General features: G+C 72.6%; 106 protein-coding genes and 2 pseudogenes. 50 read left to right on the top strand and 58 right to left on the bottom strand.

What is annotated here, in order from left to right:
* Nucleotides 1-75 precede the first annotated feature (75 nt).
* From AB0E91_RS21035 to dhaK, 3 genes are all read right to left on the bottom strand, one after another.
* Nucleotides 76-486 carry a PTS fructose transporter subunit IIA gene (locus AB0E91_RS21035; RefSeq protein WP_361783866.1) on the bottom strand — a complete coding sequence of 137 codons (411 nt, stop codon included), beginning with the start codon at nt 484-486 and terminating at the stop codon, nt 76-78.
* A complete protein-coding gene (gene dhaL, locus AB0E91_RS21030) occupies nt 479-1,087 on the bottom strand; it encodes a dihydroxyacetone kinase subunit DhaL (RefSeq protein ID WP_361783863.1) in 609 nt (202 codons plus the stop codon). The genes AB0E91_RS21035 and dhaL overlap by 8 nt, the downstream gene beginning before the upstream one ends.
* A 147-nt stretch (nt 1,088-1,234) precedes the next feature.
* On the bottom strand, nt 1,235-2,227 hold the full coding sequence (gene dhaK, locus AB0E91_RS21025; RefSeq protein ID WP_361783860.1) for a dihydroxyacetone kinase subunit DhaK: 993 nt from the start codon (nt 2,225-2,227) through the stop codon (nt 1,235-1,237).
* A gap of 489 nt (nt 2,228-2,716) precedes the next feature.
* Between dhaK and AB0E91_RS21020 the strand changes: the two are divergent.
* Nucleotides 2,717-2,945, top strand: a pseudogene (locus tag AB0E91_RS21020) (IS630 family transposase); the annotation flags it as partial.
* 70 nt (nt 2,946-3,015) lie between these two features.
* On the opposite strand, the gene AB0E91_RS21015 reads toward AB0E91_RS21020, so the two are convergent.
* Complete coding sequence (locus tag AB0E91_RS21015; RefSeq protein ID WP_361784632.1) at nt 3,016-4,125, bottom strand: hypothetical protein; 1,110 nt, start codon at nt 4,123-4,125, stop codon at nt 3,016-3,018.
* A 142-nt stretch (nt 4,126-4,267) separates the two neighbouring features.
* Between AB0E91_RS21015 and AB0E91_RS21010 the strand changes: the two genes are divergently transcribed.
* The 3 genes from AB0E91_RS21010 (at nt 4,268) to AB0E91_RS21000 (ending at nt 7,038) form a co-directional block, all read left to right on the top strand.
* Nucleotides 4,268-5,218: an SDR family NAD(P)-dependent oxidoreductase gene (locus AB0E91_RS21010; RefSeq protein ID WP_361783858.1), complete on the top strand. Its 951-nt coding sequence runs from the start codon at nt 4,268-4,270 to the stop codon at nt 5,216-5,218.
* Nucleotides 5,219-5,713: 495 nt separating this feature from the next.
* A complete protein-coding gene (locus AB0E91_RS21005; RefSeq protein ID WP_361783855.1) occupies nt 5,714-6,097 on the top strand; it encodes a BlaI/MecI/CopY family transcriptional regulator in 384 nt (127 codons plus the stop codon).
* Nucleotides 6,094-7,038: a M48 family metalloprotease gene (locus AB0E91_RS21000; RefSeq protein WP_361783852.1), complete on the top strand. Its 945-nt coding sequence runs from the start codon at nt 6,094-6,096 to the stop codon at nt 7,036-7,038. The genes AB0E91_RS21005 and AB0E91_RS21000 overlap by 4 nt, the downstream gene beginning before the upstream one ends.
* Before the next feature lie 208 nt (nt 7,039-7,246).
* On the opposite strand, the gene AB0E91_RS20995 is transcribed toward AB0E91_RS21000, so the two are convergent.
* Nucleotides 7,247-7,756, bottom strand: a complete 510-nt coding sequence (locus tag AB0E91_RS20995) for a hypothetical protein (protein WP_361783849.1) — start codon at nt 7,754-7,756, stop codon at nt 7,247-7,249.
* A gap of 351 nt (nt 7,757-8,107) precedes the next feature.
* Between AB0E91_RS20995 and AB0E91_RS20990 the strand changes: the two genes are divergently transcribed.
* Nucleotides 8,108-8,794, top strand: a complete 687-nt coding sequence (locus AB0E91_RS20990; protein ID WP_361783846.1) for a response regulator transcription factor — start codon at nt 8,108-8,110, stop codon at nt 8,792-8,794.
* Nucleotides 8,791-10,203 carry a HAMP domain-containing sensor histidine kinase gene (locus AB0E91_RS20985; protein ID WP_361783843.1) on the top strand — a complete coding sequence of 471 codons (1,413 nt, stop codon included), beginning with the start codon at nt 8,791-8,793 and terminating at the stop codon, nt 10,201-10,203. Before AB0E91_RS20990 ends, AB0E91_RS20985 begins: the two co-directional genes overlap by 4 nt.
* Here AB0E91_RS20985 and AB0E91_RS20980 read toward each other — a convergent pair.
* The 4 genes from AB0E91_RS20980 to AB0E91_RS20965 all read right to left on the bottom strand — a co-directional run bounded on the left by AB0E91_RS20980 (nt 10,184) and on the right by AB0E91_RS20965 (nt 13,564).
* A complete protein-coding gene (locus AB0E91_RS20980) occupies nt 10,184-11,083 on the bottom strand; it encodes a hypothetical protein (protein WP_361783840.1) in 900 nt (299 codons plus the stop codon). The genes AB0E91_RS20985 and AB0E91_RS20980 overlap by 20 nt on opposite strands.
* Before the next feature lie 157 nt (nt 11,084-11,240).
* Nucleotides 11,241-12,059, bottom strand: coding sequence for a hypothetical protein (locus tag AB0E91_RS20975; protein WP_361783837.1), 819 nt, complete (start codon nt 12,057-12,059; stop codon nt 11,241-11,243).
* Between the two features lie 168 nt (nt 12,060-12,227).
* Nucleotides 12,228-13,196 (bottom strand): M48 family metalloprotease, encoded by a 969-nt coding sequence (locus tag AB0E91_RS20970; RefSeq protein ID WP_361783834.1) that lies wholly within the window; start codon nt 13,194-13,196, stop codon nt 12,228-12,230.
* A complete protein-coding gene (locus AB0E91_RS20965) occupies nt 13,193-13,564 on the bottom strand; it encodes a BlaI/MecI/CopY family transcriptional regulator (RefSeq protein WP_361783831.1) in 372 nt (123 codons plus the stop codon). The genes AB0E91_RS20970 and AB0E91_RS20965 overlap by 4 nt, the downstream gene beginning before the upstream one ends.
* A 149-nt stretch (nt 13,565-13,713) precedes the next feature.
* Here AB0E91_RS20965 and AB0E91_RS20960 point away from each other — a divergent pair, with 149 nt between their 5' ends.
* From AB0E91_RS20960 to AB0E91_RS20950, 3 genes are all read left to right on the top strand, one after another.
* Complete coding sequence (locus AB0E91_RS20960; protein WP_361783828.1) at nt 13,714-14,391, top strand: DedA family protein; 678 nt, start codon at nt 13,714-13,716, stop codon at nt 14,389-14,391.
* Nucleotides 14,392-14,408: 17 nt separating this feature from the next.
* Nucleotides 14,409-15,017: a phosphatase PAP2 family protein gene (locus AB0E91_RS20955; protein WP_361783825.1), complete on the top strand. Its 609-nt coding sequence runs from the start codon at nt 14,409-14,411 to the stop codon at nt 15,015-15,017.
* A gap of 71 nt (nt 15,018-15,088) precedes the next feature.
* The gene (locus AB0E91_RS20950; protein WP_361783822.1) at nt 15,089-15,808 is read left to right on the top strand and encodes a phosphatase PAP2 family protein; all 720 of its coding nucleotides are present in this window, start codon (nt 15,089-15,091) and stop codon (nt 15,806-15,808) included.
* Here AB0E91_RS20950 and AB0E91_RS20945 read toward each other — a convergent pair.
* The 4 genes from AB0E91_RS20945 to AB0E91_RS20930 all read right to left on the bottom strand — a co-directional run bounded on the left by AB0E91_RS20945 (nt 15,715) and on the right by AB0E91_RS20930 (nt 18,791).
* Nucleotides 15,715-16,164 (bottom strand): (2Fe-2S) ferredoxin domain-containing protein, encoded by a 450-nt coding sequence (locus AB0E91_RS20945; protein WP_361783819.1) that lies wholly within the window; start codon nt 16,162-16,164, stop codon nt 15,715-15,717. The genes AB0E91_RS20950 and AB0E91_RS20945 overlap by 94 nt on opposite strands.
* Nucleotides 16,165-16,553: 389 nt before the next feature.
* A complete protein-coding gene (locus tag AB0E91_RS20940) occupies nt 16,554-17,312 on the bottom strand; it encodes a metalloregulator ArsR/SmtB family transcription factor (protein WP_161178231.1) in 759 nt (252 codons plus the stop codon).
* A gap of 142 nt (nt 17,313-17,454) precedes the next feature.
* Nucleotides 17,455-17,991 (bottom strand): hypothetical protein, encoded by a 537-nt coding sequence (locus AB0E91_RS20935; protein ID WP_361783816.1) that lies wholly within the window; start codon nt 17,989-17,991, stop codon nt 17,455-17,457.
* Nucleotides 17,992-18,104: 113 nt separating this feature from the next.
* A complete protein-coding gene (locus AB0E91_RS20930) occupies nt 18,105-18,791 on the bottom strand; it encodes a maleylpyruvate isomerase family mycothiol-dependent enzyme (RefSeq protein WP_361783813.1) in 687 nt (228 codons plus the stop codon).
* Nucleotides 18,792-19,081: 290 nt separating this feature from the next.
* Between AB0E91_RS20930 and AB0E91_RS20925 the strand changes: the two genes are divergently transcribed.
* Together AB0E91_RS20925 and AB0E91_RS20920 are read left to right on the top strand one after the other, a co-directional pair.
* Nucleotides 19,082-20,104, top strand: coding sequence for an LLM class flavin-dependent oxidoreductase (locus AB0E91_RS20925; RefSeq protein ID WP_361783810.1), 1,023 nt, complete (start codon nt 19,082-19,084; stop codon nt 20,102-20,104).
* A gap of 21 nt (nt 20,105-20,125) precedes the next feature.
* Entirely contained in the window at nt 20,126-20,824 is a 699-nt protein-coding gene (locus AB0E91_RS20920; protein WP_361783807.1) for a type 1 glutamine amidotransferase domain-containing protein, read from the top strand.
* 85 nt (nt 20,825-20,909) lie between these two features.
* Here AB0E91_RS20920 and AB0E91_RS20915 read toward each other — a convergent pair whose 3' ends face one another.
* Together AB0E91_RS20915 and AB0E91_RS20910 are read right to left on the bottom strand one after the other, a co-directional pair.
* Nucleotides 20,910-22,070, bottom strand: a complete 1,161-nt coding sequence (locus tag AB0E91_RS20915; protein ID WP_361783804.1) for an NAD-dependent formate dehydrogenase — start codon at nt 22,068-22,070, stop codon at nt 20,910-20,912.
* A gap of 28 nt (nt 22,071-22,098) precedes the next feature.
* Nucleotides 22,099-23,079 carry an NAD(P)H-quinone oxidoreductase gene (locus tag AB0E91_RS20910; RefSeq protein WP_361783801.1) on the bottom strand — a complete coding sequence of 327 codons (981 nt, stop codon included), beginning with the start codon at nt 23,077-23,079 and terminating at the stop codon, nt 22,099-22,101.
* 163 nt (nt 23,080-23,242) lie between these two features.
* On the opposite strand from AB0E91_RS20910, the gene AB0E91_RS20905 reads away from it, so the two are divergent.
* Nucleotides 23,243-24,106, top strand: a complete 864-nt coding sequence (locus AB0E91_RS20905) for a glycosyltransferase (protein ID WP_361784566.1) — start codon at nt 23,243-23,245, stop codon at nt 24,104-24,106.
* A gap of 327 nt (nt 24,107-24,433) precedes the next feature.
* Here AB0E91_RS20905 and AB0E91_RS20900 read toward each other — a convergent pair whose 3' ends face one another.
* Nucleotides 24,434-25,099: a phosphoribosyltransferase gene (locus AB0E91_RS20900; RefSeq protein ID WP_361783798.1), complete on the bottom strand. Its 666-nt coding sequence runs from the start codon at nt 25,097-25,099 to the stop codon at nt 24,434-24,436.
* A gap of 185 nt (nt 25,100-25,284) precedes the next feature.
* On the opposite strand from AB0E91_RS20900, the gene AB0E91_RS20895 reads away from it, so the two are divergent.
* Nucleotides 25,285-25,521, top strand: coding sequence for a DUF6479 family protein (locus AB0E91_RS20895; protein WP_361783795.1), 237 nt, complete (start codon nt 25,285-25,287; stop codon nt 25,519-25,521).
* An 85-nt stretch (nt 25,522-25,606) separates the two neighbouring features.
* On the opposite strand, the gene AB0E91_RS20890 is transcribed toward AB0E91_RS20895, so the two are convergent.
* On the bottom strand, nt 25,607-25,972 hold the full coding sequence (locus tag AB0E91_RS20890) for a DUF6479 family protein (RefSeq protein WP_361783792.1): 366 nt from the start codon (nt 25,970-25,972) through the stop codon (nt 25,607-25,609).
* 150 nt (nt 25,973-26,122) lie between these two features.
* Here AB0E91_RS20890 and AB0E91_RS20885 point away from each other — a divergent pair, with 150 nt between their 5' ends.
* From AB0E91_RS20885 to AB0E91_RS20875, 3 genes are all read left to right on the top strand, one after another.
* Nucleotides 26,123-26,497, top strand: a complete 375-nt coding sequence (locus AB0E91_RS20885) for a ferredoxin (protein WP_361783789.1) — start codon at nt 26,123-26,125, stop codon at nt 26,495-26,497.
* Between the two features lie 111 nt (nt 26,498-26,608).
* Nucleotides 26,609-28,168, top strand: coding sequence for an NAD(P)/FAD-dependent oxidoreductase (locus AB0E91_RS20880; RefSeq protein WP_361783786.1), 1,560 nt, complete (start codon nt 26,609-26,611; stop codon nt 28,166-28,168).
* Nucleotides 28,169-28,265: 97 nt separating this feature from the next.
* Complete coding sequence (locus AB0E91_RS20875; protein ID WP_361783783.1) at nt 28,266-29,762, top strand: acyl-CoA synthetase; 1,497 nt, start codon at nt 28,266-28,268, stop codon at nt 29,760-29,762.
* A gap of 9 nt (nt 29,763-29,771) precedes the next feature.
* Here the strand turns inward: AB0E91_RS20875 and paaK are convergent, their stop codons facing one another.
* Nucleotides 29,772-31,067: a phenylacetate--CoA ligase PaaK gene (gene paaK, locus AB0E91_RS20870; protein WP_361783781.1), complete on the bottom strand. Its 1,296-nt coding sequence runs from the start codon at nt 31,065-31,067 to the stop codon at nt 29,772-29,774.
* Between the two features lie 243 nt (nt 31,068-31,310).
* Here paaK and AB0E91_RS20865 point away from each other — a divergent pair, with 243 nt between their 5' ends.
* From AB0E91_RS20865 to AB0E91_RS20855, 3 genes and pseudogenes are all read left to right on the top strand, one after another.
* Nucleotides 31,311-31,553, top strand: a complete 243-nt coding sequence (locus AB0E91_RS20865) for a DUF397 domain-containing protein (protein WP_361783779.1) — start codon at nt 31,311-31,313, stop codon at nt 31,551-31,553.
* 25 nt (nt 31,554-31,578) lie between these two features.
* Nucleotides 31,579-31,683 (top strand): annotated as a pseudogene (locus AB0E91_RS20860) (universal stress protein); the annotation flags it as partial.
* 194 nt (nt 31,684-31,877) lie between these two features.
* Nucleotides 31,878-32,375 (top strand): hypothetical protein, encoded by a 498-nt coding sequence (locus tag AB0E91_RS20855; protein ID WP_361783776.1) that lies wholly within the window; start codon nt 31,878-31,880, stop codon nt 32,373-32,375.
* A gap of 9 nt (nt 32,376-32,384) precedes the next feature.
* Here the strand turns inward: AB0E91_RS20855 and AB0E91_RS20850 are convergent, their stop codons facing one another.
* Both AB0E91_RS20850 and AB0E91_RS20845 read right to left on the bottom strand, forming a co-directional pair.
* Complete coding sequence (locus tag AB0E91_RS20850) at nt 32,385-34,358, bottom strand: peptidoglycan recognition family protein (RefSeq protein WP_361783773.1); 1,974 nt, start codon at nt 34,356-34,358, stop codon at nt 32,385-32,387.
* Nucleotides 34,359-34,643: 285 nt separating this feature from the next.
* Nucleotides 34,644-35,780 (bottom strand): aminoglycoside phosphotransferase family protein, encoded by a 1,137-nt coding sequence (locus tag AB0E91_RS20845; protein ID WP_361783770.1) that lies wholly within the window; start codon nt 35,778-35,780, stop codon nt 34,644-34,646.
* Nucleotides 35,781-36,036: 256 nt separating this feature from the next.
* Here AB0E91_RS20845 and AB0E91_RS20840 point away from each other — a divergent pair, with 256 nt between their 5' ends.
* Nucleotides 36,037-37,521 carry a hypothetical protein gene (locus tag AB0E91_RS20840; protein ID WP_361783767.1) on the top strand — a complete coding sequence of 495 codons (1,485 nt, stop codon included), beginning with the start codon at nt 36,037-36,039 and terminating at the stop codon, nt 37,519-37,521.
* Between the two features lie 11 nt (nt 37,522-37,532).
* Here AB0E91_RS20840 and AB0E91_RS20835 read toward each other — a convergent pair whose 3' ends face one another.
* The 3 genes from AB0E91_RS20835 to AB0E91_RS20825 form a co-directional block, all read right to left on the bottom strand.
* The gene (locus tag AB0E91_RS20835; RefSeq protein WP_361783764.1) at nt 37,533-38,882 is read right to left on the bottom strand and encodes a SpoIIE family protein phosphatase; all 1,350 of its coding nucleotides are present in this window, start codon (nt 38,880-38,882) and stop codon (nt 37,533-37,535) included.
* 287 nt (nt 38,883-39,169) lie between these two features.
* Nucleotides 39,170-39,685, bottom strand: a complete 516-nt coding sequence (locus AB0E91_RS20830; RefSeq protein ID WP_361783762.1) for a DUF4232 domain-containing protein — start codon at nt 39,683-39,685, stop codon at nt 39,170-39,172.
* Nucleotides 39,686-39,830: 145 nt separating this feature from the next.
* Nucleotides 39,831-41,480 carry an alpha/beta fold hydrolase gene (locus AB0E91_RS20825; protein ID WP_361783759.1) on the bottom strand — a complete coding sequence of 550 codons (1,650 nt, stop codon included), beginning with the start codon at nt 41,478-41,480 and terminating at the stop codon, nt 39,831-39,833.
* A gap of 340 nt (nt 41,481-41,820) precedes the next feature.
* On the opposite strand from AB0E91_RS20825, the gene AB0E91_RS20820 reads away from it, so the two are divergent.
* The 3 genes from AB0E91_RS20820 (at nt 41,821) to AB0E91_RS20810 (ending at nt 44,537) form a co-directional block, all read left to right on the top strand.
* Complete coding sequence (locus AB0E91_RS20820) at nt 41,821-42,561, top strand: chaplin (RefSeq protein ID WP_361783756.1); 741 nt, start codon at nt 41,821-41,823, stop codon at nt 42,559-42,561.
* Between the two features lie 273 nt (nt 42,562-42,834).
* On the top strand, nt 42,835-43,689 hold the full coding sequence (locus tag AB0E91_RS20815) for a GNAT family N-acetyltransferase (RefSeq protein ID WP_361783753.1): 855 nt from the start codon (nt 42,835-42,837) through the stop codon (nt 43,687-43,689).
* Nucleotides 43,690-43,760: 71 nt separating this feature from the next.
* Complete coding sequence (locus AB0E91_RS20810; RefSeq protein ID WP_361783750.1) at nt 43,761-44,537, top strand: GNAT family N-acetyltransferase; 777 nt, start codon at nt 43,761-43,763, stop codon at nt 44,535-44,537.
* A 90-nt stretch (nt 44,538-44,627) separates the two neighbouring features.
* Here the strand turns inward: AB0E91_RS20810 and AB0E91_RS20805 are convergent, their stop codons facing one another.
* Both AB0E91_RS20805 and AB0E91_RS20800 read right to left on the bottom strand, forming a co-directional pair.
* Nucleotides 44,628-44,891: a GlsB/YeaQ/YmgE family stress response membrane protein gene (locus AB0E91_RS20805; RefSeq protein ID WP_199588183.1), complete on the bottom strand. Its 264-nt coding sequence runs from the start codon at nt 44,889-44,891 to the stop codon at nt 44,628-44,630.
* Between the two features lie 360 nt (nt 44,892-45,251).
* Entirely contained in the window at nt 45,252-45,881 is a 630-nt protein-coding gene (locus AB0E91_RS20800; RefSeq protein ID WP_361783747.1) for a sigma-70 family RNA polymerase sigma factor, read from the bottom strand.
* Nucleotides 45,882-45,975: 94 nt separating this feature from the next.
* Between AB0E91_RS20800 and AB0E91_RS20795 the strand changes: the two genes are divergently transcribed.
* Nucleotides 45,976-46,992: a MerR family transcriptional regulator gene (locus AB0E91_RS20795; RefSeq protein ID WP_361783744.1), complete on the top strand. Its 1,017-nt coding sequence runs from the start codon at nt 45,976-45,978 to the stop codon at nt 46,990-46,992.
* Between the two features lie 14 nt (nt 46,993-47,006).
* On the opposite strand, the gene AB0E91_RS20790 is transcribed toward AB0E91_RS20795, so the two are convergent.
* A complete protein-coding gene (locus AB0E91_RS20790; protein WP_361783741.1) occupies nt 47,007-48,380 on the bottom strand; it encodes a deoxyribodipyrimidine photo-lyase in 1,374 nt (457 codons plus the stop codon).
* Between the two features lie 97 nt (nt 48,381-48,477).
* Nucleotides 48,478-50,037: an SDR family oxidoreductase gene (locus AB0E91_RS20785; protein ID WP_361783738.1), complete on the bottom strand. Its 1,560-nt coding sequence runs from the start codon at nt 50,035-50,037 to the stop codon at nt 48,478-48,480.
* Nucleotides 50,038-50,340: 303 nt separating this feature from the next.
* Here AB0E91_RS20785 and AB0E91_RS20780 point away from each other — a divergent pair, with 303 nt between their 5' ends.
* Entirely contained in the window at nt 50,341-50,508 is a 168-nt protein-coding gene (locus AB0E91_RS20780; protein WP_361108510.1) for a hypothetical protein, read from the top strand.
* Nucleotides 50,509-50,523: 15 nt separating this feature from the next.
* Here AB0E91_RS20780 and AB0E91_RS20775 read toward each other — a convergent pair whose 3' ends face one another.
* Nucleotides 50,524-51,555 carry an acyl-CoA dehydrogenase family protein gene (locus tag AB0E91_RS20775; protein ID WP_361783735.1) on the bottom strand — a complete coding sequence of 344 codons (1,032 nt, stop codon included), beginning with the start codon at nt 51,553-51,555 and terminating at the stop codon, nt 50,524-50,526.
* A gap of 152 nt (nt 51,556-51,707) precedes the next feature.
* On the opposite strand from AB0E91_RS20775, the gene AB0E91_RS20770 reads away from it, so the two are divergent.
* From AB0E91_RS20770 to AB0E91_RS20760, 3 genes are all read left to right on the top strand, one after another.
* A complete protein-coding gene (locus tag AB0E91_RS20770; RefSeq protein WP_361783732.1) occupies nt 51,708-52,619 on the top strand; it encodes an aldo/keto reductase in 912 nt (303 codons plus the stop codon).
* Between the two features lie 227 nt (nt 52,620-52,846).
* Complete coding sequence (locus AB0E91_RS20765) at nt 52,847-53,239, top strand: VOC family protein (RefSeq protein WP_161181230.1); 393 nt, start codon at nt 52,847-52,849, stop codon at nt 53,237-53,239.
* Between the two features lie 47 nt (nt 53,240-53,286).
* On the top strand, nt 53,287-54,357 hold the full coding sequence (locus tag AB0E91_RS20760) for an adenosine deaminase (RefSeq protein ID WP_361783729.1): 1,071 nt from the start codon (nt 53,287-53,289) through the stop codon (nt 54,355-54,357).
* On the opposite strand, the gene AB0E91_RS20755 is transcribed toward AB0E91_RS20760, so the two are convergent.
* Nucleotides 54,339-54,854 (bottom strand): DUF664 domain-containing protein, encoded by a 516-nt coding sequence (locus AB0E91_RS20755; protein ID WP_361783726.1) that lies wholly within the window; start codon nt 54,852-54,854, stop codon nt 54,339-54,341. The two genes, AB0E91_RS20760 and AB0E91_RS20755, sit on opposite strands and share 19 nt — an antisense overlap.
* Before the next feature lie 67 nt (nt 54,855-54,921).
* On the bottom strand, nt 54,922-55,851 hold the full coding sequence (locus AB0E91_RS20750; protein ID WP_361783723.1) for a LysR substrate-binding domain-containing protein: 930 nt from the start codon (nt 55,849-55,851) through the stop codon (nt 54,922-54,924).
* Between the two features lie 152 nt (nt 55,852-56,003).
* Between AB0E91_RS20750 and mgrA the strand changes: the two genes are divergently transcribed.
* Nucleotides 56,004-56,996, top strand: coding sequence for an L-glyceraldehyde 3-phosphate reductase (gene mgrA, locus AB0E91_RS20745; RefSeq protein WP_361783720.1), 993 nt, complete (start codon nt 56,004-56,006; stop codon nt 56,994-56,996).
* 25 nt (nt 56,997-57,021) lie between these two features.
* On the opposite strand, the gene AB0E91_RS20740 is transcribed toward mgrA, so the two are convergent.
* Genes AB0E91_RS20740 through AB0E91_RS20725 form a run of 4 tightly spaced genes read right to left on the bottom strand, consistent with a single transcriptional unit; the run spans nt 57,022 to nt 60,367 of the window.
* The gene (locus AB0E91_RS20740; protein WP_361783717.1) at nt 57,022-57,900 is read right to left on the bottom strand and encodes a class I SAM-dependent methyltransferase; all 879 of its coding nucleotides are present in this window, start codon (nt 57,898-57,900) and stop codon (nt 57,022-57,024) included.
* Nucleotides 57,879-58,643 (bottom strand): isochorismatase family cysteine hydrolase, encoded by a 765-nt coding sequence (locus tag AB0E91_RS20735; protein WP_361783714.1) that lies wholly within the window; start codon nt 58,641-58,643, stop codon nt 57,879-57,881. The genes AB0E91_RS20740 and AB0E91_RS20735 overlap by 22 nt, the downstream gene beginning before the upstream one ends.
* Nucleotides 58,640-59,785 (bottom strand): isocitrate/isopropylmalate family dehydrogenase, encoded by a 1,146-nt coding sequence (locus AB0E91_RS20730; protein WP_361783711.1) that lies wholly within the window; start codon nt 59,783-59,785, stop codon nt 58,640-58,642. The genes AB0E91_RS20735 and AB0E91_RS20730 overlap by 4 nt, the downstream gene beginning before the upstream one ends.
* A 51-nt stretch (nt 59,786-59,836) precedes the next feature.
* Nucleotides 59,837-60,367, bottom strand: a complete 531-nt coding sequence (locus AB0E91_RS20725; protein WP_361783708.1) for an EF-hand domain-containing protein — start codon at nt 60,365-60,367, stop codon at nt 59,837-59,839.
* 472 nt (nt 60,368-60,839) lie between these two features.
* Between AB0E91_RS20725 and AB0E91_RS20720 the strand changes: the two genes are divergently transcribed.
* Both AB0E91_RS20720 and AB0E91_RS20715 read left to right on the top strand, forming a co-directional pair.
* Nucleotides 60,840-61,259, top strand: coding sequence for a hypothetical protein (locus AB0E91_RS20720; RefSeq protein WP_361783705.1), 420 nt, complete (start codon nt 60,840-60,842; stop codon nt 61,257-61,259).
* A 303-nt stretch (nt 61,260-61,562) separates the two neighbouring features.
* Nucleotides 61,563-62,015, top strand: a complete 453-nt coding sequence (locus AB0E91_RS20715) for an ATP-binding protein (protein WP_361783702.1) — start codon at nt 61,563-61,565, stop codon at nt 62,013-62,015.
* A gap of 93 nt (nt 62,016-62,108) precedes the next feature.
* Here the strand turns inward: AB0E91_RS20715 and AB0E91_RS20710 are convergent, their stop codons facing one another.
* Nucleotides 62,109-62,999 (bottom strand): RNA polymerase sigma factor SigF, encoded by an 891-nt coding sequence (locus tag AB0E91_RS20710; protein WP_361783699.1) that lies wholly within the window; start codon nt 62,997-62,999, stop codon nt 62,109-62,111.
* 475 nt (nt 63,000-63,474) lie between these two features.
* Here AB0E91_RS20710 and AB0E91_RS20705 point away from each other — a divergent pair, with 475 nt between their 5' ends.
* The 7 genes from AB0E91_RS20705 to AB0E91_RS20675 all read left to right on the top strand — a co-directional run bounded on the left by AB0E91_RS20705 (nt 63,475) and on the right by AB0E91_RS20675 (nt 69,854).
* Nucleotides 63,475-63,957: a VOC family protein gene (locus AB0E91_RS20705; RefSeq protein WP_361783696.1), complete on the top strand. Its 483-nt coding sequence runs from the start codon at nt 63,475-63,477 to the stop codon at nt 63,955-63,957.
* Nucleotides 63,958-64,002: 45 nt separating this feature from the next.
* On the top strand, nt 64,003-64,353 hold the full coding sequence (locus AB0E91_RS20700; RefSeq protein ID WP_361783693.1) for a hypothetical protein: 351 nt from the start codon (nt 64,003-64,005) through the stop codon (nt 64,351-64,353).
* Between the two features lie 394 nt (nt 64,354-64,747).
* Nucleotides 64,748-65,542: a VOC family protein gene (locus AB0E91_RS20695; protein ID WP_361783690.1), complete on the top strand. Its 795-nt coding sequence runs from the start codon at nt 64,748-64,750 to the stop codon at nt 65,540-65,542.
* A gap of 46 nt (nt 65,543-65,588) precedes the next feature.
* Entirely contained in the window at nt 65,589-66,290 is a 702-nt protein-coding gene (locus AB0E91_RS20690; protein WP_361783687.1) for a ribonuclease H, read from the top strand.
* Between the two features lie 106 nt (nt 66,291-66,396).
* On the top strand, nt 66,397-67,629 hold the full coding sequence (locus AB0E91_RS20685) for an FAD-dependent monooxygenase (RefSeq protein WP_361784563.1): 1,233 nt from the start codon (nt 66,397-66,399) through the stop codon (nt 67,627-67,629).
* Nucleotides 67,630-67,731: 102 nt separating this feature from the next.
* Entirely contained in the window at nt 67,732-69,243 is a 1,512-nt protein-coding gene (locus tag AB0E91_RS20680) for an MFS transporter (protein WP_361783684.1), read from the top strand.
* Nucleotides 69,240-69,854 (top strand): TetR family transcriptional regulator, encoded by a 615-nt coding sequence (locus AB0E91_RS20675; protein ID WP_361783681.1) that lies wholly within the window; start codon nt 69,240-69,242, stop codon nt 69,852-69,854. Before AB0E91_RS20680 ends, AB0E91_RS20675 begins: the two co-directional genes overlap by 4 nt.
* 1 nt (nt 69,855) lies before the next feature.
* Here the strand turns inward: AB0E91_RS20675 and AB0E91_RS20670 are convergent, their stop codons facing one another.
* Nucleotides 69,856-70,758, bottom strand: a complete 903-nt coding sequence (locus AB0E91_RS20670; RefSeq protein WP_361783678.1) for a LysR family transcriptional regulator — start codon at nt 70,756-70,758, stop codon at nt 69,856-69,858.
* A 152-nt stretch (nt 70,759-70,910) separates the two neighbouring features.
* Between AB0E91_RS20670 and AB0E91_RS20665 the strand changes: the two genes are divergently transcribed.
* The gene (locus tag AB0E91_RS20665; RefSeq protein WP_361783675.1) at nt 70,911-71,795 is read left to right on the top strand and encodes an SDR family oxidoreductase; all 885 of its coding nucleotides are present in this window, start codon (nt 70,911-70,913) and stop codon (nt 71,793-71,795) included.
* A gap of 257 nt (nt 71,796-72,052) precedes the next feature.
* On the top strand, nt 72,053-73,102 hold the full coding sequence (locus tag AB0E91_RS20660; RefSeq protein ID WP_361783672.1) for an aldo/keto reductase: 1,050 nt from the start codon (nt 72,053-72,055) through the stop codon (nt 73,100-73,102).
* 27 nt (nt 73,103-73,129) lie between these two features.
* Here AB0E91_RS20660 and AB0E91_RS20655 read toward each other — a convergent pair whose 3' ends face one another.
* The 4 genes from AB0E91_RS20655 to AB0E91_RS20640 form a co-directional block, all read right to left on the bottom strand.
* Complete coding sequence (locus tag AB0E91_RS20655) at nt 73,130-73,780, bottom strand: DUF2238 domain-containing protein (RefSeq protein ID WP_361783669.1); 651 nt, start codon at nt 73,778-73,780, stop codon at nt 73,130-73,132.
* Nucleotides 73,781-73,854: 74 nt separating this feature from the next.
* Nucleotides 73,855-75,534 (bottom strand): protein kinase, encoded by a 1,680-nt coding sequence (locus AB0E91_RS20650; protein ID WP_361783666.1) that lies wholly within the window; start codon nt 75,532-75,534, stop codon nt 73,855-73,857.
* 118 nt (nt 75,535-75,652) lie between these two features.
* A complete protein-coding gene (locus AB0E91_RS20645) occupies nt 75,653-76,330 on the bottom strand; it encodes an AIM24 family protein (protein WP_361783663.1) in 678 nt (225 codons plus the stop codon).
* 92 nt (nt 76,331-76,422) lie between these two features.
* Entirely contained in the window at nt 76,423-77,625 is a 1,203-nt protein-coding gene (locus AB0E91_RS20640) for a serine hydrolase domain-containing protein (protein ID WP_361783660.1), read from the bottom strand.
* A 308-nt stretch (nt 77,626-77,933) separates the two neighbouring features.
* On the opposite strand from AB0E91_RS20640, the gene AB0E91_RS20635 reads away from it, so the two are divergent.
* Both AB0E91_RS20635 and AB0E91_RS20630 read left to right on the top strand, forming a co-directional pair.
* Nucleotides 77,934-79,715: a M4 family metallopeptidase gene (locus tag AB0E91_RS20635; protein ID WP_361783657.1), complete on the top strand. Its 1,782-nt coding sequence runs from the start codon at nt 77,934-77,936 to the stop codon at nt 79,713-79,715.
* 223 nt (nt 79,716-79,938) lie between these two features.
* Nucleotides 79,939-81,147: an SGNH/GDSL hydrolase family protein gene (locus AB0E91_RS20630; RefSeq protein ID WP_361783654.1), complete on the top strand. Its 1,209-nt coding sequence runs from the start codon at nt 79,939-79,941 to the stop codon at nt 81,145-81,147.
* Between the two features lie 69 nt (nt 81,148-81,216).
* Here AB0E91_RS20630 and AB0E91_RS20625 read toward each other — a convergent pair whose 3' ends face one another.
* From AB0E91_RS20625 to AB0E91_RS20615, 3 genes are read right to left on the bottom strand one after another with little or no spacing between them, the layout of a single operon-like run.
* Entirely contained in the window at nt 81,217-81,567 is a 351-nt protein-coding gene (locus tag AB0E91_RS20625; RefSeq protein ID WP_161178448.1) for a UBP-type zinc finger domain-containing protein, read from the bottom strand.
* On the bottom strand, nt 81,564-83,036 hold the full coding sequence (locus AB0E91_RS20620) for an ATP-binding protein (protein ID WP_361783651.1): 1,473 nt from the start codon (nt 83,034-83,036) through the stop codon (nt 81,564-81,566). The genes AB0E91_RS20625 and AB0E91_RS20620 overlap by 4 nt, the downstream gene beginning before the upstream one ends.
* Nucleotides 83,033-84,709, bottom strand: a complete 1,677-nt coding sequence (locus tag AB0E91_RS20615) for an FAD-dependent oxidoreductase (RefSeq protein WP_361784560.1) — start codon at nt 84,707-84,709, stop codon at nt 83,033-83,035. The genes AB0E91_RS20620 and AB0E91_RS20615 overlap by 4 nt, the downstream gene beginning before the upstream one ends.
* 253 nt (nt 84,710-84,962) lie before the next feature.
* On the opposite strand from AB0E91_RS20615, the gene AB0E91_RS20610 reads away from it, so the two are divergent.
* Nucleotides 84,963-85,841 carry a universal stress protein gene (locus tag AB0E91_RS20610; RefSeq protein WP_361783648.1) on the top strand — a complete coding sequence of 293 codons (879 nt, stop codon included), beginning with the start codon at nt 84,963-84,965 and terminating at the stop codon, nt 85,839-85,841.
* A 102-nt stretch (nt 85,842-85,943) separates the two neighbouring features.
* On the opposite strand, the gene AB0E91_RS20605 is transcribed toward AB0E91_RS20610, so the two are convergent.
* Entirely contained in the window at nt 85,944-86,738 is a 795-nt protein-coding gene (locus tag AB0E91_RS20605) for an MBL fold metallo-hydrolase (protein ID WP_361783645.1), read from the bottom strand.
* Nucleotides 86,739-86,804: 66 nt separating this feature from the next.
* On the bottom strand, nt 86,805-87,440 hold the full coding sequence (locus tag AB0E91_RS20600) for an alpha-ketoglutarate-dependent dioxygenase AlkB (RefSeq protein WP_361783642.1): 636 nt from the start codon (nt 87,438-87,440) through the stop codon (nt 86,805-86,807).
* 113 nt (nt 87,441-87,553) lie between these two features.
* Here AB0E91_RS20600 and AB0E91_RS20595 point away from each other — a divergent pair, with 113 nt between their 5' ends.
* Both AB0E91_RS20595 and AB0E91_RS20590 read left to right on the top strand, forming a co-directional pair.
* Entirely contained in the window at nt 87,554-88,177 is a 624-nt protein-coding gene (locus tag AB0E91_RS20595; RefSeq protein WP_361783639.1) for a TetR/AcrR family transcriptional regulator, read from the top strand.
* A 29-nt stretch (nt 88,178-88,206) separates the two neighbouring features.
* The gene (locus AB0E91_RS20590; RefSeq protein WP_361783636.1) at nt 88,207-89,880 is read left to right on the top strand and encodes an FAD-binding dehydrogenase; all 1,674 of its coding nucleotides are present in this window, start codon (nt 88,207-88,209) and stop codon (nt 89,878-89,880) included.
* Between the two features lie 29 nt (nt 89,881-89,909).
* On the opposite strand, the gene AB0E91_RS20585 is transcribed toward AB0E91_RS20590, so the two are convergent.
* On the bottom strand, nt 89,910-90,257 hold the full coding sequence (locus AB0E91_RS20585; RefSeq protein WP_361783633.1) for a DUF488 family protein: 348 nt from the start codon (nt 90,255-90,257) through the stop codon (nt 89,910-89,912).
* 171 nt (nt 90,258-90,428) lie between these two features.
* On the opposite strand from AB0E91_RS20585, the gene AB0E91_RS20580 reads away from it, so the two are divergent.
* A complete protein-coding gene (locus AB0E91_RS20580; protein ID WP_361783630.1) occupies nt 90,429-91,853 on the top strand; it encodes a M1 family metallopeptidase in 1,425 nt (474 codons plus the stop codon).
* A 24-nt stretch (nt 91,854-91,877) separates the two neighbouring features.
* Here AB0E91_RS20580 and AB0E91_RS20575 read toward each other — a convergent pair whose 3' ends face one another.
* Nucleotides 91,878-93,098 (bottom strand): saccharopine dehydrogenase C-terminal domain-containing protein, encoded by a 1,221-nt coding sequence (locus tag AB0E91_RS20575; RefSeq protein ID WP_361783627.1) that lies wholly within the window; start codon nt 93,096-93,098, stop codon nt 91,878-91,880.
* Nucleotides 93,099-93,228: 130 nt separating this feature from the next.
* Here AB0E91_RS20575 and AB0E91_RS20570 point away from each other — a divergent pair, with 130 nt between their 5' ends.
* A complete protein-coding gene (locus tag AB0E91_RS20570; RefSeq protein ID WP_361783624.1) occupies nt 93,229-93,984 on the top strand; it encodes a TetR/AcrR family transcriptional regulator in 756 nt (251 codons plus the stop codon).
* Here AB0E91_RS20570 and AB0E91_RS20565 read toward each other — a convergent pair.
* On the bottom strand, nt 93,950-94,834 hold the full coding sequence (locus AB0E91_RS20565) for a LysR family transcriptional regulator ArgP (RefSeq protein ID WP_361783621.1): 885 nt from the start codon (nt 94,832-94,834) through the stop codon (nt 93,950-93,952). The two genes, AB0E91_RS20570 and AB0E91_RS20565, sit on opposite strands and share 35 nt — an antisense overlap.
* A 77-nt stretch (nt 94,835-94,911) precedes the next feature.
* On the opposite strand from AB0E91_RS20565, the gene AB0E91_RS20560 reads away from it, so the two are divergent.
* Nucleotides 94,912-95,529, top strand: a complete 618-nt coding sequence (locus tag AB0E91_RS20560; RefSeq protein WP_361783618.1) for a LysE/ArgO family amino acid transporter — start codon at nt 94,912-94,914, stop codon at nt 95,527-95,529.
* 191 nt (nt 95,530-95,720) lie between these two features.
* The gene (locus AB0E91_RS20555) at nt 95,721-97,046 is read left to right on the top strand and encodes an MFS transporter (RefSeq protein ID WP_361783615.1); all 1,326 of its coding nucleotides are present in this window, start codon (nt 95,721-95,723) and stop codon (nt 97,044-97,046) included.
* 24 nt (nt 97,047-97,070) lie between these two features.
* Here the strand turns inward: AB0E91_RS20555 and AB0E91_RS20550 are convergent, their stop codons facing one another.
* The gene (locus AB0E91_RS20550; protein ID WP_361783612.1) at nt 97,071-97,526 is read right to left on the bottom strand and encodes a cyclic nucleotide-binding domain-containing protein; all 456 of its coding nucleotides are present in this window, start codon (nt 97,524-97,526) and stop codon (nt 97,071-97,073) included.
* Nucleotides 97,527-97,844: 318 nt separating this feature from the next.
* Nucleotides 97,845-98,105 (bottom strand): hypothetical protein, encoded by a 261-nt coding sequence (locus AB0E91_RS20545; protein ID WP_361783609.1) that lies wholly within the window; start codon nt 98,103-98,105, stop codon nt 97,845-97,847.
* Nucleotides 98,106-98,248: 143 nt separating this feature from the next.
* Between AB0E91_RS20545 and AB0E91_RS20540 the strand changes: the two genes are divergently transcribed.
* Nucleotides 98,249-98,692 carry an ATP-binding protein gene (locus AB0E91_RS20540; protein WP_361783606.1) on the top strand — a complete coding sequence of 148 codons (444 nt, stop codon included), beginning with the start codon at nt 98,249-98,251 and terminating at the stop codon, nt 98,690-98,692.
* A 55-nt stretch (nt 98,693-98,747) separates the two neighbouring features.
* Here AB0E91_RS20540 and AB0E91_RS20535 read toward each other — a convergent pair whose 3' ends face one another.
* The 8 genes from AB0E91_RS20535 to AB0E91_RS20500 form a co-directional block, all read right to left on the bottom strand.
* Nucleotides 98,748-101,078 (bottom strand): FUSC family protein, encoded by a 2,331-nt coding sequence (locus AB0E91_RS20535; protein ID WP_361784557.1) that lies wholly within the window; start codon nt 101,076-101,078, stop codon nt 98,748-98,750.
* 165 nt (nt 101,079-101,243) lie between these two features.
* Nucleotides 101,244-102,659, bottom strand: coding sequence for an NAD(P)/FAD-dependent oxidoreductase (locus AB0E91_RS20530; protein ID WP_361783603.1), 1,416 nt, complete (start codon nt 102,657-102,659; stop codon nt 101,244-101,246).
* A gap of 227 nt (nt 102,660-102,886) precedes the next feature.
* A complete protein-coding gene (locus AB0E91_RS20525; RefSeq protein WP_361783600.1) occupies nt 102,887-103,321 on the bottom strand; it encodes an ATP-binding protein in 435 nt (144 codons plus the stop codon).
* A 167-nt stretch (nt 103,322-103,488) separates the two neighbouring features.
* On the bottom strand, nt 103,489-105,393 hold the full coding sequence (locus AB0E91_RS20520; RefSeq protein ID WP_361783597.1) for an AMP-dependent synthetase/ligase: 1,905 nt from the start codon (nt 105,391-105,393) through the stop codon (nt 103,489-103,491).
* A gap of 272 nt (nt 105,394-105,665) precedes the next feature.
* A complete protein-coding gene (glgB, locus tag AB0E91_RS20515) occupies nt 105,666-107,873 on the bottom strand; it encodes a 1,4-alpha-glucan branching enzyme (protein WP_361783594.1) in 2,208 nt (735 codons plus the stop codon).
* Nucleotide 107,874: 1 nt separating this feature from the next.
* Nucleotides 107,875-109,239 carry a maltokinase gene (locus tag AB0E91_RS20510; protein ID WP_361783591.1) on the bottom strand — a complete coding sequence of 455 codons (1,365 nt, stop codon included), beginning with the start codon at nt 109,237-109,239 and terminating at the stop codon, nt 107,875-107,877.
* A gap of 31 nt (nt 109,240-109,270) precedes the next feature.
* Nucleotides 109,271-110,989 carry a maltose alpha-D-glucosyltransferase gene (treS, locus tag AB0E91_RS20505; RefSeq protein ID WP_361783588.1) on the bottom strand — a complete coding sequence of 573 codons (1,719 nt, stop codon included), beginning with the start codon at nt 110,987-110,989 and terminating at the stop codon, nt 109,271-109,273.
* Nucleotides 110,986-111,814: alpha-glucosidase C-terminal domain-containing protein (locus AB0E91_RS20500; RefSeq protein WP_361783585.1), on the bottom strand; the 829-nt coding region annotated here is incomplete at its 5' end. The genes AB0E91_RS20500 and treS, both read right to left, overlap by 4 nt.

Raw genomic sequence — 111,814 nt, 5'->3', positions numbered from 1 at the left:
CCGTAGCGGCCGCGTCCGGGGCTGCCGTACGGCCCGCGCGGGACTTCGTACCGGCCGTCGCCGCGCGCGGGGCTCTCACACCTTCCGGTAGCCGTACGCCTCCTCGGCCGCCGCCGCCACCCCCGTCAGGTCCGCGCCCGTCGCCGCCGTCACCACCGCGGCCACCGCGCCCTCCAGGAACGGGGCGTCCACCAGGCGGGTGTTCTCGGGGAGTTCGTCGCCCTCCGCGAGGAGTGCCTTCACGGTGAGGACGGCGCTGCCGAGGTCGGTGAGGACGGCGACCCCGGCGCCCTGGTCCACGGCGGCGGCAGCGGCGCCGATCAGCTCGGCGCTGGTCCCGAGACCGCCGTCCTCGGTGCCGCCCGCCGCCGCGACGGGCACCGACTCGGCCCCGCCCGCGAGCCCCTTCGCCAGCTCGGCCACCGACTCCGCGACCCCGGCGCTGTGCGACACCAGCACGATCCCGACCAGACGGTTGTCACTCACCGGACACCTCCGCCGTCTCCGCGAGCGCCGCGATCAGCAGGGCCGACGACGTGGCGCCCGGGTCCTGGTGACCGATGCTGCGCTCACCCAGATAACTGGCCCGCCCCTTTCGGGCGAGCAATGGCGTGGTGGCCACCGCGCCCTCCTCGGCGGCCGACCGCGCGGCCGCGAAACCGTCGCCGAGCGCGTCCACGGCCGGGACGAGGGCGTCGATCATGGTCTTGTCACCGGGCGCCGCGCCACCGAGGGCCTGTACTCCTTCCACCCCGGCCCGCAGCGCCTCGGCCAGTTGTTCCGCACTCACCTCGCCGGCGTCGCCGAGCGCCTTGCCCGCCCGGCGCAGCAGCGTGCCGTAGAGCGGTCCGGCGGCGCCGCCGACCGTGGATATCAACCGGCGCCCGGCCAGCGTCAGCACCCCGCCCGGCGTGTCCGGGGCCTCCTTCTCCAGGGCGGTGACCACGGCCGCGAAGCCGCGCTGCATGTTGCTGCCGTGGTCGGCGTCACCGATGGCCGAGTCGAGAGCGGTGAGCCGGCTCGCCTCCCGGTCGATGGACGAGGCGGCCGCCGTCATCCAGCGGCGGAAGAAATCGGCGTCGAGCACTGGGCCTCCTTGGACGGGCGGGACGGTATGCCTCCGGCGGTGGCGGGTACAACCGAGCCGCGCGGGATGGGAGCCGGTCCGGGCCCCCGGGGACGGGGACCGTCGGATCACCGGACCGTGAGGGCTGTCGGGCACCGGGCGCGCGCGTCACACCCCCCAGCGCAGGGCCGGGGTCTTCACCGGCGCGTCCCACAGCCGCAGCAGTTCCTCGTCGGCCTGGCAGAGGGTCACGGAGGCGCCCGCCATGTCGAGGGAGGTGACGTAGTTGCCGACGAGGGTACGGGCCACCGCCACGCCCCGTTCCGAGAGCACCCGTTGCACTTCGGCGTTGAAGCCGAACAGCTCCAGCAGGGGGGTGCCGCCCATGCCGTTGACCAGGAGCAGCACGGGGCTGCGCGGCGGCATGTCCTCCAGGATGGCGTTCACCGCGAAGTCCGCGATCTCGCCGGAGGTCATCATCGGCCGCCGCTCGCGGCCCGGCTCACCATGGATGCCGATGCCCAACTCCAGCTCGCCGGGCGGCAGATCGAAGGTCGGAGAGCCCTTGGCCGGGGTGGTGACGGCACTCAGCGCGACACCGAAACTGCGCGCGTTCTCGTTCACCTTGCGCCCGATCGCCTCCACCCGCTCCAGCGGCTGCCCCTCGGCCGCCGCGGCCCCGGCGATCTTCTCCACGAACAGCGTCGCGCCGGTGCCGCGCCGCCCGGCGGTGTACAGACTGTCGGTCACCGCCACGTCGTCGTTGACCAGCACCTTGCCGATCTGAATGCCCTCGTCCTCGGCCAGCTCGGCCGCCATGTCGAAGTTCAGCACGTCACCGGTGTAGTTCTTCACGATGAACAGCACCCCGGCCCCACTGTCCACGGCCGCCGCCGCCCGGGCCATCTGATCCGGCACCGGCGAGGTGAACACCTCGCCCGGACACGCCGCGGACAGCATCCCCGGCCCGACGAACCCCCCGTGCAACGGCTCGTGCCCCGACCCCCCGCCCGACACCAGCCCCACCTGCCCCTCGACAGGCGCGTCCCGCCGCACGACGATCCGGTTCTCCACGTCCACCGTCAGATCCGGATACGCGGCCGCCATACCCCGCAGCGCATCCGCCACCACGGTCTCCGGGACGTTGATCAACATCTTCATCGGTATCTCCTGGTGAGGCTGACAGACGGGCCCCTGCTGTCGGCAGTATCGACCTTGCGGCGGCGAAGGTCACGTGGAGTGCGGAAGGTGGCTGTGATTACCTCCGGGTATCGGTCCTGGGGGCCGTGAGGGCTGCTCCAAGCATCGCCGCGTAGCCCCGTACGTGCTCGGCTTGTGTACGTGCTCGGGTGGGAGGACTCTGCGGCTGACGCGCTGTCCAGTGGGATCGACTCCGTGAGCCACGGGGATCTGAATCGGCCATACGGGCGATTTTGATGTGCGTCGCATCGGATCGGGTCTCGGATGCCGATGGGGGACGGGCAATGCGTGGATGGCACCGTGATCAGTTTCTCGGCCTCAGCGGCCGACGGCCCGCAAGTGCGGATTTCAACGGCGTCGATCGACCATGTGCGGACTCCGTTGGTCTCCTTTTCCCCGGCACCCACGGAGTCCGGCTTGTCCGCCCACGAGGGCACCGGCATCCGGCGCTGGGCGAACCCGATCGAGGCGTACTTCGGACCGCTGAGGCAGTTCACCATCGCCAAACTCGAACCACCCCCACCACGCCGTGCGGACCCGGGCCCTCTACGCCTACCTGCGGTGGCGCAACGCCAACGCCCGGCATCGCGACGTCCTGGCCGCCGAACGCAAAGAACGCGCACCTACCCGCAGCGAGAAAGGCATCCGCCGGGGAGGGCGTCCTCTCGAAACCGCAGCCCGACCCGACTCGGCGCACTTACGCACTCACAGCACCTGCCCGCCGCCGTGCCGGAGCGGACGGGACCCGTTCACGTCGAGTCCGTGGGCTTCCCGCTTTTCCGGCGGTATCGGTGCCCGGGCGGGGGCGGCGGCGGGATGTCCACCGGCTGGGTGGTCAGGTACCAGGAGCCGCCGCCGTGTTCTTCGTGGACGACCAGGAAGCCGGGGCGGGGCAGACGCAGCGTGCGACGCCCGTCGCCCAGGCCGGACACGTCGTCGTTCCAGTCACCGGGGGTGTTCGTGGGCCATGCGGGTGGGCGGCAATCGCAGGCGGGCCAAGGCCGCAGGCACTGGCACACGTAACTGACCTCCCAGGTGGTGTCGGTCTGGAACTGGACGGTGCACAAGGCGGGGCCGCCGTTGTGGCGGAGCACCTCGTGACCATGGCCGCGGTGTTCGGAGCCGAGCTCGGTCGCGGCCGACAGCGGGACGACGCGAGTCGACCAACGGTGGTCGTCGCGACTGTTGGCGGTGGTCACGCGCAGGTGGGTGGCGTCCGCGGGTAGGTAACGACGGCCGTGGTAGGCGCCGATGACCGAGACCAGAGCATCGCCGGTGGCGGTCAGGTCCTCGGTGCGCATCATGGCATCGAGGAAGAAGTTGCCCTCGCCGGTGACATCGGCCTCAACCAGGGCGGGACGACCGGGCTCGGGACGGTCGATGAGTATCTCGGTCTTCCCGTCGCCGGCACCGGTCGACACATGACGTTCGCCGGTGCCGGTGAGCGCTCGTGGGCGGCCGGGACCGGCGGCCGGCGGGAGGGCGTCGATCGGGACTGGTCGGCCAGTGCGCCGGGCGTCGAAACGGATCATGGCGGCGCGGCCGTCACGCAGAGCGGTCAGCGCGTCGGATTCCGTGCGCGCCGCACTGGCCCGGTCGTACGCCTCCAATGCCGCCCGGTACTCCTTCAGGACGGCTGGGGTGGTGTCGGGGCCGCCGGTATCGAACTCCAAGGCGGCCACCTCCTCCCCGAAGACGGTCACCGACTCCTGTACCGCTGCCGACAGTTCCACTGCGGGAGGTTCCGCTTCGGCGGGTCGGCGCCGGCGCAACATCGGGTAGAGGCCGCCCATTCCCAGACCGAACAGGAAACTCACCAGATAGCCGAGCACACCCGGAATCCTCGCACAGGCGTCCACCGTTCAACCGCCCTTCCCGCGCTCTGGTTCTCCGGACGGGTGTCGGACATCTGTCGGCGGTATGTCGGTGGAGGTTGCGACCTTGGGGCGGGTTGGTGCTCCCCATGAGCACGCTGCCACAGAGCGCAAGGAGCCTGTCATCGTGTCTTCCGCATCCCAGGGCCGGCCGTGGGACGTTCACCGGTTGCCGTCTGCCGAGGGCAGGACCTTCCTGGTCACCGGGGGCAACGCCGGGATCGGCTACTTCGCCGCGGAGCAGCTCGCCGCCACTGGCGCTGTCGTCGTACTCGGCAGCAGGGACCGCGCGAAGGCCGATGCCGCCATGGCCTCGATCCGCTCGCGCGTCCCCGGCGCGCATGTGCGGCATCTCCCGCTGGACCTCGCCGACCTGTCGTCCCTGAAGACCGCCGTGGACAGACTGGACCTCGATCATCTTGACGCGGTGGTCCACAACGCAGGGGTCGCGCTCGACGACCCGCTGCGCCGAGAGACCAAGGACGGTCACGAGCTGATGTTCGGCACCAACCACCTCGGCCACTTCGCGCTTACGCAGTGGCTGGTCCCCCTGTTGTCAGCGGCTCCGGCGGGCCGCATCGTGACGGTGGGAAGCTTCGCGGCGCGGTCCGAGCGACTGGACCTCGGCGATCTGCAGTCGACTCGGGACTACCGGCCCAAGCGCACTTACGGCCGATCGAAGCTGGCGCAGATGTGCTTCGGCTTCGAACTCGATCGCCGCCTGCGTGCCCTCGGCAGCACGGTGCTCAGTGTGGTGGCCCATCCCGGCGGCGCACTGGACTCTCTCACCCCGTCCCGCCCGCCGGTAGGAGTGACAACCTCCGGCGAGCGGCTGCGCGCCATGCCCGCCGGGCTCTTGGTGCAGGGCAAGGACGCCGGAGCATGGCCCGTCGTCCGCGCCGTTCTCGACTCGGAGGTGCGGGGAGGGCAGTTGTGGGGGCCGAGGTTCTTCGGCCTGCGGGGCATACCGAGACGCGAGCCCATCCCTTCTCATATGGCCGACCCGGCCGTCGCCGCTCACCTGTGGGCCGTCAGCGGCGAGCTGGTCGGCACCGATCCGCACCTCGGCCTCCGGTAGGCGCGGAACCGCCCTGGCGGCCATCCGGTGGCCATCTGCCGTATTCAGTCCGGCCCGCCAGGTTCAGTCGCGACCAGTTGCCCGCAGGAGGTCGTTGATCCAGATCGTCCAGGCGCGGTGGCGGAGGCCGGCTGCGGGTCACGTCGAGCAGAGGCACTCGCGGCCGGGCGGGACCGCCGACGTTGATCAGCTCATTGACCTCTCGCGTCCCCGCATCGGCGCACCGGCATCCAATGGCTCGGCCCGCAGGGTCCCCGCGCGTCGGCCGCGGAGGCCGCCCGGGTCCGCGGAGCGCCGGTGCGGTGTCGGCGGGCGGTACGCGCGATCCCCAGGTGAACGGCGGGCGGCACACGGCACGCCCGATACCGAGGGCGGTAGATTGGCCACACCTCAGAACCATCTGCGCAGTTCGTCTACGTGTGTGTAGTCGTCGGCGGGGTCGCATTCCCCGCCGGGCTCGTCGCGGCACCCTGGGGTGTGGGAGGACGGGAGAGAATGTCGGACAAGCGTGGGGACGAGCGGCGTGCGCACGGCGCGCTGGTCGCGGATGTGCTGGCGGTGCTGTGGGAGGCCGGCAGGCCGATGACCGCGCACGAGGTCAACGCCGCGCTCGGCAAGGGGCTGGCCAGGACGACGATGGCCACCACCCTGATCCGCCTCTACGAGAAGGGCACGCTGCGCCGCATCCCCGCGGGACGCGGTTTCGCGTACGAGCCGGTGGAGGACGCGGCGGGGCTGGTCGCCGACCGTATGCGCCGCGAGCTGGAGAGCGAGCCGAAGCGTGACCTGGTGCTGAAGCGGTTCGTGTCCGGGCTGTCCGAGGGCGACGAGGCGACGCTGCGCCGCCTGCTGCTCGAAGCCGAGGACGACCCCGAGTGACCTGCGTACTGGTCCTGGTCGCGCTGGCTCTCGCGTTTCCGTGGGGCGCAGCCCTGGTCGCCCGGCGCCTGGCCCTGGTGCTTCCGCCGCGCGAGGCGTGCTGGGCGCTGACGGGAGCGGCGGTCCTCCTGGCGGGCGGCACGATCGCGGCGCTGGTCGGTCTGTTCCAGGTACCGTTCCTCGCCTCGCTGGAGCGGGTGTCCCTTCCCCGGGTGCTGGAGGTGTGGCCCGCCGCGGTCCCGTTCGCCTGTGCTGCGGGCGCGGCGATGCTCGTTCAGCTCGTGCTGCTGCTCCGGCGGTGGACGCGGCACCGTTCGTTGCTGAAGCGCGCCTGGCGGACGGTCGGCGAGGGGACGGACGACGGGGAACTGCTGGTGATCCCGGCGGCCGACGTGGACGCCTTCGCGCTTCCCGCATACCGGGGGCGGCCCGGCCGGGTCGTGGTGACCTCGGGGATGGTGCGGGCGCTGAAGGCGGGCGAGCGCGAGGTGCTGCTCGCCCATGAGCGGGCTCATCTGGCCGGACGCCATCACCTGCTGTCGGCGGTGGCCGATCTCGCCACCGTGGTCCACCCCGCCCTCCGGGGGCTGCGCGCGTCGCTCGCCTTCCACCTGGAGCGGTGGGCGGACGAGGGGGCGGCCGCGGCCGTGGGCGACCGGCGGCTGGCGGCCGCGGCCATCGCGCGGGCGGCCCTGGCGGGGTCGTCCCGCAGCCGTGGCGGCGCGTATCCGCTGCTGTCGGCGGTGAGCGGACCTGTGCCACGGCGAGTCGAAGCCCTGCTTCTGCCCGCGCCCACCGCCCCGCGCGGGCGCGCCCGGCGAGCCGGGGTCGTTGCCCTGGCGGGGACGGTGGTGGTCGCGGCGGTGGCGGCCCTCGGGCTGGCCTACGGGCTGCACGAGTACGTGGAGTACGCGGCAGGGCGGCTGATCGGCGCGCGATAGGGCCGGGCCGTCGGGCCGGACGGGCGTGTGCGGCGTTGTCCGGCGCGGTACCGGACCCGTCCGCCGCGCGAGCGCCGTGAGCTGCCTATGGCCGTGTGGCCGTAGGCAGCTCCTCGTATCACCTTCGGTGGCAGTGGCTGACAGTGGCTGACAGCCAAGGCCGTGCTCCGGCGGAAGCCGGGCGGGGCGTCGGCGGGCGCGGCCGGGGTCAGCCCTTGGTGGGTTCCCTGGCCTCGACCTCGGCGAAGAACTCGTCCGCGAGGGCCCGGGCGCCGGTCAGGTCGGCGAGGGGTTCGCCGACGATGCGGCCCGCCAGGTCGGTGGCCAGCGTGAAGACGGCCTCACGCAGCTCGGCCTCCGCGATGATGCGGTCGGCCTCCAGTTGAGCCCTGGCCGACGCCACGAGGTTGTCCCGCTCCCTGGCGCCCTCGGCGCGCAGGGCCGCGACATGGGCGGCTCCCTCCTCGGTCGCGGCCTCGCGGAGCCGGGCGGCTTCGTGGCGGGCGGCGCTGAGTTCGGCCTGGTACTCGGAGAGGATTCGACGCGCTTCCTCGTGCAGCGCGACGGCCCGCTCGGTGTTGCCTTCGATCGCGTCTTCCCGCGCCGCGAGGGTCTTCTCGATGCGCGGAACCAGGATCTTCGCGAAGACGACGAAGACCAGGGCGAAGGAGATGAGGCCGACTATGAGGTCCGGGCGTGGCGGATTCAGGGGTCCCATGCGGCCGATCGTACAGCGGACGAGACCGGACAGGGTCGGCGCACCGGGCCATTGTTTGCCTCAACTTCTGCTTGCCAGCCACGAGTTGACTGGGTATCGACCTCGCGGCAAGGGGTGAACCGCTCATGAGCGAACTCGCCCCTGTCCGCGAACTCCTCACCCGCCCGCGCGGGCCGGAACCTTCTCCGGCGACCGGTCGTCTACAGTTTCCAGGGCGTCTACATTCTTGTAGACCACGGAGGTGGGATTGCCGTCCTCCACCCAGCTCCGTCGACCGTGCGAAGGGTTCATCCGAAGTGGCCGCATCAAGGCAGCCGTGCCCACCCGGGCGCCTGAGGGGCGATTGAGGCCATGCTCCCCAAGATCCTGATCGTCGAGGACGACCACGCGCTGCGGGACGTGCTGCGCCGTGGCCTGGTCGACGAGGGCTTCGCGACCGTGCCCGCCGCCGACGGTGCGGCCGCCCTGCGGCTGGCCACCGTCGACGTCTCGGCGGCCGTCCTGGACATCGGACTGCCCGACGCGGACGGACGGGACGTGTGTCATGCCCTGCGTGCCAACGGATTCCGCGCCCCGGTCATCTTCCTCACCGCCCGGCACCAGCTCACCGACCGGCTGTCGGGGTTCTCGGCCGGAGGCGACGACTACCTCCCCAAACCGTTCCACCTGGCCGAACTCGTCGCCCGGCTGCGGGCGGCGCTCAACCGGACCGCGTCACCGGTCACCGCCGCGGCCGGTGACCTGGTCCTGGACGCCGTGAACCACCACATGACGGTCCGCGTGAGCCACCACATGACGGTCCGTGACGTCCCCGTCGCCCTGTCACCCACGGAGTTCCGGCTGCTGGCCACTCTCGTCGCGGCGGACGGAGCGCTGGTGCGCCGCCGGGACCTGGTCCGGGCCGGATGGCCCGAGGGTGCGCAGGTGAGCGACAACACCCTGGACCAGTATCTGACCCGGCTGCGCCGCAAGCTGCGCGAGGCCGGCAGCCGTCTGACGATCGGTACCGCGCGCGGTGTCGGACACCGCCTGTCATGAACCGGGTCACGCGAAGCCTCGCCCCCCGTATCCTGCGGGGCCTCGCCCCCCGCACCCTTCGACGCCTCACCCCCCGCACCCTGCGGGGACGGCTCTCCCTGGCGGCCCTGACCGCCGCCGCCCTGGTCGTCACGGTCCTCACCGTGGCCTTCAACGTGGTGACGGACCGGCACCTGCGCCACCAGGCGGACGACGCGCTCCGCGACCGCGCGGCAGCCGTGGCCGCCACCGTCGACACCAGCGGCTCCCGCGTACGCGTCATCGAGACCGCCAACGACCGCCTGCTCGACACCGACGCATGGATCTACGCGGGCGGACGGCTCCTGGACCAGGAGCCGGGCGTCTCCGTGGCCGGTCCGCCGACTCGCGTCGCCCACCGACTGGCCCTGCGGCGGGCGACCACCTGCGCGACCGCCCCCGGCCACCGGCCCGTCCGGCTGTGCGCGCTGGCGGTGGCCGGTACGACCGTCACCGTCGTCACCGCCCTGGACCTGGGCCCGTACCGGAACTCCGCCGACACGCTGCTGCTGGGGTCGCTGCTGCTGGACGGCGTGATGCTCCTGTGCACCTATGTGCTCACCCGTCTGGCTGTCGGCCGGGCGCTCCGCCCGGTGCGGACGATGACGGACCAGGCCACCCAGCGTGGTGCCACGGGCTCCGCCGACCGCTTCGGCGACGAGCGCCGGCCGGTCGAACTCGCCCTTCTGGGCGCCTCGTTGGATGCCCTACTGGACCGCATACGCTCCCTGCTGCGGTACGAGCGGCAGCTGACCGGCGAACTGTCGCACGAGCTGCGCACGCCGCTCACCAGGATCATCATCGAACTCGACTGGTGGCGGGCCCGCCCCCGCACCGCCGACGAGACCCGGGCCACCCACGAAGCGGTCGCCGACGCGGCCCGGTCCATGCGCACGATCTGCGACACGCTCCTGCGGGACGCCCGGGAGAGCGCGCTCGCCCCGACGACGGTTCCCGGCACGACCGACGTCGTGCCCGTCCTGGCGGGCCTGCTCCGCCGCCTCGATCCGCCGCAGGGGGTCAAGACCGAGCTGGACACCGCCGAGCCGGAGCTCCACGCGGGAGTTCCGACCGCTCTCCTCGAACGCGTCGTCAGTCCGCTGCTGGCCAATGCCGTGCGCTACGCCCGTACGCGGGTGACCGTGTCCGCCGGCCGCGTGCCCGGCGCCGTACGGATCGATGTCGTGGACGACGGTCCCGGCGTACCGCGAGCGTTCACCGGCGAGCTGTTCCAGCCCGGGCAGCGTGCCGATCCGGACGACGGACACGACGGCGCGGGCCTGGGACTGCCGCTCGCACGCCGTCTGGCCCGGGGTGTCGGCGGCGACGTCACCTACGCTCCGGGCCGGACGACAGGGGCCACCTTCACGGTCAGTCTGCCCGCGGGGTGACCGCCTCCCGCCCGGCGGCCCGCGTGCCGCGCTCCCTGCGCTCGCGCGTCTGGGCGTAGGCCATCAGCCCGAACAGGACCGTGAGGAGAACCGCCGAGGAACCCGCCGTACCGAGATCCAGTCCGCCTTTGGTGACGGGCTTGGTGAGGAAGTCGCCCGCGGTCGCGCCCAGCGGGCGGGTGAGGACGAAGGCGATCCAGAAGAGGAGCACGTTCGACACCGCGGGCGCCTTCATCAGTACGACGAGCACGGCGAGCAGCCCGGTCACCAGCAGCGCGCCCCCGGCGTAGCCGAGCCCTGAGCTGTCCGACAGGAAGTCGCCCATCGACGTGCCGAGCGTGTTGGACACCAGGATCGCCGACCAGAACAGCGCCTCGCCGCGGAGACTGACGATGTCACGGATCTGGAACGTCATCCCGCTGAGCTTCCAGACCAGGAAGATCGCCAGGAGCAGCGAGACCAGGATCGCCGCACCGGCCGGATAGCCGAGGCCGAGGCCCTGAGGGCCCCAGCCGAGGGAAGTGGCGCCGCCCGAGAGGTACTTGGCGCTCGCGTCGCGGTTCATGAAATCGGACATGGTGGTGCCGGCCATGCTGGTCGACAGGATCACGGTCCAGTAGAAGAACGGGTTGTAGCGGCGGGACCGCAACTGGACCGCCAGGGTCACCACGAACACCGCGAACAGGGCGACGGTGGTGAGGAAGTAACCGAGCTTCAGGGTCTGCGAGAAGAGGTCGCCGGCCGTTTCGCCCAGGGTCGTCGCGGCGATCTTCATGATCCAGAAGATCAGCGTGACCTCGGGCAGCTTCTTCCTCACCGACCCGGTGATCCCCGGCGCGCTCGCCGACTCGGGATCGTTGAGGACCTGCGGCTTCTCCATGTGGACCTGCTCCCGTGCGCTGGAACGGCAGGGTGCCCGCCTCGGAACAGCGGACGAGCGCCCTGCCCGGATGAGCCGGCCGCCGACGGCGACCCGGATCATCGACCGTGTCACGGCCAGCCTGAAAGCGTCCTGAACACGTTCTCCGAGCGGCTGTTCAGGCCGCGCTCCGGGCGCCCCGCTCCGTGGCGGTGACGTCCTTGCGTGTGACGGCCAGGTAGCCCACGAAGCCGAGGATCGCCACGGTCCAGGACAGGGTGACCGGGCCGACGCCCCAGCCGAGCCCGCCGTGCGCGGGGGACGCGGCCATCCAGTCGGCGAGCGAGGCGCCGAGGGGGCGGGTCAGGACGTACGCGGTCCAGAACGCGGCCACCGCGCCGAGGAGGCCCGTGCGGTGGGCGACGGCCGGGAGCGCGATCGCCACGGCGAACAGGGCGATCGAGCCCAGGTAGGCCAGCCCGGAGGAGGCCGTGAGGTCTCCGGCCGCGGTGCCCAGGGCGAAGGTGGCGAGGACGGCCGCCCAGTAGAACGCCTCGCGACGGCGGGTCCGGACGGCATGGATCGACAGGGTCCGCTCGCTCGCGTACCAGAGGGCGAAGACGGCGGCCAGGGCCACGACGAACAGCGGCGTGGACAGGTCGTAGGGGACACCCAGGGCGACGTGGAGGACATCGGCGGTCATCGTGCCGAACACGCTGACCATCACGATCGCCGTCCAGTAGATCCAGGCCACGTACCGGCGTACGGCGAACTGCAGGACGAGTGCGGCGGTGAAGGCGAGGCCGCCGAGCGCCACCGCCGGAACCGGTCCGAGCAGACGGGCCAGGAAGTCGGACGCGGTCTCGCCCATGCCGGTGGTGAGGACCTTGACGACCCAGAAATAGACGGTCACCTCGGGCACTTTGTTCGCGGCCTCACCGATGTGGACGCGAGACCGGGAAGAAGGCCGGTGACCGAGGAAATGATCTGTGCTCATGATCCGCACCTTCGCACGCTCAACTGTGCTTTCCCCAGGCTCCTTTGCCATTGCTTTGGGGCTTCCGGTGCAGGTGTTGCCCTATGTTCACGCGAACCTGATCACAACCTGAAAGGCGCGGCGGGAATTCTGGTCCGCTCCGGGAAAGGGCTGATAGGAAAGTGGATTTCATCCACATCGAGGTCGTCGGTCCGAGGGGTGTTCGCCCTGGGCGGTCTCGATGGCGTGGTGCAGCCGGACGGCGCCGCCCAGGGACGACGTCCCGGCCGCCGTGCACAGCAGGGCCATCGCCAGCAGTGCCGGAACCACGCGCCGGACCGGTGTGGGGGCGAGCAGGGCCCGGACGCGTGCCGGGACGGGACCACCCGCGGCTCCCGGTGCCACGGTCGGCGCACCGGCCGATCCGGCCGATCCGGCCGTGCGGCTCGCGGCGAGCGCGGCGCGCCCCACGGCCCGTGCGGCGAGGGTGCGGTCGCCGCAGCGGCGGGCGGCGGCCTCGTCGGCCGCCCGCTCGGCCGCGAACGACACATGGGCGGCGACGGCGGCCAGCGCCGGATGGCACCATCCGGCGAGATGGGCGGCGGAGAGGAACAGGTGATGCTTCGCGGCGAGATGGGCCCGCTCATGGGCGAGCAGCGCCTCACGTTCGACCGGTCCGAGGGCGCGCAGCATTCCGGACGTCACCACGATCCGGTCCGGCCGGCGCGGCCCGCCCGGCAGCGCGTAGGCATCGGGACGCGGATCGTCCAGTACGCACAGCCCTCCCGCGTCCGGCAGATGGGCGACGCGCGCCTGCGCGGCCCGCAGGCGCGTCACCTCCCGCGCCGCCTTGCGCAGGATGTGGTGCGCGGCCAGGGCGAGCGCGCCGGTCGCGAGCACGGAGACGCCGAGTACCAGTGACCGGGGCCCCACGGCGAGGGGGCGCACCAGTTCCGCGAGCGCGCCCACCGGCGGGAGGGCGAGGGCGAGCGGCAGCAGCAGGGCCCCCAGGGACGCCATGACGCCGACCGCGAGCGCGGCCGTGGCGCAGGTGATCGCCCACAGCGCGATCTCGGGCCGCACCTTCTCGACGGTACGCCGGGCCAGCGGAGCCAGGGCCCAGGGCAGAACCAGGGGCATCAGCAGCAAGGCGATCAACGGCCGCCTCCTTCGAGCAGGCGCTTCAGCTCCGCCTCGTCGGCCGGGTCGAGCCCCTCGACGAACCGGGCCAGCACGATGCTGCGGTCGTCGTCCTGCTCCAGCTCGTGACGCATCCGCCGCGCGGTGAGGCCATGGGAGTCCGCCACCGCGAAGTACAGGAAGCCGCGCCGGCCCGGCGTACGGTCCACCGCCCCCTTCTCGTGCAGGCGCGCGAGGAGGGTGGCCACGGTGGTGCGGGCCAGCTCCTGCGGTATCGCCGCCCGCACCTCGGCCGCCGACTGCGGCCGGCCCGCCGCGCACAGTGCGGCCAGCACGCTTGCCTCCAACTCGCCGGCGGGCCTGCGTTCGGCTGCCGCGTCGGTCATGGAACCTCCCCCTCCGTCAGATCGTCTACAGTGTTGTAGACCGACTACTGCGTTGTAGACGTAGGAGGTTACCCGCCCGCACGTCCTCGCCGGCGGTCCTGTCCGTGTCCGGTATATCCGGCAGCCCATCATCGAAGGGGCCAGCGCCGATGACATTCGCGCACCAAGCCGCACCCCCGCTCCAGCTCGCCGTGAACCTCCTCGACGCGCAGTCGCTGCTGGCCACCTTCGGCACGCTCGGCATCGCCGTCGTCCTGTTCGCCGAGACCGGCCTGCTCGTCGGGTTCTTCCTGCCCGGCGACTCGCTGCTGTTCACCGCCGGGCTGCTGTGCGCCGGAGGGTCGGCGAGGACACCGGGGCACCTGTCCCTCACCTGGGTGCTCGTCGCCGCCGCCGTGGGTGCGCTGGCCGGAGCCCAGGCCGGATACCTGCTCGGCCGCCGCGCCGGACCGGCCCTGCTCGCGCGCGCCAAGTCCCGCAGGATCAGCGAAGGCGCCGCCCGCGCCTCGGACATCCTGGAGCGGTACGGCCACGCCAAGGCGATCGTGCTGGCCCGTTTCCTGCCGGTCGTGCGTACCGTGCTGAACCCGCTCGCCGGTGCCCTAGCCGTCCCGGCACGCACCTTCACCCTCTGGCAGGCGCTCGGGGGACTGGTGTGGACCGCGGGCCTGGTGCTGGCCGGATACGCGCTGGGCGCCTCGGTCCCCAACGTCGACCGCTACCTGCTGCCGATCATCGCCGCCATCGTCGTCGTCTCGCTCATCCCGGTCGCCCTGGAAGTGATCCGCTCCCGGCGCTCGCACGGCACGGACGGAGGCCGCGCCTGATGCGCACGGTGACACCCATGATCTTCGCGCAGGGGTACGACGGTTCGGGCATCGACGGGACCGCGTACGTGGACGTGGTCGACGCCGCGCACCGCGCACCGTCCTGGCTGGACAGCCTCGTCTCGGCGTACTCCACCTACGGGCTCGCCCTGTTCGCGGTCCTGATGCTGATCGGCTGGTGGCAGGCCCGTCACCAGGACGCGCCCCGGGCGGTGAAGGCCCTGGCCGCCCCCGTGCTGACGGTGATCGCCTTCGTCGTCAGCACCGCACTGAAGCAGGTGGTGCACGAGAACCGGCCGTGCCAGTCCCTGCACGTGATCACGCTGGAGGCGTGCCCCGCGCCCGGCGACTGGTCGTTCCCCAGCAACCACGCCACGCTGGCCGCCGCGGCGGCGGTCGCCCTGTGGTTCGTCTCGGCCCGCCTCGGCGTGATCGCCGCGATCGGCGCGTTGGCGATGGCGGCCTCCCGGGTGTGGGTCGGCGCCCACTACCCGCACGACATCGTCGCCGGTCTCGTCGTCGGCGCGCTTGTCGCACTCCTTCTCGCGCTGCTGCTGTCCCGGCACGCGCGGGCCGCGGCCGGGCTCTTCGGCCGGACACGGCTGCGACCGCTGGTCGCGGCGTGAACGCCGCCGACGCGCCTGATCCCCCGGCCGTCGGCGTGTCCGTCCGGCGGAGTCGTAAGGGGCGGTGGTGTGTGGTCGCCGCCGCCGCGTTCGCGGGTCTGGCGGCAGCCGTGCTCGCCGCGGACGGCGGGACGATCGTCTTCGAAGCGGCTCTCCACCGATGGGCGCTGGAGAACCGTCCGACCCCGGTCGTCACGGTGCTGAGCGCCATGACGACCACGGGCACCGGCATCACCCCCTATGCCGTGGCGCTTTGCGCGGGACTGATCGCCGCGCGCCCTCTCGATGCCGTGCGAGACCGGCACACCGCAATTCGGCTCGCCCTGCCCGCCCTCGTGTCCGCCGCGTGGCTGGCACTCGGGCAGGCGCTGCGCTTCGCCCTGATGGCGGCGATCGCCCGCCCGAGGCCCCCGGCGGAGGACTGGCTCACCCACGCCTCGCGCGGGTCGTTCCCCTCCGGCCACACCACCACCTCGGCGATGGCCGCCGGACTCCTCGTCCTCGCGCTCCTCGTCCGTCGCCCGCCCGCGTACCGGCTGTGGGTGGGGCTGACCGTCGTGTGGGCCGTCGCGGTAGGGGTGAGCCGGGTGTGGCTGGGCGTCCACTGGGCCGGTGATGTGGTCGCCGGCTGGTTGCTCGCCACGGTGTGGACGTTGTCGGCCGCTCTGATCACAGCGGCGGTGGCTCGAACTCGAAGTCAGCCGCGCCGACTTCGACGTCCGTCCCGGCCGGGCGGCTCCTCTTCCTCGTGGAGTTCGGACCGGACCCGGCGGGAAGGCCGGAAGGCGTAGAGGTCGAGGACGCCGGTCGGGTCGGTGACGCCCGGTCCTCCGGCCTTGATCCAGTCGGTGATGTCGGTCGTGGCGTCGGGGTCGTTGACCAGGCCGAGCCAGATGGGACGTGCGCCGCTTTCGCGGCCTGCGGCGGAGGGCTGGACGACGATGACGTTGGCGTGTTCGCACGCGTTGAGGCAGTCGGTGACACGTACGGTCGCGCTGCCGTCGAGTCTCTGGCGCAGGTCGCGGAGTTGGTCGGCGTGGTCGAGTCCGGGGACCTTCGCGGTTCCGCAGCAGCAGCCGCGGCAGACGGTGACGGTCGGCCGGGCGGCCCCCGGGGCGGGAGCGGTCCGGCGGGTGCGTCTGCTCACTCGGTTTCCTTGGGATGGACCGGGTAACCGGCCGTGATGTGCGAGGAGTTGGTACGGGCCGGTGCCGCCGCCGCTGGACGGTCGGTGTGCGCGGTGACGGCGGCGGCGCAGGCCGTTGAGCCCGACGATAACGGTGGAGCCCTCGTGTCCGGCGACGCCGAGGGGGAGGGGGGAGTGCCGACCAGGTCCCAGATCACCAGGCGGCGTGCGGTGCGGGAGAGTCGCAGGACGGCGGGGACGGCGGTGGGCTCGGCCTCCGCGACACCCCCGTCGAACAGCCCGTACCGGCCGCCGCCGACTGACGCGGGCGCGTGTGTGCCGAAGCGCTCGTCCCGGTGAAGGGGGAAGACGCTCGGTGCCGAGGGCGGCCGTCCCCGGCCGATGGCCGGTCAGGCCGGGATCGACATGGCCTTGCCCGTCTCGGCGTACGTCTTGAGGTTGGACAGGACGAAGCTCCAGCCGCCCGAGATCTGGCGCAGCTCCTGCTCGTCGCGCAGGTTGACGTGCGTGACGGTGAGCTGGACGGTGTCGCCGTACGGCTTGAGCTCGAAGGTCACCCGGGACGGGCCGTGCGGGCGCTCCTCGTCGGGTCCGGCCCAGGTCAGCACCAGGCGGCGCGGCGCGTCGATCTCGACCACGGTGCCGACGACGTCGTCGATGCCGGACTCGTCCAGGCGGCGGTGCGCCCAGGGGGAGCCGGGCTGCCAGTCGGAGACGTTGTGGTGGAACCAGTACGCCGCCGTCGCCTCGGGGTCCATGAGGTACTCCCAGACCTTCTCCGGGGTGGCGGCGATGTAGGTGGTGTGGACGAACTCGGGGCGCGGCTCGTTCTCGGCGCTCATGGCGGCCTCTGCTTTCTGTTTCAGTGCGCTCAGCGCGTCCAGCCGTGGCTGGTCGAAGGCGCTGATCCACCGCTCCTGGATCTCGTGGAGCGGTACGGGGTTGAGGTAGTGCAACTTCTCGCGGCCCCTGCGGACCGTGCTGACGAGGTGGGCGGCCTCCAGCACCCCGAGGTGCTGGGTCAGTGACTGCCGGGCCATCTGCACGCTCTCGCACAGCTCGCCCAGTGTCCGCCCGTTGTTCTCGCGCAGCTTGTCCAGCAGGAACCGCCTGGTCGGATCGGCCAGGGCCTTGAAGACCCGATCCATCTCGCTGCTCACACCTTCAATAATGCAGGTAAATGCCTGCATGTCAAAGCGGGCTGCGCTCGCGCTGTCGCACGTGTGTATGGGCTGCCGGTCGGCTTCAGGCCGCGGCGCACGCGTCGGGCCGCCCGGGCGGCGGTCCCCGTCAGTCGTGGTCGGACTTGGTCAGCGCCTCGGTGATCAAGCGGGTGGCGAAGTTGCGGTCGTCGGTGATCCGGTTGATGCGCTCCGCGAGCAGGACGGCCGTCGCTTCCAGGGGATTCATCTCGGCGTCGGTCCAGCGTCCGTACTGCGCGCGCCACAGGTTCGGGCTCAAGCCGTTGCCGGCCGCGATGACCAGGCCCGCCATGGTGGGGATGACTTCGGGGCGGAAGGTCTTGGGCATCATGCCCATCGTGCCCACGAACGTGGGCACCACGTACTCGATGACGTCCTCGTCGTGGTCCTCGCAGGCCGAACGCAGCCAGCGCATGTACATGTAGATGAGGGTGCAGACGCCGTCCAGCAGGGCGTCGACTCCCGCAGGGCCCAGGGATGCGGCGAACTGGCCGACCATCTCCTGCTGTTCGCGGTCGGTCTCGGTCCTGTCGTCGTAGATGGCCTGCAGCCGGGAGTCGATCATCATGAGCGCCGCGCCCACATCGCCGACGGGTGCGTACTTCGGGTCACAGGGTGATGACACAGGACTGCTCCTCAATGGAACGCAGCGGGCAAAACGGCCTGTCCGTACGGTAGTCCGCCCAGAAGAGGAGGGTCCGGCGAATCCCGATGCTCGCCCTCATGGAGTGCACCCCGTCAGGGGACCAGCGGCCCGGCCAGCACCTCCAGCCCCGCCGTACGGTCCCCGGCCCAGGTCACCGATCCGGTGTCCCGGGGCTTGCGCCCCCACAGCATCAGCAGCAGGTCCTCGGCGGTGCCCGAGACCTCCGCGACCGGCTCACCGGGTCCGTAGGCCCAGTGGCGGCCGGAGTCGGTGGCGGTGATCCGTACGGACTGCCCGGGACGGGCGGCGCCTCCCTTGGTGACCATGCGGGGCGCCATGGTGTCGAAGACCTCGGCGACGCCGTCGGCGGCGAGCGCCGGGTCCATCGGCGTCGCCGGGCCGAGTGCGTGCTCGGCGTCCCACCGGTGCATCAGCGTCTCCTGGGCGCGGCGCCGACGCCAGAACCCGACCGTGCGCGGCGGGGAGAACGTCCACGCCCCGGTCGAGGGATCGACCGACAGTGCCTCCACGAGCGCGTCCGCCGTCTCGGCGTACCAGTCCTTCAGGCCGGCCCGGTCGCGGGGTGCGGCACCCTCGTCGTAGCCACGGCCGTGCCCCTCCCGCACCGCCGTGACGACCCAGAGGTTCCCCGCTCCCATGTGCGCGGCCAGATCCGCCAGGCGCCAGTCGCCGCAGTGCTCGACCGGCGCCGACACGTCACCGTCCAACGCGGCGCCGAACGCGTCCAGTTCACGCCTGAGTTCAACCAGGTGGTCCACGGGAGCCAAGGTACAGCCCACCCTTCGCGCGCGTGGTGGGCCGTACCGCGGCCGCCCGGCTTCACAGTACGACGAACCACACCAGCACGAGCAGGAGGACCTCGACCGCCAGGATCCGCACCGGGGCGCTCTCTGTTTGCGCGCCGGTCCGGCGTGTGACACCTTCGCGGTGGAGGCACTCCCTCCGGATGATTGTGGTGCCGAATCCGAGCACGGGCATTCCGGTCCAGCGCTGCCCGTGGTCTGTCCGCAGGGCGTGAATCGAAACAGCCACGGAGGACCGAGCCGGTATGACAACCTCGCGCGTTCCGCTGTCGATCCTCGACCTCGTGCCCGTCGCCTCCGGCACCGACACGACCACCGCGCTCAACCAGTCCGTGGAGCTGGCGCGACTCGCCGACTCCCTCGGATACCACCGGTACTGGTACGCCGAGCACCACAACGTCCTCACGTTCGCCTCCTCGGCGACCTCGCTGCTCATCGGCCGGGCCGCCGAGCACACCGAGCGCATCCGGCTGGGCTCCGGCGGCGTGATGCTGCCCAACCACAGCCCCCTGATGGTGGCGGAGTACTACGGCACGCTCGCCGAGATGTACGGCGACCGCATCGACCTCGGACTCGGCCGCGCCCCGGGAACCGACCCGACGACCGCCGCCGCCCTGCGCCGGGGCGCCGCCGCCACCGACACGTTCGTCGAGGACGTCGTGGAACTGCATCGCTACCTCGGCTCCCGCGACACGGCACCGGGATCGGTGAAGGCGCTGCCCGGCCGGGGCACCGAGGTCCCGCTCTGGATGCTCGGGTCGAGCCTCGACGGCGCCGCCGTCGCCGCCTACCTGGGCCTGCCGTACGCCTTCGCCTCGCACTTCGCGCCCCAGCTGCGGCACCAGGCGCTGACGCTGTACCGCTCACGCTTCTCGACGGAGTTCAGCACCGCCGAGATCAAGCGGCCGTACGCCATGGCGGGCGTCAACGTGCTCGTGGCACCGACCGACGACGAGGCGCGTTTCCTGTTCACCACGGCCCAGCAGATGGCCGCGGGCATCTACACCGGCCGGCGCGGCCCGCTGCCGCCTCCGGTCGAGGACCTGGCGGCCGTGATCAGCCACGAGGTCGCACACTTCGTGGACGACTTCCAGCAGGTGCGTGCGGTCGGGTCCCCGGAGACGGTCGTCGCCGAGCTGGCAGCGATCGTCGCGGACCTGGAGGTGGACGAACTGATCATCACCACCTATACGCACGACCCCGCGCACCGGTCGCGTTCCTTCGCGCTGCTCGCCGAGGCATGGGGGCTGAACAACCACGCCGATTGACCCGAGGAAGTGACGGCAGTCATGACAAGGATCCTGATGGTGCTGTCGGGCGTCGACCACTGGACGCTCGACAACGGTGACAAGCATCCGTGCGGTTACTGGGCCGAGGAGTTCGTGGTTCCGCACCGCGTCCTGAGCGGGGCGGGGTTCACCGTGGACATCTCCGCCCCCGACGGCGGCAAGCCCGTGCCCGACCCGGTGAGTCTCAAGCCCGAGGTTGCCGGCCCCAAGGCGCCCGAGTACGCCGCGTACATCAAGGAACACGCCGCGGAGCTGGCGAGCCCGCTGCCGTTCTCCGAGGTCGACGTGGACCTGTACGACGCGATCTTCATCCCCGGTGGTCACTCCCCGATGGAAGACCTCGCGTACGACCCCGATCTCGGCCGGATCCTCCAGGAGGCCGAAGCCGTCAAGAAGATCATCGCACCGGTCTGTCACGGCCCCGCCGGGCTGCTGTCGGCGAACCTGCCCGGTGGCCGCTGGCTCTTCGAAGGCCGCACCATGGCCGCGTTCAGCAACGAGGAGGAGAAACTCAACGGCACCGCGGAACACGCCCCCTGGCTGCTGCAGAACATGATCACGTCGCGCGGCGGCAGGGTCGAGGACGTCAAGGCGTGGGACCCGCACGTCATCGTCGACGGCAACCTGCTCTCCGGCCAGAACCCGGCCTCCGCCGGCCCGCTGGCCGAGAAGGTCGTCTCCGTACTCAACAGCCGCTGACGGCCAACTACAGCATTCGCAGGGCGGTTTCGAAGAGCCGGCCGACCCGATCGGCCGCATCGTCGCGCAGTCGCGGGGGAGTTGATCAGCCCAGCTCGTACGACCGGGATCCCGCACCCGCGAGGTTGCCGCCGTCGACGATGAGATACTCCTCGCACAGGGGGCGCCCCTCGAAATAGCACTGCAGGATGTCGAGAGTCCCTGCGGCATAGCGGGCCTGCGCGGAAAGCGTCGTCCCGGAGATGTGGGGCGTCATCCCGTTGAATTGCATGGTGCGCCAAGGGTGATCGAGCGGAGCGGGCTCGGGAAACCACACGTCGCCCGCATAACCGGCGATCCGACCGGACTTGAGGGCCTCGACGACGGCGTCGCGGTCGACGAGCCGCGCGCGCCCGCAGTTGATGACGTACGTCCCGCGCTTCATTTTGCCGAACATCTCCGCGTCCAGCAGGTTCTCCGTCGAGGGGTACAGCGGCAGTTGGAGACTCACGATGTCGATGTCGCGGATCATCGACTCCAGGTCGGGATGGTAGGTGAGCCCCAACTCCCGCTCGATCTTCGGATCGAGCGGGTGGCGCTGGTGGTAGTGCAGCTCCAGACCGAAGGGCTTCAGCCGCTCCAGCACGGCCAGGCCGATCCGACCGGCGCCGACCGCCCCGTACTTCATGCCCTGGACGTCGTAGGCGCGCTCCACGCAGTCCGCGACGTTCCAGACGCCACCGGCCGAAATGCTGTGCGCCGGGAGGTAGTTGCGGACCTGGGCCAGGATCATCATGACCGTGTGCTCGGCCACGCTGATGCTGTTCGAGCCCGTGACCTCGGCGACGGTCACATGCGCCTCCGCGGCGGCCTTCAGGTCGACGTGATCGGACCCGATCCCCGCCGTGAGCGCCAGCTTCAGCTTCGACGCCTTGGCGATGCGCTCTTTCGTGAGATAGGCCGGCCAGAACGGCTGCGAGATGACGACCTCGGCCTCGGGCAGATACTTCTCGAACTCGGCCTGCTCTCCGTCCTTGTCGCTCGTCACGACGAAGGTGTGGCCGAGCTTCTCGAGGTAGCCGCGCAACCCGAGTTCGCCCGAGACACATCCGAGGAGCTCACCCGGCGTGAATCCGAGGGGGCCCCGAGGAGCGGGTGCCGGTCGGCCGTTCGGGTACCAGGGGACCTCCGGGATTTCTTCCCGGGCGTAGACGGGCGGATATCCGGCCTGAGGGTCGGGATAAAGCACGCAGAGAATCGTCGACATCAGCAGACCTTTCGCGGTGTTGATGCGGCTAGCGGGCGGTGAGCAGCACCTTGCCGATGTGGCTTTCGTCCATCACGCGGTGTGCCTCGGCGGCATCGGCCATGTGCAGTTCGCGGTCGATGACGGGCCGTACCTTCCCCGCCGCGATCAGCGGCCAGACGTGTTCGCGTACGCCCGCGACGATGGCGGCCTTCTCCTTCAGCGGCCGCGACCGCAGCGAGGTCGCGGTGACGGTGCCCTCCTTCATCAGCAGCGCCGCGATGTTCAGCTCCCCCTTGGTGCCGCCCTGGAGGCCGATGATCACGAGCCGTCCGTTGACGGCGAGGGCCCGCACGTTGCGGTCGAGGTACTCACCGCCGCCCATGTTGTCGAGGATGACGTCGGCGCCCGCACCGTCGGTGGCCCGCTCGATCCCGGTGACGAAGTCCTGCTCGTGGTAGTTGATCAGGATGTCGGCGCCCAGCTCGGCGCAGAGGTCCAGCTTCGCCTTCGACCCGGCCGTCACCGCGACCCGGGCGCCGATGGCCCTGGCCAGCTGGATCGCCATCGTCCCGATGCCGCCGGCCCCGCCCTGCACCAGCAGCACCTCACCGGCACGCAGGTGCGCGACCATGAAGACGTTCGACCACACCGTGCACGCCACCTCGGGCAGCCCCGCGGCCTCCACCAGGCTGACGCCCTTGGGTACGGGCAGCAGCTGACCTGCCGGAACGGCGACCTTCTCGGCGTACCCACCACCCGTGAGCAGCGCGCACACCTCGTCGCCGACGGACCAGCCGGAGACGCCGGGACCGAGCGCGGCGATCCGCCCCGAGCACTCCAGACCGGGGTACGTGGACGCGCCGGGCGGCGGGTCGTAGACGCCCTGACGCTGCATGATGTCGGCGCGGTTCACGGCGGCGGCCGCCACATCGACCAGCACCTCGCCCTCACCCGGCACCGGATCCGGCACCTCGGTCCAGGTCAGCTTCTCGGGCCCACCGGGTTCGGAGATCGTGATCGCGTGCATGGCGGCGACGGTACCCCTGAGGGGGGTGTGTACCGGGGAGGCGGTTTCGGCCCGGTTGGCCGTGTTCGCGAATTGCGCCACCCGTGTCTTGACCCGGTGGGGAGGCGTTGGACAGTTTCCGGTCTCGTCGGTCGAAGGGCGGATCAAGGTGAGCGGGAAGCGCATGGTGGACGTCGTCGTGCTCACCATGAACGACCGGGACGAGGAGTTCCGCACGGCGATGGCGTCAGTGCTCGCCCAGCGGGACGTGGACCTGCGCGTGGTGATCGTCGGGAACGGTGTGGAGCCGGACCACGTACCCGATGGTGTGCGGAGCGTCGCGCTCGCGGTCAACACGGGTATCCCGGAGGGCCGCAACGTCGGCGCCGAGGCGCTGGCCGCCGGTGGCGCGGAGTTCGTGCTGTTCTTCGACAACGACGCGGTCCTCCCGGACCCGCACACCCTCACGCGGCTGATCGCCGAGTTCGACCGGCACCCGGACGCCGCCTACGTCCAGCCCCGCATCGCCGACCCCACCACCGGCGAGACCCTGGGTCGCTGGGTTCCCCGGCTCCGCTCCGGGGACGCCCGACGCCCCGGAGCCGTCACCGTCATGGCCGAGGGCGTCGTGCTCGTACGCCGAGCGGACTTCGACGCCGTGGGCGGCTGGCCCGACCACTTCTTCCTCTTCCACGAGGGCATCGACCTCGCGTGGCGACTCTGGGACCTCGGCCGCATCGGCTGGTACGCCGCCGACATCGAGGTCCACCACCCGGCGACCAACCCCGCCCGGCACGGCCCGTACCACCGCATGATCGCCCGCAACCGAGTCCGGCTCGCCCTCCGCCGCCTCCCGGCTCCCTTGATCCCGATCCACCTGACCACCTGGACCGTGCTCAGCCTGTGGCGCTTCCGCACTTCCGGAAACCTGACCGTCTGGCTCAAGGGCTTCGCGGAGGGCCTGCGTGGAGGGCACGGGGAGCGGCGGCCGATGTCGTGGCGGACGGTTTGGCGGCTTACGCGGGCGGGGCGGCCGCCTGTGGTGTGACGCGGCTGGGTGTGACTCCTGGGGGGCCCAGTCGATCAGTGGGCTTCGATCGCTGCGTCGACTGCGACCTCTCCCCATGGTGTCCCGCCGACCGCGATCGGCAGCGCTAGCTCGTCCTCGGGCGAGACGGCGTGGTTCGGCGGTCGTGTTCGTTCTCCCAGATCATCAGCAGCACGGAGGGGCAATCGCAGAAATGTCCGATACCGCTCACGTGCCCGGCCGGAAGTCACCTGCCCGTGGCCACTACTCAGCAGGGTCGAGAGGCAGCGCGGTAGGAGTCAACGTGGCTCGCCCTGGCGCGAGTTGGCGGGGTGCGAAAGGTCGGGGTCACCCCGACGACCTGCTGTCCGTCCAGGCCTCCTCCAGGGCCTGGAGTACCTCCTCGTCGCTGACCTGGTCGAAGTCGTCGTACCACTGGCCGACGGCCTGGAAGGCGGGGGGTTGGTGGAGGCAGATGACGGCGTCGGCGGTCCGGCGGAGGTCGGTGACCGCGCTGGGGGCGCCGACGGGGACGGCGAGGAGCAGGTGGGCGGGGGAGTGGGTGCGGAGGTGGTGGAGCGCGGCGCGGGCGGTGGCGCCGGTGGCCAGGCCGTCGTCCACGAGGATCACGGTGCGGCCGGAGAGGTCGGGAGCGGGGCGGTCGCCTCGGTAGAGGTGCTCGCGGCGGTGGAGTTCGGTCCGTTCGCGGGTCACGGCCGGGGCGAGTTCCTCCTCGCTCAGGCCGAGCATCGCCAGGGCGCGGCGGTCGAACAGCGGGGGGCCGTCGCCCACGATCGCGCCGATGCCGGTCTCCGGGTGGCCGGGTACGCCGATCTTGCGGGCCACCAGGATGTCGAGGGGCGCGCCGAGTGCCCGGGCGACTTCGGCCGCCACCGGGACGCCGCCCCGGGGCAGGGCCAGGACGACGGGGTCGACGAGGTCGCCGTCGGCGGCCCACTCCGCCAGCCGGACGCCCAGTTCCTGGCCGGCGCGGCGGCGATCGGGGAATCGCATGGGCGGTCACCTGCCTTCCGGCGACTCCTGCGGACGCATGTCCGGAGTTTCCCGTGGGCGGCCTGTCAAACCCGGACCGTCCCGCCGAACCTGGGCTGTCCGGCGGACCACGGCCGTCCGCCACGCCACCCCCGGACGGACGGCCCGGCGGGGTGATCGGCGGGCGCCGGGGTAACCGGCACCCCATGGAGAACTCCGCCGAATACATCGCACTGGCCGGGGGCGGCTCGCTGTGGTTCCGCGTGGTGGGGATCGTCGTCGCCGTCGTACTGCTCGGCGCGTTCTGGCTCGGCAGCCGCCGGGTGCGTGAGCGCCGCGCGTCGACACCCGCCCCCGGCTCCCCGGAGCGCCGGGGCGGCGTCGAGAGCCGCGAGGGTGTCGGCTGGAGCACCCCGGACGCCCGGAACGACACGCGGGACTGACGGCACACATGACGCATGGGCGGCGGAGCGGGGGCGTGCCCCGCTCCGCCGCCGCCGTCGGCTCTCGCCTGCCGTGGGCGGCCCCTCAGTGGGCGCCCAGGCCCCCGCCCCCGAAGGAGCCGCTCGAACCCTTGCTCCAGCGTGGGCGCTCCTTCGCCGTGCTGGGCCTCGTGTGCATGTTGGACAGCTCGTACGGGGTCAGCGGGCGCCCGCCCTTGGGTATCCGCGGGACCTCGTCCGGCTCTCGGTTCTCCTGAACCTCCCGTACGGCACCCTCCGGAGGCAGATGTGGCTGTTCCTCGGGGCGCGGCCGGGGTGGCTCGCTCTGCTTGACGCGGGAGGTGATCCAGAAGCCGCCGCCCAGTAGCGCGAGCAGTGCGACGGCGATCACGAACAGTACGAGACTCAGCAGGCCGCTCGGCGCCGCCAGCTGGACCATTGGAGTGCTCATATCACCGGGGTACCCCGTACAAATCGGTATGAACATGACGCTATGGGTGGTGGATCACATGCCCACCGTGACGGCTCCCTCCGGCATCGCGTCGACGTGTTTACCGCGTCGACGTGTTTACGCCGCCCCGCCACGGCTACCCGCCCCCTTGTGACGACACCGCCGCCCCCGCGAGACGCGCCCTACCAGTTCCTGGAGGACCGCTTCGCCTGCGCGCAGGCATGTGCCGAGTGCGCGCGGGAGTGCGCGGTGCGTGCGAGCCTCGTGGGCGCGTACGGTTCCGCGCGGCGGATCGGGATCATGTGCGCGGAGGTCTGCGACACGACCTGCCATCTGCTGTCCGAGGACGGCAGCGTGGAGGTCGACGGCACCGAGACACGGATCAGACTCCAGCTGGAGTGGTGCCGCTCCGTCTGCATCGAGGGCGTCCACGCCTTCGAGGGGCTGACCGGCGCCGAGGTCGCGGCGGCGGCATGCCGCAGGTGCGCCGAGGCGTGCACCGCCTTCATGGCCGCCCTCGACTGACGCGCCCGCACGACCCGCCCGCACGCCCCCCCCGCACGACCCGGGTCTCCTGCGCACCGCTCTCCCTCCGCACCCCTATCCGTCGATGATCATCCCGTGTTACGAAGAGCCATGCCTGCACACGAGGGAACCCGGACGTATGACGCCGTGATCGTCGGTGGCGGACACAACGGCCTGGTCGCCGCCGCCTATCTGGCCCGCGCCGGCCGCTCCGTACTGGTCCTTGAGCGGCTGGACCACACCGGGGGCGCCGCCGTCTCCACCCGGCCGTTCGCCGGGGTCGACGCCCGGCTGTCGCGCTACTCCTACCTGGTCAGCCTGTTGCCGGACAAGATCGTGCGCGATCTCGGCCTCGACTTCCGCGTCCAGGGCCGGACCATCTCCTCGTACACCCCGGCCGAGCGGGGCGGCCGAGCCACCGGACTGCTCGTCGGCGGCGGGGAGGAGCGCACGCGTGAGGCGTTCGCCGCGCTGACCGGCGGCGAGCGCGAGTACGCCGCCTGGCAGCGCTTCTACGGCATGACGGGCCAGGTCGCCGAACGCGTCTTCCCCACGCTCACCGAACCCCTGCCCACCCGCGACGAGTTGCGCCGCCGGGTGGACGACGAGACCGCCTGGCGGGCGCTGTTCGAGGAGCCGATCGGTGTCACGATCGAGGAGAACTTCCGTGACGACCTGGTCCGGGGTGTCGTCCTCACCGACGCGCTGATCGGCACCTTCGCGGACGCCCACGACGCCTCCCTCGCCCAGAACCGCTGCTTCCTCTACCACGTCATCGGCGGCGGCACCGGCGCCTGGGACGTGCCCGTCGGCGGGATGGGCGCGCTCACCGACGCCCTCGCCGGGGCCGCCCGCGCCGCCGGAGCCGTCATCGCCACCGGGCACGAGGCGGTCCGTATCGACACCGACGGGCAGACCGCCGAGGTCACCTACCGCACCGCCGACGGCGAGGGCACCGCCGTCGCCCGGCACGTCCTGGTCAACGCCTCGCCGCGGGAACTGGCCGCGCTCACCGGGGACACCGCCCCCGAACCCGCCGAGGGCGCCCAGCTCAAGGTGAACATGCTGCTCAAGCGGCTGCCCAGGCTCCGCGACAGCGCCGTCGACCCCCGCGAGGCCTTCGCCGGGACCTTCCACATCTCCGAGGGCTACGGGCAGCTCGCCACCGCCCACGCCCAGGCCGCCGCGGGCGAACTCCCCGCCGCGCCGCCCTCGGAGATCTACTGCCACTCCCTGACCGACCCCAGCATCCTCGGCCCCGACCTCGCCGCGCGCGGCTACCAGACCCTCACCCTCTTCGGCCTGCACACCCCGGCCCGGCTCTTCGCCGCCGACAACGACGCCGTGCGCGACGAGCTGCTCAAGGCCACCCTCGCCCAGCTGGACGCTCACCTCGCCGAACCCCTCGCGGACTGCCTCGCCACCGACGCCGACGGCCGGCCCTGCATCGAGGCGAAGACCCCGCTCGACCTCGAACGCGACCTCGGGCTGCCCGGCGGCAACATCTTCCACCGCGCCCTGTCCTGGCCCTACGCCCAGGAGGACACCGGCCGCTGGGGCGTGGAGACCCGGCACGCCAACGTCCTGCTGTGCGGCGCGGGCGCGGTGCGCGGCGGCGGGGTGAGCGGCGTACCCGGGCACAACGCGGCGATGGCCGTCCTGGGGGAGTAGCCGTCTGGGCGAGAGTCACCCCGGCCGTTCGGCAACCCGCCCGGCCGGGCCCCAAGGATCTTGACCTGGGGCCCGGCCGGCCCCAGGATCGGCTGACATGACACAGGGACAGGGCAGCACGGTCGACGGGGTGCTGCGGCGCAGCGCCCGACGCGTCCCGGCGCGCGTCGCGCTGGAGTACGGCGAACGGACCTGGACGTACGCGGAACTGGACGACGCCGTCTCCCGCGCCGCCGCCCTCCTGCTCGCCGAGGGACTCGCCCCCGGTGACCGGGTGGCCGCCTACGGCCACAACTCCGACGCCTATCTGATCGCCTTCCTCGCCTGTGCCCGCGCGGGCCTGGTCCATGTGCCCGTCAACCAGCACCTGACCGGCGACGACCTCGGCTACGTCCTCGGCCAGTCGGGCAGTGCGCTGGTGCTCACCGACCCGGCCCTCGCCGGTCAACTCCCGCCGGACGCACGGCAGCTGCCCCTGCGCGACGCCGACGACTCCCTCCTCGCCCGGCTGCCCGGCACCGAGCCGTACGACGGGCCCGAGCCGCGCACCGAGGACCTGGTGCAGCTGCTCTACACCTCCGGGACGACCGCGCTGCCCAAGGGCGCGATGATGACCCACCGCGCGCTGGTCCACGAGTACCTGAGCGCGATCACGGCCCTGGACCTGAGCGCCGGCGACCTGCCCGTGCACGCGCTGCCGCTCTACCACTCGGCACAGATGCACGTCTTCCTGGTGCCCTACCTCGCGGTGGGCGCGACCAACATCGTCCTCGACGCGCCCGACGGTGACCGTCTCTTCGACCTGATCGAGGCGGGCCGCGCCGACAGCCTGTTCGCCCCGCCCACCGTGTGGATCGCGCTCACCAACCGGTCCGACTTCGCCGAGCGCGATCTCACCGGTCTGCGCAAGGCGTACTACGGCGCCTCGATCATGCCGGTGCCCGTCCTGGAGCGGCTGCGCGAACGGCTGCCGAAGCTCGCCCTCTACAACTGCTTCGGGCAGAGCGAGATCGGCCCACTCGCCACCGTGCTCGCCCCCACCGAGCACAAGGGCAGGCTCGACTCCTGCGGCCGCACGGTGCTGTTCGTGGACGCCCGTGTGGTGGACGAGAACGGCGAGGACGTGCCCGACGGGACGCCCGGCGAGATCGTCTACCGCTCCCCGCAGCTGTGCGAGGGCTACTGGGACAAGCCCGAGGAGACCGCGGCCGCCTTCCGTGACGGCTGGTTCCACTCCGGCGACCTCGCGGTCCGCGACGCGCACGGGTACTTCACGATCGTCGACCGGGTGAAGGACGTCATCAACTCCGGTGGCGTCCTGGTCGCCTCCCGTCAGGTCGAGGACGCGCTCTACACCCACGAGGGCGTGGCCGAGGCCGCCGTGATCGGGCTGCCCGACGAGCGGTGGATCGAGGCGGTCACGGCGGTCGTCGTCCCGCGCGGCGAGGTCACCGAGGACCAGCTCGTCGCCCATGTCCGCGAGATACTGCCCGCGTTCAAGGCGCCCAAGCGGGTCCTCTTCGTCACCGAACTGCCCCGCAACGCCAGCGGCAAGATCCTCAAGCGGGAGCTGCGGGACAGGTTCGGCGACTGAGCAACGGCCTCAGCGCGGCCGCAGATCCACGATCCGGCGTATCTTCCCCACCGAGCGCTCCAGCGACTCCGGTTCCACGATCTCCACGGCCACCGACACGCCGATGCCGTCCTTCGCGGCTGCGGCGATCGACCGGGCCGCCGCCTCCCGCGCCTCGGGGGTGGCACCCGGCCGGGCCTCGGCGCGCACGGTGAGCGCGTCGAGCCGCCCCTCGCGGGTCAGCCGGAGCTGGAAGTGCGGCGCCACCCCGGGCGTGCGCAGCACGATCTCCTCGAACTGGGTCGGGAACACATTGACCCCGCGCAGGATTACCATGTCGTCGCTGCGGCCGGTGATCTTCTCCATCCGGCGGAACGCCCGCGCCGTGCCCGGCAGCAGCCGGGTCAGATCCCGGGTGCGGTACCGGACGATCGGCATCGCCTCCTTCGTCAGGGAGGTGAACACCAGCTCGCCCGGCTCGCCCTCCGGCAGCACCTCGCCCGTGATGGGGTCGACAACCTCTGGATAGAAGTGGTCCTCCCACACATGGAGACCGTCCTTGGTCTCGGCGCACTCCTGGGCCACGCCGGGACCTATCACCTCCGACAGGCCGTAGATGTCGACGGCGTCGATCGCGAACCGCTCCTCGATCTCTCGCCGCATCTCCTCCGTCCACGGCTCGGCACCGAAGATCCCGACCCGCAGCGAAGTGCCGCGCGGGTCCACGCCCTGGCGCTCGAACTCGTCGAGCAGCGTGAGCATGTAGGACGGCGTGACCATGATGACCCGGGGTTCCAGGTCCTGGATCAGCCGCACCTGCCGGGCCGTCATGCCCCCGGAGGCGGGCACGACCGTACAGCCCAGGCGCTCGGCGCCGTAGTGCGCGCCGAGGCCGCCGGTGAACAGCCCGTAGCCGTACGCCACATGGACCACGTCCCCGGGGCGGCCGCCCGCCGCGCGGATCGAGCGCGCCACCAGGTCGGCCCACAGGGAGAGGTCGCCCTCCGTGTAGCCCACCACCGTGGGCAGGCCGGTCGTGCCGCTGGAGGCGTGGAGGCGGCGGATGCGCTCGCGGGGGACGGCGAACATGCCGTACGGGTAGTTCTCGCGCAGGTCGCTCTTGACGGTGAACGGGAAGCGTGCGAGGTCCGCCAGCGAGTGGCAGTCCTCGGGGTGGACCCCGGCCTTGTCGAAGGAATCGCGGTAGAACGGCACGTGCTCGTAGGCGTGCCGCAGCGTGGCGCGCAGCCGCTCCAGCTGGAGGGCGCGCAGCTCGTCGAGTCCGAGCCGCTCGCCCGCGTCGAGCAGATCCGCCGTGTCCGTCATCGGAAAAGGCCCCCTCACGCGCCACGCACATACACAATACGGACGACCGATCATTCGGTCGTTTCCTTCGAGGCAAGTAATTCAGGCCGGCGGGTCCGAGGCAAGAGGCAGGCACCCGGATTTTTCCCAGGGGCGCGCGCAGACCGGCGCGCGCCGCCCGAACGTCCCCCTCACATGGCCTGTCCGCCGCCCGGACCGGTCGCTAGGCTGACTCGCGGACGACGAACCGGGAGGAGCACGGACGTGGCCGAGAGCATCACCCAGCGGCAGCCGCTCGCGGGCTGGGACAAGCCGGACCTGGACCTCAGCGGGGCGCAGTGGCGCTCCGGCAGCGGCGGTCTGGGGGACGTCCAGATCGCCTTCGTGGAAGGCTTCGTCGCGATGCGCAACAGCGACCGCACGGAGAGCCCCTCCCTGATCTTCACGCCCGCCGAGTGGGGTGCCTTCGTCTCCGGCGCGCGCGCCGGTGAGTTCGACCTGACCTGAGCGCCCCCCACCAGGACACCCGGAGCCCGAACTCGCCGCCGACGCCCAGCTGCTCGTCCTCGGGTCACGCGGCCGGGGCGGCTTCACCGGACCGCTGCTCGGCTCCAACGGCGTGGCCGCCGCCCGCGACGCCATGCTCGGCTCGGTCACCCACGCCGTGCTGCTCCACGCGGCGAGCCCGGTCGTCGTCGTACCGCCCGTTCCCACGGACGAGTGACCCGCGCGGGCGACGCGCCCGGTCCGTCCGGGTGCCCCGCCGCGCGCGGCCGTTCCCCAGGGGCGCCCGCACGTCGCCGCGCGCTCCCGGGCACGTACCATTGCCGCATGTCGTTCCTCCGCCGCCGCAGCGCAACCCCCGCCGGCCCCGATTTCGACGTGCTGGCCATGGACCCGGGCGACTGGCCGGGCAACCTCGGCGCGGGCCTGCTGCCCGCTCCCGACGGCACCTGCCAGGGTGTCTTCCTGCGCTACGACCTGTTCGGCGGGCGCGGCCCCGCCATGATCATCGGCAATCTCCCCGAGGGCTCCCCGGCCCGCGAGACCGCCGAGGACGAGATCCCCTTCGAGGTCGCACAGCTGCTGCTCGCGCTGGAGAACGACGAGGAGGTCACGGTCGTCGGCACCGAGGACACCCCGGTCCTCCAGGGCGACAACCTGCTGATCGTGCGCCGCCTCAAGCTCTCCGAGAGCCGTATCTCCTGCGTGCAGTTCGACCGCAGCGACGGTGTGCTCGTCACGATCGCCGCCTGGGACCGGCCCATCACCGACGACCTGTACGCCCTGCTGAAACCGCTCCCGGCGGAACTGTTCCAGCAGGGCTGAGGCCCGGCCTCAGCGGCGCGCGGCCGCCAGTGTCACATCGGCCGCGCGGACGAACGCCACCCGGTGGCCGTACTGGATCTCGTAGTACAGGTCCTTGCCGACGACCACCTTGTGCGAGTCCTCGGTGAAGGTGACCGCGTAGTAGTACTCGCCCGGCATCTCGTCACCGACGACGTACTTCTGCCCGGCCGGGATCGTGTACGGCAGCGCCACCACCGACTGGGCCGGGACGCCCGCCGGGTACGCCTCCTTCTCCGGGTACGCCCGGCCGTACACCGGGACGCTCGCCAGACCGTCCTTCGGGGTGATCGTGAACCCGGACGCGGGAACCGCCGTCGCGTGCCGCTTCGGGTTCTGGAACCACGCCTTCTGGCCGAGGTACCAGATCGCCGTCCAGCCGCCCCAGCGGTCCGCGACCGCGTACTGCTGGCCGGTGGAGACGCGTGAGGAGAGGTCGTTCACCCCGGTCGTCGGGGTGGTGCCGAGGCCGATGTCCTTGACCAGCGGGGCGTTCACGTCGTGGTCCGTGTACAGCCGCACCTCGCCGGAGCCGTGCGCCGGGCAGGAGGCGGCGGCCGGGTCGCAGCCCGTGTACACCGGCTGGTTGGCCGCGTAGTCCGGCCGGATCGTCACCAGCCCGGAGCGGGCGGTGCCCGTCGCCCTGAACGGGTGGCCGAGCAGCTGGAAGTAGTGCCGCCAGTCCCAGTACGGACCCGGGTCGGTGTGCATACCGCGCACCGTCGAGGCGGTCGGCCCCGGCACGTTGTCGTGGCCGAGGATGTGCTGCCGGTCCAGCGGGACGCCGTACGCGCGCGACAGATAGCGCACCAGACGGGCCGAGGAGCGGTACATCGCCTCCGTGTACCAGGCGTCCGGCGCGGTCAGGAAGCCCTCGTGCTCGATGCCGATCGAGCGGGCGTTGACGTCCCAGTTGCCCGCGTGCCAGGCCACGTCCTTCGCCTTCACATGCTGGGCGATCAGACCATCGGTGGAGCGGATCGTGTAGTTCCAGGACACATAGGTGGGGTCCTGGATCAGGTTCATCACCCCGTCCCAGCCGCCCTCGGTGTCATGGATGACGATGTACTTGATCCGCTGCGAGGCCGGGCGGTTCCCCAGGTCGTGGTTGCCGTAGTCGTTGTCCCCGAACTGCTCGTACGGCGCCGGGACCGACACACAGGACACCCTCGCCGGGCACTCCACGCCGTCGGTCTTCGGCGCGCGCAGACCGGTCCGCTTCAGCTGGGCCGTGTCGCCGCGCACACCGGGGACGGCCTTGAGGACGACCCGCCGGCCGTCGTCGGTGGTGCGGGACTCGCCGGTGCGCAGTACGTCGAACACGTCGTTCGCGTACGCGGCCGCCGTCGCCGAGTCGTCGGCGCCGGAGAACCGGGCCACCGCGCCGTACCACGCGGCCGGATCGGCGCCGGCCTTCTGGCCCAGCCGCTTCTGCTCGGCCGCGAGCAGGGCGGCGCCCCCGGCGATGTTGGCCGCCGGGTCGGTGCGCAGCTCGGCGGCGGGCAGGCCGGTCAGTTCCGCCGCGCGGCGCAGCGTGGTCAGGCGGGCCGGGAGCGCCGAGGCGGGCGGCGCCTCGGCGCGCGGGTGCAGGGGAGTGCGGGCGCTGTCGCCGCGCGGGTCCTCGGTGCCCTCGGCGTAGTGCTCGGTGGTGGCGAGCGCCGTGCGGGCGTCGGTCAGATGCATCGGGCCGTACCCGCCGCTCACGCTGGGGGCACCGGCGTGCGAGTCCCAGCGCGACTGGAGGTAGGAGACGGCCAGCAGCAGGCTCTGCGGCACGTGGTACTCGGCCGAGGCGGCGGCGAACGCGCGCTGGAGGCTGTCGTCGGACGGCGCGGGAGCCGCGCCGGAGGACGGGGCCGCGCCGAGCAGCGGCAACAGCAAGGCGGCGCCCGCGAGGGCGCCGGTGGTGCGGTTCAGCCGTCTGCGGCCGGGGGTGGATGTCGGGTCGGTGGCGAATCCTCGCAATGCGGCCTCCTGTGACGGGCGGGCGTGGCGGGACGGGCGGCGCCGAGCTGGGTCAGTGGTACCGGCTGGCCGACGATCCGTCAATCATGCCCTCGGGGAGGCGATTTCCCATGTCACAGATGGGTCCGGCGAGTTTCGCGGCGGCGGGTGGCGGGCCTGCGGGGCGTCAGTGGAGTAGACCAACGTCACCGGCCTGCGCCGAGCGAACCGGGGAGTGGACCCGGCAGCCCGGCAGCGGAGAAATCCGCGGTGCGCCGCCGCTCCGGGCGCACCGCGGAGTCCGTGTCAGCGGGTGCCCACCGCCGCCCGCACCGCCTGCCGGGCCAGGTGGCAGTCGTCGTGCAGGCGCCGCAGCAGCAGCCGCTGTTCCTCCCCGCTCGGCACGCCGCCCACCCGGGCCGCGGCCGGAGCCGTCTCGTGCATCGAGCGCTGGACGGCCGTCTCGTAGGTACGGATCTCCCGGGTGAGCACCAGCATCAGGTTCACCAGGAAGGCGTCGCGCGAGGCGGGTCCGCCGAACTGGGCGATCTGGCTGATGTGCCGCCGGGCGTCCGGGGCGCTGCCGAGGGCGAGCCACAGGGTGGCCAGGTCGTACCCCGGCAGGTACCAGCCCGCGTGCTCCCAGTCGACCAGGACCGGGCCCGTCGGGGAGAGCAGGATGTTCGACAGCAGGGCGTTGCCGTGGCAGAACTGGCCCATGCCCTGGCGGCCCGCCGAGTGCGCGATGCCGTGCAGCAGCTTCTGGAGGTCGCCCAGATCACGGTCGGTCAGCAGCCCCAGCTCGTGGTAGCGGTTGATGCGGGCCGCGTAGTCCAGCGGGGCGTCGAAGGTGCCCGCCGGGGGACGCCACGCGTTCAGCCGGCAGATCGCGCCGAGCGCGGTCCGGATGTCCGGGCGGGCCGGGGCGTCCATCGGGTGGCGCTGGAGCGCGGCGACCCGGCCGGGCACCCGCTCGATCACCAGTGTGCAGTTGTCCGGGTCCGCCGCGATCAGCCTCGGCACCCGCACAGGGGGGCGGTGCCGGACGAACGAGCGGTATGCCGCTATCTCGTGCCTGACCCGCTCGGCCCACGAGGGCGAGTGGTCCAGCAGACACTTCGCCACGGCCGTGCTGCGGCCCGCCGTACCCACGAGGGTGACGGAGCGGCCGGTGCGGCGCAGTACCTGCACCGGGGCGAACTCCGGGCAGATGCGGTGCACGGCGTTGATGGCGCCGCGCAGTTGGGCCCCCTGGGGGCCGGACAGGTCCAGTCTGCCGCTGAGCGGCTGCGCGCCGGGCTGGCCCGGGATGCGCGCTGCGCGGCCCACGACCGGCACGGATGTTCCGGGCCGCGCCGCCGGGTCGAGATACGGTCCGCCGCCCGCCGGGCGGGGACGCGGAGGCCGGGGCGGAGCGGACACGGAGGACGATGCTGCGTACATGGGAGATACAGATCCCTTCGTGTGCCTGCGGTGCCTGTCCTGACAGTCCATGAGCTGTGCTCGCGCCGCCCGGCCCGGCTCCTCGGAACACCCTGGGGAATGTCCCGGGGTGACCGGGTCGGGGTGGCGCTTTCCTACCTGACACCCGATGTCCACTGGCACACCATCTGGCGCACCCTGGCGAACCCTGGCGAATAGTCGCCCGGCAACCGGCACGGGGCTACTGTCAACTCAGCCGAGAACCTGGGGGCTTGACGTGAGCGGACAACCCAACACCCGCTTCGCTGACCTGTTCGGCCTGGCCGGCTGGTCGAAGGGCGAACTCGCGAGACTGGTCAACCGGCAGGCGGCGGCCATGGGCCACCCCCAGCTCTCGACCGACACCTCGCGGGTGCGGCGGTGGATCGACACGGGAGAGATCCCGCGCGATCCGGTGCCGAGGGTGCTGGCGGCTCTGTTCACCGAGCGACTCGGCCGTGTCGTGACCATCGAGGACCTCGGTCTGGTACGGCACGGGCGTGCGGGGAAACGGCAGGGCGACGGGAATGCGGATCATCCCGACGGCGTGCTGTGGACGCCCGGACGGACCGCCGCGGTCCTCACCGAATTCACGGGAATGGACCTCATGCTCAACCGACGCGGCTTGGTGGGCGCGGGTGCCGCGCTCGCCGCGGGAGCCACACTCAGCAGTTCCATGCGCGACTGGCTGCACACCGACCCTGCCCTGAAGGCCGACGCCCCCGTCTTCGACGATCCCCTGCACGCCGACCCCGCCGGGTTCGACCGCTACGAGGCCGCCCCCGTCGGGGAGCAGGAGGTCGAGGAACTGGAGGGCTCCGTCGCGGTGTTCCGCGCCTGGGACGCGGCACGCGGCGGCGGCCTCCAGCGCAAGGCGGTCGTGGGCCAGCTCAACGAGGTGGGCGGCATGCTCGCCTACCACCACCCACCCCAACTCCAGCGGCGCCTGTGGGGCGTCGCGGCCAACCTCGCGGTCCTCGCGGGCTGGATGTCGCACGACGTGGGCCTGGAGCCCACGGCACAGAAGTACTTCGTCATCGCCGCGCACGCCGCGCACGAGGGCGGCGACCGGCCGCGCGCCGGGGAGGCCCTGTCCCGGGCCGCCCGCCAGATGGTGCACCTGGGCCGGCCCGACGAGGCCCTGGACCTGATGAAGCTCGCCCACTCCGGCTCGGGGGAACGTCTCCAGCCGCGTACGAAGGCGATGTTCCACACCATCGAGGCGTGGGCGCAGGCCGCGATGGGCAAGGGCCAGGCGATGCGGCGCACCCTCGGTCAGGCGGAGGACCTCTTCGTCTCCGACCGCCGCTCCGAGACACAGCCCGACTGGATGCAGACCTTCAAGGACGAGGATCTGTACGGGATGCAGGCCCTCGCCTACCGCACACTGGCCGAGTTCGACCCGACCGCCGCCGCGCACGCCCAGTACTACGCCGAGAAGGCCCTGGCGCTCAGGATCGACGGACGGGAGCGGTCGAAGATCTTCGACCATCTCTCCATGGCCTCGGCCTGCTTCATCGCCGACGACCCCGAGCAGGCCGACCGGTACGCCCGGCTCGCCCTCCTGGCGATGGGCGCCAACTCCTCGCGGCGCACCTGGGACCGGCTGCTCCAGATGTACCGGCTCAGCGCGGAGTACGCGGGCTATCCGAGGATCCACCAACTGCGGGAGGAGATCAGGACAGCGATGCCCAGGCAGCGGGGGAGGAGTGCGGAGGCCTGAGGGCCGCTCCGTCAGTCGGTGACCCTGGCCACCAGCAGGCAGGCGTCGTACGCCCGTCCCGCCGTGCCGAACGCCTCGGCGACGATCCGCGCGCACTCCGGCGCGGTGGACGCCGCGGCCAGGAGCGGGCCGAGTCCGAGCAGCCGGTCCAGTGCAGTGGACCCACCGGTGCCGAGGAGCAGCCCCTCGGTGTGCAGCACGAGCAGATCGCCCTGCTCCAGGGTGAGTTCGGCCTGCCCACCGCCGGTTCCGGGCGCGTCGTCCGGTGCGGTCAGCACGCGCCCCGTCCCGTCGCGGAACAGCAGCGGGGCGGGGTGACCGGTGCGCGCCCAGATGAGGGTGCGGTCGCCGGGGGTGTAGCGACAGCACACGGCGCCGCCGAGCGTGGCGGGCGGTGCGGAGGCGCCGAGTACCTGGTCGAGCACGGCGAGCAGGGGGCCGGGTCCGGTGCCGGACAGGGCCATGCCGCGCACGGCACCCAGCAGGACGGCCACGGCCGGAACCGGGCTGCCGTGCTGTCCGGTGAGGTCACCGGCGCTCAACAGGTAGGAGTCGTCCGGGAGTTCGAGGGCGTCGCACCAGTCGCCGCCCGCCGTGGCGACCGCCTCGGAGGGCAGGTGCCGGGCGGCGATGTCGAGCGCGCCCGTGCCGTGGCGTGCGGGTTCGCTCCACAGCGGCAGCAAGGTCTCGCCGGGCGGCGCCGGGGGCCGCTGACGCAGGCGTAAGGAGTCGCCGGTCTCGCGCACCGTCCGCCCCCGGCGGCGCAGTTCGCTGACGTCCCGCAGCACGGCCCACATCGAGACGGTGCCGCCGTCGGTGTCCAGGACGGGCTCGCCCCTCATGTGCACGGTGCGTACGGAGGTGTCGGGCCGTACGACGCGGAACTCGCCGTCGATCGGCTTTGCGTCCACCAGGCAGGCCGTCACCATCGCGGTCAGCCCGGGCCGGTCCTCCTCGTGCACCAGGGACGGGAGTTCGTCCAGGGTGAGGGCGGGCACGACCGGATCGAGGCCGAGGATGCCGTACAGCTCGGCGGACCAACTCGCCTCGTCCGTCAGCAGGTTCCACTCCGCGCTGCCGACCCGGCCGAGCAGCGAGTCGCCGTCGCCCTCGGGGCGCCGGCGGTCCGGACCGTCCCGGAGCTGGGCCAAGTGGGCGTCGAGGTCGTCGAGTTGGTGCAGTGCCAGTTCGTACAGGGCCTGTTGCCAGCGCTCCTCCGGGTCCGAGCCGTGGCTCGGTGTGCCGCGCCGTACGGCGGCCATGTCGCCCTTGAGCCGCCGCGTCTGCGAGATGAGCGCCTCGACCGAGCCGCGTCCGGGCGGCGGGGCGGCTGGGCGGTCCGCGGAGACAGAGGACGGCATGACGCACTCCGATGGGAACGGTACGGCAGGGAGAACAGTGGAACCGCTACGACTGTGGCACAGCCCGCGACCCCTCGTAAGGGATTTGGCAACACCCGATGCGGGGGTGCTTCTGGCATATGTCAGAGTCTTCCGGACGTGGTCCTCGGGGGGCTCGGCTGTACGGACAGGGGTCGTCAAGTCGTAGGAAAGCTAAGGCATTTGACGCATCGGAGAGCGGCGCGGCCGAGGGTTCGGCCACGCGTTCGGTGCTTGTGTGTTCGGGAGTGGGGAGGGGTGGTGTGCGCTCAGCGGAGGCCGATCGCCCGGTCCGCCGCCGCGCGGCTCGGCTGCCACCACGTCGTCACCGGCTCCCACACCAGGACCCGCGTCCCGGTGCCCAGCCGTCCGGCGGAGAAGACGGCGCCCCACCGCCCGGCCGCGTCGGACACGTAGACCGAGTGGGCCCGGCGGGCCTCCGGGTCCCGCGGATCGCCGATGGTGCGCACGGCCGCGTACGCGGTCTCCCGCGCGCCGATCCGGTAGGTGCCCGCGCCGCCGTCCGGCACCGGCAGCGCGGCCCCGTCGAGACCGCCGAAGCTGACCACGGGCACGCGCTCCACGGTGCAGGCGCGGCCGCCCCGGTTGGTCACCGAGAACCGCACGACGGTGCGATCGGCGGCCGCCGCCGCGGCCCGCACGGTCAGTTCACCCTGGGTGCACGGGGCGACCCGGACGGGGGCCGCGTGACCGGCCGGCGCGGTCAGCAGCACGGCCCCGGCGGCGAGGACGGCGGAAGCGGCGGCGAAGGCACGGATACGCATGACGGACTCCCTGATCACGGTCGACGGCACGGCCGGCGGACCACGGTCCGCCCGATCGGTAGGACGGCGGTCCGGCCTGAGAGGTTGTACCGGAATCGGCGCTGTGACCCGATTGCGCTACACCTGTCGCCCTTCCCGGGGCGGCTCACTCGTCGCCCTCCGCCGACGAACTCCAGGAGTTCCCGTCCGCGGGGCAGGAACTGCCGTTCGGCGGCAGCGAGCCGTACAGCAGGAAGTCGTTGACCTTGCGGTGCACGCACTTGGAGGAGGCGTAGCCGGTGTGGCCGTCACCCTTGTTGTCGAGCACCACGGCCGAGTCGCCCAGCCGCTCGGCCGTCTCCACGGTCCAGCGGTACGGCGTCGCCGGGTCGCCGCGCGTGCCGATCAGCAGCATCCGGGCGGACGGCACGTCCTTCACCTCGTCGCGGATGTAGTCCGTGCCCTTGGGGCGGCCGTAGCACATCAGCAACTGGGTGAGCCGGTAGCGGCCGAAGACCGGGGACGCCTCGTCGTAGGCGGAGCGCAGGTCCTCGAGGTCCTTGGTGACGCGGGCGTCCGACGGGCGGTCCGGGTCGTCGGCGCAGTTGATCGCCAGCAGCGCGGCGGGCAGATTGTCGACCGGCACCGCCTGGGTGTCGGTCAGCCCGGTGTGCTCGCCGCCCTTGCCGTTGTCCTTGTCGCTCCCGCTCCCGCCGCCGTCGGAGCGCGGCGGCGCGGTGATGCCGCCGGTGGCGAAGCTGAGGACACGCCGGGTGTCGCCGTCCTCGACCAGGGAGGCCAGCGCGCGCTCCAGCGACGGCCACAGCTGCTTGCTGTACAGGCCCTGTCCGATCGCGCCCACCAGGTCCTGGCCCGAGAAGGTGCCGCCGAAGTCCGTGGGCACCGGGTTCGCGTCGAGCGAGCGCACCAGCTGCACCACCTGGTCGCGGGCCGCCCGCCGGTCCTGCCCGAAGGGACAGCCCACGTCGTCCGTGCACCAGTCCACGAAGGAGTCCAGCGCCGTCTGCTGCCCCTCGGCCCCGGCCCTGCCCTGCTCGGACAGCGGCTCGGTGAGCGTGTCCACGCCGTCCAGGGCGATGTGCCCGACCTTGTGCGGGAACCGGGCCGCGTAGACCGCGCCGAGCCGGGTGCCGTAGGAGAAGCCCAGGTAGTCCAGCTTCTTGCGGCCCAGCGCCTGGCGGATCACGTCCATGTCGCGGGCCGCGTCGACCGTGCCCATGTGCTGGAGGACCGGCCCGGAGTACTTGGCGCACAGCTCGGCGGACTGCCGCAGCCGGGTGAGCAGCGTCTGCGGGCGGCGGACGTCCAGGTCCGAGTCCGAGGCCGCCGCGTCCGCAGCCGGGTCCTGGCCCGCGCCGCAGGTGACGGGGGAGGAGCGGCCGACGCCGCGCGGATCGAAGGTGACCACGTCGTACCCGTTGGTCAGGTCCATGAAGGCCTTGCCGCTCGCGGCGAGCTGGGCGACGCCCGGTGCCCCGGGACCGCCGAAGTTCAGCAGCAGCGAGCCGTGCTGTTTCCCGGTCGCCCGGTAGCGGGCCAGCGCCAGATCGAGGGTGGCGCCGCCGGGGTGGGCGTAGTCGAGCGGGACGGTGACCTTGCCGCACTGGAGGTCCCGGGGCATGTCGGGGCTCTCGCAGGCGCCCCAGGCCACCTTCTGCTCGTAGAACCGGGACAGTCCGGGCGCGGGGGCGTCGGCCGCCGCGACGGGCAGCCCGGCGCCGAGCAGCGCGAGGGTGAGGACACCGGCGCACGCGCCGCGTCGCAGGGCGGGTCGTCTGGTCAGCTTCGCCGGCATCGATCGCCTCCCGGGACGCGGCCGCCCGGGGGATCTGGAGCCGCGCCGTCCTCACCATAAGCGGGCCCCGCGGCCGCCGCCTCCCGGCGGGTGCGGGGCTTCCTGGGGTCGTACCCTGCCCGCCCGTCGAGGGCTGTGTGCTCGATTTCGGACGCGTTCATGACTGTTTCGCGGTCGTTTGGGAGGTCACTTCTGACTCGTTCGGGCGTCGTCAAGCCATTCGATGGACCGGGCCACTCGATGGGGTGAAAGCAGGAATAGCCATAACTCGGATGGTCCGGCCGCGTTCTATGTGGTGCGGGCAACTGCCCGCGACTGACTCTGGAAGGCAGGCAAACCTATGAAACGGGCTACCCGTAACGGTGTGATCGGTGTGGCCGCCGCTTCCGGCGCGATCGCCATGGCGATGCCGGTGTCCGCCGCCTTCGCGGCCGGCGGCGCCTCCGCCGACGGCGCTGCGGTGGGCTCGCCCGGTGTGCTCTCCGGCAACACCGTCCAGCTCCCGGTGAGCGTGCCGGTGAACGCGTGCGGCAACACGGTGAACGTGGTCGGGCTCCTCAACCCGGCGATGGGCAACTCCTGCGCGAACATCGGTTCCGACTCCGAAGGCGGCGGCAGCGGCTCCGGTACTTCGGGCGGCTCCGCCCACGCGGGTGTCGGCACGGCCACGTCCGGTTCCTCGGCGCACAGCGTGACGCAGAACTCGCCCGGCGTGCTCGCGGGCAATGGCATCCAGCTGCCCGTGGACGTGCCGGTGAACGCGTGCGGCAACAGTGCCGACGTGGTGGGAGTGGCCAACCCGGCCTTCGGCAACCACTGCCAGAACGGTCCGGAGGAGGAGATCACGACCCCGCCGGTGACTCCGCCGGTCACCCAGCCCCCCGTCGAGCCCCCGGTCACGCCGGAGACCCCGGCCCCGCCGAAGTCCCACCCCAAGCCGCACACCCCCGCGGCCCCGCCCGAGGGCACCCTCGCGCACACGGGTACGGACGCCATGGCCCCGGCGCTCGCGGGCAGCGCGGCGTTCATCGTCGCCGGAGCGGCCCTGTACCGCCGCTTCCGGCCGACCCGCGTCGGCTGACAGCGTCGGCGCACGGCCCCACCGGATGCGATTGGCCTCGGTGGGGCCTTTGACATGGACGGCGGAGCCGGGCCCGCCGGACGTGTCCTCAACCACCGCACACCGGTGCCCCGTTGACTTCGGCGATGCCTGAAACCGGCGTGGCGTGCGCACCCGGGATCGGGAAGGATGCGGCGGGTGCGGCACGCCGTCGCACCGTCCGTGGTCCCACCCGCGCGGAGCCCGCTCGTATGCCGGGACGGCCGCGCGGCCCCCAGGAAATGGAGCGCACCGATGACGTCACCGGCCCCCCAGGATCTCGTCGTCACCCAGGCCACCCCCGCCGACTGGCCGGTGATCAGCGCGTGGGCGGCGGCGGAGGGCTGGAACCCGGGACTGTCCGACGGACCCGCCTTCTTCGCCCAGGACCCCGAGGGCTTCTTCCTCGGCCGGATCGACGGCGAACCGGTCTCGGCCGTCTCCGTGGTGAACTACGGCGACGACTACGCCTTCCTCGGCTGCTATCTCGTACGCCCCGACCTGCGCGGCCAGGGACATGGGCTCGCCACCTGGAAGACCGCCCTCGCGCACGCGGGCACCCGCACCGTCGGCCTGGACGGCGTCGTCGCCCAGCAGGACAACTACCGCCGCTCCGGCTTCGAACTCGCCCACCGCACCGCCCGCTACACCGGCCCCGCCCCCACCGCGCCCGTCCCCGACGGCGTACGCCCCGCCGAGGCCGCCGACCTCGCCGGTGTGATCGCGTACGACGGCGCCTGTTCCCCGGCCGACCGCCCCCGCTTCCTCGCCGAGTGGCTCACCCTCCCCGGCCACCGCGCCTTCGTCCGCGAGGACGCCGGACGGCTCACCGGTTACGGCGTGATCCGGCCCGGGCACGACTGCCCGCGCGTCGGCCCCCTGTTCGCCGACACGGCCGAAGACGCCCGCGCCCTGCTGACCGCGCTCGCGGCCGGGTTCGCGGGCGAGCGGATCGCCGTGGACATCCCCGAGCCGAACAAGGCGGCCGTCGCCCTGGCCCTCGACCTGGGCCTGACCCCCTCCTTCGAGACCGCCCGCATGTACACCGGACCGGTCCGCGAGCACGCCCTGGACCGGGTCTTCGGCGTCGCCACCCTCGAACTCGGCTGACCGCTCCCCGGCGCCCTCCCGCGCGGACAAATTCCGTTGCCCGCGCGGGAGTCGGATGCTGGAGTGGCCCCATGGACGACACAGCGGTACTGGCCGCGTACGACCGTCAGATGCGTCAGGGCGCACGGGCCGACGGCCCGGACGCGCGGATCGAGAGGACCGGCGCCGTGGTGCGCCAGGTGTCCGAGACGGGCGGATGGAACGCCGTCCTCTGGTCCGGGCTCGACGAGACGGACGCGCACCGGGCCATCGAGGAACAGATCGCCCACTTCACCGGCCTCGGCCAGGAATTCGAGTGGAAGCTCTACGGCCACGACCGGCCCGCCGATCTCGGTGACCGGCTCAGCGCCGCCGGATTCCGGGCCGAGGACCAGGAGACCGTGATGGTCGCCGAGACCGACCGCGTGGCCCAGGACGCCGAGCCGCCCGCCGGGGTGCGGGTCGTCCGGGCCACCGACGAGGCCGGGATCGAACTCGTCGTGCGCGTGCACGAGGAGGCGTTCGGGACCGACGGCACCCGACTGCGGCACCAGCTGCTCACGCAGCTCGCCGCCGACCCCGGAGCCGTTCTCGCGGTGGTCGCGCTCGCCGGTGACGAACCGGTCTCCGCCGCCCGCCTGGAACTCGTGCCGGGGACCGAGTTCGCGGGACTGTGGGGCGGCGGCACGGTGAAGCAGTGGCGCGGCCGCGGCATCTACCGCACCCTGGTCGCCCACCGCGCCCGTACCGCCGCAGCGCACGGCTGCCGCTATCTCCAGGTCGACGCCCTGGACACGAGTCGGCCCATCCTGCAGCGGCTCGGCTTCCGGGCGCTGACCACCACGACGCCTTATGTGTACGGGGCATGACGCCCCGTCAGTGAATCGACGGGACGTCACGCCCGGTCGTCGTCATCCCTCGTCATCTCTCAAGGAGGTAAGGATGGGACGCCGGTTCGGTCAGCGGCGTCCCCTCGACCGGTCCAGCGCCGCCACACCCGCTGCCGCCAGGGCGATCTGGATCAGCCATTCGATCCAGTCGGGCCCGTCCGTGTCCGCCACCCCGAGCCCGGCCGCGATCGCGGAGCCCAGCAGGGCGGCCACAATGCCGACGACGATGGTCAGCAGAATGCCGATGTGCTGGCGGCCGGGTACGACCAGCCGGCCGAGCACGCCGATGATGATGCCGATGATTATGGCGCTGATGATGCCTGAGATTTCCATGTCCACCCCTCCGGGTCCGGGCCCTCGCTGCCTTGGCATGTTCCCGCTGTAAGCGGAGGCAGTCCCCCCGGAGTCGGCTCCGGCCGGAATCGGATCATCGGCGGCGGCGCCCGTCGCAGGACATGTCGCAGGACATGGGGAGGCCGGTCCGCCCGGGCGAACCGGCCTCGCGTCCTTCGTTGTCCTGCGATATCAGCGTGTGCTCCCTTCCCTCGCGTACTGCGGGGCTGGACCGCGCTGGTGGGGTGAGCGGTGCAGCACCGCTGTTCCTCATAGTTTGCCCCTTTTGCGGCTCCGTGTGTAGGGGGTGGGGCGGTTTGTCTGCGGAAACTCCCGAACCGGAGCCCGCCCCGGCCCCCTTCAGGCGCCCGCCTCCGCCGGTTCCGGCCGCTCGATACCGCACCGCAGCCGGTGCAGCCCCCGGCGTGCGTGGCTCTTCACCGTGCCCAGCGGCCACCCCGTGCGGGCCGCGATCTGCGGCTGGGTGAGGTCCTCGTAGAACGCCAGATACAGCACGCGCCGCTGTGCCGCCGGGAGGCGCCCGAGCTCCCGCCGGACCAGTACCCGGTCCAGTGCCGACTCCGGCTCCGGGGCGGCCGTGGGGTCCGGCAGCGCCGTCCCCGCCGCCGTGACCAGCTCGCCGCGCCGGGTGCGCGCGGCCAGCGCGTCGGCGATCTTGCGCCGGGCGATGCCGACGATCCAGCCCGGCAGCGGACCCCGCTCCGGGCGGTAGCCCGCCCGGCCCCGCCACACCCCGAGGAACACCTGCTGGGTCACGTCCTCGGCTTCCCCGGCGTTCCCGAGCGCCCGCCGCGCCAGCGTGTACACCAGTGGCGACCAGCGGTGATAGGCGGCGGCCAGACAGCGCTCGTCGCCCGCCACCAGCCCCCCCGCGATCTCCTGGTCGCCGTACGACTCCTCGGCCGCGACCCACCGGGAGGCGGCGGATTCGGCGGGGGCGGCGGCGGGCGCGGCCGGATACGGGAACATGACCTCGGCTCCTCACGGACGACGGTCCGGTCATCGTGTGAGCCGGGCACCGGCGCCCACAACTCGCATCGATTCTGCGTCGTATAGTCGCCATATGGACGACAAGCCGGTACGCACCGGACCGGACCCCGAGCCCCAGCCGTCAACGGGCCCCGCGTCCGCCGACGCGGGCCTGACCACCGGCGCCCTCGCCCGCAGGCTCGGCGTCTCGCCCACCACCCTGCGCTCCTGGGACCGCCGCTACGGCATCGGCCCGGCCGCCCGTGCCGACGGCCGTCACCGGCGCTGGGCCCCGGACGACGTGGCCGTCCTGGAGACGATGTGCCGCCTCACCGCGTCCGGTGTGCCGCCCGCCGAAGCGGCCCGCGCGGCCAGGGGACGGGCGCACGAGAACACCCCGCCCGTCGCGCCGACCGCCCCGCGTTCCCGTGCCGCAGGACCGCTGCCCCTCGGCGACGTGCGCCAGGAGTGCCGGGGGCTCGCCCGCGCCGCCGTCCGCCTGGACGCGCCGGCCGTCGCCCGGCAACTGGACCGTGCGATCACGGAGTTCGGCCTCACGGTCGCCTGGCAGGACGTGATGGCACCCGCGTTGCACGCCGTGGGACGCAAGTGGGCCTCGTCCGGGGACCGTTACGTCGAGGTGGAGCACCTGCTGTCCTGGCACGTCTCCACCGCGCTGCGCCACCACACCGCTCCCGTGGGCGCGTCCGTCGCCCCGGTCCTGCTGGCCTGCGTGCCCGACGAACAGCACACCCTCCCGCTGGAGGCGCTCAACGCGTCGCTCGCCCGAAACGCCATCCCCACCCGTATGTTCGGCGCCGCCGTCCCGGCCGACGCGCTCGGCGCGGCCGTACGGCGCCTCGGCCCGGCGGCGGTCGTGCTGTGGGCCCAGTCCCGCGCCACGGCGGCCCCGCAGCTCGCCCGGCACATCGCCGCCACCGCGTGGGGCGTACGCGGCGCCCGCGCCCAGCCCCTGGTCCTGCTCGGCGGCCCCGGCTGGAGCGGCCGGCCCACCCGGGGCATGGTCCGCCCCACCGGCCTCGCTGACGCCCTGGCCATCCTGACGGCGGCGTACGCACCGATCAACCGGGCTGATCCGGCGCCCTGTTGAGCCTTTCCTGACGCTCAGTCACGTCCCCGCGCGTGCTTGAACCGGGCCAGCCCGTCGGAGAGTTCGACGATCGGGTCCGGGTAGTCACCGACGGCCGCCCGGTCGAGACCGCGCAGTTTCCACGGTTCGTGCACCGCCGGTCCCTCGACCTCCGCCAACTCCTCGACCCAGCGCCGTACATACGCGCCGTCGGGGTCGTACCGCCTGGCCTGGGCGACCGGGTTGAGGACGCGGTTGGGGCGGGTGTCGGTGCCCGTGCCCGCCATCCACTGCCAGTTGAGCTGGTTGTTGGCGATGTCGCCGTCCACCAGCAGATCGAGGAAGTGCCGGGCGCCCGACCGCCAGTCCACGTACAGGGTCTTGGCCAGGAAGCTCGCCGTCAGCAGCCGTCCACGGTTGTGCATCCAGCCCTCGTGCCGCAGCTGGCGCATCGCCGCGTCCACCACCGGGTAGCCGGTACGGCCCTCGCGCCATGCCTCGATGTCGGCCTCGGCCGCGTGGCCCGTGCGCCAACGGTCGTGCTTGGTGCGGTAGTCGGCGTGCGCTGCGGCCGGGCGGGCGGCCAGCACCTGGCGGTGGAAGTCGCGCCAGGCGAGCTGCCGTACGAACGCCTCCGCGCCCGCACCGCCCGCCCGCCGAGCCCGGTGCACCAGCTCGACGGCGGACAGCGTGCCGAAGTGCAGATGCGGGGAGAGCTTGGAGGTCGCGTCGCCCGCCAGGTCGTCGTGCCGGTCCTCGTACGAGGCGATCCCCGAGCGCAGCCACGCGGCCAGCCGCCTGCGGCCCTCCGCCTCACCGCCCTCCGCCAGACCGGGGGAGACACCCGGGACGGCGGAGCGGGACGGCGGCTCCTCGGAGCCGACGTTCTCCGGCACCCGCACCACGCGCGGCGCGGCCACCGCGTCCCGCAGCCGCTCGCCCGACCACTGGCGGAAGTACGGCGTGAACACCGCGAAGTGGTCCGAGGACGCCGGGGTCACCGCACCGGGCGCCACCGCCCCCGTCACCGTCTCGTGCACGTGCAGCCTGCGCCCGTCCGCCTCCAGCGCGTCGCGCAGCCGCTGCTCGCGCCGCTGCGCGTACGCGCTCACGTCGGCCGACAGATGCACCTCGTCGGCGTCGGCCTCCGCGACCACCTTGCACACCTGCTCGACCACGTCGCCGGAGCGCACCACCAGCCGTCCGCCGCGCTCGCGCAGCCCGGCGTCCAGGTCGCGCAGACAGTCGGCGAGGAACGCCTGCCGGTTGGGCGCGTCGTGCGCGGCGGCGACGGCCGGGTCGCGCACGAAGAGCGGGACGACCTGACGCGAACCGTCCAGGGCGGCGCGCAGCGGCGGATGGTCGTGCAGACGCAGGTCGGCGGTGAAGAGGACGACCGAGGTGTTCATCGGGTGGCTCCGGAGCAGGTGGTGCGGACGCTGACTCTTCCGGCCGGGAGCGCGTGGCGGACGCACCCGGGGGAGGGTTCCTTCGGCGGACGGCCGTTCAGCGCCGGGCGGCCGTGCTCCCGCGCCGCCGTCGCAGGGCCGGTGACTTCGCGCGGTCCTCCGGTTCCCGGCACGCGGCGCGCGCGATGTTGCGGACCATGCCGCCGAACACGAGCGCGTGGAAGGGCGAGACCGCCCACCAGTACGCCTGGCCGAGCAGCCCGCGCGGATGGAACAGGGCGCGCTGGCGGTAGACGCTGCGGCCGTCGCCGTCCGGCGCGGAGTACATCTCCAGCCAGGCAAGACCCGGCAGCCGCATCTCGGCCCGCAGCCGCAGCAGATGCTCCGGCTCGACCTCCTCCACCCGCCAGAAGTCCAGCGAGTCGCCCACCCGCAGCCGCTCGGCGTCCCGGCGGCCCCGGCGCAGCCCGACTCCGCCCATCGCGCGGTCCATCCAGCCCCGCAGGCTCCAGGCCAGCGGGAAGGAGTACCAGCCGTTGTCGCCGCCCACGCCCTCGATCACCCGCCACAGGGCCCGCACCGGGGCGTCCACCACGGTCTCGCGCTCGTCGGAGTAGAGGCTGCCGCCCGCCCAGTCCGGGTCGGTGGGCAGCGGCTCGCTCGGCGCGCCCGGCACGGCCGCCGACGACCAGCGGGTGGCCACCTTCGCCTCCCGCACCCGGCGCAGCGCGAGCCGCACCGCCGTGTCGAAGCCGTACGGATGCCCCGGCGGCTCCGGCAGATACCGCCTGATGTCGTGCTCCCGGCACACCACCTCGTGCCGCAGCGACTCCGTCAGCGGCCGGGCGATGGACGCGGGCACCGGCGTCACCAGTCCCACCCAGTGGCTGGACAGCCCCGGCGTCAGCATCGGCACCGACAGGATGAGCCGGTGGGGGAGCCCCGCCACCCGCGCGTACCGGAGCATCATCTCGCGGTACGTGAGCACGTCCGGGCCGCCGATGTCGAAGGTGCGGCTGACATCAGGGGGCAGGCTCGCGCAGCCGACCAGCAGCCGCAGCACGTCCTTCACGCCGATGGGCTGGATACGGGTGTGCACCCAGCTCGGGGTGACCATCACCGGCAGCCGCTCGGTGAGATAGCGCAGCATCTCGAAGGAGGCCGAGCCCGAGCCGATGATCACCGCCGCGCGCAGCACGGCCGTCGGCACGCCCGAGGACAGCAGGATGCGGCCCACCTCGGCCCGCGACCTCAGGTGCGGGGAGAGTTCGCCCTCGGGCACGTCGGCCGGGGTGAGCCCGCCGAGGTAGACGATCCGGCGCACCCCGGCGGCCTCGGCCCGCTTGCCGAAGTTGCGGGCCGCGCGGCGGTCGGTCGCCTCGAAGTCGTCGCCGGTGCCGAGCGCGTGCACCAGGTAGTACGCCACGTCGACGCCCCGCATCGCCTCGGCCGTCGACTCGGGGTCGGTGACGTCGCCCCGCGCGATCTCCACCTGCCCGGCCCACGGATGGTCGCGCAGCTTGCGCGGGGTGCGGGCGAGGCAGCGCACCCGGTACCCGGCCTCCAGCAGCTCCGGCACCAGACGGCCGCCGATGTAGCCGGTGGCACCGGTCACGAGGCAGAGCGGGGCGTCGCCCGTGGCGTGGTCGTCGTTCATCGTCCCGGGTCCTCCGCGTCGGTGTGTTCTGCCGTGGCGTACTCGCTGCCCGCTCGCTCGGTCTCCCCCGCCCTCTTGCTTCTCCCCGGCGGCGCCCTCCGGATGCGTGCTCGGCATGCGTGCTCCGGACGCGTGGCGCCCTCCGCCCAGCGTGCCCGCGCCGCGCGGACGGCGCCTGTCGAGGTCGCGGTCCGGGACCGGCCGGCGTACGGTGCGTGGCCGTCCCGTTCCGGGGCAGACGGGGGAGTACACGTCGTGCGTTCCCGTCGTACGTACCGTCGTCCTCCGGAGGTGTCCGCCGCCATGGTCGCGAAGGTGCTGGAGCGTTTTCCCGCGGGCTCGCCCCGCGGATCCTGGCCCGCGGAGGAGTACGCGGCGGCCCGGCGCGCGGAGGGGCGTCCCGCGACCGTGGTGATGGACCTGGAGTCGGACAGTTTCCTCGTGGTGCTGGAGATGCGGGGCGAGGACTGAGCGGTATGGCTCCGGTCACCCCGTCAGCGCCCGCAGATGGGCCTCCCGGGTCTCCGCCGTCTGGCCCTGCACCAGCAGGAACAGCCCCTCGCGGGCGAGGCGTTGGGCGCGGGCGGTGAGGGACATCGCCCGTCCGCCGCCGGTCACGACCGCCGCCGTGGTCGCCTCGGTGAGGGCCGCGTACGCCTCGGCGCGTACGGCCAGCCGTTCCTGAACCCGCTCCAGGGGTTCCGGGTGGTCGGCCAGGGCGTAGGCGCGCCGCCGGATGTCGGCGAGGCGGGCGTGGAGCGGGGCGGCCGTCCGCTCGTCCAGGAGGGACAGCGCGGCGGAGGCGATGCCGAAGACCGCCGGGTTGGTGTTGAGGGTCTTGGCGCGGTCGCCCGGGGCCCACTGTTCGTACGGGGTGCGCAGGGCCACCGCCTCCTCGGGCACCCGGAGATCGTCCAGCTCCAGCGACACCGTACGGGCGGCGGAGAGCGCGGCGAGCCGCATCGGCGCCGACGCCCGCAGCCCGGGCTGCTCCCGGGCCTCGACGAAGGCGAACAGGGCCTCGCCGTCCTCGGTCACCCCGGCCAGCAGCATCAGGTCGTTCAGACCCCACCCCGTGAACCACGGCACGCTCCCGTCGAACCGCCATCCGCCGTCCTGCCGCCGTACCCGCACCGGAGTCCTCGGGTACGCCCGCAGATGCGCGTACGCCACCCCGGACAGCAGCTCACCGCGCGACAGCGGGCCCAACAACCGCTCCCGCGCCGCCTGTTCACCCCGCACCAGGGTCTGCACCGGCGTGTGGTGCTGCGTCTGCACGAACCACGTCGAACAGCACGCCCCGGCCAGGATCTCCGCCGTCTCCCGCAGTACGGCCACCGGTGCCCCCGCGCCGCCGTACTCGACGGGCGCCGTGACCCCCAGCAGCCCCGACCGCTTGACGGCCTCGACATGACCGGCGGGCACCCCTTCCTGATCCACCCGGGCGGCCTCGGGCTCCAGTAGCGAGGCGGCGAGGTGCCGGGCGCGGGTGACGAGCGGATGCGTGGTGATCGTCATACCGACGATTCTCACCCGGCGGGGCCGTCCGCCACCGCCGTCTCGGGTACCACCGCGGTCTCCGGTACCACCGCGGTCTTCGGGTCCGGCTGGGGCGTACGGATGTCCGAAAGCGCTGGGTACGGCCCGCACCGGTGTGTCACACTCCGCCGATGACTGCCGAAATGATCACCGCCGCCGCGTCGGGCACTTTCAAGCTCGGCGACTTCCCCGTCCACCGCACAGGCTTCGGCACCATGCGCCTGACCGGCAGCTCGGCCTTCCACGAGGGCACTCCGAGTGATCGCGGGCGCTCGATCGCCGTGCTGCGCCGGGCCCTCGAGCTCGGGGTGAACCACATCGACACGGCCGCCTTCTACTTCTCCGCGCTCCGCTCCGCCAACGAGCTGCTCAACACCGCGCTGGCCCCGTACCCCGACGATCTGCTCATCGCCACCAAGGTCGGCCCGTTCCGCGAGCAGGACGGCGAGTGGGGCACCTCGGCGCGTCCGGACCAGTTGCGCGGCCATGTCGAGGAGAACCTGCGCCAGCTCGGCCGTGACCACCTCGACCTCGTCTACCTCCGCCGGATGCGGCAGGACTCCATCGCCGAGCACTTCGGCGCGCTGGCCGAGCTGCGCGAGGCGGGCCTGATCCGGCACCTCGGGATCTCCGCCGTACAGCCGCGGCACCTCGCCGAGGCGCTGGAGATCGCCCCCGTGGTGTCCGTGCAGCAGCGGTACGCGCTCGATCTGCCCGACCCGGACGGCGACACGCTCCTGGAGATGTGCGGGGAGCGCGGGATCGCCTTCGTGCCGTACTACGCCGTCGCGGGCGAGGGCGGGGAGCACGGCGCCGTCGCCGGACGGGCCGAGGCGGCGGTGGCGGAGATCGCCCGCGCGCACGGGGCCCGCCCGGCCCAGATCCGCACCGCCTGGACCCTCCACCAGGGCCCGCACGTCCTCGCCATCACCGGCACCGGCAACCCGGACCACCTGGTCGAGAACATCGCGGCGGGCGCACTGCGGCTGACCGAGGAGGAGCTGACCCGGCTGAACGCGCTGCACCGCGCCGCCGGTGCGTGAACCGACCCCGGTGTGAGCCGACCCCGGTGTGACCCGGCAGCCGGCGGTCCCGACTTCCCGGGTGGCCGCCAGGCTGGCAGGTGGCGGGACGAAACGGCCACGCCGGACGCGGGCCACGCCCGAGGAGCCGTCCCCCGGGACCACGGCAGCCCCTGCCGATAGTGACTGGCGCACCTCAAGTTTTACGTATAACCTCTCCCGCTAACCACCCCCACCGGAAGGTCCCGATGCGACGCGTTGCCCTGGTCACCCTTGTCGTGGACGACTACGACGAGGCCATCCGCTTCTACACCGAGGCCCTGGGTTTCCGCCTCGCCGAGGACGAGCCCCGTCCCGACGGCGCCCGCTGGGTAGTGGTCGTACCCGGCGAGGGCAACGACGGCACCGGCCTGCTGCTCGCCCGCGCCAAGGACGACGCCCAGCGCGCCCGCGTCGGCGACCAGACCGGCGGCCGCGTCGGCTTCTTCCTGCACACCGACGACTTCGCCCGCGACCACGCGCGCATGACCGCCGCCGGGGTGACCTTCCTGGAGGAGCCCCGCCACGAGGCGTACGGCTCCGTCGTCGTCTTCCAGGACCTCTACGGCAACCGCTGGGACCTCCTCCAGCCCGCCGCCTGAACCCCCGCACCCCCGCACCCCCTCACGATCCGCCGAGGAAGCACGCCATGACCGCGCCCCGCATCGACACCGACACCCTCCGCCGGCTCCCCAAGGCCGTGCTGCACGACCACCTCGACGGCGGACTGCGTCCCGCCACGCTCGTCGAACTCGCGGCCTCGGTCGGCCACACCCTGCCCACCACCGACCCGGGTGAGCTGGCCGCCTGGTACGTCGAGGCCGCCAACTCGGGCGACCTGGTGCGCTACATAGGAACCTTCGAGCACACCCTCGCCGTCATGCAGAACCGCGAGGGCCTGCTGCGCGTCGCTGAGGAGTACGTCCTCGACCTCGCCGCCGACGGTGTGGTCTACGGCGAGGTGCGCTACGCCCCCGAGCTGAACACCCAGGGCGGCCTGACCATGCGCGAGGTCGTGGAGACCGTGCAGGAGGGGCTCGCCGTCGGCATGGCGAAGGCGGCCGCCGCCGGGACGCCCGTGCGCGTGGGTACCCTGCTCTGCGGGATGCGGATGTTCGACCGGGTCCAGGAGGCCGCCGAGCTGGCCGTCGCCTACCGGGACGCGGGCGTCGTCGGCTTCGACATCGCGGGCGCCGAGGACGGCTTCCCGCCCGCCGACCACCTCGCCGCCTTCGAGCTGCTGCGCCGCGAGAGCGTGCCCTTCACCATCCACGCGGGCGAGGCGTACGGTCTGCCCAGCGTCCACCAGGCCCTCCAGGTGTGCGGCGCCCAGCGCATCGGCCACGGCGTCCGCCTCACCGAGGACATCGTCGACGGCAAGCTCGGCCGCCTGGCCGGCTGGGTCCGCGACCGCCGCATCACCCTGGAGATGTGCCCCACCTCCAACCTCCAGACGGGCTGCGCGACCTCCATCGCCGAGCACCCCATCACCGCGCTGAAGGACCTCGGCTTCCGCGTCACCCTCAACACCGACAACCGGCTGGTCTCCGGCACCACGATGACCCGGGAGATGTCCCTGCTCGTCGAGGAGGCGGGCTGGACGGCCGAGGACCTGCGCACGGTCACGGTGAACGCCGTCAAGAGCGCGTTCATCCCCTTCGACGAGCGCAAGGCCCTCATCGAGGACGTGATCCTGCCGGGCTACGCCGACGCCCTCTGAAGCAGCCCCCTGACATAGGCGGCCTGTCCGACGTGCTGGAGATCGTCGGACAGGACGCTCACCAGGCGCACCCCGAGCGTGACCGGCGGGCTCCAGCGCTCGTCCACCACCCGGTTCAGGCCGTCCGCCGTGAGCGAGCGCAGCGCCTTCAGAGTTTGCTCGCGCACCGCGTCGTAGTACCCGGTCAGCAGGTCCGCCGAGTCCACCCGGACCTTGGCGACCTGCGCCGGGGTGTGCCCGTAGCCGGTGTCGTGCGCGGGCAGCTTCAGCCCGAAGCGCTTCTCCCAGCCGTCGGCCAGCCACACCTGGTCGAGCCCGAAAGCGTCGGCGACGTGGTCGTCCTGCACCCGGGTGAGATGCCAGACCAGCCAGGCGATGGTGTTGGCGCCGGGCGCGGGGCTCGCGTCCAGCTCGTCGGGGCCGAGACCGTCCAGGACGGCGTGGACCTCTTCCCGGACGCGGCCGAAGCCGTCGATGAGGATGTCCTTGGCATGCATGGGTCCACCTTCGCCCATCCCCGGCGTCACCGCGCCCCGATGGCCTGACGGTGCGTCACGCCTCGCGTCACACCTCGCCGAGCGGGCCGGTCACCGCCGGTTCCGCCGGTACGGCCGCCTCCTCGGTGCCCAGCAGCGAGATCAGGGCGCGGGCGGCCGGGCTGGTGGCGCGCTCCGGCGGCAGCAGCACCACCGTCTCGTACGCCGCCTCGTCCATGCCCTTGAGCGGGAGCGCGGTGAGCGAGGACCGCTTGTGCCGGAAGTGCCGGGGGACCACCGCGATCCCCAGGTTCTCGTCCACCAGGTCCAGCAGACCGTGCACGTCGTTGACCTCCAGGGCGACCGTGCGCCGCACCCCGGCGGCCGCGAACGCCGCGTCCGTCGCCCGGCGCGGCCCCCAGTCCGGGTGGAAGTCCACGAACACCTCGCCCGCCAGATCGGCCGGGGCCAGGACCGCCCCGGCCTCGGCGAACCGGTGCTCCGGATGGCACAGCACCGTCATGGGCTCGCTCGTCAGCGGTACGGCCCGCAACTGGTCGCCGTCCGTGCGGGTGCGGTAGGCGAAGGCCAGGTCCAGGCGGCCCGCCGCCACCTCCTCGGCCAGCGCGCCCGTACCGGTCTGGCGCAGCCGGATCTCCACGTCCGGGTGCTCCCGGCGGAAGGCCGCGAGCAGCCCGGCCACCCGCACCCCGGCGATGCACTGCTCGGTGCCCAGTGCGACCGTGCCGCGCAGCACGCCCTGTACGGCGGCCACCGCCTCGTGCGCCGCCCGCACCTGCGCGAGCACCCGCTCGGCCTCCACAAGGAGCGCCCGCCCGGCCTCGGTCAGCGTCACCCGCCGGGTGGTGCGCACGAACAGCGGCGCCCGCAGCTCGCGCTCCAGGGACCGGATCGACGCCGACAGGCCCGACTGGGACACCATCAGCCGCTCGGCCGCCCGGGTGAAGTGCTGGTCCTCGGCGACCGCGACGAAGTGCTGGAGATGACGCAGTTCCATGAGGCAGAAGCCTAACCGGATTGAGAAGCCCGCTCGCTCAAACCCATCGGATTCTCCTGTTGGACCGCTGACCGGACTCCGGGACAGAGTGAGGGAGGCCGCCGGGCTCCCGGCAGCCGGGAAGACCGAGTGCCAACCCCACTGGAGTCGCGTTGTACACCGCACACCCCGACCGCTACGCCGACATGCCCTACCGGCGCACCGGACGCAGCGGACTGAAGCTTCCCGCCCTGTCGCTCGGCCTGTGGCACAACTTCGGCCCGGACCGACCCGCGGAGACCCAGCGCGCGATCCTGCGCCGCGCCTTCGACCTCGGCGTCACCCACTTCGACCTCGCCAACAACTACGGCCCCCCGCCCGGCGCCGCCGAATCCGCGCTCGGCGAGGCACTGAAGGCCGACTTCGCGCCGTACCGCGACGAGCTGGTGATCTCCACCAAGGCGGGCTACCTGATGTGGCCGGGGCCGTACGGCGAGTGGGGCTCGCGCAAGTATGTGCTGGGCTCACTGGACCAGTCGCTGAAGCGTATGGGCCTGGACCATGTGGACATCTTCTACTCCCACCGCTTCGACCCCGACACCCCGCTGGAGGAGACGATGGGTGCCCTGCACTCCGCCGTCCAGCAGGGCAAGGCGCTCTACGTCGGCGTCTCCAACTACCCGGCCGAGCAGACCCGGGAGGCCGCCCGCATCCTGGCAGACCTCGGCACCCCGCTCCTCATCCACCAGCCGCGCTACTCGATGCTCGACCGGCGCCCCGAGGACGAGGGCGTGCTCGACGCCCTGGACGACCTCGGGGTCGGCTCCATCGTCTACTCCCCGCTGGAACAGGGCCTGCTCACCGACCGCTACCTCGACGGCATCCCCGAGGACTCCCGCGCCGCGAGCGACAGCCCCTTCCTGAACTCCGACGCCGTCACCGAGGACCTGGTCGCCCGGCTGCGCGCCCTGGACGACATCGCCAAGTCCCGGGGCCAGTCCCTGGCGCAGCTCGCCCTCGCCTGGGTGCTGCGGGGCGGCCGGGTCACCTCGGCCCTGGTCGGCGCGAGCAGCCCCCGTCAGCTGGAGGACAGCGTGGGCGCGCTGCGGAACCTGGACTTCGAGACGGAGGAACTGGCGCGGATCGACGAGGTGCTGGAGGGCTGAGGGGCCCGAGCGGCCGGGGGAGTGGTCATCTGCCCCGGCCGCCCGCCGGTTTGACCGCGAACACCCAGCGGTTCACCGCCAGCGCGTCGTCCGGCTCGGGGCGCGGGCCCCGGCCGTACCGGCGGGTGTGGTCGTACGGCGAGTCCACCCGGGTGCGCCAGCCCCGCCCCGCCAGATCGGCGGCCGAGTCCGGGCGCGGGTCGCCGTCGAAGAGCGCGAGCAGGTCGATGCCGAGGCGCTCCCGGGTCGCGGTGTAGACCGGGTTGTGCCGCACGACCCGGACCTCGCGGTGGAGCTTCACCTCGTAGGCGAGGGTGCTGCCCGGGGCGCTCAACTCGCCGATCTTCACCAGGAGTCGGCGTTCCGCGTCGGCGGGCAGATAGAGCAGCAGTCCCTCGGCCAGCCAGCCGGTGGGGGCGACCGGATCGAGTCCGGCGTTGAGCAGGGCCGTGGCCCAGTCCTCGCACAGATCGGCGGCGACCGGTACCCGGCGGGTCACCGGGACGGCACCCGTGGAGTCGAGCACCCGCTCCTTGAAGGCGAGGACACCCGGCCGGTCCACCTCCCACACCGTGCAGCCCGGCGGCCAGTCCAGCCGGAACGCCCGGGCGTCGAGTCCCGCGCCGAGCAGCACGAACTGCCGGGTTCCGGAGGAGACCGCCGCGCGCAGCGCGTCGTCCAGCGCCCGGGTGCGCAGGCCGAAGTAGCGGCCGAGCCGCCCCCACACCGGGTCGGCGTCCCCGTCCGGTACCTCCTCGGGGCGCAGCGGCCAGCCGGCCGAGGCGGGGGCCGCGCGGACGAAGTGCGCGGCGTACGGGTCGCGGGCGAGCGCGTCGGGGCGGTGCGTCTCGATCGCGCGGGCGGCGGCGACCAGCAGCGCGGTCACTCCGACGCCCGCGTCCACTCCTGAGGTCTCGGGCGCGCCGGATTCGCCGGGGTCACCGGGCTCCGGCCGGGGCGTGGTGACGGTGGTCGTGATCTCTCCTCCTCGGTCGCGAGGTGGCCCGGTGTCGCGAGGTGGCCCGGTGTCACGGGGTGGCCCGGTGCCACGGGGTACGCGGCCCACACCTCCGGGTCCGCGCACGTGGTGAGGCGGGCGCCGTACACCCGCCGCATGAAGCCGAGGATCCACTCCTCGGGCAGATGCAGCGGGGCCGTGCAGTCGGTGAGCACCGACACCTCGAAACCCTTCTGGAACGCGGTCCGCGCGCTGGAGTCCACGCACACGTCGAGGAACACCCCCGCGAACACCAGCCGCGCGACGCCGAGTTCGCGCAGATGCCGTTCGAAGCCGTCCGCGAGGAAGGAGTCGAAACAGGCGTACTTGGTGAAGACCGCCTCGCCGGGTGCGGGGAAGACCCCGTGGAACTCCGCGCCCGGGGTGCCCGTGACGCACTTGGGCCGCTTGCCGAGCAGCCGGTCGCGCCGCCGCCAGCTGGGCCCCTGATGCTCCTCGTCCCCGAGGAAGCGGACGAAGACCACCTCGGTCCCCGCCGCCCGCGCCGCCGCCACGGCGCGGGCGGAGCCTTCGACGGCACGGGCGAGCACCGCCGGGTCGTGGCCGTGCCGTGCGGCGGCGGACGGACCGCAGAAGTCGGCCTGGAGGTCGACGACGACCAGCGCCGTGCCCCCGCCCGCGCCCGTCACGTCCCTGCGGCCACGGCGCCGAACGGGGTGTCCCCGGCGCCCCGTTCGGGCACGGCCGCCGGCACGGAACCCCGCGCGGGTACCGCCGAATCGGCCCCCGGACCCAGCGCCCTCAGCAGGGCGTCCACCACCTGACCGGTCGTCCCCTCCCCGCCCAGGTCCGCGGTGCACACCCCCTGCCGCGTCAGCTCCGCGAGCGCCGTCTCCACGGCGGCCACCGCGCCCGGACAGCCCGCGTGGTGCTCGGCGACGGCGGCCGCCGCCCGGATCGCGGCGACCGGGTTCACCGCGTCCCGGCCCTCCAGGTCGTCCGCCGAACCGTGCACCGTCTGGTACTCCACCAAGTCGGCCACGTCCGGGCGCAGATGGACGTTCTCCGTGCAGCGGGTCTCCTGCCGCTCGCCGCCGAACCGGTCGAGCAGAATTACGTGCATCACGTCGCCCCACTCGTTGCCCGCGACGATCAACGTGCGGGGCGGCAGCCCGTGCGTGATCAGATCGCGGTTCACGGTGTCCGGCTGGCACAGCCGGATCTCCACCCCGTGCCGGTCAGCCGCCCGCTTCACCCAGTCGTCCAACGCCCCGTCCAGCAGATGGAACTTGTACGCCATCACCACCTGCCGGGCCCCACCCTCGGGCCACAGCCGCCGCGCCCGGCGCAGCGCGCAGTCGAGCACCTCGCCGGTGATCTCCTCGCTGAACTCCATCGTCCGGACCACCCGGCCGGGGGAATGGGTGTTGTCCCCGGTGTAGAAGCCCTGCGCCTGGTCCCGGACGAGCAGCAGCTCCGGCGCCGAGCCGTCCGGCGGGCCGCCCAGCGCGTCCACCTTCACCGCGCGCAGCCGCTGCCGTACCAGATACAGCGACTGCGCGTTGATCGCCGTACGGAACACGGCGGTTGCTCCCCGGCCCGCCAACTCCCGGCAGAACCGCTCGTAATGAGCCGCGTCCTCGGCGGTGAGCGCGGCGGTCCGCTCGATGCCCGCGCCGCGCAGCGACACGTACGAGTCGTAGACACGCCCCGAGCGCGCCACCGTCACCGCGACACCGTGCGCCCCCACGATGTGTGCCAGTACCCGTTCGAAGACGGCGGCGATCTCGGCGCCCGTGCCCCGGCCCACCGCCAGTCCGACGACCGTCACCCGGCCGCTCCTCTCTTCCTCAACTCTCCTTGTCCGTACGGGTTCCCGGATTCATCCGCCCGCCCCCACCAGCCGGTCCCCGGGGATTCCCGCCTTGTCCGGCGCATAGAAGTCCTCGATCCCGCCGATCCACTTCTCGACCGTGATCCGGTCCGAGGAGTCCGGCTCGAAGGCGTCGAAGAGGGCCTCGACGTGAGCGCGTCGGAAACCGATGGCGTCCATCAGCGTGAGGAACAGGGGGCGTTCGATCAGGCCGTCGCCGTCCGGGTCGCCGAGGGCTGCCAGGCTCTCCGCGAACTCCCGCACGGTGGGGGCGAATCGCTCCGGGGCGAGGACGCACGCCTGGAATTCGTCCGGCGTGATCCTTCCGTCCCGATCGGCGTCCAGCTCGGCGGACAGCGTCTCCCAGTACCGCCGGAACGCGGCCGCGATCCGCTCCCGTGCGGCCGGGTCCGCCCCCTCGGCCGCCGCGATCACCCGGGCGGTCATCAGCTCGAAGTCCTCGGGGTCCAGGTGGCCGTTGCCGTTGGCGTCGAAGAGCGAGAAGACGAGGGCGACCCGGTCGATGGCCTCAGTGCGCATGACGTGCGTGACCTTTCCTTCGATGGCGTCCCGGTCGTCGGGGCGGCACCCACACACTGCGTCCGGCGGGCACCGGACATGCGGCCGGGCGGGCACGTTCATCCGATGGGTGGATTCGCCGCCGGGGGAGGATTGCGGCCGGGCGGATCACCCGCGCGGGCGGGAATCCGCATTCACATGACCGCCCCTGTATTCACGCCGCTTCCCTGATATTCACATGGTCTCCGCTTTTCGAGTCGCCCGTAAAACGGACCGGTTGATCACGCAACGACTAACGCATGGCCATGGCTTGCCTGGTGTTTTCGGACAGGGCCCCGCTTCGCATATGCCAAGAGACTGGCCGGAAAGACGTGGTGACAGCGTTTCCCCCGTGGCGATACTCGAAATACCAGGGGCACTTCTCACCGCACATGAGCCGCACCGGAAAGCGAGGGTCCGACCGCCATATCGGCCAGGCAACGGGGGAGTGAGCGTGCACGACGAATTCCTGTGCCATGTCACCGCGTACGGGGTGTGCGGCGGACAGCGCGTGGGCGTACCGCTCGGCACCTACCGCGCGCCCACACTCGCACTCGCCCTGTGGTGGCTGCGGGACCGCGCCTCGTGGATGGCCGAGCGGCTCGACCCGCTCCCGGAGAACACGGTGTTCCCGCCGGGCGCCCTGGTGCCCGTCGCGGGCACGGTGGCCGACGTCCCCACCCTGCTCCGCGCCTGGTGCGCCGACGACATCCGGCAGGAGCGGGTCGCGGAGGAGCTGGCGGGCGGACGCCTGGTACGCATCGCCGCCAGCGACGACACGACGGAGTACGAACTCCTCGCCGAGTCGGTCGACGCCCTGCGCATGCAGCGCACCGTGCCCGCCTTCGTGGTGCCGGTCGTCCCCGTCGCCTGACACGTGTCGCCCCCGACGCCCCCCGGGGTGCGGTCCACCGCCGTGGCCGATTTCCGGAGTGCGCCCCGCAACGCGCCCCACGCGCGCGGTCGTACGCCCCTGCTGTCCCGCGCGTACCGGTGGGATTCCGGCCATGACCCGGCGTCCGAGGCGCCGCCCGTGAACGCCGCCTTCCGCCCGTCTCCCCTCTCGGACGGCTGTGCGCCGGAGGCGAACGGACTCGGTGGACTGCCCGGCGCGGCTCGGGGTACGAGCACAGGAGCAACAGGGGACAGGCCGGCCGGCCCTTCGAGAGAGACAGGCATGACGGAACAACTGGGCGGGGCAGTGATACCGACTGGTTTCGACGTACCCGTGGAGCCGCTGCGACGCGCGGCGCACTACACCGGTGAACCCGGATGCATCGCCGCGGCGCGGGCCTTCGCCGCCCAGTTCCTGGAACAACTGCGCAACGAGTGGTGCGCCGTGGTCGACAGCCGCGCCGCGGGCGAGGTGCTGCTCGTCGTGAGCGAGCTGGTCACCAACGCCGACCGGCACAGCGACGGCCCGTACATCCTGGAGCTGGAGGGCACGGACAGCACGGTCGCCGTCGCGGTGTACGACAGCAGCGTCGTCCTTCCCCGGGCCTTCCCCCGGGACCCCCAGCGGATCGGCCGGCACGGGCTGGAGATCGTGAGCGCGCTCGCCGCCGAGATCACCGTGGATCGCGTGCCCGTCGGCAAGCGGGTCCGCGCGCGGGTCGAGCTGGAGGCCTGACCGCACGGACGCCGTCTCCGCGGCAAGAAGCCGCCGGATTCCCCGCAGCAGAACGGGCCCAGTGTTCGCACGACCGGGCCCGTCGCCGTGGACTCAGGCGCAGCCGAGTTCGCCGAGCATCCCCTGGCGCAGCCGCGTGATGATGCGCTTGATCAGGCGGGAGACGTGCATCTGGGAGCAGCCGAGCTGCTGACCGATCTCCGCCTGGGTGGCCTCCTCCACGAACCGCATGTGGATGATCGTGCGGTCGCGCTCGCTCAGGTCGGCCATCAGCGGGGCGAGGGCGTGGAAGTCCTCGACCAGCCGCAGTCCCTCCTCCTCCACGCCGATGAAGTCCGCGAGCACGGCCTCGCCGTCCTCGGGGCCGTCACCGGTGAGCGCGGCGTCCAGGGACGAGGAGTTGTAGCCGTTCGCGGCGACCTGGCCCTCGACGACCTCGGCCTCGGTGATGTTCATCAGCGTGGCCAGCTCGGCGACGGTCGGGTCGCGGTCGAGCCTGCTGGACAGCTCCTCGCGGGCCTTGGCCAGCTCCACGCGCAGTTCCTGGAGCCGGCGCGGGACGTGCACCGCCCAGGTGGTGTCCCGGAAGAACCGCTTGATCTCGCCCACGATGTACGGCAGCGCGAAGGAGGTGAACTCGACCTCGCGCGACACCTCGAACCGGTCGATCGCCTTGATCAGGCCGATCATGCCGGTCTGGACGATGTCCTCCATGTCGTCGCCCCGGCCCCGGAACCGCCCGGCCGCGAAGCGCACCAGCGACATGTTCATCTCGATCAGGGTGTTGCGCGCGTACTGGTATTCGTGGGTGCCCTCCTCCAGCTCCGCCAGCCGGCGGAAGAACTGGCGGGAAAGTGCCCGCGCGTCCCGGGGCGCCACGGACGTGGGGTCCGCGATTCCCGGAAGGCTCTCCTCGACCGTCGTGTCCTGTGCGGTCTTCTCGGCGACCTCGGCGTGCGACCGGATGCCGGCGGCGGTGTCCATTACCTCTCCCACGTGAGTCACGGTTTCAACCTCTGCGGCCCGGGTGTCGCGCTCGGCCGCAGACGCTGCGTGGTCCCCGGCTTCCCGGAAATCCGCGCCCTATTCCTGTTTCCTCTTCCTCACGGGGCGGGTACCCAGGGTCACGCACCACATGCGGGCGGTTCGAGGCAGTGGCGTGAAAGAGATGTCCGGTGCGTGAGTGGTGTCCTGAGCTCTGTCGCGGGACCGTGTTGCGGTGAGAGGGGAATCAGCAGGTGAGAGCCGCTTTCTGGACTGCGTGTCGGTCGGCCCGCAGCCCCCGCACGGCCTACGGTGACGACCGTCGACCGACCTTGCGATGGCCTGAAATCGCCCCTGCTCATGCCCGTTCACCCCTTCACCGATGAGTTCCGGCGCCCGCACCGGTCCACATCCACGACCGACATCCACGACCGCGACACCACCACGCACCACTCATCACGCCCGGGAGGCGTTCATGACCACCGACGGATTCGTCACGTGCCTCTGGTTCGACGGACAGGCGGAGCAGGCCGCGCACTTCTACGTCTCCGTGTTCAAGGACTCCGGCATCGGCGACGTCCTCCGCCACGGCGAGGCGGGCCCGGGGGAGGCCGGAACAGTGCTGACCGTCGAGTTCACCGCCAACGGCCAGCGGTTCGTCGCCCTCAACGCCGGGCCCCAGTTCCGGTTCAACGAGGCGATCTCGTTCCAGATCCTCTGCGCCGACCAGAAGGAGGTCGACCACTACTGGGCCCGGCTGACCGAGGACGGCGGCGAGCCCGGTCCGTGCGGCTGGCTCAAGGACAGGTTCGGCGTCTCCTGGCAGGTCGTCCCCGAGCGGCAGCTGGAGATGATCAAGGACCCCGACCCGGCGAAGGCCGACCGTGCCATGCGCGCCATGATGACCATGGGCAAGCTGGACCTCGCCGCGCTGGAGCAGGCGTACGCGGGCGACTGACGCATCGTCCGGCGGGCGGGCGGGACGCGCTGATAGCTTGGCGCCATGCCTTCCGTACTGGTCATCGGTTACGACCCGCAGGCGATTCCCGGTGCCGACGCGGCGGCCCTGCGCATGGTGTTCGAGAAGGAGATGAACCGGTTCGCCGAGCACGGCATCGACGCGCTCATGGCGCTGGTCGTCTTCGACGAGACGGCCGAGGAGTCGATCACGGCGGCACTGGACACGCGCCCCTGGGACGTGGTCGTCGTCGGCGGCGGAATCCGCAGGACGGAGTCGCTGCTGCCGCTCTTCGAGCGGATCGTGAACCTGATCCGCCTTCACGCACCCCAGGCCGCCATCGCGTTCAACACCCACGCCGACGACAGCGTGGACGCGGCGCTCCGCCTGCTCTGACGCGACGCGACGTGGTGCGGTGCGGCGCGACGTGATGCGACGCGACGCGACGCCACGTGGTGCGGTGTGGCGCCTGCCGGGAGGCGCCACACGCCCGTCCCGCGCCGTCACCCCTCCTGGGCCGGTTCGTGACCGCGCTGCGCCGGGCCGGGACGGCTCGCCGAGGCTCACCGGCCCCGGCGCGGACACCGGCAGGGGGCCGAGCCCGGGCAGCCGGCGCCGCTCGTGCGCCACGTCGGCCACCGCGCCGGGACGCCGGGGGGAGCCGTACGACCGGATCCGAGCCCAGCCGGAACATCGCGTTCTCGGTCGAACGCATTCGGCGCGCGTGCCGACCCGTGCGCGGCTAGCGTGACGTCCCGGGACGAACCGCCTGAAACGAGAGGGCCCGACCATGGCCGTACAACCCGAAGGAACGCCCTGTTGGGCCGACGCGATGTTCACCGATCTGGAGGGCGCCAAGCGGTTCTACGGCGACGTCCTCGGCTGGACCTTCGGCGACTCGTCGTCGCAGTACGGCAATTACACGCAGGCGTACGCGGACGGCAAGGCCGTCGCCGCCGTCGTCCCGCCGATGCCCGGCCAGGAGGGCCAGTCGCAGTGGTGCCTCTACTTCGCCTCCCCGGACGCGGCCGCGACCGCCGAGAAGATCCGGGAGAACGGCGGCGACGTGCTGATGCCTCCCATGCAGGTCGGTGACTTCGGCACGATGGTGCTCGCCCGCGAGCCGAGCGGCGCCGTGTTCGGCGTCTGGCAGGGCGGCACCCACGAGGGCTTCGAGGCCGTCGCGACCCCCGGCGCCTACTGCTGGTCCGAGGTCTTCACCCGCGAGCCCGAGAAGGCCGACACCTTCTTCTCCGCCGTCTTCCCCTACCGCGCGAAGGACATGGAGGACGACGCGGTCGACTTCCGCGTCTTCGACCTCGGCGCCGACCCCGTCCTCGGCCGGATGCGGATGACCGAGGACTTCCCGCCCGAGGTCCCCTCGTACATCAACGTGTACTTCACCGTCGACGACTGCGACGCGGCCGTCGCCCGCGCCACCGACCTCGGAGCCGTGCTCCGCTTCGGCCCGATGACCAGCCCGTTCGGCCGGTTCGCCGCCCTCACCGACCCGCAGGGCGCCAACTTCTCGGTGATCGACGTCACCACCACCGAGGGCGAGATGCCCGAGCTGAGGGACGCCTGAGGGGCGCTTGACCGGGGACGGCTCCACCCCTCGCCGCGGCCATGGCATGATCGTGCACATGCGTGAACGTGTGGTGGCCGCGTGCGACGGGGCTTCGAAGGGAAACCCCGGACCGGCCGGATGGGCATGGGTGGTCTCCGGCGACGACGAGCGGACCCCGGCCCGCTGGGAGTCCGGGGCGCTCGGCCGTACCACCAACAACGTCGCCGAACTCACCGCCCTGGAGCGGCTGTTGACGGCCGTCGCGCCCGACGTGCCGCTGGAGATCCGCATGGACTCCCAGTACGCGATGAAGGCCGTCACCACCTGGCTGCCCGGCTGGAAGCGCAACGGCTGGAAGACCTCCGCCGGAAAGCCCGTCGCCAACCAGGAACTGGTCGTCCGCATCGACGAACTCCTCGACGGCCGCTCGGTCGAGTTCCGCTACGTCCCCGCCCACCAGGTCGACGGCGACCCGCTCAACGACTTCGCCGACCGCGCCGCCAGCCAGGCCGCCGTGGTGCAGGAAGCGGCCGGCAGCGCGCTCGGCTCCCCGGAGCCGCCGCCGTCGCCCGACACTCCCGCCCCGGCCGCCGCCCGCCGCAAGGCGCCGCAGCGCCGTACCAGCGGCGGCGGTGCCTCCGCGCGCACCATCAAGGCCAAGTTCCCCGGCCGCTGCCAGTGCGGGCGCTCCTATGCGGCCGGTGAGCCCATCGCCAAGAACGCGTCGGGCTGGGGCCACCCGGAGTGCCGGACCGGCACCGACTGACCGGCCGCCATCGCCGACCGCCCGGTGTCCGCCACCGGGCATGAGGCATGCCGTTTCGCTGCTACCCTGCGAGGCCGATCGACTACGTCCGGTGACTCACAGAGGTGTGCGCGTGAAGGTCGTCTGCGTCGGAGGCGGGCCCGCGGGCCTGTACCTCGCCGTCCTGCTCAAGCGGCAGAACCCGTCCCACGACGTCACCGTCCACGAACGCGCCCCCGAGGGTTCCACCTACGGCTGGGGCGTCACCTACTGGCAGGGACTGCTCGACCGGCTCCACGCCCACGACCCCGAGTCGGCGCACGCCATCGAGGAGAACTCGGTCCACTGGGACGAAGGCGTCGCGCACGTACGGGACTTGAGCACGCGGCAGCCCGGCGACCGGGGCTTCGGCATCGGCCGCCACCGCCTCCTGGAACTGCTCGCCGAGCGCGCCCGAACCCTGGGCGTACGGCTGGAGTTCGAGAGCGGGATCACCGAACTCCCCGGCGGAGCCGACCTGGTGGTGGCCGCCGACGGCATCGGCAGCGCCCTGCGCACCCGGCACGCCGACGCCTTCGGCACCCACGCCGGCCACGGCCGCAACCACTACCTCTGGCTCGGCACGACCAAGGTCTTCGACGCCTTCACCTTCGCCTTCGCCGAGACCGCCCACGGCTGGATCTGGGCCTACGGCTATCCCTACGACGACTCCCACAGCACCTGCGTCGTGGAATGCTCCCCGGAGACGTACACCGGTCTCGGCCTGGACCGCACCGACGAGGGCGAGCAACTCGCCCTGCTGGAGAAGTACTTCGCCCCCGTCCTGGACGGCCACCCCCTCCTCGCCCAGCCGCAGGCGGGCGCCGCCGCCCCCTGGCCCACCTTCCGCACCCTCACCAACCGCACCTGGCACCACGGCAACCTCGTCCTGCTCGGCGACGCCGCCCACACCACCCACTACTCCATCGGCGCGGGCACCACCCTCGCCCTGGAGGACGCCATGTGCCTGGCCGCCGCCCTGCGCGACCACGCCGCGCTGCCGGAGGCGCTGACCGCCTACGAGACCCGGCGCCGCACCGACCTGCTGTCCGCGCAGAGCGCCGCCCGCTACAGCGCCCGCTGGTACGAGAACCTGCCCCGCTACATCGACCTCCCCCCGCACCGCATGTTCGCCCTGCTCGGCCAGCGCCACTCCCCGCTGCTGCCCTACATCCCGCCACAGCTCTACTACGGCCTCGACCGCGCGGCCGGGCGCCTGGAGCCGCTGCGCAGGCTCAAGCGCGGCCTCGGCCCCCGGGTGGCCCGCGCGCTGCACGCCCGCTCCTCGCAGGCCCGCGCCACGCACCACCGTGACCAGTAGCCCCACCACCGCTCGGACGCACGGGTAAATGTTGGTGAAAGACCATTCACTGGATAGGGTGAATAGTCATTCACCAGTCACGCACATTTCGCAGGAGCGCCCATGGAGCCGTCCGCCCCCATACCCGAGCCGTCCGGCGGCCGCACGGCGCCGCCCCGGCTCCGGGAGCGCCTCACCATCCCCGTGCTGGCGTCGGGCGGCATCCTCATGGCCGTCATGCAGACCGTGGTCGTACCGCTCCTGCCCGACCTGCCCCGGCTCACCGGGTCCTCCCCGGCCGCCGTCTCCTGGATGGTCACCGCGACGCTGCTCTCCGGCGCCGTGCTCACCCCCGTGCTCGGCCGCGCCGGTGACATGTACGGCAAGCGCCGGGTGCTCACCTCCGCGCTCGCCCTGATGACCGTCGGCTCGGTGCTGTGCGCGCTGTCCTCCGACATCGCCGTGCTGATCACGGCCCGCGCGCTCCAGGGCGCCGCCGCCTCCGTCGTCCCGCTGTCGATCAGCATCCTGCGCGACGAACTCCCGCCCGAGCGGCGCGGCTCGGCCGTCGCGTTCATGAGCTCCACCGTCGGCATCGGCGCCGCCCTCGGGCTGCCGCTGGCCGCGCTGGTCGTGCAGTACGCCGACTGGCACACCATGTTCTGGCTGACCAGCGCCCTCGGCGCGCTCGGCGTCGCGGCCACCTGGTGGGCGGTCAAGGAGTCGCCGGTACGGGAGCCCGGCCGCTTCGACGTCGTCGGCGCGCTCGGTCTCGCCGTCGCCCTGGTCTGTCTGCTGCTCGGTGTCTCGCAGGGCGGCCAGTGGGGCTGGGGCAGTCCGCGGGTCCTCGGCCTCTTCGTGGTCGCGGCGGTCGTGCTCGTCCTGTGGTGGCGTCAGCAACTGCGGGCCCCGCGTCCGCTGGTCGACCTGCGCCTGGTGACCCGGCCCCGGGTGGGCCTGTCGCACATCGCGGCACTGCTCACCGGGTTCGCGTTCTACGCCAACTCGCTCGTCACCGCCCAGCTCGTGCAGGCGCCCAGGGCCAGCGGGTACGGCCTCGGCCTGTCCATCGTCGCCACCGGGCTGTGCCTGCTGCCCGGCGGCGTCACGATGCTGCTGTTCTCGCCGCTGTCGGCCCGCATCTCGGCCCGGCGCGGCCCGCGCATCACGCTCGCGCTCGGCGCCGCCGTCATCGCCTGCGGCTACGCGCTGCGCATCGCGGACAGCCGCGACCTGTGGATGATCATCCTCGGCGCGACCGTGGTCGCCACCGGCACCACCCTCGCGTACTCCGCGCTGCCCACCCTCATCCTGCGCGCCGTACCGCCCGCCGCGACCGCCTCCGCCAACGGCGTCAACGTGCTGATGCGGACCATCGGCCAGGCCGTCTCCAGCGCCGCCGTCGCCGCCGTGCTCGTCCACCACACCAGCCTCGTCGGCGGTGTCCCGGTGCCCACCCTGCACGGCTATCTGCTGGCCTTCGGGATGGCCGGGGCCGTCGCCCTGTTCGCCTGCGCGGCCGCCCTCACGATCCCGGGCGACGCCTCCGGCGACGGCGACGGGGACGCCGGGTCCACCCGGCGCGCCCGGGGACTCGTCCGGAAGACCCGCGCCGGTGCGATGGAGGACGCGTGAGCACCCCGGACAGCCCGGACACCCCGCCCCCCGCGCAGGGCGCCGCCCGCCGGGACGCCGAGGCGACCAGGGCGGCCATCCTCAAGGCCGCCCGCCACCTCCTGGCCCGGCACCCGCACGGCGCCATCACCCTGAAGGCCGTCGCCGAGCGGGCCGGGGTCAGCCCGCCGCTCGTCGTGAAGTACTTCGGCAACAAGGACGCCCTCTTCGCCCGCGTGATGTCCTTCGACACCGACGCGGACGACCTGCTCGACGCGCCCCTCGACGCCCTCGGCCGGCACATGGTCCGGCACGTCCTGAGCAGCCAGCGCGAGCGCGGCACCGACCCGCTGCTGCGCATCGTCTTCGCCCCGCTGCACGGCGACCACGGTGACGTCCTGCGCGCCAACTTCCGCGCCCAGGTGACCGAACGCCTCGCCGCCCGGCTCACCGGACCCGACGCGGGCCTGCGCGCCGAACTCGCCGTCGCCGCCGTCGTCGGCCTCGGCGTCATGTACGGCATCGCGCGCGGGCCGGGGCTGCGCGAGGCCGACATCGACGCCGTGGCCGACCGCTACGGGCCGCTCGTCCAGGCCCAGCTCACCCCGGGCGCGCTCACCCCCGGCGCCTGACTCACTCGACGACCCCGGGCCCGGTCAGCAGCGCCTCGGCGCACCGGCGGAACTCCGTCACCAGCCGCCCGTTGTCCCCGGCCCGGGTCGCCACGGCCACATGGCACGGCTCGACCCCGTGCAGCGGCACCGTGGTCAGATCCGGGCGCGGCGGACGCAGCCCGGGCACGCCCGCCGCGAGCGCCAGCGACTGCCCGGAGGCGACCAGCTCGAACTTGTCCTCGATGTCCTCGATGAACGGGCCGTCCGGCGCGGGCCGCCCGTCCGGGCGCGGGTCGATCCGCCAGAACGCGTCCCACAGCCGGTCCGGGACCCGGGGCAGCGGCTCGTCCGCGATGTCGTCCAGGGTGACCGACTCCTTGCCCGCGAGCCGGTGGTCCAGCGGCATGACGACCACGCGCGGCTCGTCGTAGAGCACGGTCACCCGCAGGCCCTCGGTGACGAACGGCAGCCGCGTGACCAGCGCGTCCACCCGGTGGCTCGTCAGCGTGTCCCGGGCCTCCTGCCAGCGCAGATGCGCCGTGCGTACGTCCGCGTCCGGGAACCGGCGGCGCAGCTCGCGCACGGCCGGGGTGACGATCACGCCGGTCGTGTATCCGACGGTGATCCGGCTGGGCTCGGCGGCTGCCCGTGCTGCGGCCGCCGCCTGTCCCGCCGCCCGCAGCAGCGACCTCGCGCGCGGCAGGAACACCTCGCCCGCCTCGGTTAGCCGCGTGCCCTGCGGGGTGCGGTCGAGGAGCCTGGCCACCAACTCCCGCTCCAGGCGACGCACTTGACGGCTCAGGGACGGCTGGGTGATGTGCAGCGCGGCGGCCGCGCGCCCGAAGTGCCGGTGCTCGGCGACGACCGTGAAGTACCGCACCAGCCTGAGGTCGAGATCCGCGTCGGCGGGGGAGTCGGACATGCCCCCAGCGTACGGCCCTCTGCCCTGCGTGCAGTTCGACCTGCGGTGATGCCCGAAACGTATTGCCCGATGCGGAACAAGCTTTGGACGCGGACGCTCCGCCCGGCCAAGGATGGAACCACTCCCACCCACCGTCCGAGGAGAGCAACGACATGCGCGTTTTCGTCACCGGGGCCACCGGATTCATCGGCTCGGCCGTCGTACCCGAACTCATCGGCGCCGGGCACGAGGTCGTCGGCCTCGCCCGGTCCGACGAGGGGGCCGCCGCGCTGAAGGCCGCGGGCGCCGAGGTGCACCGGGGCAGCCTGGCGGACCCGGAGGACCTGGCCCGCGTCGCCGGCACCGCCGACGGCGTGATCCATCTGGCCTTCGTCCACGACTTCGCCGACGTCCGCGCGGCGGGCGACACCGACCTCACCGCCATCCGGGCCATGGGCGCCGCGCTCGCCGGCTCGGACCGGCCGCTGGTCGTCACCTCCGGCACCGCGATCGGCCCGACGGGCCGACTGACCACCGAGGCCGACGCCCCCGCCCCCGGCACCCACCGCACCGCCTCCGAGGAGGCGGCGACGGCACTGGCCGAGGACGGCGTGCGTTCCTCCGTGGTCCGGCTCGCGCCCACCGTGCACGGACGCGGCGACCACGGCTTCGTGCCCCGTCTCATCGACGTGGCCCGCGAGAAGGGCGTCGCCGCCTACGTCGGGGACGGCGCCAACCGCTGGCCCGCCGTCCACCGGCTCGACGCCGCCCGGCTGTTCCGGCTCGCCCTGGAGAAGGCGCCCGCCGGGCAGCGCCTGCACGCGGCCGACGAGGAGGGCGTGCCGTTCCGGGAGATCGCCGAGGTCATCGGCCGTCACCTGGACGTGCCCGTCGTCAGCCTGACGGGCGAGGAGGCCGAGGCCCGCTACGGCTTCGTGGGCCGCTTCACCGGGGTCGACAACCCCACGTCGAGCACGCTCACCCGCGAACTGCTCGGCTGGCAGCCGAGGGAGACCGGGCTCCTGGCCGACCTGGAGGAGGGGCACTACTTCCGGTAGTTCCCGTCAGGGGGACACCGGGCCGGTTTCGAAGAACCGCGCGGGCGGTCGACCGCACCGCATGACCGAGGCCCGGTCTCCCCGCACCGCCTGGTCTCCGGCCGCCGCGTCACACCCCGCGCGGTGCGCCCGGCGGGCCTCCTCACCTTCGTCGGCACAAGGGTTGACCTGGAGCGGACTCCAATTAATAGAGTCCGTCGCGCGGTCGACGCCATGTCGCTCCGCGTGATCGGCCGCTCCAGTGAGGAAGCATCGTCATGCGCTATCGCACCCTTGGCAGAACCGGTATCGAGGTCAGCACCCACTGCCTCGGAACCATGATGTTCCAGGACGGCTTCAACTCCGACCACGACGAATGCGTCCGCATCATCCACGCCGCCCTCGACCAGGGCGTCAACTTCCTCGACACCGCCGACATGTACGGCCAGGGAGAGTCCGAGGAGATCGTGGGGAAGGCGCTGCGAGGGCGCCGTGACGACGTCGTGCTCGCCACCAAGGTCCACTTCCCGATGGGTGAGGGCCGCAACCGCGGTGGCAACTCGCGGCGTTGGATCCTCAAGGCGGTCGAGGACAGCCTGAGGCGTCTGGACACCGACTGGATCGACCTCTACCAGATCCACCTGCCGGACCACACCACGGACATCGAGGAGACCCTCTCGGTCCTCACCGACCTCGTGACCCAGGGGAAGATACGCACCTTCGGCTGCTCGAACTTCCCGGCCGAGGAGATCGTCGAGGCCCACCACGTCTCCGAGCGGCGCGCCCTCGGACGCTTCCGCACCGCCCAGCCGCCCTACTCGATCCTGGCCCGCGGGATCGAGTCCTCGCTGCTGCCCGTCGCCGAGCGCCACGGCATGGGAGTCCTGGTCTGGAGCCCCCTCGCCTTCGGCTTCCTCACCGGCAAGATCCGCAAGGGCGCGCCCGTCGACATGGAGACCGGCCGCGCCGCGATCCGCCCGGGCTTCTTCGATCCCGCCATCGCCGAGAACGCCGCCAAGCTCGACGCCGTCGAGCAGCTCGTCGAACTCGCCGAGAGCATCGGCTGCACCCTGCCCGAACTCGCCGTGGCCTTCACCGTGGCCCACCCCGCCGTCACGTCGGCGATCATCGGCCCGCGGACCATGGAGCAACTGGAGGCCCTCCTCAAGGGAGCGGCGCTCACCCTGGACGACGCGACCCTCGACCGGATCGACGAGATCGTGCGCCCGGGGGTGAACCTCTACAACCCCGCCGCCTCCTTCCCGCCGCGCTCCCTGACGGACGCCTCCCTGCGCCGCCGTCCCCTCGCCGAACGCTCCGCCGCCTGAGTCCGGCGGCCGCCTCCCCGGGCGGGATCACCGGTCGCCGGTCTCCAGCGTCGTGAGCTGCCGGTCGTGGACCTTGCTGAGCAGCAGCAGGGACAGCACCGCTCCGATCAGGGCGCAGAACATGTCCCACTGGGTGTCCCAGACGTCTCCCTGGGTGGCCAGGAAGGCGTCGGCGCCGTGGCCGCCGATCTCGGCGGCCGCCCACTCCAGCAGCTCGAAGCACGCGCTGAAGGCGAGACAGGCGCACACGGTGAGGGGCGCCAGCCAGCGGCTGCCGCGCAACGGGGAGGTACGGCTGAGGAGTTCGCGGACCAGGATCGCCGGGACGAAGCCCTGCATCAGATGCCCGAACCGGTCGTACGGGTTGCGGCTGAGGCCGAAGGTGTCCCGGACCCAGTCGCCCGCGGGCACCTCGGCGTAGGTGTAGTGGCCGCCGGCCGCCAGGACCAGGGCGTGTACGGCGAGGAGACCGCACAGCAGGCCGGTCAGGGGGAAACGCCGCCAGGTCAGCAGCACCAGCGGCAGCCCGATCAGCACCCAGAACGTCTCCAGGAACCAGGTCGTACGGTCGCGTACGCCGATCGCGGAGACGGCGAGCCCCAGGGCTGCCACGCCCGCGAACAGCAGGGGCGGCACCCGGCGGTGCATGGTGCGCGGGGCGGGATGCGCGGCGGTCATGGCGGCCTCCAGGCGGGGGTCGGGGAGCCCCCATGGTGGCGCCGCCGGGCAACGCCGGTCATGAGTACGGCTACTCAGGCGCGGAAGGTACGGAGCGCGGTGCGCAGTACGGCCTGGTTCGCCGGGTCCTCCCAGTCGGCGGCCGGGGTGGTGAAGCGCAGGGAGTAGCCCCGGCCGCCGCCGAGCAGGAAGCCGCGCCCGAAGGTGTGCGTCCGCGTCTGCCCAGTGCCGGACAGCCACTCCATGTCGGCGGCGGAGTGGCCCTGTTGGTCGGTGGCCTCGATCCGGCCGACACGCTGGTAGCCGTCCTCCTGGGCGAGGCCGGGTTCGACGTCGTCACGCCAGACGGCCACGGGGTCGGACCCCACCCGTTCGCTGTAGGTGACGGCGAGCGTGGGGGAGGAGGAGCCGCCGGGGCCGAAGGTGACCCGGTAGGAGTTGTCGGCGCCGGACCTGATCCCGAGGCGCTGCCACTCCTCGGGCAGGGCGACGGTGAAGCCCTCCGGGGCGGTGTACGTGCGGAAACCGGCGGGGAGGGCGGCGGAGGTGCCGGACGGAGAGGCGGGGTGGCCCTGGGTGCGGGTGGAGCTCGGGGCGGCGGTCGTGCCCTTGCCGGGAGCCGTGCTCGGACCCGGGGTGCCGCTCGGGCCCGGTGCCTCGCTCCGGCCGGGGACCGCGCCGGTGCCGGACCCGGTGCTCGTACCGGCCGACGGACCCGCGTTCGCCGACGCGGCCGCCCCGCCCGGCCGCGCCCCCGCGGCCTCCTCCGACGACCGGTGCGACACGGCCAGCGCGGCGGCGGCCACGGCGGCGACGGCCAGGCACACCCCGGCCGCCAGGACCCGTCTGCTCCGCAGGACACCGCCGCCCGGCGGGGCCGCCTCCGTCTCCGCCTCGGCCTCCGGAGCGGGCGCGGGCGTGCCGTACGCACCCGCGTCCTCCTCCAGCACCCGCACCAGCGAGGCGCGCACCACCGGACGGGTCAGCCGTTCGCGGGAGTTCTTGCGCAGCAGCCCCTCCACGGTCCGGGTCAGCGGGCCCGTGCGCAGCGGGGCGCGCAGGGGGAGCCGGGCCACGGCCCGCAGGGTGGCCTCGGTGCGGCCCCGGTCGCGGAACGGCGGGCGCCCCTCGGTCATCGTGTAGAGGATCGCGCCGAGCGCCCACAAGTCGGCGGCGGGGCCGATGCGTTCGTCGCGGGCCTGCTCCGGGGAGGCGTACGACGGCGCCGCGACCCTCGGCGCCAGGGTCGTGCCCGCGAGCCCGAAGCCCGCGATCACGACCGTGCCGCCGTCCCGTACGAAGATTTGGCCGGGGCTCAGCTCGCCGTGGGTGATGCCCTCCTCGTGCGCGGTGCGCAGCACGTCGAGCACTTCGAGGCCGATGCCGGTCGCCCGTACGGGGTCGAACGGCCCCTCCTCCTCCAGGAGTCGGGTGAGTGGTGTGCCGTCGATCCACTGGGCTGCCGTCCACAGGGTGCCCGGCTCCACGACCGCGTCGATCACCGCGGCGACCCCGCCGGGGCACAGCAGCCGCATGGTCTCGGAGGTGCGCACCACGCGGGACCTGGTCCGGCGCAGGGTGTCCTGGTCGGCGGTGCCCGGCAGCGCGGTCCGCGTCACCAGGCACGCGCGGTTCTCCCGTACGTCCTCGGCCCGCCACCACTCGCGGCCGGTCTCCCGGGCGAAGACCTCAAGGAGCCGGAACCGCCCGGCGACCAGTTCATCTGCGACGACGTACGCCTCGGCCATGGCCATCCCTCGCTGTAACCCTGCCGTTGTCTCCCAGGGTTACGCGAAGGTCACGGTGGAGTGTTCAAACCGATCGCGTTCCGGTCATTTTTGACGTTCGGTCAGTACGGGCTGTCGGCATCCGTCAGTGCTGCTGCGCCGACTGCGGCGTGGCCTCGCTCGGGCGGACCACCACGACGCCGTTGCCCCGGAGCATCAGCTGCACGGCCTCGCCCGAACCGCCGCGCAGCATCGAGCCGAAGGACTGCGAGCGGTGCAGCGAGGTGTCGAGCCCGGCCGTCCAGCCGACCACGGCGTCCGTGTCGACGTACACCGGGTTCTCCGGGGACACCGGGATCACCAGCGGGTTGCCCTCGCAGACCAGGCCGAGGCGGCCGTGCCCGCTGAACACGCTGTTGAACAGGCCGCCGCCCGCGATGCCGGAGCCCTTCACGGTCTTTATCTCGTAGGAGAGCGTGGCGTCGAAGCACAGGACGTTGCGGCCGTTGACCGTGAACCGGTCGCCGGGCTCCACCTCGACGACGAAGCAGTTCTGCGCCTCGTGCGCGAACCACGCCTCGCCCCGCCCGCGCACCACCATCAGGGGCAGCCCCTCACCGGTGACGGCGCGCTTGAGCATGCCGCCGATGCCCTGGCCCTTGTGCTCGAACTTCAACTCGCCCCGGTGCGCGATCATCGCGCCCTGCCGGGCGAGCATCTCGCCGTTCACCGTGTACTTCAGACACTTGGCGTTCTCGACGGTCAGGCCCGGCTCCACGGCCGGGCGCATCATGTGCTCGCTGGAAAACAGGTCACCCTTCATACGGGGCATCGTGTCCCGGAGGGGCGCGTTCCGACAAGATCGTGGAACGCGCCCGGCTCCTGGACTCCGCGCGCCCCGGCTTCCGGGCTCCGCTACTGCCGCAGGTCGCCTCCGAGTTCGCGCAGCGCGGCGCCGCGTCGTGCCTTCTTGGCCGGCTTGCCGCAGAACGCCGATTCCAGGGTGCCCGCCAACGTGTCCAGCACCTTGCCGTTGTTGGAGGTGTTGACCAGAGCGGTCAGGCTGCGGCCGCCGTCCTTGCTGGTGAACGCGTAGGTGTAGTAGCCCTGTACGGCGCCCGTGTGGCCGTAGACCGAGACACCGCAGGACAGGTCGCGGCGCCGCAGTCCGAGGCCGTAGGCCGTGGTGGCGTTGACCTTGGTGAAGCGCTCCATCTCGGCGAGCCGCGCGGAGGAGAGCAGCCGCCCGCCCACCAGCGCGGAGTAGAAGGTGTTCAGGTCCTTGGCGCTGGAGATGATCGCGCCCGCGCTCTGCGCCCAGGACACGGTCTGCCGGGTCGCGTCGACCAGGGCGGCACCGGACTTGTCGGGGGTCAGATAGCCGCGCGCATATCGGCCGGGGATTGCGGTGTCCGGGTGGACGTAGAAGGTGTCGGCCAGCTTCAGCGGCTTGATGACGCGGTTCTGGTACTCGGTCCTCACCGAGTGCCCGGTCAGCTTCTCGATGAGCAGGCCCGCCACCACGAAGTTGGTGTTGGAGTAGGAGTAGGCCGCGCCGGGGGCGTTGGTGCGCGGCTTCTTCAGGGAGAGCGCGACCAGTTGGCGGTAGGTGAAGACCTTGTTCCGGACGGCCTCGAAGCCGGAGACGCTCTGGGCGAACATGTCGTTGCTGAAGTCGTACAGGCCGCTGCGGTGGTTCAGCAGGTGCCGGACCGTGATCCGGTCATCGGGGAGCAGCCCGGGCAGATAGCGGTTCACCGGGGAGTCCAGGTCGAGCTTGCGCTCGTCGGCCAGCTGGAGCAGGACGACCGTCGAGAAGGTCTTGGTGACGCTGCCGATCCGGAAGCGGTCGCCGGTGCTCATCGCCCGCTTCGCGCCCCGGTCCGCGAGGCCCCGGCTGATGAGGTACGTCCTGCCGTGGTCGTCGATCCGGGCCGCGGCGCCCGGTGCTCCCTGGTCCCGCGCGGTGCGCAGCACCCTGTCGACGCCCGCCGTGTCGGGTGCGGGCAGTGCCGCCGCGCGGCCCGGCGCCTCGCTCGCCGCCCGCGCCGGGACCGCGAGGAGAGACAGCGCGACCGCTCCGAGTACCGCACCCCTGCCCACCGTTGCTGAGACCATCCGGTTCCCACTCCTCGTTCACGCGGTTGTTGATGCGACATCGGTCACATTCCGGCCTGGAACCTAGGGGATTGGGCCGGAATCTCACGCTCCGACACACACATGGTCAGTCAATGATCACTCTGTGACGTATATTCGCAAAGGATTGTCATAGGGAACCGCGAAATGGATCATTCCAGGTTTACGTGGCCATGACTCATCCGGAAGGGTGAACCTCGGGCCCGGCCCGGGCCTCCTGGCGCTCAACAGCGCCATGTCGCAAGGCGGTTGGCGCGGCCGGCCGCCTTCGGACGAAGGAACCCCTCCTCGTGCGCAGACCGCACATACGCAGTGTGGCCGTCGCCGTCGCGGTGACGACGGCCGCCATGGGCCTGGCCGGTACGGCCCTCGCGGGCCCCCGCCCGGTGGACGTACGGTCCGTCCTCGGCGCCGAGCGGACCGCCCTGGTGGTCCACGCCGCGAGCGCCGCGGCCTTCGCCCACGCGGCCGACACCGGAGTCGTCTCCGGCGACGAACTCGAGCCGCAGGACGTGATGTTCGACCCCGAGGGCGCCCGTCATGTGCGCTTCACGCGCACCCACGCCGGACTCCCGGTCCTCGGCGGCGACCTCGTCGTCCACCTCGACCGGCACCTCGGCTACGCGGGCGTCACCCGCGCCGCCGACCGCGTAGTCCGCCCCGCCACCACCGACGCCAAGGTGACCCCCGGTCAGGCGGCGGCCGCCGCGGCCCGCGCGGCCGGCGGCCGGGCGGGCACCCCGCACCTGGTGGTGGACGCCCGTGGCGGCGCCGCCCGCCTCGCCTACCAGGTGACCGTGTCCGGCAGCACCCCCGACGACGACGGCGGCTCCCACACGGTCGTCGTGGACGCCCTCACCGGCGCCGTGCGCAGCGACACCCCCGACGCCGACGAGTTCCTCTCGCCCAAGCTGGTCAAGGCCCTGCGCAGCCACCGGGAGACCATCGCCCCGGCCACCGGCGCCGCGGCCGCGGCGAGCCCCCTCGTCGCCGGGGCCGTCGCCAAGAAGTACCCGGCCACCGCGCACGGCACCGGCAAGACCCTCTTCGTGGGCAGCGTCGGCCTGACCACCACGCAGACCTCGCGCGGCCACTTCCAGCTCAAGGACCCGAGCCGGTACGGCACCGAGACCCGCGACGCCAAAAACCGCATGACGGAGAGCTTCGGCTCCGGCACCACGATCACCGGCACCACGAACGTATGGGGCAACGGGAAGACGACGAGCCGCTACAGCGCCGCCGCCGACGCCCAGTACGGCATCACCAGGACGCTGGACTTCTACCGCAGGACCTTCAACCGCAAGGGCATAGCCGGCAACGGCAAGGCCGCCCGCGGGATGGTCCACTGGGGCCGCTCGGTCGCCAACGCCTTCTGGGACCCGGCCTGCGGCTGCATGCTGTACGGCGACGGCGACGGCAAGATGATCAAGAAGCCGCTCGTCGTCCTCGACGTCACCGGCCACGAGCTGACCCACGGCGTCGTCGACGCCACCGCCAAGCTGGAGCCGACCTTCGTCGACCGCAACGGCAACCAGTACGGCGAACCCGGCTCACTCAACGAGTCGCTGGCCGACATCTTCGGCTCCGACGTCGAGTTCTACGCGAACAACGCCAAGAACCCGCCGAACTATCTCATCGGCGAGAAGCTCGGCCTCAAGCAGAAGTTCCTGCGCCGCCTGGACCACCCGTCGCTGGACAAGCTGGAGCAGACCGTCGACTACTGGTCGCCCGAGGTCTACTCCACGGAGGTGCACGCCGGTTCCGGCGTCTCCTCGCACGCCTTCTACCTCCTCGCGGAGGGCAGCGGCAAGAAGACGATCAAGGGAGTCGCCTACAACTCCCCGACCTACGACGGCGGTTCCGTCAAGGGCATCGGCCGCACCAAGGCCACCGCCGTCTTCTACCGCGCGCTGACCCGCTACATGGTCTCCTCCACCGACTTCCACGACGCCCGCGTCGCGACACTGAAGGCGGCCAAGGACCTGTACGGCGCGACCAGCGCCGAGTACAAGGCAGTGGACCGGGCGTGGGCGGCGGTCAACGTCACCGCGGCCAACACCCCCGCCCCGTGACGCACGGCGGCCGTACGGCGCCCCGGCACCGCACGACCGCCCCGTAGGAACCCCGGATGCCCCGCCCCGCGCGGGGCATCCGCACATCCGGCGTCCGACCGCACGGCGCACCGACATGCGCACGCGTGCCGCCCGGTGGGACGATGACTCGCATGGGGTACGCGCAAGCGCCGCGCCCGGGCCGGGAGTCCGGCGCACCGGCCGCCGCCCGGGAGCGGGCCCGGTGACCGGCCGCCTCGGGCGCGCCTGCCGCACCGCCGCCGTCCTGCTCGCCGCCCTCGCCGTGCAGACCCCGCCCCTCCCGACCGCCGCCCACCCCACCGGGGACACCGGCCACGCCCTCGGCGTCGTCACCTGGGCCGCGAGCGCCGGGCGCCTCGGCCACGACGGCGCCGACCGCAGCTACCGCCTCGTCGTGCGCACCAGCGTCGGCGGCAGCGGACTGCGCGTCCGCCTGTCCAACGCCTTCGGGGACCGCCCGCTGCGCGTGAACGCCGCTTACGCGGGCCTGCGCGAGCAGGGCGCCGCCGTGCGCGACAACCGGCGGCTCGCCTTCCACGGCCGTCCGTCCGTCACGATCCCCCGGGGCGCCGTCGTCTGGAGCGACCCGCTGCCCGGCCACGTCCCCGCCGGGGCCCTCCTCGCCGTCAGCCTGCACACCCCGGACGCCGCCGGACCCGCCACCGGGCACGCGCTGGCCCTGCGCACCTCGTACACCGCCCGGGGCGACCACACCGCCGAGGAGAGCGCCGCCCCCTGGACGCGCACCACAGACTCCTGGTGGTACCTCGACGCCGTCTCCGTACGCCCCGACCACCCCGCCACCGGCGCCGTCGCCGCGCTCGGCGACTCCATCACCGACGGCCGGGCCTCCACCCCCGACCGGGACCTGCGCTGGCCCGACCTGCTCGCGAGACGCCTGGCCCGTACGGCGCTCGCGGGCGTCGCCGGCGAGGGGATCTCCGGCAACCGGGTCCTGACCGAGGGCGGCGGCACCAGCGCCCTCGGCCGACTGGACCGGGACGTGCTGGAGTTGCCCGGCGTGCGCACCGTGATCCTCTTCGAGGGCGTCAACGACCTCAAGGCGGCCACCGGCGTCACGGCCGCCGACCTGATCGCCGGGTACCGCGAGGTCGTACGGCGGGCGCACGCGGCCGGGATGTGCGTGACGGGCGCGACCGTCGCACCGTTCCGGGGCTGGCCGGAGTGGAGCCCGGCCGCCGAGGACGTACGCCGGGAGGTCAACCACCGCATCCGCACCGGCCACGACTTCGATGCCGTCGCGGACTTCGACCGCGCCCTGCGCGACCCCCGCCACCCCGAGCGAATGCGGACCGCCTACGACAGCGGGGACCATCTCCACCCGAACGACCGGGGGATGCGGGCCCTCGCCGACGCGGTCGACCTCGCACGACTGCGCTGCGACCGCTGAAGCCGCGCCCGCCGGACCGGCGCCCGCTGAACCGGCCCGCGTCGGCCCCGACCCTGCGCGGACGGCCCGTCAGCGCAGGGTCTGCGCCCAGTCCGCCGGAACCCGCCCGGCCGGGCCCGGCACCGGCTGGTCGGCCGGATGGCTCTCCGGGGGCGCGAGTTCGGGTCCTGAGCTGTAGATCTCGTTCGTGTCGTAGTCCCAGAACCAGCCCTCGCCCGGCTCGTAACTGCGGATGACCGGATGCCCGGTGGCCCGGAAGTGGACGGTGGCGTGCTTGGAGGGCGAGTCGTCGCAGCAGCCGATGTGCCCGCACCGTGCGCAGCGGCGCAGATGGAACCACCAGCCGCCCGTCTTCTCGCACTCCACACAGCCCGTACCGCTCGGCGGCACACTCGGGTCGATGGCGTCCTCGGCGCTCATGCTGTCTCCTCGGGGGTCGGTCCGGGCGCCCGGTCGGACTGATCGGGCGCCTCGGCGGTCAGCGGAAGGAAGACCTGGAAACGGGTGTCGCCGGGCACCGACTCGACCTCCAGGGTGCCGTGGTGCTTGTCGACGACGATCCGCCGCGAGATGTCGAGACCCAGCCCGGTGCCCTCACCAGGCGGCTTGGTGGAGAAGAACGGATCGAAGACGCGCTCGCGCAGCTCGGCCGGAATCCCGGGCCCGGTGTCGCGGATCTCCACCAGCGCCCGGTCCCCGTCCCGCGCGGTCCGCACCGTCAGCCGTCCCGAACCGCCCATGGCGGAGACCGCGTTGTCGACGAGGTTGGTCCACACCTGGTTCAGCTCCGCCGGATAACCGGGCACCGGCGGCAGCGCGGCGTCGTACTCCCTGACCACCTCGACGTGCGGGCCGACCTTCGCCGACAGCATCAGCAGGGTGCTGTCCAGGAGTTCCCGCACGTCCACCGAGCGGAACGGCGCCCGGTCGAGCTGCGCGTACTGCTTCGCCGCGTCCACCAGGTGCGAGACGCGGGCGGTGGAGTCCTCGATCTCGTTCATCAGCAGCTCGGTCTCGACGGTGGACTCCAGCCAGCCCATCGCCCGGGGCACCACGTCCTCGCCGACCGCCGCCGCGACCTGCTCCAGCCAGTCGGTGTCGAGGCCCGCCTGCGTGAAGGTCGGCGCGTACCGCACGGCCTGCTCGACGCCGTGGTCCTCCATCCAGTCGGCGAGCGCGTCCTCCCGGTCCGCCGCCTCCAGCGGACCGAGCGACGGCGCCTTCGCCACCCGCTCGGCCGTCCGCTCCTGGACCTCCACCAGGCGGGCCAACGTCTCGCGGGAGAGCGGCCCTTCGGCGATCAGCGCGAGCTTGTGCCGCATCTTCGCCACCCGCTCGCGCAGCGCCGAGGTGGCCCGCACCGCCGCCGAGGCCGGGTTGTTCAGCTCATGGGTCAGCCCCGCCGACAGCGAGCCGAGCGCCAGCAGCCGCTCCCGCCGGGCCACCAGCGCCTGGGCGCTCTTCGAGCCGAAGAACAGCCCCTCCAGCAGATGTGTCGCCATCGGGAACCACTCGTGCATCACGGCCGCGAAGGTCTCGGCGGGCAGGACGAAGAAACGGCTCGGCTCGGTCACCCGCATCGAGTTGTTGTAGACCTGCCGCACCCGGTCCCCGAGATACGCCTGCATCGCGCCCGCGTACACCCCGCGCTGCGCGGTCCGGGTCACCTCCATGTCCTCGGCGCCGACCCGCCGTGACAGCACCACCGTGCCCTCGATCAGCACGTAGAAGCAGGTCGCGGGCTCGCCCTCGGCGTACACCGGGCCCGGCTCGAACAGCTCCACCCGGCCCTCGGCGCACAGCCGCCCCAACTGGCCGGGCGTCAGCCGGTCGAAGAGGAACAGGGTGCCGATCTCCCCGGGGCTGCACGGCATGGGTTGTCCGCTCACGACTGCTCCAGATACCGGTGGACGAACATCACGGCCATCGCGCCCTCTCCCACGGCGGACGCGACCCGCTTGGCCGACTCGGCGCGCACGTCGCCCGCCACGAACACGCCCGGCACATTGGTCTCCAGGTGGTACGGCGGCCGGTCCAGCTCCCAGCCGGGCGGCGGCGTCCCGTCGGGGGTCAGGTCCGGGCCCGCGAGCACGAAACCCCGCGCGTCGCGCAGCACGGTCCCGTCCAGCCAGCCGGTCAGCGGGGCGGCGCCGATGAACACGAACAGCCACTGGGCGTCGGTCTGTTCGGTCTCACCGGTCGCGGTGTCGCGCAGCGTCAGCCGCTCCAGACGGCCCTCGCCGTGCGCGGCCACGACCTCCGTGTGGCCGCGCACCGAGATGTTGGGTGCCTCCCCGATCTGCTGGACCAGATAGTGCGACATCGACGCCGACAGATCGGCACCGCGCACCAGCAGCGTCACCGACTTGGCGACCCGGGAGAGGAACATCGCCGCCTGGCCCGCCGAGTTGGCGCCGCCCACGATGTAGACGTCCTGGTCCTGGCACGAGGCCGCCTCGGTCAGCGCGGAGCCGTAGAACACCCCGCAGCCGGTCAGTTCCGCGCAGCCCTCCGCCGCCAGCCGCCGGTACTGCACCCCGGTCGCCAGGATCACGCTGTGCGCCCCGATCGTCGAGCCGTCAGCGAACCGTACGATCCGCGCGGCCCCGCACACCTCGAGCCCCGTCACCTCGCGCGTCGTCAGGATCTCGGCGCCGAACCGCGCCGCCTGCCGCCGCGCCCGGTCGGTCAGCTGGGCGCCGGAGACGCCGTCCGGGAAGCCGAGGTAGTTCTCGATCCGGGAACTCTGCCCGGCCTGCCCGCCCGTCGCCGAGCGCTCCACCAGCACGGTCCGCAGCCCCTCCGAGGCGCCGTACACGGCCGCGCCGAGCCCGGCCGGGCCGCCGCCGATCACCACCAGGTCGTAGAAGTCGGCCGTCGGCGTCGTCGCGAGGCCCACCCGGGCCGCCAGCTCCGGGGCCTCCGGCTCGACCAGCGCCGAGCCGTCCGGGGTGATCACCAGCGGCAGCCGCCGCCCGTCCTGTCCGGCCGCCGCGAGCAGCCGTCGCCCCTCCGGCTCCTCGGCCGAGTACCAGCGGTACGGCACCTGGTTGCGGGCCAGGAACTCCCGCACGTCCGAGGAGCGCGCCGACCAGCGGTGGCCCACCACCTTGGTGCTCGGCACCGGCCGGTGATCGCTCGCGTGCCACGCCTGGAGCAGGTCGTCCAGGACCGGGTACAGCTTCTCCTCCGGCGGGTTCCACGGCTTGAGCAGATAGTGGTCCAGGTCCACGACGTTGATCGCGTCGATCGCCGCGCCGGTGTCCGCGTACGCCGTCAGCAGCACCCGGCGCGCCCACGGGTAGACGTCCATCGCCGCTTCGAGGAACTCGATGCCGTTCATCCGGGGCATCCGGTAGTCGGCGAGCAGCACCGCCACCTGGTCGCCGCGCAGCTTCAGTTCGCGCAGCGCGTCCAGCGCGGACGCGCCGGACTCCGCGCGCACGATCCGGTACGACTCGCCGTAGCGGCGCCTGAGGTCCCGGGCGACGGCGCGGGACACGCCCGGGTCGTCGTCCACGGTCAGGATGACCGTACGGGCGGCGTCGGTGGCCTGTGCCATGGGTCTCCCACCCCGAGCGGTCGGATGCACGGGCTTCCCTGCGGCGGTGGCGCGGGTACGGAACACCGCCTTCCGCCCATCGTAGGTGCGGCCGCCCGGCTTCGCCCCGGCGCGGGAGTCCTTGCCGGGGGTGAAGGGGGCGTGGTTCGTACGGCCGTCCTTCTGTGACAAGGTCATGACCGAGCGTCGCCCGTGAGGCGCGGCGACGCACGGACGCGGTGGTATGGACGCGGTGACGACGAGGAGGCCACGCATGACACGCCCGATCACGGCCGGGGTGGACGGTACGCCGGAGAGCCTGGCGGCCCTGGACTGGGCCGCCGGGGAGGCCGTACGCCGGGGGCTGCCGCTGCGCGTGCTGCACGTCTGGCGCCATGTCGAGACCCCCTCGGCCCCCGATCCGATCGTCCAGCGGGGCTGGGCCGAGACCGCGGCCGCCGAGGCGGTGCGCCCCGTCACCGAACGGCACCCGGGGCTCCCCATCAGCCTGGACGTGCCCGAGGGCGTCCCCGCCGAGACACTGACGAAGGCCGCCGCCGACGCCGAACTGCTGGTGCTGGGCTCGCGCGGGCACGGGGGCGTGGTCGGCTTCCTGCTCGGCTCGGTGGGCGGCCGTGTCGTCGCCGAGGCGTCCCGGCCCGTGGTGCTGGTGCGCGCCGGGGACAAGGCCGCCTCCGAGGCCGCCGGACGCGAGATCGTGGTGGGCCAGGACGGCAGCCCCGAGGACAGCGCCGCCGCGCTCGGCTTCGCCTTCGAGGCGGCGGCCGCGCGCGGCGCCACCGTACGGGTCGTACGCGCCTGGACCCTGCCGCCCGTCTTCGCCTACAGCCCCGCCTCCCTGAAGCTCCTGGACGACGCGGGCGGCCTGGAACCCTACGAGCGCAAGGCCCTCGCCGAGGCCGTACACCCCTGGCGCGAGCGCTACCCCGACGTGCCGGTCTCCGAGCACGTGGAGATGGGCAGCGCGGGGCAGGTCCTGCTCTCGGTCTCCGGCGGCGCCCAGCTGGTCGTCGTCGGCCGCCGCCCCCACCACACGGCGGTGACGGCGCGGATCGGCTCGGTGGCGCACGGAGTGCTGCATCACGCGCCGTGTCCGGTGGCGGTCGTGCCGGGGGTGGCGTCGGAGGGGTGAGCCGGGCGCGGGAGGGCCGTCCTGGCGGCCGCCACGGGCACGGCCGAGCGGTCGCCGGGGTGCGTCAAGTCCCGCCGGACAGCGGCCGGTTGGCGCGTCGGCTCACAGCCGTCCCGTCGGCTGCCCCCGGCCCGCCCCGGGGCGCCGTCCCTGCCCCGCCCGCTCCCCGGCCAGTTCCGCCGCCTCCCGGACCGGCCCCCGGTGCACCGGACCGTGTCCCGGCAGCAGCGTGTCGCCCTCCAGCGCGGCGATCAGGTCCAGCGAGTCCACGGCGCGCTCCCGCTCGTGGTGGAAGAAGCCGGCCAGGAGCTGGGGGCCCTTCAGTCGGGAGATCGCGTGCCCGGTGACCAGCGCGTCACCGGAGATCACCACGCCCAGGCGCGGCAGGTGGTAGACGCAGTGGCCGTCCGTGTGGCCCGGCGTGTGCACCGGGACCGGGTTCCCCGGCAGGTCGAGCGCGCCCTCGGTGGGGAAGGGCTCGGGCTTGGTGACGGGGTGCTGCTCAAGCCCGCCGACCTGGATGAGGTGCGCCGCCCACTTCAGGACACCGGGCCGCCAGATGTTGCGCACCACGTCGCCCACCTTGGCCTGCTGGAGGAACTCCCGCCGCGCGTGCGGGACTTCGGCCGGATGCAGCTGAACCGGCGTCCCGTACCCGGCGCGCAGGTACTCCGCCGAGCCCAGATGGTCGTTGTGCGCGTGGGTGATCAGCACGGCGGCCACCGCCTCCGGCGAACTCCCCACCGAGGCAAGGGACTCCAGCAGCCCCGCGCGGTCCCCCGGATACCCGGTGTCCACCAGGGTCACCGCGTCCCCGTCCTTGAGGATCACCCAGTTGGTGTGATGACCGTGCACCAGGTAGGTGCCGTCGGCCACTTGGTGTACGTCCGCGCTCATCCGCTCGTCGTCCCTTCGCCGTTGAACCGTCGGCAACAGCCAAGCAGACCCGGGGCGATGGACGTGTCAGCGCACCCCGCGCGGACGGAACTGCACACTGATCCGGGGCCCCGCCGCGCGGGCGGTCTTCGGGACGCAGTGCTCCCAGGTGCGCTGGCAGGAGCCGCCCATCACGATCAGGTCGCCGTGCCCCAGCGGCCGCCGTACCGTGGCCGCGCCGCCACCGCCGTCGGCCGGGCGCAGCAACAGGTCCCGGGGCGCACCGACGGAGAGGATCGCGACCATGGTGTCCGCCCGCGCCCCGCGCCCGATCCGGTCGCCGTGCCAGGCCACGCTGTCCCGCCCGTCGCGGTAGAAGCACAGCCCGGCCGTCGTGAACGGCTCGCCCAGCTCGGCCGCGTAGTGCGCGGTGAGCGCGGCGCGGGCCTCGCCGAGCACAGGGTGGGGGAGTGAATCACGTTGCTTGTAGAAGGCGAGCAGCCGGGGCACCGCCACCACGTTGTCGTACATCTTCCGCCGCTCCGCCCGCCAGGGAACCTCGGCGGCGAGCCGTTCGAACAGCGCGTCCGCGCCGCTCAGCCAGCCCGGCAGCACGTCAATCCAGGCGCCCGCGCCGAGTTCGGTACGGCGCAGGCCGCTGAGCGGACCGAGCCGCAGTTCGTCGGTCTGGTCGAAGAGGGAGCCCTGGAGGTGCGTGGACATGGGGTCAGCGTACCCCTGAATCGAAAATGCGTTCCATTTATGAATCCGGGCCGCCCTCTTTCGATACATCGATGTATCGAATACATTCCCGTATCGAACGGAGGTGAGGCACCGTGACGGACGGACTCAGCGCCCCCCGCGTCACCAAACGCCGCGCCAGGACCCGCGCCGATCTGCTCGCCGCCGCCTTCGCGGTGTTCGCCGCCAAGGGGTTCGGGCGGGTCTCCATCGAGGAGGTCTGCGAGGCGGCCGGGTACAGCCGGGGTGCCTTCTACTCCAACTTCGCCACCCTGGACGAGCTGTTCTTCGCCCTGTATCGGGAGCGCGCCGACCTCATCGCCGCCCAGGTCGCGGGCGCCCTCGCTCAGGACGGCCCCGGACTCGACGTGCAGGCCTGTGTCGACCGGGTCTCCGAGGCGCTGTTGCTCAATGTGGACTGGCTGCTGGTGAAGACCGATTTCCTGGTGCACGCGGCCCGCGACCCCGACACCGCCCGCGCCCTCCTCGACCACCGCGCCCGGCTGCGCGAGGCCGTCGCCGACCGGCTGCGAAGGGCCCAGGGCCACACGGAGCTGCCCGCCGTACTCGGCGGAGCCGACGGCGCGGCCCACGCGGTCGTCGCCGCGTACGACGGCGTCACCACTCAGCTCCTCCTCGACAAGGACGTGCCCGCCGCACGCGCCTGGCTGAAGCAACTCCTCACGGCTCTGCTGACCGACGGCAGTCGGCCCCTCTGAACTCGCCCCGACGGAAGGACACGCACATCATGGACGCGGACGCGATAGTCGTCGGAGCGGGCCTCGCCGGCCTGGTCGCCGCGCACGAACTCACCAGCCGGGGACGGAAGGTGGCCCTGCTCGACCAGGAGAACGCCGCCAACCTCGGCGGCCAGGCGTACTGGTCCTTCGGGGGTCTGTTCCTGGTGGACTCGCCCGAACAGCGCCGTCTCGGCGTCAAGGACTCCCTCGACCTCGCCTGGAACGACTGGCGGGGCAGCGCGCAGTTCGACCGCGTCGAGGACGAGGACTCCTGGGCGGTGCGCTGGGCCCGCGCCTACGTCGAGTTCGCCGCCGGGGAGAAGCGGTCCTGGCTGCGCGGACACGGGATCGAGCTGCTGCCCACCGTCGGCTGGGCCGAGCGCGGCGACCTGCGCGCGGACGGCCACGGCAACTCCGTACCCCGCTTCCACATCGCCTGGGGCACCGGCACCGGCGTGGTCGAACCCTTCGTGCGGTACGCCCGCGAGGCCGCGCGGGACGGGCTGCTCACCTTCCACCACCGCCACCGCGTGGACGAACTCCTCGTCCGGGACGGCGCCGTGCGCGGGGTGCGCGGCACGCTCCTCGCCCCCGACGACTCCCCGCGCGGAGTCGCCTCCAGCCGCGAGTCCGTCGGCGACTTCGAGCTGACCGCCGGCGCCGTGATCGTCACCAGCGGCGGCATCGGCGCCGACCACGACCTGGTGCGCCGGTACTGGCCCGAGCGGCTCGGTACACCCCCCGCCAAGATGGTCACCGGTGTCCCCGCGTACGTCGACGGCCGGATGCTCGACATCACCGCCGAGGCGGGCGCGCGCCTGGTCAACCGCGACCGGATGTGGCACTACACCGAGGGCATCGCCAACTGGAACCCCGTCTGGCCCGGCCACGGAATCCGCATCCTGCCCGGCCCCTCCTCCATCTGGCTCGACGCGCTCGGCCGCCGCCTGCCCGACCCCTGCCTTCCCGGCTACGACACGCTCGGCACCCTCCGCCATCTGCGGACCACCGAGGACATCGCCGGATACGACCACTCCTGGTTCGTCCTCACCCGGAAGATCGTGGAGAAGGAGTTCGCGCTCTCCGGCTCCGAGCAGAACCCCGACATCACCGCCAAGGACCGCAAGGCCGTGCTCCGCGACCGGCTGCTCGGCAAGGGCGCCCCCGCCCCCGTACAGGCATTCCTCGACCACGGCGCCGACTTCGTCACCGCCCGCACCCTGGAGGACCTGGTCGGCAGGATGAACGGGCTCACCGGAAAGTCCCTCCTGGACGCCGCCGAGGTCCGCCGCCAGATCGAGGCCCGCGACCTCCAGCTGGCCAACCCCTACAGCAAGGACTCCCAGATCCAGGGCATCCGCAACGCCCGCCGCTACATCGGCGACCGCCTCGGCCGCGTCGCCACTCCGCACCGCATCCTCGACCCGGAGGCGGGCCCGCTCATCGGCGTACGGCTCAGCGTGCTCACCCGCAAGACTCTCGGCGGCATCCAGACCGATCTGGACTCGCGCGCCCTCGGCCCGGACGGCACACCGGTCGGCGGCCTGTACGCGGCAGGCGAGGTCGCCGGGTTCGGCGGCGGCGGGGTCCACGGCTACAACGCGCTGGAGGGCACCTTCCTCGGCGGCTGCCTCTTCTCGGGCCGCGCGGCGGGACGGGCGGCTGCGAAGGAGACCGCCTGAAGGGCCTGAAGCCCTCAGCCCGGGGGGTCTCAGTGCCGGAGCAGCTCCAGCAGCACCTCCGCCTGGCTGCTCTCCGTGTGCTTCGTCGCCGTGAGCAGCGTGACCGGGCCCTCCCTGACCGACTTCCTGAGGCCGTCGAGCGCGGCGGCGGCCTCGGGAGCGGTCAGCTCCTGCTCGTAGCGGCGCCGGAACTCGTCGAAGGAGCCGCCGTGGTGGTACCAGCGGCGCAGCTCCGTCGAGGGGGTCAGTGCCTTGGGCCACTCGTCCAGCCGGGCCTCCTCCTTGGAGACCCCGCGCGGCCACAGCCGGTCCACCAGCACGCGCAGCCCGTCGTCCGGCTCCGGCGGGTCGTAGATCCGGCGCATACGCACGCTCATGACCGGGCTCCCTCACATCGGCACGGGACGCGTCCTGCGAGCGTACTGCGGGCGCGCCGGGGCCGCCGTACGGATCACGGCGCGTGACTTGACCCGCGCCGGGGCGAAACCGCCGGGCCCGCAGCCCTACCCTGTGGACGAAGCGATCACCGCCACCTCCGAGGAGCGCACGTGACGTCACCCCGCAGATCCGCCGCCCGACGCACCACGGTCCTGCGCCGCGAGGCGGTCCTGCTCACCGCGCCCATGGTGGTCGCGGCCCTGCTCGGCGCCGCCGCCCCCGCCGGGTCCGCGAAGCCGGGCGCACCGGGCGCGGGCGACTCCTACTTCCCGCTCAGCGGCAACGGCGGCTACGACGTGAGCCATTACGGCCTCACCCTCCGCTACGACATCGCCTCCCGGCACCTCGACGGCAAGGCCGTCCTCACCGCCCGCGCCACCCAGAACCTCAGCCGCTTCGACCTCGACCTCAAGGGCCTGACCGTCACCGGTGTCACCGTGGACGGCGCCGCCGCCCGCTTCACCCGTGACGGCCAGGAACTCGTCGTCACCCCGCGCCACGCCCCGCGCAAGGGCCGGGAGTTCCGCGTGACCGTCACCTACCGGGGCACGCCGAAGCCCGTCACCGACCCGGACGGCTCACCCGACGGCTGGATCCCCACCGACGACGGCGCCTTCGTCGCGAACGAGCCGCAGGGCGCCATGACCTGGTTCCCGTCGAACAGCCACCCCAGGGACAAGGCGTCCTACGACTTCACCGTCACCGTGCCCAAGGGGTACACGGCCGTCGCCAACGGCGTGCTGCGCGGACAGAGCACCGCGCACGGTCTGACCACCTTCCGCTGGCACGAGGCCGAGCCCATGGCCGCCTATCTGGCCACGGCCACCGTCGGCAAGTTCCGGACGGAGCAGTACACGACCCGCGACGGGCTGAAGGTCTACAACGCCGTCGACGCGCGCGAGGCCAAGAAGGCCGCACCCGTCCTCAAGAAGCTGCCCTCCGTCCTGGAGTGGGAGAGCAGGCTCTTCGGCCCGTACCCCTTCCGCGCGGCGGGCTCCATCGTGGACCACGCGCCCGGTGTCGGCTACGCCCTGGAGACCCAGACCCGGCCCGTCTACGACTCCGCGCCCGACCTCTCCACCCTCGTCCACGAGAACGCCCACCAGTGGTTCGGCGACTCGGTCTCGCTGACCAGCTGGAAGGACATCTGGCTCAACGAGGGCTTCGCCACCTACGCCGAGTGGCTCTACGGCGAGCAGCACGGCGGCGACAGCGCGCAGAAGACCTTCGACGCCCTCTACGCCCGCCCGGCCAAGGACGGCCTGTGGGCCTACCCGCCCGGCGACCCCGGCAGCGGCAAGAACATCTTCGGTACGCCCGTGTACGCGCGGGGCGCCATGGCCCTGCACGAGCTGCGCCGGGCCGTCGGCGACAAGACGTTCTTCCGTATCCTGCGTGCCTGGGCCGACACCCACCGCGCCGGGCACGGCACCACGGCCGAGTTCATCCGCCTCGCGCAGCGGGAGTCCGGCAAGGACGTGGGCCCGCTGCTGCACACATGGCTGTACGCCAAGGGCAAGCCCGCCCGCGCCTGAGCGCGCCGCCGGACACCGCTCGCGTCACTGCTCGCGCAGGCCCCACGGCGAGCCGTACGCCGTCAGCAGATCGAGGAACGGGCGGGCCGGGAACGCCTCGGGACCGAGGACACCCCGGCCCGCCCACGCCCCCGTGGCCAGGAGTTCGAGCGCGACGACCGGGTTCACCGCCGTCTGCCACACCACGGCCTGGCAGCCGTACTCCGCCATCGACCACTCGTTGTCGACCACGTGGTACAGGTACACCTCGCGCGGCGCCCCGTCCTTCGTGCCGCGCACCCAGGTGCCCGCGCAGGTCTTGCCGCGCATCCGGTCGCCCAGTGTCGCCGGGTCCGGCAGCCCCGCCGCCACCACGTCACGCGGCGACACCTCCACCGGTCCGTCCGGGCCCGGCACGGTCACCGGGGCGGTGCGGTCCAGGCCCAGCTGGTGCAGCGTGCGCAGCGTGTCGGTGAACTCCCGGCCGAGCCCGTACTTGAAGGTGACCCGCTCCGCGCCCACCCAGCGCGGCATCAGCAGCACCTCCTCGTGTTCGACGTTCACGCACTCCACCGGGCCGATGCCCTCGGGGAAGTCGAACACCTCGGGCTCGCTGAACGGCTCCGTGGTGAACCAGCCCCGTTCGGACTCGTAGACCACGGGCGGGTTCAGGCACTCCTCGATGGTGGTCCAGATGCTGAAGGACGGCGCGAAGTCCGCGCCCTCCACGGTGAGGTTGGCACCGTCGCGGACGCCGATCTCCTCGATGGTGTCGAAGAGTTCGTCGGCGGCGTGCCGGGCGAACACGTCCGACAGACCCGGCTCCACGCCCATCCCGACCAGCGCGAGCCGCCCCGCGTCGGCCCACTGCCCGGCGAGCGCGAACTGCTCGTCGCCCAGCTTCACCCCGCACTCCTCGTACGGCCGCTCCGGGTGCGGGCGGGACAGCGACATCGCCATGTCGACATAGGTCGCCCCGGCGCCGTACGCAGCCCGGAACAGCGGCATCACGAACCTGGGGTCGGTGGCGTTCAGCAGCACGTCGCAGCCGTGGCGGGTGAGCAGCGCGGACACCGCCGACTCGTCCCCGGCGTCGACGTGGGCGGCCCGGAAACGGCCCTCCTCCTCGCCGAGGGCCGCGACGGCCGCCTCGGCACGGGCGAGGTCGTAGTCGGCCACCACCATCAGGTCGAAGAACGGACGGCGGGCCGCGATCCGGGTGACGGCGGTACCCACACCGCCGGCTCCCACGAGCAGTACACGCATGACGGAAAACTCCTGCCTGACACGGACGGAAACGACGACTCGGCAGGCGCGCCTTGGCCCGTATGCAACGCCTGTGCGTGCCGTAAGGTCAATGGCGTTGGCATAAGGACGCCCGCGAGGAGGCTTCGCCGTGCCCAAACCCGTCGTCCCCGAGGAGCGGCGCCGCAGGCGGCGGCCGACGCGCGGCGGCATCGTGCTGTCCGAGGAGCTGATCGTCACCACCGCCCTGCGGCTGCTGCGCGAGCACGGCAGCACCGGGCTCACCGCCCGCCGCCTCGGCCTCGCGCTCGACTGCGACCCGAGCACCCTCTACCGGTACTTCCGGGGCATGGACGACCTCACCCTGGCCATCGGCGACGCGCTCATCGGGCAGGCGCTGGACGGCTGGGAACGCACCGGCGACTGGCGCACCGATCTGCGCACGATCGGGCTGCGCATCTACGCCGTCTACGTCGACCACCCGCAGGCCGCCGTGCTCACGGCCGGGCGCGTCACCGGGCGCGCCCATGAACTGGCCGCCGACGAGGCCGTGTTGGACGTGCTCGCCGGGGCCGGGTTCTCGCTCCCGGAGACGGTCCGCGTCTACCACGCCTTCATCGACCAGACGCTGGCCTTCGCCGCCCTGGACGCCGCGACCCTGGCCCTGCCGAGCGCCTCGCAGCGCGCCGACGAGGAGCAGTGGCAGTCGACGTACGCCCGGCTGCCCCGCGCCACCCACCCGCGCATCGCGGAGGCCGCCCCGCTGCTGGCCCGGCGGATGATGCACAGCGCCTATCCGGCGGCGCTGGACATGCTGCTGGACAGCGCGGCGGCGCGGCTCGACACCGCTGGTCCGGCCGGTGCCGCCCCCGTCACCTCCGCAGCGCGCCCGCGGCGGCCCCGGTGACCGCGTCCGCCAGTGCCGCGAGGGCGGGGGAGTCCAGCTTCCACTGCTGCCAGTAGAGGGCCACGTCCACCCACACGTCCGGGGCGAGGGGCACCAGGCGTCCGTCGGCCAGGAGCGGCAGCGCCTGCGGTTCCGGGATCAGACCCCAGCCGAGTCCCGCGACGACCGCCTGGAGGAACCCCTCCGAGGTCGGGATGCGGTGCCGCAGCGGGCCCGCGCCGGTGCCGCCGAGGGAGCGGACGAAGCCGTCCTGGAGCCGGTCCTTGAGGTCGAAGGTCACCACCGGGACCTCGGACAGCGCCCCGGCGAGCGGCCCCTCGGGCAGCCGGGCCGCGAACTCCGGTGCGGCGGCCGGGAGATAGCGCAGCCGGCCGAGCGGGCGCACCGAGCAGCCCGGCACCGGGTCGGGCGCGGTGGTCACCGCCGCCATCACCAGGCCCTCGCGCAGCAGCTCCGCCGTGTGGCCCTCGTCCTCCCGGTGCAGCTCGAAACAGAGCCCGGTCACCCGGGTCAGCGCGCCGAAGAACCAGGTGGCCAGCGAGTCCGCGTTCACCGCGACCGACACCCGCGCGGGCTCCCCGGCCCCGCTCAGCCCCAGTTCACGGCGCGTGTCCCGCTCCAGCCGGGCCAGTTGACGGGCGTACCGCACCAGCACCGCGCCCGACTCGGTCGGCCGCACCGGCTTGGTCCGCCGGAGGAGCACCCGGCCGGTGCGCTGCTCCAGCGCCTTGACCCGCTGGCTCACCGCCGACGGCGTCACATGCAGGGCGGCGGCCGCCGCGTCGAAGGTGCCCTCGTCCACCACGGCCAGCAGCGTCCGCACCTGGTCCAGGGGCAGGTCCGGCATCATGAGAACATCACGAGAGCTAAGGATACGTAAGAATCTTTAGCTGTACGCGCGGTGATCCGTTGCCTAGCGTCGAGCACATGAACCACGCCTTGACCGCCGCGGCCGCCGGATTCGGTACCGGCCTCTCCCTGATCGTCGCCATCGGCGCCCAGAACGCCTTCGTCCTGCGCCAGGGGATACGCCGCGACGCGATCCTCGCCGTGATCGGCATCTGCGCCCTGTCCGACGCGGTGCTGATCGCGCTCGGCGTCGGCGGGGTCGGCGCCCTGGTGACCGCGTGGCCGGACGCGGTGCGCGCCGTCGGAGTCGTCGGCGGTCTCTTCCTGATCGGCTACGGCGTCCTCGCCGCCCGCCGGGTCGTCCGGCCCGGGACGACCGGGCTGCGCGCCGAGGGCGACGCGGCGGGCTCGCGCAGGCGCGCGGTGCTCACCTGCCTCGCGCTGACCTGGCTCAACCCGCACGTCTACCTCGACACCGTCTTCCTGCTCGGCTCGCTCGCCGCCGACCGGGGCCCGCTGCGCTGGACCTTCGGGCTCGGCGCGGCCGTCGCCAGCCTGTGCTGGTTCGCCGCCCTCGGCCTCGGCGCCCGGCTGCTCGGCCGCGTCCTGGCCCGGCCCACCGCGTGGCGCGTGCTCGACGGCGTCATCGCCGCCACGATGCTCGGCCTCGGCGCCGCCCTGCTCGCCGGGTACTGAGACCGGGCACTGAGCCCGGGCACCGGGACCGGGTACCTGCGACCGGGTACCTGCGACCGCGTACCGAGAACGGCCCGGGGCGGTATCCGGCCGGATCGCGGAACGGGTTCGGCCGGAGGCGGGAGTTGCTGCGATAGTGAGGCCCGAATCGAAAGATGTATCGAGCAACGGATCGAGCGACCAGGAACCCCGTGGACACGAGCGAGAGCAGCAGCACCGACCCAGGAACCGCCGCCCCGGCCGCCGAGAACGCCGAGACCGCGCCCGCCGACTCCCTGCCCCGGCGCGGGTGGCGCCGCTGGGCCATGGACACCCGGCCCCTGCGCATCCCGGCGTACCGGCGCCTGTGGACGTCGACCATCGTCACCGCCGTCGGCAGCCAGCTCACCGCCGTCACCGTGCCCAAGCAGATCTACGACATCACCCACTCCTCGGCCTGGGTCGGCTACGCGAGCCTCGCGGGCCTGGTGCCCATGGTGGCCTTCGCGCTGTGGGGCGGCGCGGTCGCGGACACCGTGGACCGGCGCAAGCTGATGCTCGTCACCAACACCGGTATCGCCGTCACGTCGCTGCTCTTCTGGGCCCAGGCATTCACCGGACTCGACTCCGTGGCCGTGCTGATGGTGCTGCTCGCCGTCCAGCAGGCGTTCTTCGGGCTCAACTCCCCGGCCCGCAGCGCCTCCGTGGCCCGGCTTGTCCCGGAGTCGGAGCTGCCTGCCGCCAACGCGCTCGGCACCACCGTCATGCAGACCGGCCTGGTCGCCGGACCGCTGCTCGCCAGTGCGCTGATGCCGGTCGTCGGCCTGCCCGAGCTGTATCTGATCGACGCCCTCGCGCTGTGCGTCACCGTGTGGGCCGTCTTCCGGCTGCCCGCGCTGCCGCCGCTCGGCGGGACGGCCGCGCGCCGGGCCGGGGTGCGCGAGATCGCGGCCGGGTTCCGGTACATCACCGGGCACCAGGTGCTCCTGATGTCCTTCCTCGCGGACATCGTCGCCATGGTTTTCGGCATGCCCCGGGCGCTGTTCCCGGAGCTGGCCGCCGAGACCTACGCCTCCTGGGACCCGGACTTCGCGCTCGGCCTGCTCTTCGCCGCCGTGCCGGTCGGCGCCGTGCTCGGCGGACTGTTCTCCGGCGTGTTCTCCCGGGCGCGCTTCCACGGCTGGATGGTCATCGGCGCCGTCGTCGCCTGGGGCCTGGCCGTCGCCGGGTTCGGGCTCAGCGGCAACCTCTGGGTGGCCGCGGCCTTCCTGGCCGCCGCGGGCGTGGCCGACATGGTCTCCATGGTCTTCCGGGGCGCGATCCTGCTCTCCGCCGCGACCGACGAGATGCGCGGCCGGATGCAGGGCGTGTTCACCGTCGTCGTCGCGGGCGGCCCGCGCCTCGCGGACGTGCTGCACGGCACGGCGGGCGCGGCCTTCGGTACCCGGGCCGCCGTGGCGGGCGGCGGGGCGCTGGTCGTGGCCGTGATGCTGGTCCTGGGCGCCGCCGTTCCCGCGCTGCGCCGCTACCGCGTCTGAGCCCTGGGCAGACGCGTCCGAGCCCTACAGCGGTGTGGTCCGCCGGATCGCGTACTGGTCCATCAGCTTGCCCCGTGTGGTCTCCAGCCGATGGGCCAGGATCTCGGCGACCGTGCGCACCAGCGAAAGCCCGAGCAGCGGGTCCTCCACGCACACCCCGAGCACGGAGGGCCCGTCGAACTCGTAGGCCCGTACGTTGCTGAAGGCCACCGCGCCGAAGTCCCACTCGTACGGCGGGAACAGCCAGGACCAGCCGAGCAGGTCGCCCGCGCCGAGCGTGGCCACCGTGACGTGCTGGTGCGAGGTGACCTGCTGGTCCAGCGAGACCGCCCCCGAGCGGATCACCCAGAACCGGTCGGCGACCCCGCCCGCCTCGAAGATCCGGGAGTCCTCCGGGAAGGACACCTCCTCGGCCAGTTCCATCAGCCGCTCGCGTTGCGCTCTCGGCAGGGCGGTCAGCAGTTTTATCGCCTTGGTCATACGCGGGGCTCCTCACCGGGCGGCGGTTCGGGTGCTGTCCCTCGAGCCCGCTGCGAAAGTCCCGTCTGCCCCGCAACCGGCCCTAAGCCCATTGGAGCCGCTACCGCTCGACCGGGCACCTCGGCGGGCCCGGCACCTTGCCGGAACACCGGCACGCGGGCAGAGAAAAGCCCTGGCTGGACGGGGGAAACCAGCCAGGGCAGTCAGACGTGAAACGCGAAAGGGCACACCGGGAAAGCCCCGCGCCGCTCCGTCGCCACGTATGCGTGAACGATAAACCACCTTCCGGCGCGGCGGCCAATCCCTCCGCGCTCCCGCTCACGTGACCCGCCTCACTCCCGGCCCCACCGGTCCGCCCGGCTCCGGGACGGTGATCGCGCCGGGGGTGATGATCTCCGTCAGCACCATGCCCACCACCTCGTACGTCCGCGCCCGCTCGGCCGCCTCCCGCGCCTGGTCCGGATCGGTCGCCGTCAGGCTCTGCGCCCGCTCCCGCCAGACCCGCTCCTCCTCGGCGGCCACGTCCCGGCCCCGCCGGATGCGCCGCAACAGTTCGTCCGCGTCCACCACATCGCTCATACCCGTCCCCTACCCCTTCCGGGCCCGGTGATGACACCGGCACCGACGGCGTTTGACACCGCCACGACAGGTCAGCCGGAAAGAGAGGCCCGGCGCACTCGAGCCACGGGACGGCCGGGACTTTCCGTGAGGGAGGGATCAGGATGACGCGCGAGCGGCAGCAGCACACCCCCGGCCCGGCCACGGAGCCCGGCAGCGGACCCCGGACGCCCGCCTACCGCCCCGCCGACGCGCGCAGCGCCGTACGGCGCACGCTGACCGAGCACTGCCGCGCCAGGGCCGTGCCGTGCGCGGACGAGACCCTGGACGACGCCCTGCTCGTGGTCTCCGAGCTGACCTCCAACGCCATCGTGCACGGCGGCGGGATCACCGGCTTCGAGGTGGCCGTCGACAGCGCGGGCGTACGGCTCTCGGTGAGCGACCGCAGCGACGAACCCCCGGTGTGCGCGGCCGGGTTCCGCGAGGCCGACCGCTGCCGTACCGGCGGCCGGGGCTGGCCCCTGGTGTGCCTGCTCGCCCGGGACGTACGGGTGTCCGGACTGCCGTGCGGCGGCAAGCGGGTCACCGCCGTCGTACCGCTGCGCTGACCCGCGGCCCGAGAGGCAGGCCCGAGGGGCAGGCCAACTGCCGGGCGGACCGGGCCTATTGCCGGGCCTTCTCCGGACGGTCGGCCTTCCCGGCTTTCCCGGGCTTACCGGACTTCTCCGCCTTCCGGGACTTCTCGCCCTTCTCTCCCTTGCCGGCCTTCTCGCTCTGGCCGACGTCCGGCTTCTCGACCGGCACACCGAGCGGGCGCGCCAGACCCGAGACGGACTCGTCCAGCCGCTGGAGATGGCGCAGCACGCGGTCGGTGACCCGGCCGTAGCGCGGGGTGCCGAAGGTGCCCGGCTCCAGCATCGACGCGATGCTCGGCCCGGTCTCGATCGCGGCGGGGGAGTGCGGGTCGCGCACGTGCTCGGCGATCGCCTCGATGTTGTGCACGATCCGCGCGGACACCCCGCTCAGCCGGGGGTCCTCCGCGATCGACGGGTGGCTCGGCAGCAGCTCGGCCGTGGCCGCGAGCGCCCGGCAGTGGTACGCGCACGTCTCCAGGAGCGCCAGCACATAGCGCGCGGTGTCCCGGCGCGAGCGCAGCGGAGTGATCGGATGCGTCAGCGGCTGCACGGCGGTGCGCAGATCGGCCAGCGCCTGGTCCATGTCCCGCGCCTTGTCCACCAGGTCGAAGTGGCGCCGGCCGCTGAGCTGGTCCACCGCCGCCCGGGTCGCGTCGGCCAGCTTGTCCAGGACGTCCACCAGCAGCTCGTTGGTCCGCCGGTCGGTGCGCACCGGAAGCACCACCGCCGCCGTGATGATCCCGCAGGCCGCGCCGAGCGCCGTCTCCTCGACCCGCAGCAGCAGGACCGCCATGCTGTAGGTGTTGAGCAGCGTGTACAGCAGCCCCAGGGCCGCCGTCACGAAGAACGACATGAGCGTGTACGACAGGGGCGCGGTGTAGAACACGGCGAACACACACACCAGCACCAGGACGAACGCCGTCCAGGTGTGGTGTCCCACCACACCGGCGAGACCGATACCGGCGACCACGCCGAGGATCGTGCCGAGCAGCCGCCGGTAGCCCTTCACCAGGATCTCGCCGGTGGAGGCGGTGTTGATGAACACGATCCAGCAGGTCAGCACCGCCCAGTACCAGCGCTGGCTGGACAGCAGCTCGCCGCCCGCGATGGCCAGCGCCGAACCGACGGCCACCTGGATCGCCGCCCGGGTGGTCGGCCGGTGCAGGCCCGACTCGTCGTGCTTGTCGTCCTCGCTCTCCTCGCTGCCCTCGATGCCCGCCTCCTCCGCGTCCAGCTCCTCGCGGGAGCGGGCGGTGGCCGGGCTGTCGTCCGACTCGTCCTGGGGGCCGTCCAGCGCGGTCCGCAGACCGAGTACGGCACGGGCCGCCTCACCGATGCCCCGGAACACGTCCTGGACGGGCGGGGTCGCCTTCGGCAGGTTCTCCGCCTCGCGGTAGCCGAGCAGCCGGTTGCGGACCTGGGCCAGCGCCGTGCCCGACGCCTCGCCCGCCGGGCGCAGCACCAGCAGCCGCAGCGCCTCCAGGTCCCGGCGCACCGTGGCCCGCGCCTCGTCGCGCACCGGCAGCTGACCGCGCGAGGGCAGCGAGGCGCCCGGCAGATGCAGGGTGAGGGTGTCGGTGCGCTCGGCGCTGCGCGCGGTCAGCAGCAGCAGCCCGAGCCGCTCGGCGGCGATCTCGGCCTCCGCGATACGACGCTGGAGCCGACGTGCCACGGCCTCGTCGTCGGTGCCGTGCTCCAGCCGGCCCTGGATCATCAGCGCCGTCTCGTGCAGCCGCGCGGTGCCGGTGCGCAGGTCGCCCAGGACCTTGTCGACGTCCTCGGGACCGGCGTCCAGCAGCTCGATCTGGCTCGTGATCAGCAGCCCGAGGCGGGCGCGGAAGGCCCGGCGCAGCCGGTCGAGGGTGCCCGCGGCGGTCTGCGGCAGCAGCACGAACCGCGCCAGCGCGCTGCACACGAACGCCACCGAGATGACCACGAACAGCGAGGGCAGCAGGTCGACCGTGGCCCGCACGAACAGCGAAAGGAAGTAGATCTGGAAGCCGATCAGACCGAGCCCGGTACCCCGGTCGCCGAATCTCCGCCCGTAGACCGCGCAGAAGATGAGCAGCAGGAAGCAGATGTCGCTCACCAGCGGCCACTGGTTCAGGACCGCGCCCAGCGACACCGCCGCGAACGCGACGGGCACGCACAGCGCCAGGGTGATCACCTGCGGGCGCCGGTCGACCTCCCGTACGGCGAAGGTCGCGGACATCGCCGCCATGGCGCCCGCGACCAGCTGCGGCACCGGGAAGCGGAGCAGCCCGAGCGCCACGAGCGTCATGGCGATGGCGATCACCGTGCGCAGCCCCGCGGTCAGCCGCAACAGCCCGGGATCGGACGCGGAGAGCCGGTCCCACATGCGTACGCGCACCGCACGTCCCACTGCCTTCACGCCGCCGCGCTCTTTCTTCCGTGCCGGAACATGATCCGCACACCAGCATGTCACGACGTGCGGCGCCGCTCGCCTTCACCGGGCGGGCGGCGCCGCACGTCAGGGGCGCCCGGGGCGACCCCCGGTGCCGCCTCAGGAGCCCCCGGCGGCCTTGCCCTCGACCCGTCCCTCGATCCGCCCCTCGGCCTCGGCCCGGTCCACCTCACCGCGTGCCTGCTGGGGTGTCAGATAGCGGTCGGTGTACTCGAAGTCCTTGAGCTTGGCGGGCTTGCGGGCCTGGAAGCCGGTGCGCACGAAATCGTCGCCCGCGATCGCGTTGAGGATCCAGTTGACCAGCACGCGCGCCTTGGCCACGTTGGTGCGCAGCGCGGACCAGTGGTAGCCGCGGGCCGCGAGCTGGGCCAGGATGCCGTGCAGCTCGATGCCGAGCGGCCGTGAGACCGCGTCCTTGCCGCCGAGGTCGACGACGAGCCCGAGGTCCTTGTGCACGTACGGCTTGAGCGGCTGCCCGCGCAGAGAGGCGATGACGTTGTCCGCGACCACCTTGCCCTGCCGCATCGCGTGCTGGGCGGTGGGCGGGCAGACCGCGCCCTCCTCGTGCTTGGCGAGGTCGGGGACGGCGGCGGCGTCGCCGAGGGCGAACATGCCGTCGTGGCCCGGCACGGTCATCTCCGGGGTGACGGCGAGCCGCCCGCGCACCGTCTCCGCGTCGAAGGTGCCGACGAGGGGACTGGCGGCGACCCCGGCGGTCCAGATCAGGGTGTGGCTGGGCAGCACCCGGCCGTCGGTGAGCGTGATCTCGTCCTCGGTGACCTTGGCGACGGAGACCCCGAGGGAGACGTCGATGCCCCGGTTCCGCAGGATCTTCATCGCCTGCTTGCCCAGCCGGTCCCCGAGCTCCGGCATCAGCTTGGGCGCGATGTCGAGCAGATGCCACTTGATCAGGCCCGGATCGAGGCGGGGATAGCGCTGGATCGCGGCGTGGGTCAGGCGCTGCAGACAGGCCGCGGTCTCCGTGCCCGCGTAACCGCCGCCCACGACGACGAACTGCAGGCGCGCCTCGCGCTCGGCGGGGTCGTTGCTCGCGTCGGCCAGATCGAGCTGGGAGATCACATGGTCACGGACGTACGCGGCCTCGGCCAGCGTCTTCATCCCGAAGGCGTGGTCGGTCAGGCCCGGAATGTCGAAGGTGCGGGTCACGCTGCCCGGGGCGAGGACGAGATAGTCGTACGGCTCGTTGACGATGTCGTCGGTGATGGTGCGGACGACGCACACCTTCGCCTCGGGATCGACCCCGATGGCACCGCCCGGGATGATCCGGGTGCGGTACTTGCGGCTGCGGCGCAGGGAGACGGCGATCGACTGCGGGGTGAGCACCCCGGAGGCGACCTGGGGGAGCAGGGGGAGGTAGAGCTGATAGGAGAACGGCGTCACCAGCGCGACGTCGGCCTCCCCGGGGGCGAGTTCGCGTTCCAGACGGCGAACGCACTCGACGCCGGCGAAACCAGCGCCGATCACCAGAATCCTGGGTCGTGTCACGGTGTTCATCCCTTTCTGCGGCTCCCGGCGAACCGGCCCGACTGCCGTCCGCCTGCCCTGCACCGCTGCCACCACACACCCCGATCCCACCGCGCTGCGGGCCGTTGTGCCAGCCGGGCGGGGCAGGCAGTTGAACGTCAGCCGTACACATGGGCATCACCCTGCCCCCGGGACGGCGGCGGCAACCGGGATCGGGCCGGGAAGCGGGATCGGGCCGGGAAGCGGACCACCGGACGTCACCAGGGCAGGAACGCGTGGATGTCCTTGCCGTCCTCGTCCACCACCACGCTCACCTGGTCGCACAGCGTGTGCAGCAGATGCCAGCCGATCCCGCCCCCGCCCGTGCTCGGCCTGAAGGGACGCGGCTCGGGGCGGACGGTGCTCGTGTCGTGCATGATCACGTGCACGCCGTCGAAGGTGCGCCGCAGCCGCAGCCCGAACGGACCGGGCGCGTACTGGATGGCGTTGGCCGCCAGCTCGGTGACCACCAGCAGGATGTCGTCCCAGTACTCGGCCGCCCGGGGCGGCTCGTCCAGGGCCAGGACGCGCAGGAACCGCTCCGCGGCCAGCCGTGCCCCGGTCACGTTGGACAGCTCGCCCGGGAAGGAGAACACACGCTCGTGCGTCTCCTGTGAGGGCGGTGTCCCGTCCCAGCGCGGCTCGCTCGCCATCTCGCGTCCCCGGCCCCGGAAAACCCGGGGCGGTCGTGTCGACCGGTCACTTTCCCTGCTGCGGGTTCCCCTCGCTCACAGGACTACGCGTCCACCCGGTGACCGGCGGTTTCCCACCGGCCGTCCGGGCTGCGCGCGCCCTTCTGCCGACAGCCGACCGTTGATCGCTACCGGAACACGTTGTCCGAATCGTCCCAGTCGGCCGGCTCCTGCGGGCGCGAGCGCCGCGCGGCACGGGAGCGGGCCTCGTACATCGCGTCGATCTCCGCCGCGAAGTGCCGCACGATCGCGTCCCGGCGCAGCTTCAGGGACGGCGTCAGCAGCCCGTTGTCCGGCGCGAAGGGCTCCGGCACCACCCGGTAGACCCGTATGGACTCCGCGCGCGAGACCGCGCTGTTGGCGGAGGCCACCGCCCGCGCCAGCTCCTCGCGCAGCGCGTTCTCCTCGCGGGCCTCCCGGCCCCCCGGCTCGCCCTGGAAGGCCAGCGCGGTCCGCCAGTGCGCCAGGAACTCCGGGTCCAGCGTGATCAGCGCGCCCACACAGGGCCGGTCGTCCCCGACGACCACCGCCTGGTGCACCAGCGGATGCTCCCGCAGCCGCTGCTCCAGCGGGGCCGGGGCCACGCTCTTGCCGCTGCTGGTGACCAGCACGTCCTTCTTGCGGCCGGTGATCGTCAGATACCCCTCGCCGTCGAGGCGCCCGATGTCCCCGGTGGCCAGCCAGCCCGAGCGCAGCGCGGCCCGGGTGCGCTGCTCGTCGCCCATGTAGCCCTGGAACACCGACGGACCGCGCACCAGGATCTCCCCGTCGTCGGCCACCTCGATCTCGGTGCCCGGCAGCGGCAGCCCCACCGTCCCCGTCTTCTCCCGGCCCACCGGCTGCATGGTGATGCCGCCGCTGGTCTCGGTCAGGCCGTAGCCGTCGTGGAGGTAGAGCCCGATGCCCTCGTAGAACAGCGACAGGTCACGGCTGAGCGAGGAGCCGCCCGAGGTGCCGCGCTGGGCCCGGCCGCCGAGGGCCGCGCGCAGCTTGCGGTACACGGTCCGCTCGTACAGGGCGTGCTGGAGCCGCAGATCCAGACCCGGGCCGGGGCCGGTGCCGAGCCGGGCCCGCTCCTGGGCCTCCGCGAAGTCCCGTGCCGTCTCGGCCGCCCGCTCGAACACCGCCCCGCGCCCGGCCTGCTGGGCGGTGCGCAGGAAGGTCTTGTACAGCTTCTCGAAGACCGACGGCACGCCGTAGAGGTACGACGGCCGGAACGTGGCCAGCGCCGAGGCGAGCGCCTCCTCGGTCATCTCGGGCTCGTGCGCCATCAGGAAGCCGCCCCGCAGGCACATCTGCATGATCATGAGCCCGTACACGTGCGAGAACGGCAGGAACGCCAGCACGGAGGGCTGCTCACCGGGCGACGCCGCGGTGTGCCCCCAGCCGGCCAGCAGCACGTCGCACGGGTAGGCCAGACCCCGGTGGCTCAGCGCGCAGCCGAGCGGACGCCCCGAGGTGCCCGAGGTGTAGGCGATGGCCGCCGTGGAGTCCGGCAGCACGATCCGGCGCAGCGACTCCACCGTGGTGATCGGGATGTCGGTGCCGCGCTCGGCCAGTTCGGCGAGCGCGCCCGCGTCCAGCTGCCAGACGTGCTTCAGCCGGGGCAGCGCCGCGCACACCGTGCCGACGGTCATGATCCCCTGCTCGTCCTCGACCGCCACGGCGACGCAGGCCGCGTCCCGCAGGATCCACTCCACCTGCTCCCGCGAGGAGGTCGGATGGATCGGGACGATCTCCGCGCCCACGGTCCACAGGGCGTGCGCCAGCACCGTCCACTCGTAACGGGTGCGGGCCATCAGGGCCACCCGGTGGCCCGGTGAGATCCCGGCGGCCACCAGCCCCTTGGCCAGGGCGACCACCTCGTCCCGCAAGGTGGCGGCCGTGACCTCCTCCCACACGGTCGCGGCGGCGTTCTTGCGCCACGCGAGCAGGGGCAGGCCGGGGTTTCGGACCGCGGTCTCGAAGACGGTGTCGGCGAGCCCGCCGGTGGGAGGCGGGACCGCTGCTGGAGCGAGGGCGACGTCGCGCATGGCGCTGCTCCTGGAATGTACCGAGGGTGACTCCGCCGATCGGCTCTGTGTCGGCGGTGCACGAATCTAGCCCAGGTAAGCGCTTTCGGTGAGGGGAAGCGGAAACTCGTGATCGAGCGATGATCTTTGAGTGCCCGGTCGGCCCCGTGAACCGCCCTTCCGCGTGCATATGCGGACCGCGCCCAGGGGTCGGTTCCGGGGGTACGACGCGAGGGGCGGCCGGGGTCGTTCGGACCCCGGCCGCCCCTCGGCGAACCCACCTGCGCGGCGGCTCAGCCCGCCGGCGTCAGCCAGACCGTGGCGAGCGGCGGCAGCGTCAGCCGCAGCGCCCCGTCCTCCGGCTTCAGCCCCTCGGCCGCTCCCGTGGCCACGTCACCGCCGCCGAACCGGGCCGCGTCCGTGTTCAGCGCCTCCCGCCAGACCGGGACCTCGCCGGGCACCGGGAGGGCGTAGTCGTGGCGGACGACGGGGGAGAAGTTCGACACCGCGAGGAGCGGTGTGCCCGCCTCGTCGTGGCGCAGGAACGCGAAGACGTTGTCGTCGGCAGCGTCGCACATCACCCACCGGAAGGCGCTCGGGTCGGTGTCCCGCTGCCACAGCGCCGGGGTGTCCCGGTACCGCGCGTTCAGCTCCCGCACGAGATCCTGGACGCCCCGGTGGTCGCCCGCCGCGCAGTAGCCCTCGTCCAGCAGCCACCACTCCGGGCCGTGCGCCTCGGACCACTCGCCGCCCTGGGCGAACTCCTGCCCCATGAAGAGCAGTTGCTTGCCCGGGTGGGCCCACATGAAGCCCAGATAGGCACGGTGGTTCGCGCGGCGCTGCCACCAGTCGCCCGGCATCTTCGACACCAGCGCCTGCTTGCCGTGCACCACTTCGTCGTGGGAGATCGGCAGGACGTAGTTCTCGCTGTACGCGTACACCATCGAGAACGTCATCTCGTGGTGGTGGTACTTGCGGTGCACCGGCTCCTTCTGCACGTACTCCAGCGAGTCGTGCATCCAGCCCATGTTCCACTTCAGCCCGAAACCCAGACCGCCGCCGTCCGTCGGCCGGGTCACGCCGTCCCAGGCGGTGGACTCCTCGGCGATGGTCACCACGCCCGGGCAGCGCCGGTAGACGGTCGCGTTCATCTCCTGGAGGAAGGCCACCGCGCCCAGGTCCTCGCGGCCGCCGAAGACGTTCGGCTCCCACTGCCCGGAGTCGCGCGAGTAGTCGAGGTAGAGCATCGAGGCGACCGCGTCCACGCGCAGCCCGTCGATGTGGAACTCCTCGCACCAGTAAACGGCGTTGGCGACAAGGAAGTTGCGCACCTCGGTCCGCGCGAAGTCGAACTCGTACGTCCCCCAGTCCGGGTGCTCCGCGCGCCGGGAGTCCCCGGGCTCGTAGAGCGGCTCGCCGTCGAAGCGGGCCAGCGCCCAGTCGTCCTTGGGGAAGTGCGCGGGCACCCAGTCCATGATCACGCCGATGCCCGCCTGATGGAGCCGGTCCACCAGGTACTTGAAGTCGTCGGGCGAGCCGAGGCGCGGGGTGGGCGCGTAGTACGAGGTGACCTGATAGCCCCACGAACCGCTGAAGGGGTGCCCGGCGACCGGCATCAGCTCGACATGCGTGAAGCCCATCTCCTTGACGTACGCCGGGAGTTCGTCCGCGAGCTGACGATACGTCAGACCGGGGCGCCAGGAGGGCAGATGCACCTCGTACACCGAGAACGGCGCCCGGTGCACGGGCGTGTCCCCGCGGTGCTCCATCCAGTCCGCGTCGTGCCACTCGTGCCGGGACACCGCCACGACCGACGCAGTGTCCGGCGGCACCTCGGTGGCGCGGGCCATCGGATCGGCCTTCAGGAAGCGGTGGCCGTGACGCGAGGTGATCTCGAACTTGTACCGGGTGCCCTCGCCGATCCCCGGCAGGAACAGCTCCCACACCCCGGACGCGCCCAGCGAGCGCATCGGGTACTGCGTGCCGTCCCAGAACGTGAACTCCCCGGCCAGCCGTACGCCCTGGGCGTTCGGCGCCCACACCGTGAACCGGGTGCCCGCCACCCCCTCGTGCGTCATCGGCTCCGCGCCCAGCGCCTTCCACAGCTCCTCGTGGCGGCCCTCGCGGATCAGATGCAGATCCAGCTCACCCAGCGACGGCAGGAAGGCGTACGGGTCGTGGACCTCGTGCTCGCCGTCGTCGTAGGTGACGAGCAGGGTGTACGACGGGATCTCCCGGTACGGCAGGACGGCCGCGAACAGGCCGCCGCCCTCCGACTCCAGGGCGGCCCGCTTGCCGTCCACGACGACATGGACCGCGCTGGCGTTGGGGCGCAGCGCCCGGAACAGCACACCGCCGGGCGCGGGGTGCGCGCCGAGCAGGGCGTGCGGGTCGTGGTGCGCGCCGCCCAGCAGCCGGTCGCGGTCACCGGCGGCCAGCGGCGGTGCGTAGACGCGCGGCGGGCCCGCGCTCTCGGGGGGAGAGGTGTCACGCAGTGCCATGTCAGCCTCCCCACACGGCGAGTCGCTCGATCGCGGCCATCGGTACCGGCAGCCAGTCCGGCCGGTGTCTCGCCTCGTACAGCACCTCGTACACCGCCCTGTCCGTCTCGTGCGCGCGCAGCAGCGCGTGCTTCTCGCATGGGTTCCACCCGGCGCGGGCCGCGTAGCCCGCGCAGAACGCGTCCCGGCAGCGCTGCGCCCATTCGGGTCGCCAGGGGCGGCGCTGCCGGGCCGCGTAGTCGAAGGAGCGCAGCATCCCGGCGATGTCACGCACCGGGGACTGCGGGGCACGCCGTTCGTCCAGCGGACGGGACGGCTCACCCTCGAAATCGATCACGAACCAGTCGCGCCCGGCCCGCAGCACCTGGCCGAGGTGCAGATCGCCGTGCACCCGCTGCACCGGCGGCCCCGAGTCGCACGAGGCCAGCGCCGCGAACGCGGCCCGCAGCCCCGGCACATGGGGCAGCAGCCCGGGTACGGCGCGCGCGGCGGCGTCCAGCCGCGCGCACATCTGCTCCGCCGTGCGGCCCCGCTCGCCGGGCCCGGCCGGCGGGAACGCCTGGGCGAGCGCCAGGTGCACGTCGGCCATGGCGCTGCCCAGCTCCCGTGCCTCGGCGGTGAAGTCGTGGCCGTCGGCCAGCGCGCGCAGCGCCAGCGTCCACCCGTCCGCGGCGTCCGGCAGGAACGGCTGGAGCACGCCCAGCGTCGCGGGCTGCGGGCTCGTCGTGCTGAACCAGGCCACCGGCGCGGGCACCCGCGCGCAGCCCTGCGTGGTCAGCGCGCTCGGCACCTCCAGGTCCGGGTTGACGCCCGGCTGGATACGGCGGAACACCTTCAGGATGTACGCATCGCCGTACACGATCGAGGAGTTGGACTGCTCGGCGGTCAGCAGCCGGGGTGCCAGACCGCCCGGTACCCGCGCGGCCGGGTCCGTCTCGAAGCGCAGCGGGCCCGCCTGGCCGGGGCGGCGCAGCCGCTCCAGGAGCAGATGCGCCGAGCGCGGATCGTGCAGCGCGTCGTAGACGGCGAGGCCCTTGAACGGCCCCTCCTCGGCGCGCCCGATGAAGGCCCGCTCCAGGCGCGGCGCCATCTCCTCCCGCAGGCCGAGCAGGAGTTGGTAGCAGTCGCCGGGCGGGGGAGTGCCGCCCGGGGTGGGCAGCGGCGCGTGCGAGGCGTTCACCAGCAGATGCAGACAGCCCGGGAACAGCTCGGTCATGGACAGCACCGTCAGATCGGTGACGGGCCGGTCCTTTCCCGCGAACCAGCGCTGTTCGGGCAGCCATTCGAGCAGCAGGCCGCGCAGCGAGGCCGGCCGCCGTCCCGCGTCGAGCGCGGCGCGGGGGGAGAGGGTGATGGTCTTCGGCATGGTGACGCGTCCTTTCCTCGGCGTCCGGCGCTCAGCGGCGGCGGCCGATGCGGGATGCGACTCGGGTGAGCCGGAACCAGTAGAAGCCGTGGCCCGCGAGGGTCAGCAGATAGGGCAGTTCACCGATCGCCGGGAAGCGCACCCCGCCGATCAGCTCGACCGGGTGACGCCCGTCGTAGGCCCGCAGATCGAGCTCGGTGGGCTGTGCGAACCGGGAGAAGTTGTGCACGCACAGCACCAGGTCGTCGCCGTACTCGCGGAGGAACGCGAGGACCGCCGGGTTGGAGGACGGCAGTTCGGTGTAGGTGCCGAGCCCGAAGGCGGGGTTCTGCTTGCGGATCTCGATCATCCGGCGGGTCCAGTGCAGCAGGCTCGACGGGGACGACATCGAGGCTTCCACGTTGGTGACCTGGTAGCCGTACACCGGGTCCATGATTGTGGGGAGGTAGAGCCGGCCGGGGTCGCAGGGAGAGAAGCCCGCGTTGCGGTCGGGGGTCCACTGCATGGGGGTGCGGACGGCGTCGCGGTCGCCGAGCCAGATGTTGTCGCCCATGCCGATCTCGTCGCCGTAGTAGAGGATCGGCGAGCCGGGGAGGGAGAGCAACAGGGCGGTGAACAGCTCGATTTGATTCCGGTCGTTGTCGAGCAGGGGTGCGAGGCGGCGGCGGATGCCGATGTTGGCGCGCATACGCGGGTCCTTCGCGTATTCGGCCCACATGTAGTCGCGTTCCTCGTCGGTGACCATCTCCAGGGTCAGTTCGTCGTGGTTGCGCAGGAAGATGCCCCACTGGCAACTCGACGGGATCGAGGGTGTCTTGGCGAGGATCTCGGAGACCGGGTAGCGGGACTCACGGCGTACGGCCATGAAGATGCGCGGCATGACGGGGAAGTGGAACGCCATGTGGCATTCGTCGCCGCCCGCCTGGTAGTCGCCGAAGTAGTCGACGACGTCCTCCGGCCACTGGTTCGCCTCCGCCAGCAGCACGGTGTCGGGGTACTGGGTGTCGATCTCGCGCCGGACGCGCTTGAGGAACTCGTGCGTGGCGGGCAGGTTCTCGCAGTTGGTGCCGTCCTGGGCGTAGAGGTACGGCACCGCGTCGAGGCGGAACCCGTCGATGCCCAGGTCCAGCCAGAACTTGAGCGCGGCCAGGATCTCGTCCTGGACGGCCGGGTTCTCGTAGTTCAGGTCGGGCTGGTGCGAGAAGAAGCGGTGGAAGAAGTACTGGCCGCGCACCGGGTCGAAGGTCCAGTTGGAGACCTCGGTGTCCACGAAGATGATCCGCGCGTCCTGGTACTGCTTGTCGTCGTCGGCCCACATGTAGTAGTCGCCGTACGGGCCTTCGGGGTCCTTGCGGGACTCCTGGAACCACGGATGCTGATCGCTCGTGTGGTTCATGACGAAGTCGATGACGACGCGCATCCCGCGCTGGTGGGCGGCGTCCACGAACTCGACGAAGTCCGCGAGGTCCCCGAACTCCGGCAGCACCGACGTGTAGTCGGCCACGTCGTAACCGCCGTCACGCAGCGGGGACTTGAAGAACGGCGGCAGCCACAGACAGTCGACGCCGAGCCACTGGAGATAGTCCAGCTTGGCGGTGAGGCCCTTGAGGTCGCCGATGCCGTCGCCGTCGCTGTCGTGGAAGGAGCGGACCAGGACCTCGTAGAAGACGGCGCGCTTGAACCACTCCGGGTCGCGGTCCCGGGCGGGGGTGTCCTCAAAAGTGTCCGGCACGGGTTCGTTCACGGTCATGACGCTGAAGGCCCTCCGATCTGTGGCGTCGCCCGCCCGGCGGCGTGCAGTACGTGCGCGGGTGCGTGGCCGGGGCTGAGACGGACGTAGTTGGTCCGGCCCCAGTGGTAGGTCTCGCCTGTCAGTTCGTCGTGTACGGACAGGGCGTCGTTCCAGTCCAGGCCGAGTTGCGGCATGTCCAACGAGACCGTGGCCTCCTGGGTGTGGTGCGGGTCGAGGTTGACGACCACGATGACCGTGTCCGTCCCCGTGCTCTTGCTGTAGGCGAGCACGGAGTCGTTGTCGGTCTGATGGAAGCGGAGATTCCGCAGGCGCTGTAGCGCGGGATGCCGGCGACGGATGTCGTTGAGCCGGGTGATCAGTGGGGCGATGGTGCGGCCCTCGCGGGCGGCCGCCTCCCAGTCGCGGGGCTTGAGCTGGTACTTCTCCGAGTCGAGGTACTCCTCGCCGCCCGGCTTCAACGCCTGGTTCTCACACAGCTCGTAGCCGCTGTAGATGCCCCAGGCCGGGGAAAGCGTGGCCGCCAGGACGGCCCGCGCCTCGAAGGCGGGGCGGCCGCCCTGCTGGAGATGGGCGGGCAGGATGTCCGGGGTACTGGTGAAGAAGTTGGGCCGCATATGGGCGGCCGCCTCACCCGACAACTCGGTGAGGTACTCGGTCAGTTCCTGCTTGTCGTTCCGCCACGTGAAGTACGTGTAGGACTGCTGGAAGCCGATCTGCGCGAGGGTGTGCATCATCGCGGGGCGGGTGAACGCCTCGGCCAGGAAGAGGACGTCGGGGTCGGCGCGGTTGATCTCGCCGATGACGCGTTCCCAGAAGACGACC

Origin of the sequence: Streptomyces sp. NPDC026659 (genome assembly GCF_040638245.1) — a bacterium.
Lineage (GTDB): Bacteria > Actinomycetota > Actinomycetes > Streptomycetales > Streptomycetaceae > Streptomyces.
Note: the sequence above shows the minus strand (reverse complement) of the source record. Positions and strands in the feature narration are given on the sequence as shown.

Bases quoted from the DNA above. Each gene is read 5' to 3' on its own strand.
- dhaK (WP_361783860.1), bottom strand. From the start codon at position 2,227: ATGAAGATGTTGATCAACGTCCCGGAGACCGTGGTGGCGGATGCGCTG.
- AB0E91_RS21005 (WP_361783855.1), top strand. From the start codon at position 5,714: ATGTCGGACAAGCGTGGGGACGAGCGGCGTGCGCACGGCGCGCTGGTC.
- AB0E91_RS20995 (WP_361783849.1), bottom strand. From the start codon at position 7,756: ATGGGACCCCTGAATCCGCCACGCCCGGACCTCATAGTCGGCCTCATC.
- AB0E91_RS20990 (WP_361783846.1), top strand. From the start codon at position 8,108: ATGCTCCCCAAGATCCTGATCGTCGAGGACGACCACGCGCTGCGGGAC.
- AB0E91_RS20985 (WP_361783843.1), top strand. From the start codon at position 8,791: ATGAACCGGGTCACGCGAAGCCTCGCCCCCCGTATCCTGCGGGGCCTC.
- AB0E91_RS20980 (WP_361783840.1), bottom strand. From the start codon at position 11,083: ATGGAGAAGCCGCAGGTCCTCAACGATCCCGAGTCGGCGAGCGCGCCG.
- AB0E91_RS20975 (WP_361783837.1), bottom strand. From the start codon at position 12,059: ATGAGCACAGATCATTTCCTCGGTCACCGGCCTTCTTCCCGGTCTCGC.
- AB0E91_RS20965 (WP_361783831.1), bottom strand. From the start codon at position 13,564: ATGACCGACGCGGCAGCCGAACGCAGGCCCGCCGGCGAGTTGGAGGCA.
- AB0E91_RS20960 (WP_361783828.1), top strand. From the start codon at position 13,714: ATGACATTCGCGCACCAAGCCGCACCCCCGCTCCAGCTCGCCGTGAAC.
- AB0E91_RS20955 (WP_361783825.1), top strand. From the start codon at position 14,409: ATGATCTTCGCGCAGGGGTACGACGGTTCGGGCATCGACGGGACCGCG.
- AB0E91_RS20940 (WP_161178231.1), bottom strand. From the start codon at position 17,312: ATGGATCGGGTCTTCAAGGCCCTGGCCGATCCGACCAGGCGGTTCCTG.
- AB0E91_RS20925 (WP_361783810.1), top strand. From the start codon at position 19,082: ATGACAACCTCGCGCGTTCCGCTGTCGATCCTCGACCTCGTGCCCGTC.
- AB0E91_RS20920 (WP_361783807.1), top strand. From the start codon at position 20,126: ATGACAAGGATCCTGATGGTGCTGTCGGGCGTCGACCACTGGACGCTC.
- AB0E91_RS20915 (WP_361783804.1), bottom strand. From the start codon at position 22,070: ATGTCGACGATTCTCTGCGTGCTTTATCCCGACCCTCAGGCCGGATAT.
- AB0E91_RS20910 (WP_361783801.1), bottom strand. From the start codon at position 23,079: ATGCACGCGATCACGATCTCCGAACCCGGTGGGCCCGAGAAGCTGACC.
- AB0E91_RS20905 (WP_361784566.1), top strand. From the start codon at position 23,243: ATGGTGGACGTCGTCGTGCTCACCATGAACGACCGGGACGAGGAGTTC.
- AB0E91_RS20900 (WP_361783798.1), bottom strand. From the start codon at position 25,099: ATGCGATTCCCCGATCGCCGCCGCGCCGGCCAGGAACTGGGCGTCCGG.
- AB0E91_RS20895 (WP_361783795.1), top strand. From the start codon at position 25,285: ATGGAGAACTCCGCCGAATACATCGCACTGGCCGGGGGCGGCTCGCTG.
- AB0E91_RS20890 (WP_361783792.1), bottom strand. From the start codon at position 25,972: ATGAGCACTCCAATGGTCCAGCTGGCGGCGCCGAGCGGCCTGCTGAGT.
- AB0E91_RS20880 (WP_361783786.1), top strand. From the start codon at position 26,609: ATGCCTGCACACGAGGGAACCCGGACGTATGACGCCGTGATCGTCGGT.
- AB0E91_RS20875 (WP_361783783.1), top strand. From the start codon at position 28,266: ATGACACAGGGACAGGGCAGCACGGTCGACGGGGTGCTGCGGCGCAGC.
- paaK (WP_361783781.1), bottom strand. From the start codon at position 31,067: ATGACGGACACGGCGGATCTGCTCGACGCGGGCGAGCGGCTCGGACTC.
- AB0E91_RS20855 (WP_361783776.1), top strand. From the start codon at position 31,878: ATGTCGTTCCTCCGCCGCCGCAGCGCAACCCCCGCCGGCCCCGATTTC.
- AB0E91_RS20845 (WP_361783770.1), bottom strand. From the start codon at position 35,780: ATGTACGCAGCATCGTCCTCCGTGTCCGCTCCGCCCCGGCCTCCGCGT.
- AB0E91_RS20835 (WP_361783764.1), bottom strand. From the start codon at position 38,882: ATGCCGTCCTCTGTCTCCGCGGACCGCCCAGCCGCCCCGCCGCCCGGA.
- AB0E91_RS20830 (WP_361783762.1), bottom strand. From the start codon at position 39,685: ATGCGTATCCGTGCCTTCGCCGCCGCTTCCGCCGTCCTCGCCGCCGGG.
- AB0E91_RS20825 (WP_361783759.1), bottom strand. From the start codon at position 41,480: ATGCCGGCGAAGCTGACCAGACGACCCGCCCTGCGACGCGGCGCGTGC.
- AB0E91_RS20820 (WP_361783756.1), top strand. From the start codon at position 41,821: ATGAAACGGGCTACCCGTAACGGTGTGATCGGTGTGGCCGCCGCTTCC.
- AB0E91_RS20815 (WP_361783753.1), top strand. From the start codon at position 42,835: ATGACGTCACCGGCCCCCCAGGATCTCGTCGTCACCCAGGCCACCCCC.
- AB0E91_RS20810 (WP_361783750.1), top strand. From the start codon at position 43,761: ATGGACGACACAGCGGTACTGGCCGCGTACGACCGTCAGATGCGTCAG.
- AB0E91_RS20805 (WP_199588183.1), bottom strand. From the start codon at position 44,891: ATGGAAATCTCAGGCATCATCAGCGCCATAATCATCGGCATCATCATC.
- AB0E91_RS20800 (WP_361783747.1), bottom strand. From the start codon at position 45,881: ATGTTCCCGTATCCGGCCGCGCCCGCCGCCGCCCCCGCCGAATCCGCC.
- AB0E91_RS20795 (WP_361783744.1), top strand. From the start codon at position 45,976: ATGGACGACAAGCCGGTACGCACCGGACCGGACCCCGAGCCCCAGCCG.
- AB0E91_RS20790 (WP_361783741.1), bottom strand. From the start codon at position 48,380: ATGAACACCTCGGTCGTCCTCTTCACCGCCGACCTGCGTCTGCACGAC.
- AB0E91_RS20785 (WP_361783738.1), bottom strand. From the start codon at position 50,037: ATGAACGACGACCACGCCACGGGCGACGCCCCGCTCTGCCTCGTGACC.
- AB0E91_RS20780 (WP_361108510.1), top strand. From the start codon at position 50,341: ATGGTCGCGAAGGTGCTGGAGCGTTTTCCCGCGGGCTCGCCCCGCGGA.
- AB0E91_RS20775 (WP_361783735.1), bottom strand. From the start codon at position 51,555: ATGACGATCACCACGCATCCGCTCGTCACCCGCGCCCGGCACCTCGCC.
- AB0E91_RS20770 (WP_361783732.1), top strand. From the start codon at position 51,708: ATGACTGCCGAAATGATCACCGCCGCCGCGTCGGGCACTTTCAAGCTC.
- AB0E91_RS20765 (WP_161181230.1), top strand. From the start codon at position 52,847: ATGCGACGCGTTGCCCTGGTCACCCTTGTCGTGGACGACTACGACGAG.
- AB0E91_RS20760 (WP_361783729.1), top strand. From the start codon at position 53,287: ATGACCGCGCCCCGCATCGACACCGACACCCTCCGCCGGCTCCCCAAG.
- AB0E91_RS20755 (WP_361783726.1), bottom strand. From the start codon at position 54,854: ATGCATGCCAAGGACATCCTCATCGACGGCTTCGGCCGCGTCCGGGAA.
- AB0E91_RS20750 (WP_361783723.1), bottom strand. From the start codon at position 55,851: ATGGAACTGCGTCATCTCCAGCACTTCGTCGCGGTCGCCGAGGACCAG.
- AB0E91_RS20725 (WP_361783708.1), bottom strand. From the start codon at position 60,367: ATGCGCACTGAGGCCATCGACCGGGTCGCCCTCGTCTTCTCGCTCTTC.
- AB0E91_RS20715 (WP_361783702.1), top strand. From the start codon at position 61,563: ATGACGGAACAACTGGGCGGGGCAGTGATACCGACTGGTTTCGACGTA.
- AB0E91_RS20710 (WP_361783699.1), bottom strand. From the start codon at position 62,999: ATGGACACCGCCGCCGGCATCCGGTCGCACGCCGAGGTCGCCGAGAAG.
- AB0E91_RS20705 (WP_361783696.1), top strand. From the start codon at position 63,475: ATGACCACCGACGGATTCGTCACGTGCCTCTGGTTCGACGGACAGGCG.
- AB0E91_RS20700 (WP_361783693.1), top strand. From the start codon at position 64,003: ATGCCTTCCGTACTGGTCATCGGTTACGACCCGCAGGCGATTCCCGGT.
- AB0E91_RS20695 (WP_361783690.1), top strand. From the start codon at position 64,748: ATGGCCGTACAACCCGAAGGAACGCCCTGTTGGGCCGACGCGATGTTC.
- AB0E91_RS20690 (WP_361783687.1), top strand. From the start codon at position 65,589: ATGATCGTGCACATGCGTGAACGTGTGGTGGCCGCGTGCGACGGGGCT.
- AB0E91_RS20680 (WP_361783684.1), top strand. From the start codon at position 67,732: ATGGAGCCGTCCGCCCCCATACCCGAGCCGTCCGGCGGCCGCACGGCG.
- AB0E91_RS20670 (WP_361783678.1), bottom strand. From the start codon at position 70,758: ATGTCCGACTCCCCCGCCGACGCGGATCTCGACCTCAGGCTGGTGCGG.
- AB0E91_RS20665 (WP_361783675.1), top strand. From the start codon at position 70,911: ATGCGCGTTTTCGTCACCGGGGCCACCGGATTCATCGGCTCGGCCGTC.
- AB0E91_RS20660 (WP_361783672.1), top strand. From the start codon at position 72,053: ATGCGCTATCGCACCCTTGGCAGAACCGGTATCGAGGTCAGCACCCAC.
- AB0E91_RS20655 (WP_361783669.1), bottom strand. From the start codon at position 73,780: ATGACCGCCGCGCATCCCGCCCCGCGCACCATGCACCGCCGGGTGCCG.
- AB0E91_RS20650 (WP_361783666.1), bottom strand. From the start codon at position 75,534: ATGGCCATGGCCGAGGCGTACGTCGTCGCAGATGAACTGGTCGCCGGG.
- AB0E91_RS20645 (WP_361783663.1), bottom strand. From the start codon at position 76,330: ATGAAGGGTGACCTGTTTTCCAGCGAGCACATGATGCGCCCGGCCGTG.
- AB0E91_RS20640 (WP_361783660.1), bottom strand. From the start codon at position 77,625: ATGGTCTCAGCAACGGTGGGCAGGGGTGCGGTACTCGGAGCGGTCGCG.
- AB0E91_RS20625 (WP_161178448.1), bottom strand. From the start codon at position 81,567: ATGAGCGCCGAGGACGCCATCGACCCGAGTGTGCCGCCGAGCGGTACG.
- AB0E91_RS20615 (WP_361784560.1), bottom strand. From the start codon at position 84,709: ATGGCACAGGCCACCGACGCCGCCCGTACGGTCATCCTGACCGTGGAC.
- AB0E91_RS20610 (WP_361783648.1), top strand. From the start codon at position 84,963: ATGACACGCCCGATCACGGCCGGGGTGGACGGTACGCCGGAGAGCCTG.
- AB0E91_RS20605 (WP_361783645.1), bottom strand. From the start codon at position 86,738: ATGAGCGCGGACGTACACCAAGTGGCCGACGGCACCTACCTGGTGCAC.
- AB0E91_RS20600 (WP_361783642.1), bottom strand. From the start codon at position 87,440: ATGTCCACGCACCTCCAGGGCTCCCTCTTCGACCAGACCGACGAACTG.
- AB0E91_RS20590 (WP_361783636.1), top strand. From the start codon at position 88,207: ATGGACGCGGACGCGATAGTCGTCGGAGCGGGCCTCGCCGGCCTGGTC.
- AB0E91_RS20585 (WP_361783633.1), bottom strand. From the start codon at position 90,257: ATGAGCGTGCGTATGCGCCGGATCTACGACCCGCCGGAGCCGGACGAC.
- AB0E91_RS20575 (WP_361783627.1), bottom strand. From the start codon at position 93,098: ATGCGTGTACTGCTCGTGGGAGCCGGCGGTGTGGGTACCGCCGTCACC.
- AB0E91_RS20565 (WP_361783621.1), bottom strand. From the start codon at position 94,834: ATGATGCCGGACCTGCCCCTGGACCAGGTGCGGACGCTGCTGGCCGTG.
- AB0E91_RS20560 (WP_361783618.1), top strand. From the start codon at position 94,912: ATGAACCACGCCTTGACCGCCGCGGCCGCCGGATTCGGTACCGGCCTC.
- AB0E91_RS20550 (WP_361783612.1), bottom strand. From the start codon at position 97,526: ATGACCAAGGCGATAAAACTGCTGACCGCCCTGCCGAGAGCGCAACGC.
- AB0E91_RS20545 (WP_361783609.1), bottom strand. From the start codon at position 98,105: ATGAGCGATGTGGTGGACGCGGACGAACTGTTGCGGCGCATCCGGCGG.
- AB0E91_RS20540 (WP_361783606.1), top strand. From the start codon at position 98,249: ATGACGCGCGAGCGGCAGCAGCACACCCCCGGCCCGGCCACGGAGCCC.
- AB0E91_RS20535 (WP_361784557.1), bottom strand. From the start codon at position 101,078: ATGTGGGACCGGCTCTCCGCGTCCGATCCCGGGCTGTTGCGGCTGACC.
- AB0E91_RS20530 (WP_361783603.1), bottom strand. From the start codon at position 102,659: ATGAACACCGTGACACGACCCAGGATTCTGGTGATCGGCGCTGGTTTC.
- AB0E91_RS20525 (WP_361783600.1), bottom strand. From the start codon at position 103,321: ATGGCGAGCGAGCCGCGCTGGGACGGGACACCGCCCTCACAGGAGACG.
- AB0E91_RS20520 (WP_361783597.1), bottom strand. From the start codon at position 105,393: ATGCGCGACGTCGCCCTCGCTCCAGCAGCGGTCCCGCCTCCCACCGGC.
- glgB (WP_361783594.1), bottom strand. From the start codon at position 107,873: ATGGCACTGCGTGACACCTCTCCCCCCGAGAGCGCGGGCCCGCCGCGC.
- AB0E91_RS20510 (WP_361783591.1), bottom strand. From the start codon at position 109,239: ATGCCGAAGACCATCACCCTCTCCCCCCGCGCCGCGCTCGACGCGGGA.
- treS (WP_361783588.1), bottom strand. From the start codon at position 110,989: ATGACCGTGAACGAACCCGTGCCGGACACTTTTGAGGACACCCCCGCC.